The following is a 111,929-nucleotide window of genomic DNA, read 5'->3' as shown; positions in this document are numbered from 1 at the left end:
TCTCGATTCGCCAGATATTGGTATAGGTGGGCAGGTCCACGCGGTCCTCCTCTCAACCCGTCGTCACGTGCTCGGGTTACCGCTCACTTGATGCCCAGCGCACCCGCGATCGCCCTCGCCGTCACCTCGATGATGTTGGGAACGTAGAAGATCACGCCGATCGCCACAGCCAGAATGAGGAACTGCACGAATCTTGTGATCTCCCGCGTGAAGAGGAAGAACAGCGCGACCACCGAGACGATGACCAGGAACAGGGGCGCGAAGAACGAGCGGAGGAAGTTCGCCAGCCCTCCGGTGTCGATGCCGGTGGGGGCCGGGGTGGGCGTGGCGGCCAGCCCGGACATCTCGGCCAGGTTCAGCAATATGGTTTTCAAGATCACTTCTCGTCCTCCCGGGGGGTACCAATCAGCAGCACGGCCGTGCTTCTATCCAACGGCTCGGCCGGCGCCGCGAATGGCCTTGACGTACCACTTGTCGCCCTGCTTCACGACGGTGAGACGGTAGGCCTGCTCCAGGCGACCCGCCATCGCGCTCGGGTCGGCGGGCGTGGGCTCCACGGACTGGCCGCTCGCGCCCGGAACGCCCCAGACCACTACGGCCTGGATGTCTCGGCTGGTGGCATCCCCCACAGGTACCACGAGGTCTTTCAGCTCGACGAAGGTGAACGCTCCGCCGAGGTTGGGCAGGTTCGTGTCGGTGGCCAGGTAGCGCTGCAGCTGCACGCCGGAGGCGTAGGCTCCGAAGAACTCGGCCAGCTGGGGCCGCAGTTCCGCCTCGACCACCTCGTCGGCGTCGAGCTGGGCCACGACCGGCAGCTCCGCGGGAGCGGGAGCGGGCAGGATGCCCGGCTGGCCGGAGACCGCGAAGCCGGGGAGCCGGCCGTTGCCGTCCCACACGAGCGGGATGGCCGCCTGGTAGCGCTTGTCGCCCGACTGGAAGCTCACCGTGACCACGACGTTGTTCGAGTCGATCGTCTCCACGCCCGCGGGCTGGAGGTAGGCCGCCTGCAGCCGCCCGTAACCGTCCCACCCGAACTGCTCGGTGGCCTGCGGCGACAGGTACGGCTTGAGCCTGGCGGCCCTGATCGACAGCTCGGCGGGATTCAGGTCGAGGTAGAGGTGCGCGAATTGCACCGCGAAGGCCTTCGCGGCCTCTGTCGGAAACGGATTCTTCTCATTTCCGACATTTCCCGACGAAGCGCTCTGCGGTTGAGTGAACCTGGTGACAATGGCGACGACCCCATTGGCCAGAACGACCAGGATCAACGCCCACACAATGACCCGGCCCGTCGCCACCAGCCAGCGCCCGCCGCCACCCGACCACCCTCGCCTGGCGGACCTGCGGGACTCGAAGTTGGACGTTTCCGGGCGCGCCGAAAGCTCGGGGTCGCCAGCGATCCGGGGATCGTGCTGGACAGTGGACCTTCGAGCCATCACGCCCTCCGCTCGCGCCGTCCCCATCGGGACCCGGCGCGGTCTGAAGATGTCACATTACCTGTCGCGGCAATTCTTCCAGGAAAGCCACGCCCATGCTGCAGGCATCGCCGTGCCGGAGCAAACCGAGTCTGCATGACATCTCGGAGTGCCCTTCCCTGTCCGATTACCGTGGAAAATGCGCTCGACCTGGAGCGATGCTGTCAAGCCCGTATCTCGACAGTCAGGTAATGCTGTCCATAGGGCTCAGATACCATCCCAATCCAGGGCATGATGGGTGTGCTCGGGGTCACACCATGCCGCTCTCCTCCCAGCGCACCACGACCGGGGACGCCGGTCAACCGTGGTGTTGGATGACGGCGTGAACGAAGATCCCCTCGTACGGCTCCGCGACGCGGTCGCCCGTACCCGCGAACTCGTCCGTAATCGCGCGGCCACGGGCCTCCACCACGAGGAGGCCGACCCCGCCATCGGCACCATCGGCACCGACAGCGCCCGCGGCTTCGACCCGTTCCCGCTCCTGGAGGCCCTGCACGGCCACGGGGCCAGGGCCGTGGTCATCGGTCAGGTGGCGGGCATCATGCACGGGTCCGCCGAGCTGACCGGCGACCTGGACCTGTTGTGGGACGGCGACCCCGGCCAAGCCGCCGCCCTCGCGGCGGCCTTCGTGTCGGTGGGAGCGGTGCTGAACGACGACGACGGCGCACCGGTGCCGTGCGAGCCGGAGTCGTTCCTGCGGCCCAAGGTGCAGTTCACGACGGCGGGCGCCAGCGGGGACTGCTGCACGCCGGCGCTGCCCTGGGGGGAGCTGAGAGTGGCGGAGCTCCTGGAGCGGGCGGTGGTCGTCGCGGGCGGCGGGATCGAGGTTCGCTACGTCGCGCGGGAGGATCTGATCGCGATGAGGCGGGCCGTGGGGCGGCCCAAGGACGTGCGCCGGGCCGATGAGCTGGAGGCGCTGGGCGCTTCGTGAGCCATCGGCCGGCGCGGAGAAGCGACTCAGGCGGGCTCCGGGTCCCCCGCCTGCGAAGTCCGCCTCCGGGCGTGCAAGTCGACGACCTTGCCCGACACCACCGCCTTACGGGGGGCGACCCGCTCCAGACACCCCCGCAACTCGGCGAGCAACTCCGCGGGGTCCTGCCCGTGCAACCGCCGGGTGAGCTCCTCGCGCTCGTCCATCTTCCGGCGCAGGTAGGCATCCCGGCTGACGCGCAGGCCGTACATGAGCTCGACCCTGAGGAGCGCGAGCTCCTCCTCCAGGCTGATGCCCACGAGCGTGGGTCGGCGCCTGCTGAGTATGCGGCGGATCATGGGGGCCCTCCGATTCGTCTGTGACGATTGGACGCCGGGGAGCCCCGAGTGGTTGACGTGGAATCGTCAAACGTTAAAGCGAAATTCGACGACGTCCCCGTCACGCATGACGTAGTCCTTGCCCTCGATGCGCGCCTTGCCCGCCGATCGGGCCGCGGCCAGCGAACCGGCCTCGACGAGGTCGTCGAAGGAGGTGATCTCGGCCTTGATGAACCCGCGCTGGAAGTCGGTGTGGATGACCCCGGCGGCCTCGGGCGCGGTGGCGCCCTTCTTGATGGTCCAGGCGCGGGCCTCCTTGGGCCCTGCGGTGAGGTAGGTCTGCAGCCCGAGCGTCTCGAAACCGACCCTGGCCAGCTGGGAGAGCCCCGACTCCTCCTGCCCGACGGACTGCAGCAGCTCCAGCGCCTCCTCGTCGGACAGTTCGTACAGCTCAGACTCGATCTTGGCGTCGAGGAAGACGGCCTCGGCGGGGGCGACGAGGGCGCGCAGCTGGTCCTTCAGCGCGGCGTCGGTCAGCTCGTCGGCGTCGAGGTTGAAGACGTACAGGAACGGCTTGGCCGTCAGGAGGTGCAGCTCGCGCAGCCCTTCGAGGTCGAGCCCGCTCTCGAAGACGGTCTTGCCGGTCTCGAGCACCGCGATGGCGGCCTCGACGGCTTCCAGGGAGGCCTTCCTGTCCTTCTGGACGCGGGCCTCCTTCTGCAGCCGGGGCAGCGCCTTCTCGCAGGTCTGCAGGTCGGCGTAGATCAGCTCGGTGTTGATCGTCTCGATGTCGCGCTTGGGCGAGACCTCGCCGTCGACGTGGGTCACGTCGGGGTCGGTGAAGACGCGGATGACCTGGCAGATCGCGTCGGTGTTGCGGATGTTGGCGAGGAACTGGTTGCCGCGCCCCTGGCCCTCGGAGGCGCCGCGAACGAGGCCCGCGATGTCGACGAACTCGACCTTGGCCGGCAGGATCTTGGCCGAGCCGAAGATCTCCGCGAGCGTGCCGAGACGCGCGTCGGGCACGCCGACGATGCCCACGTTGGGCTCGATGGTGGCGAACGGGTAGTTGGCCGCCAGGGCGTTGGCGCTCTTGGTGAGTGCGTTGAACAGGGTGGACTTGCCGACGTTGGGCAGCCCGACGATCCCGATGCTGAGGCTCACGAGCCCTCCTTAGGTCGGCCTCATGAGCCGATGACTGCGATGCGCCTAGAAGTTTACCCGTAGACAGGTGAGCGGCCGGTGCGTGCTCGTCAGGTAGCGGTTCGAGCCGTCAGGGCAGGCGGACGGCCGTTCCGCGAAGGCCGTCACGTGCGCCCAGGCCTGCTTCGACGCGCAGGGAACCCTCGACACCCTGTCGTCGCGCGGCCTGCCGACGCAGTCGCCGACGGCCGGCACCGCGCCGCCCTCGCCCAGGCACACCACGGTCCCCGAGAGTTCGAGCGCGTCACGGGTGCCGGACGGGCACCGCTCGGGCACCACGGCGACGGCTCTGCCGTACCAGCCCTCGGCGGCGCAGGGCCGCTCCCGCCCGTCGGACGTCACGCAGTCGCCCGCCCGCACGACGCCGCCGCCCATGCCGGGGTCGCCGGGGTGCGGGGCGCGGTGGTTGCGCAGGCAGGCCGTACGGCCCTGCCCGATGTCGACGACGAGGTCGGTCTGGGCGGGGCACGGATCGGCGATCGCGATCACGGTGGCCACGCCCGCGTCGCAGGGCACGAGGTCGAACCGCGATCCCGTACGGCTGGCACACGACCCTTCCGCCCATCGGAGGGTGAGCTGCGGCCGGGCGGGAGGCGGCTCCTCCTCGGCACGTCCGGCGAGTGAGGCTCCGACGAGGGCCACGGCCGCCGCGGCGACCGCCACGGTCGCCGCGATTGAGACGATCATGCGCAAGCCGGTAACCATATGTGTACTGTGAGTGACAGAAGTGTCGGCGCACAAGCGGAACGAGCAAGGCGTGTCGAAAAGACCCACGCGGGGACGGGTGTCATCATCGATCAGGTGGATGTCGTCTCGATTCTGCTCGGCCTGGCTGTCGGTCTCGCCATCGGTTTCCTGATCGCGCGGACCCGCTCGGCCGTACGGATCGCCGAGGCCGACGCCAGGGCCAAGGCCGCCGCCGACAAGCTCGTCTACGTCGAGGAGCAGCTGACCGAGCGCTTCCAGGCGCTGTCCACTCGCGCGCTCGACGTCAACAACATCCGCTTCCTGGAGCTGGCCGAGACCCGCCTGGCCGCCAGCCGCGCCGAGGCCTCCGGCGAGCTGGAGCAGCGCAAGCAGGCGGTGGAGCACCTGGTCCAGCCGCTGCGCGAGGCGCTGGCCCGGGTCGAGACCCAGCTGCGCGAGGCGGAGGCGGGCCAGCGCGCCGCCAAGACGGAGCTCCAGCTCGTACGACAGAGCAACGAGCAGCTGCGCTCGCAGACGAGCGCCCTGGTGCGCGCCCTGCAGCGTCCCGAGGCCCGCGGGCGCTGGGGCGAGCTGCAGCTGCGCCGCGTCGCCGAGATCGCCGGCATGCAGCGCTACTGCGACTTCGACGAGCAGGTCACCGAGGGCGCGCAGCGTCCCGACATGGTCGTACGGCTCGCCGGCGGCAAGAACATCGTCGTCGACTCCAAGGTCTCGCTGGCCGCCTACCTGGAGGCCGCCTCCTCCGACGAGGACCTCCAGGCCGGCGCCCGCCTCGACGCCCACGCCAAGCACCTGCGCCAGCACGTCGACCAGCTCTCGTCCAAGGCCTACTGGCAGGCGTTCAGCCCGACACCCGAGTTCGTCGTGCTGTTCATCCCCGGCGAGGCCTTCCTGGCCCCGGCTCTGGAGCGCGACCCGGCGCTGCTGGAGTACGCGATGAACCGCCGCGTGCACATCGCCACCCCCACCACCCTGATCACGATGCTCCGCACCGCCCACTACGCCTGGCAGCAGGCCGCGCTCAGCGAGAACGCCAAGGCGGTCTTCGACCTCGGCAAGGAGCTGTACGAGCGGCTGTCGTCCATGGGGCGCAACGTCGACTCCCTCGGCAAGGCGCTCACCCGCGCCGTCGAGGCCTACAACAAGACGGTCGGATCGCTCGAAACCCGCGTCCTGGTCACAGCACGCAAACTCAACGATCTGGGTGTGGTCGAGGGCGAGCTGGACGAGCCCGAGATGCTCGACGACCTGCCCCGGCCCCTCGCCTCCCCCGAACTGCTGGAAACAACGTCTCTCGTCTCGCACACGAACGGTAAGTTGGGCAGGTAAGGGGGTGGGCCGGTGAGTGAGTACGGCAGGCGGTCGGCGATCAGGCTGACCGCCCGCGGCGCCATCGCGCTCGCCCTGTTGTCGACATTGCTGGGATACGCCCTGGCTTCGGCGCTCGACGTGCCCCTCCTGGTCGGCGCGGTGTTCGTCCTGGGCGCCCTGCTCGCGACCCTGCTCGTCAACCCGCGCGAGCTGCTTACACTCGTGGTCACCCCGCCGCTGATCTTCTTCTGCGCCACCCTGGCCGTGGAGATCGCGCGGGCCCTGGGCGCGCCGTCGTTCGTGCAGTCGCTGGGCTTCGGCCTCTACACCTCGCTGTCGGCCGGGGCGCCGTGGCTGTTCGCCGGATCCGCGCTGGTGCTGGCCGTCGCGTGGAAGCGCGGCCTGCCCGCCAACGTGCGCGAGCTACGCGAAGACCTGCGCACCACCGCCGACGTCCCCAAGCCGCGCAGGGGCGGCGCAGAGCCCGCCTTTGCCCCCGAGCCCGAGGGCTACTTCGAGCCCCGCGTCTACGGATCCCCTCGCCGCGAGGAGTGACCTGATCTATCGTCTGCATCGGGGGCCATGGCAGGCGACGGGGTGATGCGTCATGGAAGTGACGCCATTCAAGGGGGCAGACGGCGCGGCGGCACCACCGAGCACGGTGATGTCGTGGGATGACGGCAAATTGACGATCAACGTGCTGGGCGAGGACCTACGCCTGCGCCCGGACACTCTCGCGTACTACCACCACGAGCACGCGGGCGGCGACCTGTACGGCCTGGCCCTCCTGGACCACGACGGCCTGGTCCTGCTCGACCTGCCAGGCGAATGGCTCCAGGGCGAACTGAGAGACTTCGCCGCCGACGCCGGGCTCTGCTTCACGGTCATGCGCGAGATGGACGTGCCCGTACGGCTCGCGCGGCGCGCACCCGGCTGGAGACGGCTGACCGGCGTGGCGCCGACGCCGCCGAGCCCCCTGCGCAGACGATTAGTCATCGCCGCCTCGATCGCCATGGCCGGCGCCATGATCTACACGATCTCGATCGGCGCCTGGCAGGTCTGGCGCTCGATCCTGTGGATCGGCAGGATCGCGCTCGAACTCCTGGACGCCAAACTGGCGGCCCTGCTCTTCAGCCCGCTGCTGCTCGTCTTCGGGCCGGTCAGAAGGCTCCTGGAGCCGTTGTTCGTGCGACACCACCGGCGCAAGGTCACGTCGGGAAGGGTGTTCGGCCCGCCGGGCGGGATCAACATCGTCGTCAAAGTGGGATGCGTCCAAGTCAGGCGAGGCGCCAACACCCTGCCGGCCGTCCACGACCAAGGGCTGCGCCTGGTGCGCTACACCTACGACGACCTGACCGGGCTGTTCATCGTCGACGACCACGAAGGCGTGCGGCAGCACCTGCCGGGCAACTGGCCACTGGCGGCACTCGACCACTTCGCCACGACGAACGGCTTCACGCTGGAGACCATGCGGCTGACACGCGGGGAGTACATCGAACTGGTCCGCTCCGCCACGGACGCGACCTTCTAGCCGTCGCGCCCGTGGCCAGAGACGATCAGCCCGCGCGCAGATCCTTGCGGAGCTCGTGCGGCAGGGCGAAACGCATGCTCTCCTTGACCGACTCGACCTCCTGCACGTCGCCGAAACCACGCGCGGCCAGGTGGGCCAGGACGTCGGAGACGAGGTCGTCGGGCACCGAGGCGCCGCTGGTGACGCCGACCGTGGTCACACCCTCCAGCCACGCGTCCTGGATCTCGGCGGCGTAGTCGACCAGGTAGGACGCGTCCGCGCCGTAATCCTTGGCCACCTCGACGAGACGCTTGGAGTTGGAGGAGTTCTGCGAGCCGACCACGATGACCAGCTGGCACTCGGCGGCGAGCTCCTTCACCGCGACCTGACGGTTCTGCGTGGCGTAGCAGATGTCGTCGCTCGGCGGGTCGAGGAGGGTGGGGAAGCGCTCCTTGAGCCTGTTGACGGTCTCGATGGTCTCGTCGACCGACAGGGTCGTCTGCGAGAGCCACACCAGCTTGGAGGGGTCCTTCACCGTGACACGGTCGACGGAGTCGAGGCCGTCGACGAGCTGGATGTGGTCGGGGGCCTCACCCGAGGTGCCCTCGACCTCCTCGTGGCCCTCGTGGCCGATGAGCAGGATGTCGTAGTCCTGGTTCGCGAAGCGCTTGGCCTCGTTGTGGACCTTGGTCACCAGCGGGCAGGTGGCGTCGATCGTGCGCAGCTGCCGCTGCGCGGCCTCCTGGTGGACGGCGGGCGAGACACCGTGGGCCGAGAACACCACGATCTCGCCCTCAGGGACCTCCTCGGTCTCCTCGACGAAGATGGCGCCCTTGGCTTCGAGGGTCTTGACCACGTGGACGTTGTGAACGATCTGCTTGCGAACGTAGATCGGCGCGCCGTACTGCTCCAGCGCCCGCTCCACCGCTTCGACGGCTCTGTCGACTCCCGCGCAGTAACCGCGAGGCTTGGCCACTAGGACGCGTCGGGTGGCAGTGGGGGTCTGAGGCTCCATGTTCCTATGCTACGTGGAGCGACCAAACCGCCAGTTCGCGATCGACACACAGCGTTTGCGAAACTGACTGTCCGATAGCACGTCCCCGCCCCGAAACATCTCAGGGAGTCGGCACATGTCCCTCAGCGAATTCATAAAGAACATCGGGAAAACGATCACCGACAAGGAGAAGATCAAGGAGATCCCGCTCGCCATCGTCCAGGGCACGCTCAGCGCCGCCGGCCAGGCACTGCTGCTCGTCGACCGGGTGAAGAACTCCATCACCGGAGGCTCCCGCCGCGAGGAGGAGGCCGAGGAGGCCGAGCTCACCGAGCGCACCGACGACAAGCCCGCGCGCCGCGAGCCGGTCATCTTCGCTCCCCGCCCCTCGGCGGCGGAGGACGCCAACGGGGCGGGCAAGCCCGAGCCGGTCATCTTCGCCCCGGCGAAGAAGCAGGACACGACGGCGGCCGCGCCCGAGTCGGAGACCAAGGCCACCGAGGGCAAGGCCACGGACACGCCCGCTGCCGGGAGCAAGGCCGCCGCAGCGTCGGAGCCCAAGGACGCGGAGACCTCCGAGACCTCCGAGGCCTCCGCCGTCGCCGCCGCCCTCGCCGCCGAGATCGCCGTCGTCGAAGCGGTCGCCGAGGCTGCGGCGGAGAGGTCCAAGGCCGCCGAGGCCGAAGAGGCGGCTGCGGCTGCGGCTGCCGAGCAGGCCGACAAGCCCGCCGCCACGAAGGCCAAGGCTGCTGAGGCACCCGCCGAGGACGCCCCCACGGCCAAGCCCGCCGCCGAGACGCCCGCCGCCGAGACGCCCGCCGCCGAGACGCCCGCCGCCGAGACGCCCGCCGCCGAGCCGTCCGCCGCCGAGCCGTCCGCCGCCGACGCGCCTGCCGCCGCACCGAGCGCAGCAGAGCAGACCGCTGAGGCGGCCAGCGCAGCGGAGCCGGCTGCCGAGGCCGCTCCCGCGAAGCCGAAGGCGAAGGCCCCGGCCAAGCCCCGAGCCGCCGCCAAGCCGAGGGCCACGGCCAAGCCGAAGGCCACCGCCGACGCCGCCAGCACCGACGCCAGCACCGACGTCAGCACCGACGTCAGCGCTGCGCCCGAAGCCAGCGCTGCGTCCGACGTTGCCGCTGCCCCCGAGGCGGCGGAGGCCAAGCCCGCCAAGGCTCGGGCCACCAGGCGCGTCACCAAGGCCACCACCGAAGCGGCCACCGAAACCGCCACCGAAGCGACCACCGAGACCGGCGCCGCCGCCGCCACCAAGCCCGCCGCCACCAAGCCCGCCGCCACCAAGCCCGCCGCCACCAAGCCCGCCGCCGCCAAGCCCGCCGCCGCCAAGCCCGCCGCCGCCAAGCCCGCCGCCGCCAAGCCCGCCGCCGCCAAGCCGGCCGCCGCCAAGCCGCGCACGCGCAAGGCCGCCGCGAAGGCGACGACCCCTGCGGAGGCCCCTGCAGACGCCACCGCAGACGCCACCGCAGACGCCACCGCAGCGGCCACTACCGAGGCCCCCGCCCCGGCACACACCGAAGCGTCCGGTGCCAAGCTGGCCGATGCCGTGGCCGCCACGACCGGTGAGCCGATGCCCGGCTACGCCGAGCTGACGGTCGCCTCCCTGCGCGCCAGGATGCGCGGCAAGACCGCCATCCAGGTCCAGGAGCTCATCACCTACGAGCAGGCCACCACCGCCCGCCCCGAGGTGATCCGGATGTACGAGAACCGCCTGGCGAAGCTGGAGGCCGGAGAATAGTCGGTCGCACACCGTAGTCTTCCGCCATGGCGAACAAGGACCGCGCGTGAGCGGGAAGACCTCTCCGGAGTCCCCGCTCCCCATCCGGACCGTCCTGCAGATGGTCGCCGGGTGGATCGGCAAGCTGGGCACGATCTGGGTCGAAGGCCAGATCACCGAGCTCACCGCGCGTGGCGGCACGGTGTTCCTGACCCTGCGCGACCCGGTGGCCAACGTCTCGGCCCGGGTGACGGCGCCGCGCGGGGTCTACGAGGCGACGGTGCCGCGACCGGCCGACGGCGCCCGCGTCGTGGTTCACGTCAAGCCCGACTTCTGGGTCAACCGTGGCTCTTTCGCCTTCACCGCGCTGGAGATCCGCCCGGTCGGTGTGGGTGAGCTGCTGGCGAGGCTGGAGCGGTTGCGGCAGTTGCTGGCCGCCGAGGGCCTGTTCGGCGCGGAGCGCAAGCGGCGGCTGCCGTTCCTTCCTGGCACGGTGGGCCTGATCTGCGGCCGTGACTCGGCGGCGGAGCGCGACGTCCTGGAGAACTCCAGGCGCCGCTGGCCGGCCGTGCGATTCAAGGTGGAGCAGGTCGCGGTCCAGGGTCCGTACGCCGTGCCGGAGGTCACCGAGGCGCTGCAGCGGCTCGACGCCGACAAGGAGGTCGACGTCATCATCGTCGCCCGCGGCGGAGGTTCACTCGAGGATCTGCTGCCGTTCTCCGACGAGTCGCTGGTGCGGGCGGTGTCCGCGTGCCGTACTCCTGTGGTGAGCGCGATCGGCCACGAGCAGGACACTCCCCTGCTCGACCTGGTCGCCGACCTGCGGGCCTCGACGCCGACCGACGCCGCCAAGAAGGTGGTGCCCGACGTCGGCGAGCAGCTGACGCTGATCAGGCAGCTGCGTGACCGCGGACGCCGTGTGGTGGGCGGCTGGCTCGACCGCGAGCGTTCGTGGCTGGCGTCCGTGCGTTCGCGCCCGGCGCTGGCCGATCCGGTGCGTGAGATCGAGCGCCGTGCCGAGCAGGTGGAGGCGCTGCGCGACCGCACGCGCCGGGCTCTGGGCGGCTCGCTCGACCGGGCGGAAGATTCGCTCACCCACCTGCGTGCCCGCCTGGTCACCCTGTCGCCGGCGGCCACCCTGGAGCGGGGCTATGCGATCGTGCAGCTCCCTTCCGGCGAGGTCGTACGACAGGCGAAGGGCATCGGCGCGGGCGAGGTGCTGACGATCAGGCTCACCGACGACCGGTTGACGGTCCGCACGGAGCCGGAGCAGGGCGCCGACCCGGCCCCTGCCGCGAAGCCCGCTCGTGCTCGTAAGCCGCGTAAGAAACCCGAGGATGCCGTGCCCGACGCGCTGCCGATGGAGTGAGAGCGGGGGCAAAGGGGGCATCCCGGCCGGGCTCGGCGGGCCAGGGCCCGGTTGTCGGTCGCTGACCCTAAGGTGGTGCGCGTGGCAGACGAGAAGACACCCTCATACGAGCAGGCCCGCGAGGAGCTGACCGACGTGGTGCGCCGGTTGGAGGCCGGCGGGCTCACCCTGGAGCAGTCGATCGAGCTGTGGGAGCGCGGCGAGAAGCTGGCCGCGGTGTGCGAGGAATGGCTGCAGGGTGCGCGGGTGAAGCTGGCGGCGGCCATGGCGCGCAAGGCCGAGCCGAGCAACGAGCCAGGCGCCCCGTTCTAGACCCGGGCCCGCATCTCGCGCCGACTCACGGGCCAGGCACCGCGTCGGCACCGCCCCCGTGCGGCTCAGCCTGAGGGTTGCGGAGTCGCCCCTGTCTTCCGGCGGCGAAACGGGCGGCGGCGCAGCGGGCGGCGGTCTCGGCAGGTGGTCCCAGGGAACACCCTGAGCCGCCGCTGTGGGCGCCCCCTCGACGCGCCATCCCGCGCGCCCGTCGGTGTCACTCGCCGGCCGTACGTCCGCCGGGGCCCTCGTTCCGGGCGCCCGCTCGGCCTGCGACTCGGGCGCTCAACGAGCCGCCGCCACTCCGGTCCCGCTCGGCCCGCCGCCCCGCGCGCCCGTCGGCGTCGCTCGCCAGCCGTGCGTCCGGCAAGCCCCCGGACTCTCGGCCCGCCGTACGCCCGGCGAGACACCTGCCTCTCGCCCGTCGCACGTCCGGCGAGACACCCGCCTCCCGCCTGCCGCACGTCCGGCGAGGCGCCCGCCTCTCGTCTGCCGGACGGCGCGGCGTGGTGCGGCTAGGAGCGGTGGAGGGCCAGGACCGGGATGCGGCGGCTGGTGCGCGCCTCGTACTCCGCGAACCCCGGCGCGACCGCGACCATGCGGGCGTACAGCTCGTCGCGCTCGGGGCCGGAGATCTCCTCCGCCTTGGCCGCGAACGTCTCCGTCCCCATCTCGACCGTGGCCTCCGGGTGTGCGCTCAGGTTGTGGTACCAGGCCGGGTGGTGGTCGGCCCCGGCGTTGGAGGCGATGATCACGATCCGATCCCCGTCCGGCAGGTACATCACCGGCGAGGTCACCTGCCTGCCGCTCTTGGCGCCCGTGGTGGTGAGGAGGATGAGGTTCGAGCCCTCGAACATGCCTCCCACCTTGCCCTCGTTGGCGCGGAACTCCTCGATGACCTTGGCGTTGAAGTCGCTCATCACACGCTCCCATAAGCGGAAAAGTCTCCGGATCGAGCACCACGATAACCGGAGGGGTCTCCGTTTACAAAGCGCTATGCTCCAGGTCGTGAGCGCGCGTCGCGAGTTGCCGATCCTCGGGCAGGCACAGCCCGAGCGGTCCGACGCGGCACGCAACCGGCAGAAGATCATCGAAGCGACCACCCGGCTGATCGCCGAGCACGGCACGGAACAACTCTCGCTCGACGAGGTGGCCCGCGCCGCCGGCGTCGGTGTCGGCACCGTCTACCGCCGTTTCGGTGACCGCTCGGGGCTGCTGCTCGCGCTCATCGACGAGCACGAGCGCCGCTTCCAGGAGGCCTTCCTGTCAGGCCCCCCGCCCCTCGGGCCGGGCGCCGCCGACCGCGACCGCCTGCGGGCCTTCCTGCACGCTCTGGTGGATCGCATCCGGGGCCAGGAGGGGCTGTTCCTGATGCTGGAGAAGGGTGTGCGGTACAGCGGGCCGTACCAGGTCCATCACACGCACGTGGCGACGCTCGTGGCGGGAGTGCGGCCGGGGTGCGACGCGCATTTCCTGGCCGACGGGCTGCTGGCTCCGCTGAACGCCAACCTCATCTGCCGTCGCGGGTATTCGATCGAGCGCATCAAGAGCGGGATCGATCAGCTGGTCGATCTGCTCTAGCGGCAGGGGCGGGTGTGGTCAGGCGGTCGGCTTGGGGCGTGGCTGCAGTAGTGCGGCGAGTTGCCCCAGTTCGGCCCAGTCGGCCGTGCCCGTCACCACCAGCGTCACGTCCGGCAGCGCCCGCACGAGCGTCCGCTGCTTCTTGTCCTCCCGGTACCGCTGCTCCCAGGTCACTCCGCCCACCTGCTGGGTGCCGACGACCTGGTTGGAGTTGGCCATGCGGTTGGCGAACTCCGCCGGCGGCTGCTCGTTGCTCTGGATGAACACGGCGTGCTCGCGCGCCTTCGTGGCGTACCCGAGGTGCAGGACCTTGGCCCCGCCCTCGCCGTTGGCGATCTTGTTACTGTTCGGGATCCAGCCGGCCGGGTCCGAGGTGGGGGCCCAGATCTGGTACGGCACGGCGCGGTTGAAGTTGGCGACGGTGATCGTGTAGTCGCGCCTGGGGATGCGCTCGTCGCGGCTCTGCGGAGCGAAGAAGATCAGGAAGACGCCCACACACGCGAGCACCACGAACACGGCCACCACGTAGCCGTAGAAACCCTCAGTGAACCGTCGCACGTCATGCGAGGCTACCCGCTCTGGGTACCGCCCGTCGCAGCGACCGGTCGGATCTGCCCGATGATGGCCAGGGCGTCTTCGGCGAGTTGCCGGTCGCCGGTGCGCACGACCTCGTTGACGGCGGCCGCGAGGGCGCCGGTGATGACGACGACGAGCGCGCCCTCGTCGCCTTCGAAGAGGGCGGCGTTGCGCTTGGCCCAGGTGCGCAGCCGGTCGCGCATGACGACTTCGAAGCCGGGCGGGCCGTCGCCGCTCAGGAACAGCGCGGCGAGTTCGCGTTCTTCGAGGCAGCCGTCGAGGTAGGCGCGGGCGGAGCTGATGAACACCCGCATGGGGTCGCTCTCGCCGCGCTCGCGGATGGCGCGGGCGGCCTGCTTGGTGCGGTGCGCCTGCCGCGACTGGAATTCCTCGAACAGCGTCTGGAACAGGTCGGCCTTGCCGGAGAAGTGGTGGTAGAGGCTGCCGACGCTGGCCTCCGCCCTGGCCACCACGTCGGTGACGCCCGCTTCCGCGAACCCCTTGGAGACGAAGACCTCGCGCGCCGCTACGAGCAGGGCTGTGCGGGTGGCCGCGCCCCGTGGTGTCGCCTGAATCGTCTCGCTGCTCATGGGATGCACATTATCCGCCGCTGACCGGGGAAAGGGGGACAACTACGATCGAGGCGGAGAGGAAGCCATTAATGGAGTCCTCTTCGCCGAGGACACCGAGACACCGAGGTCCGCGTCCAGAGGAAGGGCTCACCAACATGTCCGATCAGTCGTCTGTTCCCGCGCCGCTCGCCACTGGTGAGCACGCGCCTGATCGCAACCTCGCCATGGAGTTGGTCCGCGTCACCGAGGCGGCGGCGATGTCCGCGGCCCGCTGGGTGGGGCGTGGCGACAAGAACGGCGCGGACGGCGCCGCGGTGAACGCCATGCGGCAGCTGATCAACACCGTGTCGATGAACGGTGTGGTGGTGATCGGCGAGGGCGAGAAGGACCAGGCCCCGATGCTCTTCAACGGCGAGCAGGTCGGTGACGGCACCGGCGCCGAGTGCGACGTGGCCGTGGACCCGATTGACGGCACCAGGCTGACCGCCCTCGGCATGCCCGACGCGATCTCGGTCATCGCCGTCAGCGAGCGCGGGTCGATGTACGACCCGTCGGCCGTGTTCTACATGGAGAAGCTGGTCACCGGACCTGACGCGGCCGGCTCGGTCGACATCGACGCTCCCGTGGCCGACAACATCAAGGCGGTGGCACGTGCCAAGGGCTGTTCGTCGGCGGATGTGACCGTGGTCGTGCTGGACCGTCCGCGTCACGAGCAGATCGTGAAGGAGGTCCGCGAGACGGGGGCGCGGATCAAGTTCATCACCGACGGCGACGTCGCCGGCGCGATCATGGCGGCTCGTCAGGGCACCGGCATCGACCTGATGCTCGGCATCGGCGGCACGCCCGAGGGCATCATCGCCGCGTGCGCGCTCAAGTGCCTGGGCGGCGTGATCCAGGGCAAGTTGTGGCCGCGCGACGACGCGGAGCGCCGCCGGGCGCTCGACGCCGGGCACGACCTGGACCGGGTGCTGACCACCAACGACCTGGTCACCTCCGACGACGTGTTCTTCGCCGCGACGGGCATCACCCAGGGCGAGCTCATGCAGGGTGTGCGCTTCCGCAGCGGCGTGGCGGTCACGCACTCGCTGGTGATGCGCGGGCGCTCGGGAACGATCCGCAAGGTCGAGTCGGAGCACCAGCTGTGGAAGCTGCGCGCCTACAGCGCGATCAACTTCGACACGGCCGGCTGACGGGGCCGGAGGTTCAGGCAGGCGCGGCGTGCCTGCCTGCCTGCCTGCCTGCCTGCCAGACGGTACGGCAGGCGCCGCGAGTGTCTACTTGCGGCGCTTGCGCTTGGGCGGTTCCTTGACCTTCACCTCGCCCACGAAGTTGCTCGTCCGCACCTCGATGACGGGTGCTCCGGCCTCCGTGGGCTGCTTGGTGAGCTTGGCCGTACGGTCCTTGGCCACCCGGATGACCTCGACGTCCTCCGGCACGTGGATCTCCAGCCCGCCGAAGACCAGCGTGGCGTTGATGACGACGCGCCGGTTCTGCAGGATGGCGTCGCGGAAGTCGAGCGTGGTCGTGCCGAACATGGCGGTGACGCCCAGTTCGGCGGGCACCACCCACCGCCCGCCCCGCTGCTCCTTCTTGAAGATCGCGGAGACGGGCCGGTCGTCGAGTGTGAGCGGCTGCTGGTCGGCGGGCAGCAGGTCGCCGGTGAGCGTGGCCAGCTCCCCCAGGGTGCGTGCCGAGTAGAGCACCCCGAGCCGTTCCTCGAGCTCGTCGAGGGTGATCCTGCCGTCGGCGTGCGCGTCCTGGAGCACCTGGGCTATACGTTCGCGGTCGGCGTCGGATGCCCGCAACTCGTGTGAGGAGGGCAGGTCGCCCTTGCGCGGGTTGCGGGCAGAGGTCCATTCCTCGGCCAGCCGTTCGCCGACTTCGGTCAGCCGTGGGAGCCAGTCGTTCACATCTCGACGATAACCGCTCGGAGCCGGATTCTTCGCTATACGACCACCACGAAAGGTATGAACAGGTTAAGGAGCGACCTGACCGCGGGGGTCGAGCACGAGCGTCGCCTGACGGTCGGCGGCGACCAGCAGGGTGCGCAGGTGAAGCAGCGCCGGGTGCGACTCCAGGAGCTTGGCCGTGTTGGCCAGCGACCGCAGCGCCGCCGCCTCGGCCCGCGCCTCCTCCAGCGCCGCCTTGCCACGCTCGCGCGCCACGACGGCGTCCATGGCCGCCCGGCGCAGCTCGCCGGGAAGCATGAGGTCGCGCACCCGCAGTTCCTCGACGGTGATGCCGAGCGTGTCGACCTCGGACTGGACGAGTGACCGGTCGAGCTCCAGCTGCGAGCGGTCGGCCAGCGCGGCGTCGAGGGTGACGGCGGCCAGCCGGGTGCGCACGCAGTCCTGCACGGCCGCGTAGAGCAGCTGTGCGGGAGCCTCGGCGCCGGCGGTGAAGGCGACGGGATCGGTGATCTTCCAGCGGGCGCTGACGCTGATCCGCACGCTCACGCCGTCGGCGGTGAGCACCTCCTGGCCGGGTACGAGGAGCTGGCGCGGCCGCAGGTCGACGGTGACCAGGTGGGTGCGGCTCTCGCGGTAGCGGTGCCGTCCGGGCTCCATGACCCGCTGCAGCGTGCCGTCGACGTAGGCCAGCACGCGCTGCCATTCCATGACCGTGATCTTTGCCATTTCCCACCTCTCCGATGTCTGTGGAGGAGACCCCCGGGCGTCGCCGGCGCCCGGCGGCGGGGGCGTTCCCGAGGGAGCCCACAGGGCCGTGAGCGCCTGATGGCGATGTCCGGGGGCCTCCAGAAAAGGGAATCGAACCCTTGGGTATGGAACCCACCATGGAGTGAGCCGTCGATACGGGGAACACGGTCCGGCGATGCCGGTGTGCCCCTGTTGTGTTCGGTCTCTCCTCGACGGTAGCGAGGCGATGTTCACCGGGTCGATCGGTTTTCCGGAATCCCGGACCATGGCCGGCCGTTGAACCGGGTGTGCATCAAGCGGGACGTGCGGGACTGGTGGCGGTAGGGCTGGGCATCACGGTCGTGATCGGCCTGGATGTGGCGCGGCTCGATGAGCTGAATCCGCTGCGCCGTACCATCAGCGAGCACGGCCTGGGCCCGACGGGCTGGATCTTCGCGGTGGCGGTGGGCCTGCTGGCGGCGGGTTCCGTGGCGATCGGGGTGGGGCTGCTCAGGCGGAAGCTGGCGGGTGTGGCGGGAACCCTGGCGCTGATGGCCTGGAGCGTGGGCCTGTTCGTGGCGGCGACGTTCCCGAAGCACAACTGGGCGGTCGGGCCCAGCCTGAGCGGCACGATCCACAGGTGGGGCAGCATCGTGGCCTTCCTGGCGCTGCCCGTCGCCGCCCTGATCATCGCCAGGCCGTGGCGTCATCCGGAGTGGCGGCGCTCGGCGGCGGTCGCCTACGTGCTGGGCATCGGCTCGGTGCTGGTGATCGCGGGCATGGGCACGATGATGATGATCGGCTGGCAGAACGGCCTGGCCTGGTGGCAGGTCATGCCGCTGGGCCTGGTGGAGCGCACGCTGGCGGCGGTCGAGGTGGCCACGCTGATCGCCCTCGGGGTGTGGGCGTCGGCCAGGCAGCCCGCCTACGGCCGCAAGGCGGCGATCAGGTCGTCGACGTAGCCGCGGAAGACGGCCGCCATGTCGACCCGCTCGGGGTCGATGAGCCACTGGGTCTGCAGGCCGTCCATCATGGCGATCAGCCGGTCGGCGTGGGCCTCGGTGTCGATGTCGGCGCGGAACTCCCCCGCGGCGATGCCCTTGCGCAGGGCGTCGCCGACCCAGCCGCGCAGGCGGCGGTATCGTTCGCGGGCCCATTCGTGGCCGGGGTGGTCGCCGGTGACCGCCTCGCCGCTGATCACCGAGAAGAGCTGGACCAGGCCGGGCACCCTGGAGTTGTACTCCACGACCTCCACCATGCGCTTGAGCATCTCGGCGCCGCTGGCGACCTCGATGTCGAAGCGTTGGGTGTCGACCTCGTCGCGGTAGTCGAGCACCGCGACGAGCAGGAGTTCCTTGCTCTTGAAGTGGTGGAGCAGCCCCGCCTGCGACAGCTCGACCCGTTCGGCGATGCGTGCCAGGGAGGCCCCGCGATAGCCGTTCTCCGCGAACTCCTGCAGCGCGACGGCGAGGATGCGGTCGCGTCGCGCGTACCCCCTGCGACTCACGCAGGTCACCTTAACAGAATGGACACATACCTATCATTTGGTTGGTTATACGTATAAATTCCGGCGCATGAGACCGCGATGGATCCTCGCCTACGGCCTCGGCCTGGCCGCCGCCGGAGCCGCCCTCACCGTCCTGATGCTCGGGGGCCCGCCCCTCCAGGGGTTCGACGAGGCCTGGAACCAGGCCATGCTCGGCACCCGCAACGACGCCTTCACGGCCGTGTCGCACGTGCTCAACCTGGCCGGCGGGCCCGGCAGCCTCGTCATCATGCTGGCCCTGCTGGCCTGGTGGATCCCGACGGGACGGCGCTGGGGCGCACTGCTGCTGTTCGCCACCACGCTGGCCACCACGGTCGTCGCCCAGGGCGTCAAGCACCTGGTGCTGCGCGAGCGCCCCGCCGACCCGATGGTCACCGTCGACACCGGCTCCTTCCCCTCGGGACACGTGGTCACCACGGTCACCTTCTGCCTGGTCATCGTGGCGGTCCTGGTCTCCACGCGGCTCAGGGCGGGCCTGATCGCCACGGCGATCGTCACGGTGCTCATGATCTGGGACAGGACCTACGTGAGCGCGCACTGGTTCACCGACACCATCGGGAGCGTGCTCCTGGGCGGCGGCACCACGCTCCTCCTGTGGTGGGCCTTCGCCCCGCTCCTGGAAAAAGACAACCTCCGCCGTCTGGCGAAGAAGGAGACAAAAGTTCTAACCTGACTCATGCTCACGTTCAGGGATCGGCAGGCCCGTCGCGCCACCTTCGTGGTCTTCGCCGTCCAAGGTCTGTCGTTCGCCACCCTGCTGGTCCAGGTGGAGAACCTGCGTGCCAGGCACGGCCTGAGCGAGGGCGAGCTGACCCTCCTGCTCCTCGTCGTCCCGCTGCTGGCGGGCGCGGGCAGCGAGCTGGCGGGCAAGCTGGCGTCGAGGCTGAGCAGCAAGACGGTGCTGAGATTCGCCCAGCCGGCGGTCGCGCTCGGCGTGGTGGCCGCCGGATTCGCGACCAGCGTGCCGCTCCTGCTGCCCGCCCTGGTGCTGTTCGGCCTGGCGGTCGGCGCGGTCGACGCGGGCATGAACATGCAGGGCGTCGCGGTTGAGCGAAGGTATGCCAGGCCCGTGCTGAACGGCTTCCACTGCCTGTGGAGCGCGGCCAGCGTCGCCGGAGCCCTGTGGGCGTCGGGGGCGGCGGGGCTGCCCATGGGCGTGACGATGGCGATCCCCATGATCCTGGCCCTGGCGGGCTCGCTCTACGCGGGCCCGCAGCTGTGCACCGCCGACGAGGAGCGCGTGGTCGCCGCCGCACCCGCCGGACGGTTCCCCTGGAAACCGATCATCCCGCTCTGCATGGCCATGGCCTTCCTGTACGTCGGCGACGCGGCCATCTCCAACTTCAGCACCGTGTACATGAGCGACGTGCTGTCCGCCAACGCCGCGGTGATCCCCCTGGCCTACGCCGCCTACCAGGCCACGACCCTGCTCGTACGGCTCGGCGGCGACGTCGCGGTGCGCCGCTACGGCCCGGCGGCGATCGTGCGGATCGGCGGCGCGGTCGCGACGGCGGGCTTCGCCGGCATCGTGTTCGCCCCCACCCAGCCCCTGGCCATCGCCGCCTTCGCCCTGACCGGCGTGGGCCTGGCGGTCGTGGCGCCTCAGTCGTTCTCGGCGGCCGGCCGCCTGGACCCCGGTGGCACGGGTGTGGCGATCGCCCGGGTCAACCTCTTCAACTACGTGGGCTTCATCGTCGGCGCGGCGCTCGTGGGCGGGCTGGCGGACGCGGCGGGCATGCGGGCGGCGTTCGCCGCTCCCCTCGTGCTGGCCGCCGCGATCATCGTCCTCGCTCCCGGCTTTCAGCCCACCACTTCGCGATCTGGCCCCGCGTCTCCAAAGCCAGTTTGATCATGATGTTGCGCACGTGCGTCTCGATCGTGCGCTCCGACAGGAACAGCCGCTCGCCGATCTGCCGGTTGCGCATGCCCTCGGCGACCAGCTCGGCCACCTGCTCCTCGCGTGCCGACAACACCGGACCGTGGGGCCTGGCCACCTCGGCCAGGTCCGCCAGCACCTGCGGCAGCCCCAGCCGCGTGGCCAGCTCACCCGCCTTGGAGAACTGCTCGTCGGCGGTGCGCAGGTAGCCGTGGTCGCGCCCGGCCAGGACGGCCTTGCCGAGTTCCAGCCTGGCCATGGCCTCCCACACCGGTGACCGCATGCGCAAGCATCGCTCCACCGCCTGGAGCTGGTGATCACGGGCGGTCGCCGGCTCGCCCATCAGGCGCGCGAGGATGCCGAGGTAGTAGGAGATCGGCCCTTCCGAGCCGGTCGCCGCACCGGAGACGATCTCGCGGTCGGCGTACGGCAGCAGCCCGGCGTAGAGTCGTGGAGCGGGTTCGTGTTCGTCGAAGACGGCACAGAGCGCCGCCACCCCGGCGACCGCCGGCATCCACTCGGGTGCGTGCGGCGGGAAGGCGCCGATCAGCGGCAACGACTCGCGGAAGAACACCTCCGCCTCGTCTCGCCGCCCCGACGCGACCAGCTGCAGCGCCAGCCACGACCCCGCGCCCGGCGGCGCCTGCGCGATGAACTCGCGCACCGCCCGCTCCATCGCCTCGGCGTGCCTGCCGGTCAGCCTGGCCAGGCGCGAGGTGACCACCATGTGCACGAAGTCGGCGCCCTGGTGCTCTCCGCGCCGCCCGATGACCAGGGCCTCACCCGCCAGGGCCTCGGCGTCGTCGAACCGCCCCTCGATCTCGGCCAGGCAGGCCCTGACCATGGTCAGCCGCCAGGTCTCCAGCGGCTCCCGCATCGCCGCCGCGATCTCGACCAGGTGGTCGACCTCGATGTCGAGCTCATGGCGCAGGCCCAGCTCCCAGAAGGAGTCGAGCCTCCAGTGGTGCCCCCACGCCCGGTATTCGTCGCGGCCCGTGCTCCTGCCCAGCTCGACCGCGCGTGTCCCGTTGTCGAGCCGCTCCTGGACGTGACGCGGGTGTGTCAGCTCGACGCGCCGTGCCTGCATGGCCAGGAAGCGGGCGTCGGTGTCGCCGGAGGCCTCGGCCAGCGAGACCGCACGCTCGCTCAGCTCGGTGCCGCCGCCGCTGGTGAAGGCGTTGGAGGTGATCGCCTGCTGGGCCAGGACCTTCGCCTGCCGTACGGTCTCGTGGTCGGGCAGGACGGCCAGCACCTGCCGGCACAGAGCGTTGATCTCCGGGCAGAGCGGCTCGGCGGAGCTGTTGGACAGCCCGCGGATCACCGTCACGGCATCGGCCATGGACCCCACGTCGCCCAGGGCGCGGGCCAGGTCGGCGGCCTCGCGGCAGGAGCGCCAGGCTGCCGACACCGCGCCGGAGCGAAACTCGCAGCGGGCCAGCTCCAGCAGCGCCTCCAGCCGTTGCGGGCCCTCGGGCAGCAGACGCAGGGCCTGCCCGAGCTGGAAGGCGGCATGTTCGTAGGCCAGCCGGGCTCTGGCCTGCTCGGCGGCCTTGAGGGTGACCTGGAGCGCGTCAGGGGAGCCCGCCTGGCGCAGGTGGTGGGCGAGCGTGTCGACGCCGTCGGCGCCGTCGGCGGCCCTGCCGTGCAGCCTCCTGCGCTCGGCCAGGCCGAGCTCGGCGTAGGCGGCCTCGCAGGTGAGCGCGTGCGCGAAGCGGAAGCGGTGGATGCCAGACTCGCGGATCAGCTCGCGTCCCACGGCCTCGTCGAGCCGGTCGAGCAGCGTTTCCTCGCACTCCTCCACCAGCTCGGCCAGGCGGGCGAGGGTGAACTCCCTGCCCAGGACGGAGGCGGCCCGCACCAGCCGCCTGGTGGATTCGGAGGCGGCGTCGAGCCTGCGCCCGATGACCTGCCGCAGCTCGGTGGGGAGCTCTCCTGAGTCGCGTGACAGCCGCAGCAGCTCCAGGGCGAAGAAGGGGTTGCCCTCGCAACGTTCCACGACCGAGCGCACCAGCCGGCGGTCAAGGGTGCGTCCGAAGGCCAGCCGTTCGATCTCCGCCTGGCCCAGCCCGCCCAGCGTGAGCCGGTGGACGGAGCGTTCGCGCCCGATCGAGGCCAGGATCTCGCCGCCCGCTCCCCTGCGGAGCAGGCCCACCACGAGCATGCGATGCCCGTCGAGCCCGGCCGCCAGCACCTGGAGCAGCCGCAGCGAGGCCGGATCACCCCAGTGCAGGTCGTCGAGGACCACCAGCACCGGCTCGGCCCGCGTCAGCTCGCCGATGACCCGGTCGAACAACGCGAACCGGTTGTCGTCGGGCCCGGCCTCGGCCAGCACGCCCTGCCGGCCCCCGAGCGTCCTGAGGATCTGGATCCAGGGCCAGTACGGCGGGGCGCCCTCGCTCTCGGGGCACCCGCCCCACACCGTGGTCCAGCCCTCGGCCCGCGCCCTCCTGACCGCCTCGTCGGCCAGGGCGGTCTTGCCCATGCCCGGCTCGGCGTCGACCAGCAGGAGTGATCCCCGGTCGGCGGCCATCAGGCCTGCGATCCGCGCCAGCTCGCTTCCGCGTCCGACGAAGAGGTCCCTCGCCACTCCTGCAGTGTAGAACTCAACGCCAGGCCCAGCAGGACATACAGGACGCTCCACAGCGCGATCGGGAGCGGGAACAGCGCGGGCAGCAGCATGATCGCCGGCATCAGCAGGACGAACACGAAGACCCCGCAGGCCAGCGGCAGGAACCCGGCCGGGCCCTGCCAGCGGCCGGTGCGCAGGACGGCCACTCCCATGAGGATGTAACCGAGCCCGGTGGCCATCGCGGCGACGCCGATGGCCGTGTCGAGGAGCGCAGGGCCCGGATCGGCGTGGCTCGCGGTCGGGTAGAGGGCGTAGCCCACCTCGCAGAGCGCCATGAGCACCAGCCCTGCCTGGGCGAGCACGACGCCCACCCGCGACTTGCCCAGCACGCCCGCGCGGACCAGGCCGACGGCGCCGAACAGCAGGAGGAGGTGGGTAACCGCCCAGAGTCCCTCGGTGAGCTGGAACACCAGCGGCGTGTACGGGCTGCTGACCTGCTCCTCGGGCACCGCCGAGGGAACGAAGTAGGTGATGGTCGCTCCGACGACGGCGATGGCGGCGCCCAGCGCGCACCATCGCCCCGCCGCCTGCACTGATGTGGTCTCCATGTCTGGGACGGTAGGTTCGCGGGCCGTCCCTGACATCGGCGTGAACCCTTAGCCCGGTACTGAGAGCATCGACACCGCGGTGTCGACCGCGCCCGCCACATCGTCGTCGGCCGGGTAGAGCAGCGCGCGGCCCACCACCAGGCCGCGCACCCCCGGCAGCTTGAGCGCCCGCCGCCAGGCGGCGTAGGCCAGGTCGGGGGTGTCGCCGGGATCGCCGCCGAGCAGGAGGGTGGGCAGGGTGGTGGCCTGCATGACCCGCTCCATGTCCTCGACCACCGGGATCTTCAGCCACGTGCGCGCCGAGGTGCTGCCCAGCGCCTGGCTCACGTTGATCGCCTTGATGACGCCCTCGGGCGACAGGTCGTGGCCGGAGCGCGCCGACCAGAAGGGCTCGACCATGGCGACCCGGTCGTGCGCGGCCAGGTCGCTGACCGCTCGCGCGCAGGCCTGGAGGGTGGCGACCGTGCCCGGCTCGTCGACCGCGATGCGGCAGAGCATCTTGCCGCCGTCGAGCCTCATGCCGACGATCGTTTCGGTGTCGTAGGCGGTGAAGCGGTCGTCGAACTCGAAGATCGCGCCCTGCAGCCCGCCGCGGTTCATGGAGCCGATGACGAGCTTGTCGTGCAGGGCGCCGAGCAGCAGCAGGTCCTCGACGATGTCGGGGGTCGCGAGCAGCCCGTCGACGCCCGGCCTGGCCAGAGCCGTGGTGAGCCGGTCGAGCAGCTCGACCCTGCTGCCCATGGCCAGCGGCCGGCCGGCCACGCCTAGGGCGCCACGAGCCGGATGGTCGGCCGCGACGATCATCAGCTGGCGCCCGCCGTACAGCGGCCTCCTGCGCCGCGTGGCGGCGGCCTGGGCGATGCGCTCGGGATGCCTGGCCCTGATCTCCCGCAGCTCGGCGTAGTCAGCCAACGCGCAGCTTCCCTTCGATCTGCTCCAGCGTCGGCATGGCGGGCGCACAGGCCAGCTCGCCGGCGACGATGGCTCCCGCGGCGTTGGCGTAACGCAGCACACGCTCCAGCGGCCAGCCGGCCAGCAGCCCGTGGGCCAGCGCGCCGCCGAACGCGTCACCGGCCCCCAGCCCGTTGACCACCTCCACCGGGACCGGAGGCACCAGCACGCTCTCGTGCGCGGTCATGCCGAGCACCCCGTCGCCCCCCTGCTTGACGACCGCGATCTCCACACCCGCGTCGAGCAGGGCCCGCCCCGCCGCGTACGGCTCGCGCAGCCCGGTGGCGACCTCCACCTCGTCGATGTTCCCGACGGCCACGCTGACGTGCGGCAGGGCCTTGGCCACCTGCTCGCGCGCCTGCCCGGGCGAATCCCAGAACATCGGCCGGTAGTCGAGGTCGAGCACGGTGTGGCGCCTGCGGTCGCGGGCCTGCCAGGCGTGGAAGTGGGCGCTGCGCGACGGCTCCTGCGACAGGCCCGTCAGCGTGGACCAGAACAGGCCGGCCTCGCGGATAGCGGCGACGTCGAGCTCCTCGGGACGGATCACCAGGTCGGGGGCCTTCGGCAGGCGGTAGAAGTAGAGCGGGAAGTCGTCGGGCGGCCGGATCTCGCAGAAGGTGACCGGGGTGGGCAGCCCTTCCACCGGGGTGACGAAGCGGTCGTCGACCCCGTACTCCCGCAACGCGTCGTGCACGAACTCGCCGAACGGGTCGGCGCCGGTCCTGGTGATCACCGCCGAGCGGCGGCCCAGCCTGGCCGCGGCCACGGCCACGTTGGTGGGGCTGCCGCCGAGGTACTTGCCGAAGCTCGTCACCTCCCGCAGCGACACCCCGATCTGGAGCGGGTAGATGTCGACCCCGACCCGCCCCATCGTCAGGACCTCAGTCACGCCCGATCCCCTTCAGGTAGGCCAGGCTCTGCTTCACGTCGTCCATCGGGTCGTCGTCGGGGCCCGACAGCACCACGTCCTGCTCCATCACATACCACCCCGAGTAACCGTCCTTGTCGAGCGCTGCGACGATGCCCGCCACGTCGACGTCGCCGCGGCCCAGGGGCCGGTAGACGCCTTCGCGCACGGCGCGGGTGTAGCCGATCTCCGGCACCTTGGCGGCCAGCGCCGCGTCGACGTCCTTCAGATGCACGTGGGCGATCCGCGCAGGATCCCGGCGCACCACGGACAGCGGATCGGTGCCGCCGATGAGCAGGTGGCCGGTGTCGAGGCAGAGCGGGATCACGCTGTCGTCGAGGACCCGCTCCACCTCGTACCGGTTCTCGATCATGGTGCCGACGTGCGGGTGCAGCGTGACGAGACGGTCGAGGGCGGCGGCGCGGTCGAGGTTGCCCAGCAGGGTGCGCCAGCCGGTCTCGTCCAGGACCGGGCGGGTGTCGTAACCGTCGTGCCCGGTCGAGGCCGCCAGCACGACCACCTCGACGTCGGCGGCCAGGATCTCGGGGATCGGGTCGTGCTCGGGATCGTGCAGCACCACGGGGACGAACTGCGCGATGCCGCTCATGCCGTACCGGGTCAGGAACTCCTGGGTCAGGTACCCCGACGGCCCCAGTTCGGTGGCGGCGAGGCCCAGCTCCCGCATCTCGGCCAGGACCCTGGCCGGCGGCAGCTGGTGGCCCCAGCCCGGCACCTCGCACACGCCCCACGAGATGGGGGCACCGGCGATCTTCATAGCGAAATCTCCCGTCCTTCCCGGCGTGACTTCTCGGCCGCCTCGGCGATGCGCAGGGCGGCCAGCGCGTCCTCGATCGAGCAGGGGCTGGGCAGGCCGTCGCGCACGGCGCGCAGGAAGGCCGCCAGCTCGGCGCGGTAGGCGTCGGCGAACCTGGTCACGAAGTCGGGCGCCAGCGGCAGGCCCGCGCCGACGACCCTGGTGGCCTTCGTCCCTGCCAGTTCCATCCTCACGTCGTACCCCGCGCCGTTGTAGCGCGAGCCCTGGAGGGTGACGAGCGTGCCGTCGTCGAGGGTGAGCAGTGCGGCGCTGTTGTCGACGTCGCCCGCGGCGGCGAAGAAGCCGGCGCCGCGGTTGGCCCCCGTCGCGTAGACCGCGGCCACCTCGCGCCCGGTGACCCAGCGCAGGATGTCGAAGTCGTGGATGTGGCAGTCGCGGTAGATGCCGCCCGACATCGGGATGTAGTCGGCGGGCGGCGGGGCGGGGTCGCCGGTCACCTGGTGCACGCGGTGCAGCTCGCCGAGCTCGCCGCCCTGGAGGGCCTGGCGCGCGGCCTGGTACTCCGCGTCGAAGCGGCGCTGGAAGCCGATGTGCACCAGGGTGTCGCCGCGTGACTCCAGCACGCCGGCCGTCTCCTCCAGGGTGGGCGCCACCGGCTTCTCGCAGAAGGTCGGGATGCCGATCGCGCACGCCTTGAGCAGCAGCTCCGCATGGGTCGCCGTGGGGGTGGCGATGACCAGGGCGTCGGCCTCGAAGGGGTCGCCCGGCCTGCCGTACGGCGAGGTGCGGACCGGGTCGGAGACGATCAGCTCGTCGACCAGCCCGGCCAGCGTTTCCGCATGAAATGCCCCGATACGTCCTAAGCCCAGCAGACCCACGCGCATGGCTACTTTCTAGGCGAGACCTTTCATCTCAGTCAAGACTTTGTCCTGACATTCTGACTTTTAGAGCACGCACGACTTCCGCCGCATGGTGTTCCGCCAGCCGGGCGAAGCCGACCACGGCGCCCGGCGGTCCGGGGGCGAAACGCATCGGGGCCAGCGGCTCCGCGGCCAGGCCCACGGCCAGGGCCTCGGCGGCGAAACGTTCCTCGTCCCAGTGCTCGGGCAGGGCCAGATGGACGTGCAGGCCCGCCTCGATGCCGTGCACGCTGATCTCCGGCAGCTGGCGTCCCAGCTCGGTGACGAGGGCGTCGCGCCTGCGCCGGTAGAGCCTGCGCATCTTGCGCAGGTGGCGGTCGTAACCGCCGGTGCGCAGGAAGTGCGCCAGGGCGTACTGCTCGATCACCGGAGAACCCAGGTCGAGCTCGCCGCGTGCCTGCCGTACCCCCTCGGCCAGGTTCGCGGGGGCCACCACCCAGCCCAGGCGCAGGCCCGGCGCCATGGCCTTGCTGATGCTCCCGCACAGCACCACGCGGTCGGGCGCCAGCCCCTGCAGGCAGCCCACCGGGTCACGGTCGAAGCGGAACTCCGCGTCGTAGTCGTCCTCCAGGATCAGGCCGCCCCACTCGATCAGGCGGGTCCTGCGCTCGGGCGACAACACCACGCCGGTCGGGTACTGGTGCGCCGGGGTGAGCAGCACCGCGTCGGCGCCCCTGACCTTTTCGACGTCGATCCCCGACCCGTCCACGGGCACCGGGACCAGCCGGGCGCCCGATCTGCGCAGCAGCGGGATCTGGCGGTTGCTCGTCGGGTCCTCCACGGCCAGGCGCATGCCGCCCAGCACGTGCAGGGTCAGGCTCAGACCCTGGGCCACGCCGCCGACCACCACCACGTTCTCAGGACGCACGGCCGCGGCCCTGACCCTGCTGAGATAGCTCGCCAGCTCCTCGCGCAGCTCGGCCACGCCGCCCGGGTCGCCGTAGTCGAGTGCCGCGGCGGGCACGGTGGTCATGACGTGCTTGAGCGCGGCCAGCCAGCGCTCGCGCGGGAACTGGCTCAGGTCGGGCGAGGTGGGCCGGTGACCGTGGTCCGGCACGCAGACGGGCGGCCGCTCCCGCTCAGGGGCGGGTTCGCTCCGGCCCGCGTTGGGGCACACGATGGTCCCCAGGCCCACCTTCGACATGAGGAAACCCTCGGCCACCAGCTGCTCGTAGGCCTCGACCACGACACCGCGCGAGACCCGCAGGTCTCTGGCCAGGTCGCGCGACGACGGCAGCCGCACGCCGGCCAGCAGGCGGCCGTCACGGATGGAACGGCGCAGCTCGGCGGCGATCTGGGCGGCGATGCCTCCGCCGTCACGGCTGATCGCGAGGTGCAGGTCGGACAATGGTCCACTCTTTCCGATGGCGATTGGACTCTACGAGAGTGCCAATACCTTCCTAGCATCGCTGGCATGAGAAACGGAATCGTGGGTGCGGCCTCGGCCATGTTCCTGGTCGGCACGCTGGCCGGGGTCTCCGGCCTGATCAAGGACTATCCCCTGTACGGCGGGCAGGCCGTGCGCTACCTGATCGCCGCCCTGATCTGGATCGCCGTGATCAAGGTGATGCGGCTGACGTTCGTGCGCCTGACCTTGCGCGAGACGTTGACACTGCTCGCCCTGACCGCGCTCGGGCTCGTCGTGTTCAACGTGGCGATCATCGAGTCGACGCGGGCCGCGGGGCCCGCCCTCGTCGGCGTGGTGCTGGGCACCGTGCCGCTCGCCCTGGCCCTGGTGAGCGGCAGGCCCGCGCCGCGGTTGCTGGCCGGAGCGGTGATCGTGGTCGGCGGCGCCACGCTGGCGACCGGGCTGGGCAGCGGCAACCTGCCCGGACTGCTGTGGGCACTGGTGGCGCTGGTGGGCGAGGTGAGCTTCTCGGTGCTGGCCATCCCGCTGCTGCCCAAGCTGGGAGCGATCCGGGTGTCGGCCTACTCGACCGGGCTTGCGGTGCCGATCTTCTTCACCATCGGGCTGTTCGCGGAGGGCGTGCGGGTGCCGACCCTCACGGAGGGCGCCGGCTACCTCTACCTCGGCGTGATCGTGACCGTGGTGGCGTTCTTCCTGTGGTACTCCTCCCTGCCCAAGCTGGGCCCTGGCCTGGCAGGGTTGTTCGCGGGGATGATCCCCGTCGGGGCGATCGTCACCGGGCTGGCGCTCGGCGTCGCCGTGCCGACCGTGCCCGACCTGCTCGGGGCGGGTCTGGTGATCGCCGGCATCGTGGTGGGGCTCAGCGCACGACGAAACCCTTCCAGATCACGCGCCGACGCTGCAGAACCGGCCACTCTTCCCGCTTGATGCCGTGTAGCGCCATCGTCACCAGCGCGCCGGCCATACCGCCGACGACCAGGATCCCCATCACGAGCATGAAGACGTGTTCCATGACGCCCTCCTCCATCTAGTTGAATTTTGAACTATTAACCGGGCCTGGCCCCGCTCCATTCCCGGCTAATCTGTGGAGGGACCGAAAGGATCGAGGGACATGCCCGAGTTCGACTACACCGACCTGCTTCCGCTTGGCGCCGACGAGACCGAGTACCGGCTCATCACCACGGAGGGGGTGCGGAAGGTCGAAGCAGCGGGGCGCACGTTCCTGGAGGTCGACCCCGAGGCGCTGCGGCTGCTCACCGAGACCGCGATCCACGACATCTCCCACTTTCTGCGCTCCTCGCACCTGGCGCAGCTCCGGAAGATCATCGACGACCCCGAGTCGAGCGGCAACGACCGCTTCGTCGCGCTCGACCTGCTCAAGAACGCCTCGATCTCGGCCGGCGGCGTGCTGCCGATGTGCCAGGACACCGGCACCGCGATCGTCATGGGCAAGCGCGGACGCCACGTGTTGACCGACGGGCGCGACGCCGAGCACATCTCACGCGGCGTCTACGACGCCTACACGCGGCTCAACCTGCGCTACTCCCAGATGGCGCCGCTGACCATGTGGGACGAGAAGAACACCGGCAGCAACCTGCCCGCGCAGATCGAGCTCTACGCCGAGGGCGACGACGCCTACAAGCTGCTGTTCATGGCCAAGGGCGGCGGCTCGGCCAACAAGTCGTTCCTGTACCAGGAGACCAAGGCGGTGCTCAACGAGAAGCGCATGCTGGCCTTCCTGGAGGAGAAGATCCGCTCGCTCGGCACCGCGGCCTGCCCGCCGTACCACCTGGCGGTCGTCGTGGGCGGCACCAGCGCCGAGTTCGCGCTGAAGACCGCCAAGTACGCCTCGGCGCGCTACCTCGACTCCATCCCCACCGAGGGCTCGGCGTCCGGCCACGGCTTCCGCGACCTGGAGCTGGAGAAGAAGGTCTTCGAGCTCACCCAGAAGCTCGGCATCGGCGCGCAGTTCGGCGGCAAGTACTTCTGCCACGACGTGCGGGTCATCCGCCTGCCGCGCCACGGCGCCTCCTGCCCGGTGGCCATCGCGGTCTCGTGCAGCGCCGACCGCCAGGCGCTGGCGAAGATCACCGCCGACGGCGTCTTCCTCGAGAAGCTGGAGACCGACCCCGCGCGCTTCCTGCCGGAGACGACCGACGAGCACCTGTCCGACGACGTGGTGAAGGTCGACCTCAACCGGCCGATGCAGGAGATCCTCGCCGAGCTCACCAGATACCCCGTCAAGACCCGGCTGTCGCTCACCGGGCCGCTCGTCGTGGCCCGCGACATCGCCCACGCGAAGATCGCCGAGCTGCTCGACGACGGCGGCGAGATGCCTGCCTACCTGAAGGACCACGCGGTCTACTACGCCGGTCCGGCCAAGACGCCAGAAGGCTACGCGTCCGGTTCGTTCGGGCCCACCACGGCCGGGCGCATGGACTCCTACGTCGAGCGTTTCCAGGCGGCGGGCGGATCGATGGTGATGCTGGCCAAGGGCAACCGCTCCAAGCAGGTCACCGAAGCCTGCCAGCGCTACGGCGGCTTCTACCTGGGCTCCATCGGCGGCCCCGCGGCGCGCCTGGCGCAGGACTGCATCAAGAAGGTGGAGGTTCTCGAATACCCCGAGCTGGGGATGGAAGCGGTCTGGAAGATCGAGGTGGAGGACTTCCCCGCGTTCATCGTCGTCGACGACAAGGGTCAGGACTTCTTTGACCAACGGCAACAGGATGATGGGGCTACCTTCGTCGGCATTCCAACCCGAAACCCCCTGTAGATAGACCCATGCGTCACGACAGGCCCCCGTCATCCTTCCGTTCTAGTGGTCGTCGCAACACCCCGGCTGAAGGGGTGCGATGGACTTCGAGATCCGAAGGGATCGGAAGCCGCAGGGGCCACGAGCCCTGGTCCGTGGATGGGAGGAGTACTTCCGGCTCATGGATCAGGGCTTCAGTCCGCGCGAGGCGGCTCGGCTGGTGGGGATCGACGTGCGGACCGGCAAGAGGCGGAGGAACGGCCACCACTCGCCTGGACAGGGCCGCAAGCCGATGCCTGCGTTCCATCGGGAGCAGGCCGGGCAAACGGCCGACCCGGAGGGGCGCACTTGGTCGTCTTAACATGCAGACATGGGGACGATCAGCCCCCTATCTCTCCCGGGCGATGCATGCTACCTTTCGCCGCCCCTACCGCCGGGCGAGTCGGACCTTCGCCAACTCGGTTAGCGCAGCAAGGGACATGATCTCGCCATCGAGTCCGGGCGGCGTGTTGTAATCACTCCGCTGGTAATCCACGCCATCAAGTTGACGATTGTTCTCCTTGACGATCTCTTCCAGGTCGCCGAATTCGATTGCGACACTTTCCTCTGACCCGTCCACCAGGTCGCGGAAGACCACAATCTTGATGTTGTGCTTCTTGATGAACGCTCGCTTCTGCTCATCGTCCTTCTCCGCCCAGACCTCAGAGTAGGTCCGTCCCGTGTCCACGAACCGGGGAGCGCCCGACAGCACGTCCAACTCGCCGCGTAGCCTGGCGACCTTGGCCGACAGGTTCTTGTGCATCTTCCAGTAGGACTCTTCCTGGCCTTCCCCGTCATACCGGCCCGCGACGTAGTCACCCTCCAAGCGCTCAAGGCGAGAGTTGACGGCAGCCAGTTCCGCACGCATCGGGCCGATGTCTACGGACGTCCTCTCGAAGACCGGTGCCGCCCCAATGCCGCTAGACATCACGATCTCGTTGACGAGGTCATCCAAGAAGCCGCGCCTGGCGCGTGCCGGGAGCGGACAAGTGCCGGTCTGAAGGTTGTTGCATGCGTAGTAATAGTGCTCTGTGACTCCGCCCTTGTTGTGCCGGGTCTTCTTCGCCGAAGAGAGATTGGCACCACAGACCCCACAAGTCGCGACCCCTCCCAGCATCGACCGCGAAGGGGTGGCCCGAACCGCCTTCCGCTCGTCAGTCGTGAAGCGTACGACCATCTGCCGCCACTCTTCCGGCGTCATGATGGGGTTGTCCGCAATCATGATCGGGTTGCCGTCTTCGTCCTCCACCTGCTCACCCTTGTAGGTGTAGAACCCGGCGGCCGTTGGGTTCGTGACGATGGCCACGATGGTGCTGGAAGTCCACTTCACCCCACGCGCGGTCTTGCCTGCCTTGGTCCGCAGATAGTCGCGCCACGTGGGCACCTCGCGCTGGTTCAAGTCGAGAGCGATCCGGTAGGCCGACCAATCGGCCTTGACCCTGTCCACGATCTCTCTGAGGAGCGTGGCGTACTCGGGGTCCTGGCCCAGCTTCTTGCCCTTGCCCCCAGCGTTGTCAACGAACTGGTAGCCGAAGGGGAGGACTCCCCCAGTCCACACGCCCATCTCCAAGCGCGTTTGCGCACTCGCCTGCGCACGGGCGCGGATGGTGTCCAACTCGCCTTCGGCGAAGGCCGCGATGATCTGAGCGAACATCTTCCCCATCGGGGTGGACATGTCGATGCCCTCGGTCACAGAGACGATGGTCTTCCCGCGTGACTGGCACCACTCGATCATCTCTGCGAAGTGCTGCGAGCGGCGTGTCAGCCGGTCGATCTTCAGTACCGCGATGATGTCGAACTCGTCGGCGTGCTCTCTGAGCCACGCCCCCAGCTTGGGCCGCTTCATGGGGTCCAGTCCGCCTGACACGTCCAGATCTTCCGCCCAGCCCACGACGGTTCCGTTGACGTGCGGGGAGTTGGCCCAGTGCTGGATCGCGTCTCTCTGACGCTCGGGGGCCGTGCTCGCGTCTGTTGTGACGCTCAGTCGGATCACGCCAAGCACACGGGGATTCTCAACCATGCGCTACAGCCTAGATGCGTTGCCGTTAGCCAAACAATATTCAGAAATTCTTCACCGACACCACGTCCGGTCCTCACGATCGGGCGTCGCTAGGGGGCCGGGTCCGTCAGGCGGCGTAGGCGAGCACGCGGTGCGGTGCCACCACGCTGCCGTCGGGCAGCAGCAGACCGGTGTCCTCGAACATGATCACGCCGTTGCACAGGAGGCTCCAGCCCTGGTCGGGGTGAGAGTTGACCACGTGGGCGGCTTCACGGTCGAGGGAGTCGGCGGCGGGGCAGAGGGGCTGGTGCTGGCACATTTCTGAACCTCTTCTGGTGTGTGGTGCTCCTGTACGGGTTGTTCAGTAGGGCAGTTTCCGCCCCGACGGGGTGCGCAGGTCGAGCGAGGACTTGACCGGCTTGCTCGGCCGCTTCCTGATCTGTGTCTGCCGCATCCTCATCACGTCCTTCAACGACATCGTGGTGATCGTGAGTTCCGAGGGCGTATGCCTTCATTCTGACGATCCCGACTGACAGTTTTTCGTGCTAAGGAGACGATGCACCCGGGCGCTTACCGCGCACCTACAGCCCGCTGACGCGGCTTGATAGCGGCTTGATAGCCGCAGGGAGACGCCATGATCACCCCCTTCGACGTGGCCTCGGCCGACGAGTCCGACCTGGTCGCCCACTACGAGATGGCACGGGCCGCGTTCGCCGTCGACCATCCTGACGCCCCCGAGCTCGGCTACGACGACTACGTGGGACGCCTGCGTGTCAGCCATCCGGAAGTCGGAGAGCAGCGGCGCTGGATCGCGCGCGACAGCGGGCGCATCACCGGCTCCGCCGTCCTCGGGCTGCCGCCGTCGGAGAACGCCGCCTCGGCCAGGGTGCTGGTCCGGGTGCATCCCGACCTGCGCGGGGCGGGGATCGGCACCGGCCTGCTCCGGGCGGTCGTGGCCGACCTCCCTCATGACCGGACCCTGGTCACGGCGGGCGGCATCACCGCGGGCGGCGACGGCGAGCGCTGGGCGGCCGGCCTGGGGTTCACCACCGTCGAGCGGGTCCTGCTCCAGGTGCTCGACATCCGCGCCACCGACCCGAAGACCTGGCAGGCCCCCTGCCCGCCCGGCTACCGCCTGGAGGAGTGGACCGGGAGCGCCCCCGAGGCGCTCGTCGAGACCTACGCGCGGGCACGCAACGCCATCGCCGCCGCACCGCTGGGCGAGGCGAGCTACCGGCACCCGTCGTGGACCGTCGAGCGGGTACGGCAGGCCGAAGAGTCGTTCGCCGGGCAGGGCGCGGAGAGCAGGGTGTGCGTCGCCGTCCACGAAGCCGGTGGCGAGGTCGCCGGCTTCACCGAGCTGCTGAGTTTCCCCGCGATCCGCGACAGGGCCTTCCAGCAGGACACGGCCGTCGTTCCCGGCCACAGGGGGCGAGGGCTGGGGCTCGCGGTGAAGTCCGCGGTGATGCGCCGCCTGGTGGCCGAGCGCCCCGGCTTCGATCGCATCATGACGAACACCGACGCCGCCAACAGCTTCATGATCGGCGTCAACCACCGGCTCGGCTACGAGACCCGGCGGACGATGCTCGTGGTCGAGATCGGCGCGGACGCCCTGCGGGAGCGGCTGGCCCGCTAGGGTGCGCCGACTCGGCGCTACTACCGGTCGGCTTCCTGAACCGGCGACAGGTAGAGGCGAAGGCCCTCGACGTCGGCCGTGTGCACCCAGCCCAGCCGGGTGTAGAGCTTGACGGCCGGGACGGCGTCGGCCCTGGTGAGCAACCACGCGGGACCCGCGTCCGCCAGCAGGTCGGTCATCAGTGCCGCGCCGACGCCCCGTCCGCCGAAGCGCGGGTCCACCGCGAGCTCACGCAGCTCGAAACGGGCGCTCAGGTCACGGCCGAGCTTGGGGTAGATCCTGGAGCCCGTCCAGGTGTCGAACCCGTAGGTGAAGCCCGCCAATTCGCCGTCCGCCCAGGCCATGCGGCACCGGAAGCCGGGGAGGGCCCGGTGCTCCTCGAAGCGCCCGGTGAAGGCCGCGATCTCCTCGGGCGACTCGTTCCAGGGCGGCTGGACGAAGGCCTGGGCGTACACGGCATGCATGGCAGCAGAATCCGGGATGGAGGTGATCACGAGGCCAGGCTACGCGTTGCCGGACATTTCGCTTATTTGCTGACGCGACAAGTCAGGCCGCTTGACGGAAGATCGCAATATTTTATCGGCCCCGCCTCTACAGGTACGTTTGCGCAAATCGGTAAGCTGCCTGCCATGCGTGCGCCGTCCGGTTACCTCCTTGCCGCGCGCTACCGGCTGGTCGAGCCGGTCGGCCGCGGCGGCATGGGCACCGTGTGGCGAGCTCACGACGAGCTCCTCGACCGCGAGGTCGCCGTCAAGGAGGTCCGGCTCCCCGTCGTCCTCGACGAGGACCTGCGGGCCGAGCTGTGCGCGCGCACCGCTCGCGAGGGCCGGGCGACCGCCATGGTCGCGCACCCCTCGGTCATCACCGTCTACGACGTCATCACCGAGGACGAGCGCCCCTGGATCGTCATGGAGCTCCTGCACGCCAGGTCGCTGGAGCAGCTCATCCAGGAGCACGGACCCCTCCCGCCCCGCAGGGCCGCGGAGCTGGGCCGGCAGATCCTCGGCGCCCTGCGCGCCGTCCACGGCAAGGGCATCCTGCACCGCGACGTGAAGCCGTCGAACGTCCTGGTCACCGACGAGCGCGCCATCCTCACCGACTTCGGCCTGGCCGCCTTCGAGGGCGAGATCTCCATCACCCAGGCGGGCATGGTGCTGGGGTCGGCGGGCTACATCGCACCGGAGCGGGTGCTGGGCGCCAAGGCCAGCCCCGCCGCCGACCTGTGGTCGCTCGGCGCGACGCTCTACACCGCCGTCGAGGGCCACGGCCTGCACGGCCGCCGTACGGCAGCGGCCGCGCTGGCCGCCCTCACCAGCGGCGAACCGATCCCGATGGTCAAGGCGGGCCCGCTGGCACCGGTGCTTGAGGCGCTGCTCAGGATCGACCCCGAGACCCGCATCGACTCGGTGCGCGCCTCGCTCATGCTCTCGCGGGTGGCGGCGGGCGGGTCGGCGGAGAAGCCCCTGCCGGCCAACGGGCGCAAGCCGACCATCGTGCTCAGCGCCCCGGCCTTCGCCCGGCGCCCCGCGCACCGCGGTCTGCACCGGGCCGACAGCACGCCCGTGGTGCCGTTGCCCCGGCGATCAGTGGCGCCTATGTCGCCCTACGCCCGGTTCAAGACCCGGATGATAAAGATGTTCCTTCCGCGGCGTTTCTGGCCACGCGAACTTCGCAAGCGAGGGTAAAGCGCATCCCAAGCCGGAGTGGATATCTTCTACTCATGCCGGAACAGCACAGGGGACGACTGCTCGCCGACCGATACGAGCTGCTCGTGCCACTCGGCCGGGGGACCATGGGGACCGTCTGGCGCGCACGCGACCGCGCGCTCGGACGGGAAGTCGCCGTCAAGGAGATCCGCCAGGACCCGGGCCTCACCGAGGAACAGCGCGCCGAACTACGCGAACGCATGGTCCGCGAGGGGCGCACCGCCTCACGCATCAACCACCGCTCCGTGGCGGCGATCTACGACGTGCTCGTCCACGAGGGCTGCCCGTGGATCATCATGGAGCTCGTCGAGGCGCGATCCCTTGAGCAGGTGATCGACGAGGAGGGCCCGCTGCCGCCCCGCCTGGTCGCCGAGCTGGGCGTCGACCTGCTCGGAGCGCTGCGCGCCGCGCACTCCCAGGGCATCACCCACCGCGACGTGAAACCCGGCAACGTGCTGATCACCGAGCACGGTCGCGTCGTGCTGACCGACTTCGGCATCGCCAAGTCCGAGGGTGACACCAAGCTGACCAAGACCGGCATGGTCATCGGGTCGCCCGGCTACACCGCCCCCGAACGAGCACGCGGGGAGTACACCGGGCCCGAGTCCGACATCTGGTCGCTGGGGGCGACGCTGTACTTCGCCGTGGAAGGGCGCCCCGCCTACGAGCGGGCCTCCATCTCCGAGACGCTCGCGGCACTCATGACCGAGAGCGTCGACCCGCCGACGCAGGCGGGACCGCTGCGTGCCGTACTGGACGGCATGCTGCAGAAGGACCACCAGCGGCGGGTCACGGCGGCCAAGGCCGAGACGATGTTGCGGATGGTCGCCGACACGCCGACGCACGAGTTCCCGGCGATAGAGGACCAGGTCAGCGGTACGGCATGGCCGTCGGAAGGTGGTGGCGCACCGGCGGAGCCGCAGCACACGGGCGGCGCCTTCGGCCGTCCCGCCGCCGAGAGCGGCCACCGCCTCGGCGCCTTCGGCCCCCCACAACCAGCCCACCCCGGCCACGGCACGCCCGGCGGGCAGGCCGCCGCCGCGCAGGGCGGCTACGGCACGACCGGTGGGCAGGACCCCCATGGCGCGGCCGGTGAGCAGGGCGGCTGGGGCGCGGCCGGCGTTCAGGGTGGCCACGGCACGACCGGTGGGCAGGACCCCCATGGCGCGACCAGCACGCAAAGCGGCCACGGCGCGCCTGGCAGGCAGGACACCCGCGGCGCAACAGGCACGCAGAGCGGCCATGGCACCGCTCAGGGCGGGCACGGCGTGGCCGGTGGTCAGGGTGGTCAGGGCGCGGCCGGTGCGCAAGGCGGGCCGGGTGGGCGGCCGGGGCAGGGTGGAGCCGTTTCCGGTGGTGTCCGGCAGGGCGGGGGCGGCCGGCAGCCCGACGGCGGGCGCTCCGAGCAGGAGGACTGGCCCTCCCCCTTCGACCCCGGCCAGGACCCCGACCGCACCGTCACCGTGATGCGCCCCCGCGCCCCGCTCCCGCAGCAGCCCCCGCCCGTCCGAGCGGACGAAGCGGGCGTTGCAGGCGACGCGGATGACGCGGGCGAGGTGACCAGGGTCGTCAAGCCGCACCCCATGGGCCAGCAGGTCTACCCGACCCCCCAGCAACAACACCAGCACTACCCGCAGCCGCAACCCCCGCAGCCCGCCGAGTCGCGAGGCCTGGGCACCGACCTGTTCGCGATCGCGGGCGAGCAGCAGCCGCCCAAGAAGGCCAGCCGTACGGGCATGTTCGTGCTCATGGCCATCGCGGCCGCCGCGGCCGTCATCATCGCGGTCCTGGTTCTCACCGCTCTGCGGGGTTGATGGAGACTGGAGTCATGAGCGAGTTCCGCACCGAACATGACTCCATGGGCGAAGTGCTCGTCCCCGCCGACGCTCTCTGGCGCGCTCAGACCCAGCGCGCCGTGGAGAACTTCCCCATCTCGGGACGCCGTCTGGAGCCCGCGCACATCGCCGCGCTCGGGCTCATCAAGGCGGTCGCGGCCGAGGTCAACGGCGAGCTCGGCGTGATCGACAAGGAGCTGGCCCAGGCGATCGCCCAGGCCGCCGCCGACGTCGCCGAGAACGAGCACGACGCACAGTTCCCTATCGACGTCTTCCAGACCGGCTCGGGCACCTCGTCCAACATGAACGCCAACGAGGTCATCGCCTCCCTCGCCGAGCAGCGTCTGGGCCGGCCGGTCCATCCCAACGACCACGTCAACGCCTCGCAGTCCTCCAACGACGTCTTCCCCACCTCCATCCATGTCGCCGCCGCCACCGAGGTCGTCTACCACCTGGTGCCCTCCCTGCGGCATCTGGCGACGGTGCTGCGGGTGAAGTCGGCCGAGTTCGCCACGGCGGTCAAGTCGGGCCGCACCCATCTCATGGACGCCACGCCTGTCACCCTGGGCCAGGAGTTCTCCGGCTACGCGGCGCAGATCGAGCACGGGGTCAACCGGGTCAACGCCGCGCTCCCCCGCCTGGTCGAGCTGCCTCTGGGCGGCACCGCCGTCGGCACGGGCATCAACACCCCGCCCGGCTTCGCCGCCCGCGCCGTCGACAAGCTCAGCGAGGCGACGGGCATCCGCTTCGCCGAGGCCGAGGACCATTTCGAGGCGCAGAGCGCCCAGGACTCGATCGTGGAGCTCTCGGGGGCGCTGAAGGTCGTCGCCGTCTCCATGACGAAGATCGCCAACGACCTGCGGTGGATGGGCTCGGGACCTCGCGCGGGGCTCGGCGAGATCAACCTGCCCGACCTGCAGCCCGGATCGTCGATCATGCCGGGGAAGGTCAACCCGGTCATCCCCGAGGCGGTGCTGATGGTCGCCTCCCAGGTCGTGGGCAACGACGCCGCCATCACGTTCGCGGGGGCCTCGGGCTCGTTCGAGCTGAACGTGCAGCTGCCGCTGCTGGCCCGCAACATCCTGGAGTCGGTCCGCCTGCTGGCCAACGTCTCCCGCCTGCTGGCCGACCGCTGCGTCTCCGGCATCACCGCCAACCACGAGCGCCTGCGGGAGTACGCCGAGGGGTCGCCCTCCATCGTCACCCCGCTCAACCGCCACGTCGGCTACGAGGAGGCCGCCAGGATCGCCAAGCAGGCCCTGGCGGAGCGCAAGACCATCAGGCAGGTCGTCATCGAACGAGGTCACGTCGCCAACGGGACGCTCACCGAGGAGCAGCTCGACTCCGCGCTCGACGTGCTGTCGATGACCCACCCGGCGGAATGATCGATTGCGGGCATCGACTTCTCCCGAGAATGCCCGCACAGTAGATCCATGCTCAAGAAGGAAGTCTGGCCGCGGGAGGGCCGGCGCGAGCAGGCGCTGACCTTCCTTCGCGGCCGGACAGCGCGGGCCGTGGCGGCGGCGCTGATCGGCGCCTTAGTGGGTCTGATCGCCTACCAGATCACCCAGGCGGGCGGCGCCTGGGTCTTCCTGGTCACCGGGGCGCTGGCGGGCGTGGCCGCGGTGCTGGGGATGCAGCTGTACAGCAGGGCGGCCAGGCTCACCGAGGTCAAGATCACCGTCCCGCAGTTCAGCGAGCTCACCTTCGCGGTCAACGACGAGAGCAGGAAGGTCGCCTGGGGCCTGTTCGTCGAGACCGTCACCCGTGTCTCCACGCAGCGGCTCGACGAGGACGAAGGGCTTCTGCGCGAGGCGATGAACTCCCTCTACAGCCTGTTCGCCATCACCCGCGAGGCGCTGAAGGCGGCCAGGCCCTCACCGAAGGTGCCCGGCTCCCAGACGGTGGAGTACTTCGCCATCATGATGCTCAACCAGCAGTTGCGGCCGTTCCTGTCGGTCTGGCACCCGCGTCTGCGCGACTTCGAGCGCGACCATCCCGACCTGCCGGAGTCCGCATGGGAGCACAACGCCGAGTGCCGGGCGGAGCTGACGAGGGTGCAGGAGGGCATCCGTCGGTACGCCGAGGGGTTCGCCAGGCTGGCGGGGGTGGCGGAGCCGGAGAAGCTCATCGCGTAGACCGGTACGACGCTTTCATCTCCTACTCCCAGGTCGACCGGCGCATCGCCCTGGCGCTGAAGAACGGCATGCAGCGGCTCGCCCGGCGCGGCAGGTCGGGCGCGATGAGGATCTTCCGCGACGAGGAACGGCTGCACGCCGGCGCCCACCTGGCCGACGAGATCACGAACGCGCTCGACGCGAGCCGTTTCCTCATCGTCATCGTCTCGCCCGACTCCGACCGTTCCCCGTGGGTGCGGATGGAGACGGAACGCTGGCTGGCGGGCCATCCCGGATCCGCGGTGCTGAAGGTGCTGGCGCCGGGGACCGATCCGGTGGCGGAGGAGCGGCTCGCCGCGAACCTGAACGGCGTGCGCAGGCTGCGGCTGAGCGACGAGGTGTTCCTCCAGGCCGTCGCCAAGCTGACCGGAGCCGTCAAGGGGCAGGCGCCGGAGGCGCTCGTCAGGGCGGAGGAGCGGCGTCAGCGCAGGGTCCGGCTGCTGTCGGCCGGGGTCGCCGTGCTGCTGTGCGCCTCCTCCACGCTGGCCGTACAGCAGTGGCGGGAGAGCGGCGAGCGGCAGCGCCTGCGGGCGGCTGTGGAGATGGCCGCCCTGTACAGGGCGGCGCGTGACACGGCGCCCGGCGACGCGGCCTCGCTGGCCGTGGCCGCCTTCCAGGTGGCCGACCTGCCGCAGACCAGGCAGGCGCTGTTCCAGGAGTATCTGCGGACGATCGGCTTCAGCGTCGTGCTGGACGGCGAGGGACGGGTGCTCAACGGCATGGCGATGAGCGAGGACGGCTCGCGCGTACTCGGCTGGTGGGACAGCCGCGAGGTCCGGTTGTGGACGCCGGAGGGCGGGCGGGAGGTGGCGGTGCCGCCCGGCGCGAACGTCACGGCGGTGGACCTCAGCCTGGACGGCAGGGTGATGGCGGTGGCCACGTCGGCGGGCGAGGTGATCGTGAGCGCGGCCGACGGGGGTGAGCTGAGCCGCATGCGGGTCGGCGCGCCCGTGGAGGCGGTCGACCTCTCGGCGGACGGCCGGTCGGTGGCGGCCGTGACCCTGCGGGACGGAACCGGCTACCGGCTGCACCACCGGGGCCGCGTCATGGAGGCGGAGACGGGCGCCACCTCCGTGGGCTCGCTGCGGGTGTCCGACGACGGGTACGCGGTGGTGATCGCCGGGGGGCAGGCTGACATCTGGGATCCGTCCGGCGGCAAGGTGTCGACGCTTCGCGAGGACAAGGTGACGTACGTGGCCAGTTCCAAGGCCAAGGCGATCGCCGTCTGCCGTACCAAAGGGACCAAGGTGATCGGCATCCGGCTCGTCCAGGTCTCCAACGGCCGCCCCGTCGAAGGAGAGACGACGGTGGAGGGCGACTGCGACAAGGTCGCCCTGTATCAAGAGGGCTTCGGGATCATCGCCTTCAACGGCCGCTTCGCCCGCCTGTCGCTGGCCGAGCACCCCATCCTGGCCGCCCAGTTCACCGTCCCGCACGAGGAGGATCCTCGCGGCATCGGCCCGGTCCACCCGCCCGCGCCCTTCGCCTACTTCATGGACGGCGAGTACGGCCAGCTCGCCTATCCCGTCACGGGCGGCGTCTACCTCCAGGACATCAGGGCGCGCACGCAGAGCACCCACACCGGAGACGTGGCCGACGGCGTGTTCGACCCGGCGGGCGAGGAGATCGTCACCACCGGCGACTATCTGACCCGATGGCGGATCGCGACGGGCGAGTTCCTGCCGGGCGAGACGGTGGCGGCCGACGGCGGCGCGTCCTTCAGCCCGGACGGAGCCTGGCTGGTCCTGCCGGGCGAGAGCTGGATCGAGGTACGGCGTGCGCGGACGCTCGAACAGGTCGCCCGCCTGGACCTGCCCTACGCCCCTGGTCCCGTGGCCGTGGTCGACGGCCAGGTGGTGCATCTGTGCCGGTCCGGCAGCCTCTCCAGGCTGCGGCTGCCCGACCTGGCCGAGGCGGGCCGCGAGGTCGAGCTGGATCCGGGCGGCTCGTGCGTGATGGCGGTCGAGGGCGGGCGCGTCGCGATCCAGCCGGAAGGGAGCACCGACGTGGAACTGGTCGACGTCGACTCGGGGAGGCGACAACGGTTCTCCGCGGGCACGGAAGCCCGGGCGCTCCTGCTCTCGGGCGATCGGCTGCTCGTGATGGGCATCCACGGCGCGGACCTGGTCCTCGTCCTGATCGAGACCGGCACCGGGAAGGTGCGGGAACTGGGCATGTGGGCGGGCTCCGACGCCATCTTCGGCGTGGCGGCGTCCGCCGTCGGATCGACCGCTCTGGTGGCCTCGTCCGGTCACGTGCTCACCGTCGATCTGCTGCGAGGCCGCGTGACCCAGTCTCTCGACGCGGGCGAGGCCGTCCCGGTGCTCGGCACCTTCGCGGCGCGCGGGATGGGCCCCGTCCTGGCCGTGCGGAAGGACCTGAAGGCCGTCCTGGTCCGCGACGCCCTCGGCGCCGGTTACTCCGGCTCAGGCATCACCAGGGTGGTCTCCCTCGACCCCGCCGAGTGGATGCGCCACCTGTGCGCCATCAGCGGCGGCTGGCTCTCGCGAGCCCAGACGGAGGCGCTCCCCGACGGCGCGAACCCGCCCCGGTGCCCTCCCACATAACGACTCACCGATATGTGGCGACCAACCCCATGTGCCCGCCCGGCGCCCGCGGTCTAAGGTCCGAGGCATGGCGGAGGACTTGGCCGGGCGGACGGCCCTGGTGACGGGTGCCGGCAGCGGGATCGGCCGGGCGGTGGCGGTGAAGCTGGCCGACCTGGGCGCGAAGGTGCTGGTCGTCGACAGGAACGGCGAGGCGGCCGAGAAGGTCGCGAGCGAGGTCGGCGGCGTCGCCGTGGCGGTCGACCTGAGCGAGCCCGGCTTCGTGGAGCGGCTGCCCGACGAGCGGGTCGACATCGTCGTGAACAACGCGGGCTTCCAGCACGTGGCGCCGATCGAGGAGTTCCCGCCCGAGGTGTTCGCGGCGATCCTCAAGGTCATGGTCGAGGCGCCCTTCCTGATCACCCGCCGCTACCTGCCCGGGATGTACGGGAACGGGTGGGGCAGGATCGTCAACGTCTCGTCCGTGCACGGTTTGCGTGCCTCGCCGTACAAGTCGGCCTATGTGGCCGCCAAGCACGCGCTGGAGGGCTTCTCGAAGGTGGCCGCGCTGGAGGGCGCCCCCCATGGGGTGACCTCGGTGTGCGTGGCGCCGGGCTACGTGCGCACCGAGCTGGTCGAGAACCAGATCCTGGATCAGGCCAGGGCTCATGGCATCCCGCCGGAGCAGGTCGTCGAGGACATCATGCTCAGGCCGTCGGCGATCAAGCGGCTGATCGAGCCGGAGGAGGTGGCCGAGCTGATCGCCTACCTGTGCGGGCCGAGGGGTGGGTTCATCACCGGAGTCTCGCTTCCCGTGGACGGCGGGTGGACCGCCCGATAGCCGAGGGCATGGGCGTTGCCGGAGTTACTCCAGATAAATGAGATAAAATCGCATTCTTGGAAGATTGGCGCTAATTTCGAGATAATGACCATGTGGCGCTTCAAGAACCCCCCAAAACGCTAGCCCCCAGGACAAAGCATGCCCGCCGGACGCTCTGGATCGGCGGCATCACCATCTCGCTGGCGTTGGCGATCATTCCTCCATGGGTCGACTCCACGAAGATCTTCATCCAGGTCGGCATCATCGTCGGCCTCGTCGGATTCTGCATCGCACTGCTGGTGGAGCAGTCGACCAAACTCGACCAGGCAATCGTCGAGATGCGCACACAAATGGAGCGCCAAGCCGCCGAACTCACCACCGCGCTCAGAGAGGTGAGCCCGGTCATCGCCGCTCCACCCCTGTGCAAGGATTTCGTCGACGGTTACGTGGCGGCCTATCAGAGCATCGACCGCCGGGGCGACATCGACGTCTTCTCGGATATCCGGCAGAGCAAGAGCAGTGAATTGCTCGACTGCCTGCACGACCTTTCCAACGGCGCCATCATCGTGAGCATCGACGGCCCGTACAGCGTCCGCGCCAGGCCATTCGACGATGTTCTGCATTATCGCGCGGTCAGCATGGGCCCGTTCGAATTCTGGACAGGGCCGTTCGGGTAGCGCTACCTGAAGACCCAGCAATCGGCCATCGAACGTTTCGGCCTGGTGGTCGAGCGCATATTCGTCTCCGACGATCCGACCACCCCACACCTGGAGGACGTCGTGCGCGCTCAGGCGGCCGCGGGCATCGACACCTGGCTGGTGCTGCGCGAGTGGGTACCGGAACACCATCGCGAGCACGTGGTCGACCAGGGAGTGCTGAGTTTCCGCAACGGCACCAAGCTCCTCATGCAGCCACGGGCGACCCAGTATCGGCAGAAGGCCGACCGCGAAAGGCTCTCGGTGCTGCCCAACGAGATCAGGGCAGCCGAGTTCAGCCTGGACCTGATCCGTTCGCATGCCTTCAAGGTGACCGCCACCAGTTCCTGGCCGCCCGTGCCTCGCTGAGATCCGGACCCGCTCAGCTCCACAGGCGCAACGGCTCGTCCGGTCCTGAGCACCCGATGAACCCGGACAGCGTGATCCGTTCCCCGTCGCACGTGGGCTGGACCGCGTGCAACCGGGTCGTCCGCAAAATGATCAGATCTCCGACCGCCGGCCGGATCCTGATCGTCGGGTTCGGCAGCGTCTCGCGACGATACCCGTAGGTGCCCCACGAGCTCCGGCCGATCACCGCCTCGTCCATCAGCCCGAAGTCCCACAGCTCCAGCGCACCTTCGCTGTCGTGCTCCTGGGCGGGCATCCGCAGGTAGATGTTGACGCCGAGCTGCTCGGTGAACCCCGCCGCGTCGCGGACGTCGGGGGCCGACTCCCGCAGCACGTCGAGATGCGGGTGCGCCTGAGCCCCGCCGCGCCACACCCGGACCATGCCGAAGACCAGTGCGTTCTCCTCCAGTCTGAGCAGGCATGCCCCGCCCGGCCACAACTCGTCGAGTTCGCACCTGAGCCGGTCTACGGGAGAGGCCAAGGGGTGGCACGACCGCCTGATCTCAGCCATGACCTCGATGGCCGTCGCCAGATAGGCCCGTCTGGTCTCGGCATCACCACGGGTCTCGGTAAAGGCCCTGACATTACTCTCGTAAATCCGCCGATAACCCTTTCCCATGCCGTCGAGTATTCGCTCGACAATCTCCGTGCACAGATCAGGGGCGTGATATTCGGGCACGTGCAGCGCCAACACCTTACCGGTCGCCAGTTCGCGGAGCGCATCTGATGACAGCCGGTCATGACGCAACAGCATGCAGGAAGCCTTCCGCTGTAGGGTGGGACCACCAGCAGCACAAGCGGACCGCTCGATGTGCATAGTTTCCAGCCACTGGACGGTGATCGCAAGGGTTTGCCATCATGAGTAACCGGCTATTGGCCACATAAAGGTGGACTCTGCATGGCGATCGACAAGAGCACCTGGAGCCTCGGCCCGCCGATGAATCATCCAGGCGTATCCGACGGTGACCATCTCACCGATCTGGACACGGCGGAAAGCCTGATCTATAGCAGCGCATTCGATTTCGCCCCGCCGAAACGCGTGGGCGTCGAACTCGAATGGCTCGTCCATGACGACGGCGATCCGATGGCGCCCGTGCATCCCGATCGCACCACGGCCGCACTCAACGATCTCGACGTGGACGGCATTCTCTCCATCGAGCCGGGCGGCCAGCTCGAACTGAGTTCCGCTCCCGCCGATCTCGGCGACTGCCTCCGCCGGTCGATGGCCGACATGACGGCCATCCGCCGCATCCTCGCCTCCGCCGGCCTGACCCTGGCCGGCGTGGGAATCGACCCCGCCAGGCCTCCGCGGCGCTATCTGCGTATCCCCCGCTACAACGCCATGGAGGAGGCCTTCAACCGGACCAACGAGTCGGGCCGGCTGATGTTGTGCAGCACGGCGTCGGTCCAGGTCTCCCTCGACGCCGGGCAGCGCCGCGCTCTCAGGGGCGCCGGCCGCGGCCCCGGGACGGAACACGATTTCCGCGCGCGGTGGGAGGGCGCCCACGCCATCGGCCCCGTCCTGGTGGCCGCGTTCGCCAACTCTCCCGTCCACCGTTCACGCTGCACCGGGTGGCGCTCCACCCGGCAGGCCGCGTGGCTGTCGATCGATCGCAGCCGCTCCGCGCCGCCCACCGGATCGGCCGACCCGCGAAGTGCCTGGGCCAGGTACGCCCTCGATGCCCGGGTCATCTGCGTGCGCCGCCGCGACGGCCTCCCCTGGACCGCTCCCGACGGGCTGACCTTCAAGGACTGGGTGGTGGGACGGCAGCCTCGGGTCCCTACGGTAGGTGACCTGCGCTACCACCTGTCGACGCTCTTCCCGCCGATCCGGCCCAGGGGATACCTGGAGCTGCGGATGATCGACGCGCAGCACGGCGACGACTGGGTCGTGCCCGTGGCGGTCGTCAAGGCGCTCCTCGATGACGAGAAGGCCCTCGACACAGCGATGGAGGCCACGGAGCCGCTACGCCGCGGCGGCGCCTCGCGACCCGACCCGTGGGCGGGGGCGGCCAGGACCGGCCTGGCGGACCCGTCGCTGGCCGCAGCGGCGTACCGGTGTTTCGAGGCGGCTCATGCCGCCCTGATCAAGGCCGATCTCCAGGAACCGTTCCTGGGCATCGTCGAGCGCTTCATCGAACGCTACGTCTCGCGCGGCCGCAGCCCCGCCGACGACGTGAAGTAGGCCGGCCACGCATTCCACCGCGCGGTTATGGCGGCCGGCCCCATATTCTCTCCCGTTGTGCACGGTCTACGGTCCGAGGCATGACGGAGGAGTAGCACAATGGGCGACATGCGCGTCTACCTCGAACTTCTCGCCCGCGAGGCCTCCGCGGTGGAGTTCGAGGGGCCGATCATCGAGGCGCGGGCGCGCGGCGCCGCGCCCGAGGAGGTCGCCGAGCTCGAGCAGGCCAAGGTCGAGGCGCTGAAGGTGCGCGAGCTGCTCAGGCGCAGGGCGCGCAGGGAGGCCGAGCTGTCGGCGTTGTACGACACCGCCAGCGACCTGGCCGGGCTGCGTGACCTCGACGCCGTGCTGGAGGCGATCGTGCACCGCGCCAGGCAGCTGCTCGGCACCGACACGACGTACCTAACGCTGCACGATCCCGACAAGGGCGACACGTTCATGCGGGTCACCGACGGCTCGATCTCGGCGGCCTTCCAGAACCTGCGGCTGGCGCCGGGCGCGGGCCTGGGCGGGCTGGTCGCGCAGACCGCCAGGCCGTACGCCACGGCCGACTACTTCGCCGATCCCCGCTTCCAGCACAAGAACCACATCGACACGGCCGTGCACGAGGAGGGCCTGGTCGCCATCCTGGGTGTGCCGCTGAAGCTGGGCCAGCGGGTCATCGGGGTGCTCTTCGCGGCCAACCGCAGCGCCAGGCCCTTCCTGCAGGAGGAGGTCGCGCTGCTGACGAGCCTGGCGGCGCACGCGGCGGTGGCGATCGACAACGCGCGGCTGCTGCAGGAGACCAGGAACGCCCTGGAGGAGCTGTCGAGCACGCACCGGAGCCTGCGCGAGCACGGCGACGCGGTGGAGCGCGCGGCGCGGGCCCACGACCGCATGATGGAGCTGGTGCTGCAGGGCAGGGGCATCGAGGACATCGCGGCGGTGGTGGCCGAGTCGGGTGAGCTGACCGTGCTCGACGGGCTGGGCAACGTGATCGTCGGCCAGGCCACCGACGATCCGGGAATCTTCGAGGCTGCGCAGGCCTCGCGGGCGCTGGGGCGTACGGTCAGGCGGCACGACCTGCTGATCGCCTCGGTCGACGTGGGCGGCGAGCCGCTGTGCACGCTGATCGTCAGGAGCGCCGACGCCGACGAGCGCATCGTGGAGCGCGCGGCGCTGGTCTGCGCGTTGCTGCTGCTGTTCAGGCGGAGCGTGGCCGAGGCCGAGGGCCGGGTCAGGGGCGAGCTGCTCGACGACCTGATCAGCCGTCCCGACGACGAAGGCCTGATCGACCGGGCCAACCGGCTGGGCGTGAACCTGGCCCGCCCGCACGTGGTGATCGTCGCCAAGCATCAGGGCCAGCGCGAGCGCGCGGCCTTCTGGGCCTCGTCGCAGGCCGCGCTCTCCCACGGGCTGGCCGCGGCCAGGCCGGAGGAGGTCGTGTTGCTGCTGCCCGGGCCGCGGGACGCCAAGCGCATCGCCAAGGACCTCAGCGCCGCGCTGCAGTCACCGGCGACGGCGGGCGCGGCCGGTCCCGTGACGGGCATCGCGGACGTCCACGGCGCCTACCGTGAGGCCCAGCGCTGCGCCGACGCGCTCATCGCGCTGGGTCGCAGGGGTGGTGGAGCCAGCGCCTCCGAGCTGGGCTTCGTCGGGCTGCTGATCGGCGAGGCGGGCAGCATCCCCGGCTTCGTGCACGCCACGATCGGCCCCGTGGTCGACTACGACGCCAAGCGCGGCACCAGCCTGGTCGGCACCCTGGCCGCCTACTTCGGCGCCGGTGGTTCGCCGAGCCGTACGGCCGAAGCCATGCACATCCACGTCAACACCGTCTCGCAGCGGCTGGAGCGCATCGGGCGCCTGCTGGGCGAGGGCTGGCAGGACCCGGAGCGCGCCCTCGAACTCCAGCTGGCCCTGCGCCTGCACCGGCTCAGTGGATGAGGCCGACATACCCACCGGCACGACTGTGGGAGGCGCACCCATATGAGTGACCGGCATCACTTCATACCGTGAAGCCACTCCCCCCGGTGTCAAGAAACGGTGTGATATGTCGATCAAGAAGGTCGTAGGCGCGAGCCTCATCGGTACCACGATCGAGTGGTACGACTTCTTCCTGTACGGCTCCGCGGCCGCGCTCATCTTCCCCACGCTCTTCTTCCCCAAGAGCGACCCGACCGTCGCGACCATGCTCGCCTTCCTGACGTTCGCGCTGGGCTTCGTCGCCCGCCCGCTGGGCGGCATCATCTTCGGCCACTTCGGCGACCGGATCGGCCGCAAGACCCTCCTGGTCATCAGCCTGCTCATGATGGGCGGCGCCACGTTCGCGATCGGGCTGCTGCCGACCTACGCGAGCGTGGGCATCCTGGCCCCGATCCTGCTCGTGGCCCTGCGGCTCATCCAGGGCGTCGCCATCGGCGGCGAGTGGGGCGGCGCGGTCCTGATCGTCTCCGAGCACGGTGACGCCGAGCGGCGCGGCTTCTGGGCCTCCTGGCCGCAGGCCGGAGTGGCCTGCGGCAACCTGCTGGCCACCGCGGTGCTCGCCGTCCTGGCGGCGGTCCAGAGCGACGAGGCCTTCAACTCCTGGGGCTGGCGGGTGCCGTTCCTGCTCAGCGCGATCCTGGTGCTGGTCGGCATGTGGATCCGCCTGGCCATCGAGGAGCCGGCGGTCTTCAAAGAGGCCGTGGCCGACGCTCCCGCCAAGATGCCGCTGGTCGATGTCTTCCGCTACCACTGGCGTGACGTGCTCACCGCGCTCGGCGCCCGCTTCGTCGAGAACGTCTCCTACTACGTCATCACCGCATTTGTCCTGGTCTACGCGGTGCAGAACGCGGGTCTGACCAAGCCGCTCGTGCTCAACTGCCTCATCATCGCCTCGACCGCGCACCTGATCGTGATCCCGCTGTGGGGCGCGCTGTCGGACCGCATCGGCCGCAAGCCCGTCTACCTGCTCGGCGCGGTCGGCGTGGGCCTGTGGTCGTTCGCGTTCTTCCCGCTGATCGACAGCAAGAACTTCGCGGCCGTCACGCTCGCGGTGACCGTGGGCCTGATCCTGCACGGCGCCATGTACGGCCCGCAGGCGGCCTACTTCTCCGAGCTGTTCGGTACCAAGGTGCGCTACTCGGGCGTCTCGGTCGGCTACCAGCTCGCCTCGATCGTCGCGGGCGGCCTGGCCCCCACGATCGCGCTGGCCCTGCTCGAAGGCTTCGGCTCGCCGCTGGCGGTCTCCCTCTACGTGGCCGCCGGAGCGCTGCTCACCGCGGTCACCGTCGCCGTCAGCCGGGAGACCAGGGGTCGCGACCTGCGCTCGCTCGACGAGAAGGTGAAGGTATGACGGTTCTCTTCGTCCACGGCAACATCTCCTCCAAGGCCTTCTGGGACGGCGTCCTGCCGCATATCCCGGAGGCGAAGGCGATCGACCTGCGCGGCTTCGGCCAGGCCGAGGCCCGCCCGGTCGACGCCACGCGCGGGGTGCGCGACTACGTCGACGACGTGCTCGAGCACCTCCAGGAGCCCGCGCACCTGGTCGGCTGGTCGATGGGCGGCGGCGTGGTCATGCAGCTGCTGCGCGACCACCCGCACCTGGTCAAGAGCCTGATCCTGGTCAACCCGGTCTCGCCGTACGGGTTCGGCGGCACGACAGGCGCCGACGGCAAGCTCACCCACGCCGACGGCGCGGGGAGCGGCACCGCCAACCCCGACTTCGTGCGCTCCCTGGCCGACGGCGACCTGGAGGCGATGCGCCAGGTCTTCAACCTCGGCTACGTGAAGAACCCCGTCGAGGACGAGGACCGCTGGCTGCGCGAGATGCTCACCACCCGCGTCGGTGACGACCACTACCCCGGCGACTCGGTGCCCTCGCAGAACTGGCCCGGTGTCGCCCCCGGCACCAGGGGCGTGCTCAACGCCCTGGCCCCGATCCACTTCAGGATCGACGACCTGCACGAGATCGGCCCCAAGCCGCCGATCCTGTGGATCAGGGGCGCCGAGGACCAGATCGTCTCCGACGCCTCCCTGTTCGACATCGTCCACCTGGGCGCGATCGGCGCGGTGCCCGGCTGGGACGGCACGCCCGCCCAGCCGATGGTCACCCAGACCAGGGCGGTCCTGGAGCGCTACGGCAACCACCGTGAGGTGGTCTTCGAGGACTGCGGCCACAGCCCCCACCTGGAGCAGCCCGAGCGCTTCGTCCAGGAGGTGCTTCAGTCCCTCAGGTAGCGGTGCTTGCCCGCCCGTGCCAGCCGTACGAGATGACGTGCGCCGGGCACCCGGCGGGCCAGCCGCCGCAGCGAGGTGTCGAGGTCGAGCTCGCCGCGACGCTGGGGGTCGACCTGGGCGGCGGGGAGCACCTGCACGGTGCTTCCCCGCATCTGCAGGCCGAACCGGAGTCCGACCTCGCTGTCGTCGGTGCGCAGCGAGGTGAGCCAGGCTCCGGGGCCCAGGCTGTCGCGGCCCGGCAGCAGCCGCTTGACCGGCACCTTGGCGACCAGCTGGCCCGCCACCCTGCCGGGCACGCCCGGCTCGACCATCGCGGGCGCGCAGATCTCGCGCAGCCTGCCGGAGGCGGTGCGCAGCACCAGCTCCATCGCGGGGCCGCCGCTCGGCGGCACGTACGGCACGGGCAGCACGACGTACAGGTGGCCGCTCTGGCGGGTGACGCTGGCGCCCGGCGAGACGAGGGCGATCGACTCGGGGAACGAGCGCGGCTCGACGGCCAGGCCCAGCTCCCCCGCGTCGCTCCAGCAGGGCACGATCAGGCGCTGGCGTGGCGCCAGGGCCAGTACGCCCAGGCAGGTGAGCGGGCCCTCCGGCCGCCTGACGCGGGTGCGGTCCTGGTGGGCTCCGCCGTACATGCGCACGTGGACCTCCCAGTGGCCGGTCTGCAGCGGCCCGCCCATGGCCGCGGTGGCCACGTCGACGCGGGCCTCGCCGACGATGCGCAGGCGGGTGCCCTGCTCCTCGGCCACCCGCTCGATCTCGAAGCCGACCGGCACGAAGTAGATCGCTCCGGTGACCTCGTTGCGCAGGTAGACCTCCATGCGGGCGCGGCTGACCGCGGCGGTCACGTCGGTGACCTCGGGCGTGATGTTCTTGGCCAGCTGCGAGGGCGGGTTCCAGTGCAGCCTGCCGTTCCGCTCGCGGAAGTGGACGGGCTGGTCGCGGCCCGCGAACAGCTCGACGGCCAGGCCGAGTACGAGGGTCTCGCCGTCCCAGCGCACCTCCCGCAGGTCGGCGTGGACCTTGGTGTGCCGCGCGGAGTTGGCCAGCGCCACCAGCTTGTCCACCCGGCCTTCACGCAGCAGCTTGGCGGCCGCGCGCAGGTGGGCGGGCAGGTAGCGGTCCAGGTGCTCGGGGAAGCGCTCCAGCAGCAGCTCGCGGTGCAGGTCGACCAGCCTGCCGCGCTCGGCCGACGATCCGGCGAAGCGGGCGCTCATGAAGGGCCTCAGCAGGGTGGTGCGCATCCAGTGGGCGTACATGCGGTCGCGCTGCCTGCCCTCGGTGTGCGCGTCGAGCACGTCCAGGAGCGTGCGCAGCTCGGCCAGGACGTTCTTGGGGTCCTCCGGCTGCTCGGCGCGCTCGCCCAGGTGGCAGCAGACCGGCTCCGCCATGACGGCGACGACCTTGGCGCTGAGGTAGGCCTGCAGCGCGAAGGTCTGCTCGGCCAGCCTGCCTCCGGGTACGGCGAAGCCCAGCCGGTGCTCCTCGAGGAAGGCGCGACGGTAGAGCTTGTGCGGGGTGAGCAGCGACAGCAGCTTGTCGCTGAGGATGTCGGCACGGGTGCGGTCGGCCTCGAAGGCGGTCAGCGGCGGGCCGCCGTCGCGCACCAGGCGGCCGACCAGCACGTCGGCCTCCCACTCCTCGGCCCGCTGGTACATGGCCGCCAGCGCGCCGCGTTCGAGCCGGTCGAACTGGTCGATCAGGTAGACATAGCGGCCACTGGCGGCCGCCACGCCCACGTTGAACCCGCGCACGGCCGAGCCGGTGTGCGGCAGGTGCAGCACCCGCACGTTGCCGCGTACTCCTGCGACGGTATCGAGCCGCTCGGCGATGCCGTCCGTGGAACCGTCGTCCACGAAGATCACTTCGTAGTGGTCGAGCGTCTGCTCGAGCACCGAGCGGATGCAGGGGTCCGCTCGATCTCCGGGGTTACAGATGTTGACGACCACGCTGACCTTGACGACCATGTCGCCAAGGGTGCGTGGTCAACCTCCGGCCACGCGCGCAGGCTTGCCGAGGCTGGGGGGTGTCAGTACCAGCCCTTGGCCTGGGAGTGGCCCCAGGCGCCGCACGGCGAGCCGTACCTGCCCTTGATGTAGCCCAGGCCCCACTTGATCTGGGTGGCCGGATTGGTCTGCCAGTCGGAGCCCGCGCTGGCCATCTTGGTGCCGGGCAGCGACTGCGGGATGCCGTAGGCGCCGCTGTAGCGGTTCATCGCCCGCTCGTTCCAGCCGCTCTCCTTGTGCCACAACTTCTCCAGGCAGCCCCACTGCTCCTCGCCGAAGCCGAAGGCGGCCAGCATCTCCTTGGCGATCGCCTTGTTGCTGCCGGGGTCGGGGTCGCTGCCCGGGGGGAAGTTGACCGGCGGGAAGCCGTTGCCTCCGGGGGCCTGGTCCTTGACGTCGACGGGGTCGAGCCGCCGCTTGGCCCCGGCGTGGGCCTTCTCCAGCTGGTCCTTCTTGTAGGCCTGGACCGCCGCGGACTTGAGCTCGTCGTTCTCGGCGTCGGGGATGTAGCCCTGGGCGAGCGCGCCGATCTGCAGCGGGTCGACCGGGGTCACGGGTGCGTTGGCGTTCTGCACCGCCCGGTAGGCCACGTATCCCCCGCCGCCCAGCACGAACAGAACCGATGCGCCGGCGATGATCGCCCTCTTGGGGGCCTTGGACTTCGGGCGCTGTCTCAACACGCACCAGAGCTTGCCCTGTGGAGGGGGGTGGTCCGCAACCGAAACCCGACATTTAGTTGGCGCTCTCTGAAGAAACCACCTGGCTGCCGAGCGATTTATGTCTATTTGTGATGTTGGTCACATCACGGTTTCGTGACAGAACACGCATATAGACAAGAAGGATTAATAATGTGCGCGTGGCTGGCATCCTTTTGGTCGAAGACGACCCGTCCGTCCGGACTGCGCTCGAACTGGCGCTGACCCGGCAGGGACACTCCGTGACGTCCTACGCCACAGGGGAAGAGGCGCTCGACCACATCCGCTCGCGGCGCCCCGAGATCGCGATCCTCGACGTGATGCTCCCCGGCATCGACGGCGTCGAGGTGTGCCGCCGCATCAGGAGACTCGACCAGCTGCCGGTGATCCTGCTCACAGCCAGGGGAGACGACCTCGACGTGGTCGTCGGCCTGGAGGCGGGAGCCGACGACTACGTGGTCAAGCCGGTCGAGCCCCGCGTGCTGGACGCCCGCATCCGGGCCATCCTGCGCCGCGCCGAGTCGGCCGCCTCCGACCGCATCGCCTTCGGCGACCTGATGATCGACCGAGGAGCGCTCAAGGTCACCCTCGCCAACAAGGAGATCCACCTCACCCCGACAGAACTGCGGCTGCTGCTGGAACTGGTCCGCCACCCCGGCCAGGTCCTCAACCGCCGCTACCTGCTGCGGGTCGTGTGGGACCACACCCACGTGGCCGACTCCCGGCTCGTCGACGCCTGCGTGCAGCGGGTACGCGCCAAGATCGAGCCACGCCCCGCGGAACCGGTCTACATCCACACCGTCCGCGGCTTCGGCTACCGGTTCAGCCCTCCGTGATCCGCATGCCCGCCGGCCTTCGCGCGCGACTGGTGATCACGTTCACGGGGGTGGCCGTGATCTCGTCGGTCCTCGTCGCGAGCATCGGATTCGAGCTGGCCAAGAACGCGCTGATCAAGCGGACCGAGGACTCCTCCATCGAGCTGATGACCCGCCAGCTGCAGAAGATCGAGTTCCCCATCGGCAAGCTGCACGAGGGCGAGAGCGACGCCACGGACCTGGACCTGCAGCACCTGGCCGACCAGCTCGACACCCCCGGCAGCCACGTGATCCTGACCTACGGCCGCAACCTCTACAGCGACTCAGAGCACGTGATGACCGAGCACGACCTGCCCAGCGAGCTGCGCGGCAGGGCGGGCGGCGGGTTCGTGACCCAGCGCCGGGTGATCAGGAACGAGCTGTGGCTGATCGTCGGCACCGAGGTCAGCCGGACCAACGAGACGGGCAGCCTCGTCGAGGGCACCGGCCTTCGCGCGTTCATGTTCGTGCCGCTGAAGCACGACGAGCTGCAACTGGCCTTCCTGCGCCAGGCGCTCCTGCAGGCGGGCGGCATCACCCTGCTCATCGCGCTCGCCGTGGCGCTCGCCTCGGCCCGCCGGGTGCTGCTGCCCGTCCGCAGGCTCAGCGCCGCCGCCCAGGCCCTCGGCGGAGGCCGGCTCGACACCCGCCTGCCCGTGCACGGCCAGGACGAGCTGGCCGAGCTGACCGTGCGGTTCAACGACGCCGCGGCGGCGCTGGAGACCAGCGTGGCGGAGCTGCGTGCGCTGGAGGCGATGTCGCGCCGCTTCGTCGCCGACGTCTCGCACGAGCTGCGCACCCCGCTGACCGCCATGACGGCGGTGGCGGACATGCTCTCCGAGGAGGCCGACCGGCTGCCCGACGAGCCCGCGGAAGCCGTACGGCTGGTGCTGCACGAGGTCGCCAGGCTGCGCGAGCTCGTCGAGCACCTCATCGAGGTCAGCAGGTTCGACGCGGGCACCGCCACGCTCTCGCTGGAGCCCGTCAACGTCGCCGACGCGATCGCCGACGCCCTCGACATGCGCGGCTGGGGCGACGGAGTGCGCGTCAACACCCCGCAGAGCCTCACGTTCAACCTGGACCCGCGCCGCTTCGACGTCATCGTCTCCAACCTGGTCGGCAACGCGCTCAAGCACGGCGCTCCCCCGGTGCTGATCACCGCGCGCAGCACGGACAACGGACTGGAGGTCAAGGTGCGCGACCACGGCAAGGGCATCCCGCTCAGCGCCATGCCCCACGTCTTCGACCGCTTCTACAAGGTCGGGGCGGGCCGGGCGCGCAGCCAGGGCAGCGGGCTGGGGCTGGCCATCGCCAGGGCCAACGCCAACCTGCACGGCGGCACCATCTCGGTACGCGCCCAGCAGCCCGGCACCCTGTTCACCGTCTGGTTCCCGCCGGCATGAGACGACGGATCCTGGCCCTCGCCGCCACCGCCACGCTGCTCGCCGGCTGCGGCATCGCGCCCAGCGACGTCACGGAGACCGGGATCCCCGCGCCGGTCGCGGCGATCCCCTCGCCCAAGAACTTCCTCGTGCTCTACAAGGGGAGCAAGCCCTACCGCGCGCCCATCCGGCTGCGTGATCCCGACTACGACTCGCTGCTGACGCAGCTGTTCGCCGACCGGCGCAAGGGCACCAACACGGCGTTGCAGGACCTGACGTTCGAGGGCTCGCGCACCACCCCGCGCAACGACGGCGGCGTCTCGCCGCGCGTCGAGGAGGAACGGCCCACCACGCTCGAGGTCTACATCAGTGGTGGCCGCCTCACCGAGGCGGCCACCACGCAGATCGTCTGCACCGCGATCCGCAACTACGACAGCTTCCTGCTGCGCGTGGAGATCAAGCGGGAGGCCGATGACGGGATCACCGTGACGTCCGAGGGGACCTACGAGTGCGCCACCGACCTCAAGGCCACTAGAGAGTGACGTCCTCCAGCATCTCGGTCACCAGCGCGGCGATCGGGGAGCGTTCGGACCTGGTCAGCGTGATGTGGGCGAACAGCGGATGGCCCTTGAGCTTCTCCACCACCGCGACCACGCCGTCGTGCCTGCCTACCCTCAGGTTGTCGCGCTGGGCGACGTCGTGCGTGAGCACCACCCGCGAGTTGGCGCCGATGCGGCTGAGCACCGTCAGCAGCACGCCGCGTTCGAGCGACTGCGCCTCGTCGACGATCACGAACGCGTCGTGGAGCGAGCGTCCGCGGATGTGGGTCAGCGGCAGCACCTCGAGCATGCCCCGGTCGAGGACCTCCTCGATCACCTCGGGCGTGGTGACCGCGCCGAGCGTGTCGTAGACCGCCTGCGCCCAGGGGCCCATCTTCTCGCCCTCGCTGCCGGGCAGGTAGCCCAGCTCCTGGCCGCCCACGGCGTACAGGGGACGGAAGACGACCACCTTGCGGTGCTGGCGGCGCTCCAGGACCGCCTCCAGGCCCGCGCACAGCGCCAGCGCCGACTTGCCGGTGCCGGCCCTGCCGCCCAGCGAGACGATGCCGATCTCCGGGTCCATCAGCAGGTCGAGCGCGATGCGCTGCTCGGCGGAGCGGCCGTGCAGGCCGAAGACCTCGCGGTCGCCGCGCACGAGCTTGACCGACTTGTCGGGCAGCACCCGGCCGAGCGCCGACCCCTTGGTCGACAGCAGCCGCAGGCCCGTATGGGTGGGGAGCTCCCTGGCCTCCTCCAGTTCGGCCGAACCGCTCTCGAAGAGCGAGGCCATGTCCTCGTCGTTCACATGGATCTCGGCCATGCCCGTCCAGCCGGACTCGACGACCAGCTCGGCGCGGTACTCCTCGGCCGTCAGGCCGATCGAGGCCGCCTTGACCCTCATGGGCAGGTCCTTGGAGACCAGCACCACGTCGCAGCCCTCGGCGGCCAGCGAGCGGGCCACGGTCAGGATGCGGGTGTCGTTGTCGCCGAGGCGGAAGCCGACGGGGAGGATCGAGGGGTCGCTGTGATTCAGCTCCACCCTGATCGTTCCTTCGCCGACCGGGATGGCCTCATCCAGCTTGCCGTACTGCACGCGCAGGTCATCCAGGTAGCGCAGCGCCTTCCGGGCGAAGAAACCGAGCTCCGGGTGATGCCTTTTGCCCTCCAGCTCCGTGATCACCACGATCGGGAGGACCACGTCGTGTTCGGCGAAGCGCGTCAGCGCCGCCGGATCGGCCAGCAGGACCGAAGTGTCAAGCACGTAGGTGCGCTTGGTGGGAGGGTTGTTACTCGAGGACACTGCCACACGTTCTCCCCCGGGTGCCCGGTGGGGTGGGCACCCTGCAGACGAGGTGGGAATCGGACCGGACCCGCACCCACGTCAAGGTGCCGGGCTCCGGCCCCCCTCAGCAGGTCAATGCGCAAGGGCGGGCCCTCTCCAGAGCGTTCGACGCTACGTTCTGGATACCCAGTTTCAGGATCCGTAACGCCGATGCCTCGCGGCGTAGTCGCGCAGTGCCCGAAGGAAGTCGACCCTCCGGAAGTCGGGCCAGTAGGCCTCGTGGAAGTAGAACTCCGAATGGGCACTCTGCCACAGCAAAAAGCCGGACAACCGCTGCTCCCCACTCGTGCGAATGAGGAGGTCGGGGTCCGGCTGGCCGCGAGTGTAGAGATGCTCCGCGATGTGCTCCACATCGAGAACCTCGGCGAGGTCCTCGATGGTCGCCCCCTTGCTGGCGTGCTCCTGGAGGAGTGAGCGCACCGCATCGGCAATCTCACGTCTTCCACCATACCCAACTGCAACGTTCACAATCAGACCTGGGCGATGTGACGTGACTTCTTTAGCATTTTTCAGGACATTGGCGGTCCTGTCGGGGAGCAGGTCGAGCGCGCCGACCGGGCAGATGCGCCAGCCCTCGGCGATGAGCTCCTGCACCACGTCCTCGATGATGCGCAGCAGGGAGTCGAGCTCGTCCTTGGAACGGTTCAGGTTGTCGCTGGAGAGCATCCAGACGGTGACCACCTCGACACCGGCCTCGCTGCACCATGACAGCAACTCGGAGATCTTGTCGGCGCCCTTGCGATGGCCCCGGCTGACGTCGTCGAGCCCCATGGACTTGGCCCATCGGCGGTTGCCGTCGATGATGACGCCGACGTGCCGGGGCATGCCGTCGGCGACGGACAACCTGGCCTCCAGCCGTCGCTCGTACAGCCGGTAGACCAAATCGCGCAGGCCCACGGAGCCCTCCCGGTGGTGATTGCCTCAACAGGCAATTATCACCGCGAATGGCGGCTGCCCGCTCCCTCAATGGGATTCCTGGTGAGATCACGGCCACCCAGGCAGCGCTCGGCCTCCTCGACGAGACCGTGCACGAAGTCGGCCAGCTCCGAGGAGGTCAGGACGGCACGAAGTCCCGCGCCCTGACTGCCCCACGCCTCCACGTAGGCGCGCCTGGTCAGACGCCACTCGCCCGCAGGCACCCAGATCGGGATGGTGCGCAGGTGGCAGCGCAGCTCGCCGCCGCCCATGCGCCCCGAGCGGGAGCGATAACGAAAGCAGAACAGTTCGCTGTCGGGCTCGTCGTCGGGGAACCTGTCCTCCGGATCGGGCCAGTCGCCGGAACGCCGCGCCTCGTCCACGCCCCGCGCCAGCCGCGCCAGGAACCACCCGCACCGCTCGCCGACGCTCCCGTATGGCGAGCCGTCGCGATGCAGGGCCAGGGTGACCTCGTACGGCATGCCGACGCTGTCGGTGCACACCACGGGCGTCACGCTCAGATACGAACCGTCAACGCAGCGAAGTCCTCCCATTCAGGAGAGATATCCCGCCCTATAGGCGATAAAACTCCACAGCCGTGCCACCGAGCACCTTGTCACGATCGGTCCCGGCCAGCAGGGCGCTGTGCACCGTCCACACCGTCTCGTAGTCGGCTGCCAGCAGCGCCACCGGCCAGTCGCTGCCGCACATCAGCCGCTCGGGGCCGAACAGCTCCAGCGCGTACTCCACATACGGCCGCAGGTCCTCGACGGTCCAGTTCTCGTGGTCGGCCTCGGTGACCAGGCCCGAGACCTTGACGTGCACGTTGGGGAAACGGGCGACCCTGGCCAGGTTCCCCGCCCACGGCTCCCACTCTCCCGCCCTGACGTCCGGCTTCGACAGGTGGTCGATCACCAGCCTCAGCTCCGGGTACCTGGCCGCGATGGTCTCGACGTGCTCCAGGTGGCGGGGCAGGTCGGAGACGACGTCGAAGCTCAGCCCCGCCTCCGCGAGCCGGCCCAGCGACTCCAGCACGGGCTGCCTGCCCAGCCAGTCGGGATCAGGCTCGTCGTGGATCAGATGGCGGACACCCTTGAGGCGGTCGCCGTAGCGTTCCAAGGTGTCGCCGAGGTCCATCAGCGGCAGCCATCCGACCACTCCGGCGATGAAGTCGTGCTCCGCGGCGAGCGCGAGCATCGCCTCCGTGTCGTCGAGCGAGTCGGCCGCCTGCACGAGCACGGTGCGTTCCACCCCCGCCGCCTCCAGATGGGGCAGGAGATCGGCGGGGGCGTAGGTCCTGTGGAGCACGCCCAGCTCCGGCGTCAGCCAGGGGTAGGAGCCGGTCTCCAGGTTCCAGAAGTGCTGGTGCGCGTCGACAATCACGGGGCGAACATAGGAGGTCTGCCCCGCGATGTCTACAGCTCGGGCGCGGGCGGAGCCTGCGGTCTGCCGGGCACCGCGGAGCCGTCAGGAAGCAGGTAGTCGCAGGACTCGACGGCCGCGCCGTACGTGTCGGACATCACGTCCACGCGCTCGCCCTTGATGTCGAGGTTGACCAGGCCGTCGGAGGAGAAGGTGACGTCGGGGAAGTCCGGCAGGCCGTGGGCCCGCATGCAGGCCGTGAAGGCGGGGCCCGAGTCGGTGGGGGCGGCGGCGCCCGAGGGCACCGCCCACAGGCCGAGGGCGACCGCTGCGGTCGCGAACAGGATTCTCATGAGTCCAAGACAAGCCGCCGGCCGGTTACCGCACGGGAACGGCGATGCTTACCGTGCTGTAACCACCGGCCGGGCATGCTGGAGAGACCATGAGAGTGCTGCTGGTCGAAGACCACGAGGAGCTGGCCATGACCGTGGCCGCCGGCTTACGCCGCGAGGGCATGGCGGTCGATGTCGTGCTCGACGGCGCCGCCGCGCTGGAGCGGGCCTCCGTTCACCACTACGACGTGGTCCTGCTCGACCGCGACCTGCCGGTCGTCCACGGCGACGAGGTGTGCCGCGCCCTGGCCTCGCATCCGGCGCGGGTGCTCATGCTGACCGCCGCCGGCACCATCGACGACAAGGTCACCGGGCTCGGCCTCGGCGCCGACGACTACCTGGCCAAACCGTTCGCCTTCGCTGAGCTCGTGGCCAGGATCAGGGCGCTGGGCCGGCGGGCGGTCCAGGCTTTGCCGCCCGTGCTGGTCCACGGCGGACTGCGGCTCGATCCCGCCACCAGGATCGCCACCCGCGACGGCCGGCGCCTGGCGCTCAGCCCCAAGGAGTTCGCCGTGCTGGAGCTGCTGCTGGCCGCCCGGGGCGCCGTCGTCTCCGCCGAGCAGTTGCTGGAGCGGGCCTGGGACGAATACGCCGACCCCTTCAGCCAGACCGTCAAGGTCACCGTGAGCCGCCTGCGTCGCAAGCTCGGCGAACCGCCGCTGATCGAGACCGTGCAGCAGGCCGGATACCGGATATGAGACGGACCGTACGGCTGCGCCTGACCGTGCTCTACTCGGGGCTCTTCCTGGCCAGCGCCGTGGCCCTGATCGTGGTGGTCTTCTTCGTCTTCAGGTTCCTGCCCTCGCCGCCCGCACCTGTGGCGCCGGGGCAGCTCGACGTGCCTTCCCCGTTCCCCGAGAGCGATCGGGTGGTCCGCAGCTCGCTCATCGGGCTCGGTGCGATGGCGCTGGTGTCGGCCTGGCTGGGCTGGGTGATGTCAGGGCGCGTGCTGGCCCCGCTCGGGCGCATGACCGCCACCGTGCGACGCATCACCGCCGACCGGCTCGACCGCCGCCTTTCCGCCTCCGGCCCGGACGACGAGCTCAAGGAACTGGCCGACACCTTCGACGAGCTCCTGGACCGGCTGGAGGCGGCCTTCACCGCGCAGCGGCGCTTCGTCGCCAACGCCTCCCACGAGCTGCGCACCCCGCTGACGCTCCAGCGGGCCATGGCCGAGGTCGCGCTGGCCGACCCCGGCGCCGACCTGCGGGCGGTGCTGGAGCGCATGGTCGCCGCAGGGCAGGAGCAGGAACGGCTCATCGAGGCGCTCCTCGTCCTGGCGCGCGGGCAGCAGGGGCTCACCCGGCGCGAGCCGCTCGACCTGGCCGTGCTGGCCGGCGGCACCCGGCCCGCGCCCTTCCTCGGGGACCGGGCGCTGATGGAGCGGCTGGTGGCCAACCTGCTCGACAACGCCCGCCGTTACAACGGGCCGGACGGGTGGGTGCGGGTGTCCACGGGCGTACGGCAGGGCAGAGCGGAGCTGGTTGTGGCCAACAGCGGGCCCTTCATCCCGCAGGAGCGTGTGGGGGCGTTGCTGGAGCCGTTCCAGCGGCTGGAGGGCGGGCGCCGGGCCGGGGCCGACGGGCTGGGGCTGGGCCTGTCGATCGTGGCGGCCATCGTGGCGGCCCACCACGGCACCCTGGACCTGCGTCCGCGGCCGGAGGGCGGCCTGGAGGTCACCGTGACCCTGCCGGGGTCGTAGGGAACACCGGGCAGCCCTTGGGTCACCCCTTGCGTCGCCGCCAGCGGCTCAGCGGCGTGCGCCTCACCTTCAGCTTGCCCTGGGCCACCAGCCAGGCGGCGAAGTCGTCCGCGTCGGCCCGGTACCCCGGCGGCGGAGCGCTCCGGGACGCCGCGTAGGCGTCGAAGTCGGACCGGAAATCGGCGCCCGAGGCCTCGAAGGCGTCAGGCCGCAGGCGGGCGACGACCGAGCGCCGCTTGGCGACCAGGCTCCTGGCCTGCGCGCCGAGCCGTACCGGGTCGAAGCCCGCGGGCGGCTCCCCGCCCGCCACCAGGGCGGCCAGCAGCCGTTCCTGGGCCTGGCCCAGCCGCCGCCTGGCCTCCTCCTCGGACGGCCGGGCGTCAGTCGTTCCCACCGCTCCCTCCCCCGTCTTCCCCTCCGGTACCGGTCCAGCCGCCGTCGCCCGTGCCCCGGATGGGCCCCGCGCCCGCTCTGACGAACAGCTTCCTGATCGGCCCTTCCGGGATCCCCTCCACCCCGTCGAGTGCCACACGGATCGCCACCCTGCGCCGGTGCCCTCTGGCCTCCTCGATCAGCCTGGCGCCCTCCGCCGTGGGTTTCGTCCCGAGGAGCCCCCGCCGGTTCAGTCCGCTGCGCCGTACCCGCTCCCCCACGGCACGCACGCTCTCGTGCCTGGACAGCTCGCGCAGGGCGCCGCGCACGTCGCCGCGCCTCTCCAGCGCGGCCGCCTCCACCGGGTCGGCCGCCTGGGCGCCGTCGACCCGGTAGAGCCGGTCGGCGTGGTCGGTGCGCAGCCGGCCGTCGGTCAGGAGTTCGGCCAGCGCCGCGAGTGCCACCCGCCGGGCTCCGCCCCGCAGGTGCGCCAGGCCGTCGCGGTCGAATCGGCCGGTGTCAGCCACTGCCGCCACCGCAACCGCCGCCACCGCAGCCCCCACCGCCGCAACCTCCGCCGTCGCCGCCGCCGTGGACGAAGCCGCCGCTCGATGACGACGTGGCGCGGCCGAAGACCTTGCGGACCTTGGAGTCGGGGATGCCGCGCAACCCGTTGAGGGCGATCATCACCCCGGGGCCGCCGCCCAGCCGGCGTGCCTCCTTCAGCAGCTGCTTGCCCTCGGCGGTGGGCCGCAGGCCCATCCCCAGCCAGCCCTTCCTGGCCAGCCCCCGCGCCAGCAGGCCGGGCTCGATCGCACGGACGGCGCCGTCGCGGGCGACTCGGCCGCAGGCCGAGCGCAGGGAGTTCGTCTGGTTGAGCGCGACCATCTCCACAGCGTCGCGCCCGACGGCGCCGGCCACGGGGGTCAGCCGCCCGAACCGGCTGACCCGGATCCTCCCGTCGAGGACGAGCTCCCCCAGAGCGGCCAGGGCCACCCGGCTGCGGCCGCCGCTGAGGTAGGCCAGCTCGTTACGGTCCATGGAACACCACCTTCCTGATCCGGCCGAGCTCGTCCGCGAGCACGGCGTCGCTCGGGTAGTCGTCGTCCCACTCCAGCAGCACGCCGGGTGGGCTCGCCCGCGCGCACAACTCGCCGAGCAGCTCCAGCACCTGCGGTGGAGCGCTGGTGGTGTGGGTGTCGTGCCAGATGCCGTCGCGCTCGTAACCGCCCGCGACGTGCACGTAGGCCAGGCTCTCCAGCGGCAGCCCGTCGAGCGCCTCGACGGCGGGCAGGCCCAGGTTGACCTGGTTGGTGTAGAGGTTGGCCACGTCGATGAGCAACCGCACTCCGGTGCGCTCGACCAGTTCGGTGAGGAACTGCGCGTCGGTGAGCTCGTCGCCGGGCCAGCCGAAGATCGCGGCCACGTTCTCCAGCGCCAGCGGCACCGGCAGGGAGTCCTGGGCGCGGCGCACGTTCTCGGCGACGACGTCCAGCGCCTCGCGGGTACGCGGCACGGGGAGCAGGTGTCCCGCCTCCATGCCACCCGCTCGGACGAAGGCCAGGTGCTCGCTGACGAGGGGAGCCTGCAGCGCTTCCGCGCAGGCGGCCAGGTGGGCCAGCCGCCGGGCGGAGGGCGGGGCGGCGTCGCCGATGCCGAGGGAGACGCCGTGCGGCAGCACGGGCAGGCCGCGTCCGCGCAGGATCGTCAGGGACTCAGGGAGCCGAGGCGGATGCAGGTTCTCCGCGATCACCTCCACGAAGTCGACGCCCTCCAGGCGTTCCACGGTGAGATCGATCTCCGACCGCCACCCGATGCCGATGCCGAGCTCCACGCCCGTAAGACGAATCGCCTTCTGGTTGTGGTTCCCGATCAGCTGCTGGATCCGCAGGAGGAGCCGGAGGAGGAACCGCACGAGGAGGACGAGGAGGAGCACGACGATCCCGACGAGCAGGAGGAGCCGGATCCGCACGACCCGCTGCTGTCGGAGCCGGAATCGGAGGTGGACAGCTCTCCGATGAGCTCCGGGTCACCCGAGGCGCCCAGGCCGTACAGGGCGACGGGGAAGGCGACGCCGGAGGAGTGCGCGCTCGCGCGCGAGCGGTGGCGGCGGCGCTCGTGCACCAGCAGGCCGATGCCGTCGGCGGTGGGCTCGTTGTGGAGCGGCCTGGCCAGGGTGGCCAGCGAGATCAGGCCGGCCAGCAGGGCGAGGCCGCCGAAGAGCAGGGGGCCGGCGCTGGGCCGCAGGACGGCGACTCCGGCGACGAACAGGGCGGTGACCGCCACGACGACGCTCATCACGCCGACGTTGCCCGACGGGCTGGAGGTCAGGAGCCGGCGCGCGTGCAGGGAGCCGACGACCCCCGCCATCGCCGGGTGAGCCTCAAGGGCCCGGCGCAGGTCGGAGGCCCGGTAACCGCCGGAGTGGGCCAGCAGGTCGAGTACGGCCTGCTCCATGGGCACGGGCGAGGGCGCCGCGCCGTACACCGGGGTGATCCATCCGCCACGCGCCACCCGGACGGCGCCCGCCCTGGCCAGCACGGTCAGGACGGTGTTGGCCGCACGCCGGGCGCCGCCCGCCAGGAAGGCCAGCTCGTAGGGAGACAGGCCGTTCAGGTCGGCGGGCGGCCGGCGGCGACGGGCGCGGCCGAGCAGGGACCTGGTCGTGAAGGTCAGGACGACCAGGCCGACCGCGACGATCGTCAGTAAGGCGCTCACAGACCGCCCATCTTAGGCAAGTCGGTCGACGAGTGCCTGGTACTCCTCCCACAGTTCCTTGGGCAGGTGGTCGCCGAAGGTCTCGAAGTGCGCCGGGATCAGCGACGCCTCCTCACGCCAGACCGACGTGTCGACGCTGAGCAGGGTCTCGAGGTCTTCTGGCGCGATCTCCAGGCCCTCGGTGTCGAGCTCCTTGGGCAGCAGGCCGATGGGAGAAGGGACCGCCGCCGCCTCGCCGTTGAGGCGGTCGACGATCCACTTCAGCACGCGGCTGTTCTCGCCGAAGCCGGGCCAGATGAACCGGCCGTCGGCGTTCTTGCGGAACCAGTTGACGTAGTAGATGCGCGGCAGCTGGGCGCCCTCGCGCTCACCGATCTTGAGCCAGTGGCCGAAGTAGTCGCCCATGTTGTAGCCGCAGAAGGGCAGCATCGCGAAGGGGTCGTGGCGCAGCTCGCCGACCTTGCCCTCGGCGGCGGCGGTCTTCTCGGAGGCGACGTTGGCTCCGAGGAAGACGCCGTGCTGCCAGCTCAGCGACTCGGTCACCAGCGGCACCGCGGTGGCGCGGCGTCCGCCGAACAGGATCGCCGAGATCGGCACGCCGTTGGGGTTCTCCCACTCCGGCGCGATCGTCGGCGCCTGGGAGGCCGGGGTGGTGAAGCGGGCGTTCGGGTGCGCCGCGGGCTCGTCGCTGTCAGGGGTCCACGAGCGGCCCTTCCAGTCGGTCAGGTGCGCGGGCGGCTCGTCGGTGAGCCCCTCCCACCACACGTCGCCGTCGTCGGTGAGGGCGACGTTGGTGAAGATGCTGTTGCCCCAGAGGGTCTTGATCGCGTTGGCGTTCGTCGTCTGGCCGGTGCCGGGCGCGACGCCGAAGAAGCCGGCCTCGGGGTTGATCGCGTAGAGGCGGCCGTCCTTGCCGAAGCGCATCCAGGCGATGTCGTCGCCGATCGTCTCGACCTTCCAGCCCGGAATGGTCGGCTGCAGCATGGCCAGGTTGGTCTTGCCGCAGGCGCTCGGGAAGGCGGCGGCGACGTAGCGGGTCTCGCCGGTGGGCGGGGTGAGCTTGAGGATGAGCATGTGCTCGGCCAGCCAGCCCTCGTCGCGGGCCATGACGCTGGCGATGCGCAGGGCGTAGCACTTCTTGCCGAGCAGCGCGTTGCCGCCGTAGCCGGAGCCGTAGGACCAGATCTCGCGGGTCTCGGGGAAGTGGCTGATGTACTTCGTGCTGTTGCACGGCCACGGTACGTCGTCCTGCCCGGCCTCGAGCGGGGCGCCCACGGAGTGCACGCACTTGACGAACTCGCCGCGCTTCTCGATCTCGCGCAGCGCCGGAGCGCCCATGCGGGTCATGATCCGCATGGAGACGGCGACGTACGGCGAGTCGGTGATCTCGACGCCGACCTGGGAGATCTCGCCGCCCAGCGGGCCCATGCAGAACGGCACGACGTACATCGTGCGGCCGCGCATGCTGCCCTCGAACAGCTCGCCGAAGGTCTGGCGCATCTCGGCGGGAGCGATCCAGTTGTTGGTGGGCCCGGCGTCCTCACGACGCTCCGAGCAGATGTAGGTGCGGTCCTCGACCCGGGCCACGTCGGTCGGGTCGGACTTGGCGTAGAAGCTGTTGGGCCGCTTGGCCAGGCGCGTGAAGGTGCCCTGCTCGACGAGCAGGTTGGTGAGGCGAGTCCATTCGGCCTCCGACCCGTCACACCACTCGATCCGGTCAGGCTGGGTCAGGGCAGCGATCTCGTTCACCCACGCGGCCAATTCGCCATTGGTCGTCGGGGCTTTTACTTCGACGGATACGGACACGGCTTCGGCTCCTCCACTCTCTCCTGGGCTCAAACATCATTAACGACAATTCGCCGCCAAGGCCAATTGGCATAGACCTCTGGACGAGTGTCGCCGCAGGTGAAAGGGGAGCCTACCCAGGAGGATCGGGTTTAAAGAAAGACCTCGCGCCATTGGTTCAGTCCATTCAGGGTGGTCTAAACCAATAGCGCGAGTGGTTTAGTCCATTTTCCCGCCGCCGACGTCGGGTCCGGCCGCTCGGACACGGTCCACATGCTGCAGTGCGTCGCGCAATTCGCTCAGCCACGTGTCGGTGTTCTTGCCGACGAGGCGGACGCACCACGCCAGTGCGTCACTGCGACTGCGCGCCACGCCCGCGGCCACCAGCGTGTCGAGAACCTGCCGCTCGGACTGCCGCAACCGGGTCATAACGGGCACTGACAGTGTGGTGAACATCACTGTCTCGTCACCGCAGACGACCCCCCAGGCCACCTTGCGGCGGAAGCGGTGCTCGGCCTCGCGCGCGACCTCGATGCGGCGCTCCCTGGTCTCCTCGCGGAACCGCCTGACCAGGCCGTCGATCTGGGCGGCCTTCTCGACCTCCGACTCGGTCGACGGCTCGGGCAGCCTGCCGACGACGGCGATCTCCTCGCGATCGAGCACGATCTCCACGGGCCCGGTGAACCAGCCGTCGGGGAGGCGGCCGTTGAACCAGCCTCTGAGCTGGGCGATCACTTCATCGCTTTCCATGTAATGATGATTACACAGTTTGCCGGAAATGAAACCCTTCAAGTCTCCGTACGGCCAAGGCCGCGCCGACGAGCAGGATGCCGCCCGCCGTACGAGGATCGGCCTGCAGCGCCTCCGCGACGCGGGCCAGCCGGTTGTCGACGGTGTTGGGGTGCACCGTGAGCGCCGCCGCGGTGGCGCGGCGGTCGAAGTCGGCGGCGAAGAAGGCCTCCAGGGTCGCGACCAGCGACGGCTCCAGGAGCGCGAGCCTGCTCGACAGGGCCTGGGCCGCAGGGCCGGGAGTGCTCAGGTGGAACTCCACGAGGACGTCGCCGAGCTCGTAGACGCCGGGCGGGCGGTCGCAGGCCGCGGCGACCTGGGCGATGCGGGCAGCCTGGCGCGACGTCGCGGGGATGTCGGTCAGGGAGTCCGCGCTCGCCAGGCCCGCGTGCAGGGGACCGGCCGCCTCGACCAGCCGCCTGCCGAGCTTGGCCGTCGGTACGGCGAGGCGGGCGGGGAGCAGGGCGTGGCCGGCGTGCTGGTCGAACAGGGTGAGCACGGGCTGCGCCGCCAGCCGGTCGAGCGCACCCTGGACGGCGTGGCGGCGGCGGCTCACCGCGGGCGGCGCGCCGGGGTGCCGGAGGGTGAAGGCCAGGACGCGGTAGGAGGGTTCGAGGGTGATGCCGTGCTGAGCGGCCAGGGCCTGAACACCCGGCACGCCAGGCACACCGGGGTCCGGGGTCGGGTCCTCCCGCGTGGGCGGGCTCTGGAGCAGCAGCCGGGCCACCGCCCGCATCGCCTCGCCGCGCCGGGCCAGCTCGGCCTCCAGCAGGTACGCCTCACACACCGCGGTCATCGTGCGCTCCAGCGCCGTGACCATCAGCTCGCCCAGCCGGTGCAGCCCCGCCTCCTCACCCGGCCCGGCCTCCTCGCAGAGCATGCGCCAGATCGCCCGGTACCCCACCGCGTAGCCGCTGAGCAGCGTGGTCAGCCGTACGCCGTCGCTCATGCGCTGGGCGGCCCGCTCGCGGAACAGGCGCATGTCCTGGTCGGAGCTGCCCCGCCCCTGCGCGACCCGCAGGAACAACCGCACGCCGTGACGAGTGGTCGAGGCGGTCTCCACCTCCAGCATGCCGCCGTGCAACTCGGCGAAACCGGGCAGCACGGCCTCGTGCTCGGCGACGATCTCGCGGGTCAGGCTGTTGACGCGGCTCTCGCAGCGGGCGGCGATGGCGGCGGCCAGCTCTTCTGCACTCACCCAACGATTGTGACATTTCACAATCTGCGGGGTTGTGAAGGGGACGAGCGCCGCTTGTGCCCGCCTCCCGCTGTGACGAAAGGTGGGCAGATGAGCATCCGTGAGCACGCCGACGCCGTCTGGCGCGGCGAGAAGTCCGACAACATCGCCTCCTTCTCCCCCGGCAGGCGCCCCGTCGAGGACATCATCGACGGGATCGGCTTCTACAGCGGCTTCGGCAACACCATCGCCTTCCAGGGCTCGGGCGAGCTCGCCCTGTTCGACACCGGCAACCCGATGGGCGCCGCCAAGCTCCACGAAGGCGTCCGCGGCTGGAGCACCGACCCGCTGGTCACCGCGATCTTCTCGCACGGGCACATCGACCACGTCTCCGGCATGGAACCCTTCGACGCCGAAGGCCACGGCACCGAGGTCATCGCCCACGAGGCCGTCGTCGCCCGTTTCGAGCGCTACGTGCTCACCAACGGCTACAACGCCGTCATCAACCAGCGCCAGTTCCAGGCGCCCGGGCTGACCTGGCCCACGGAATACCGGCAGCCCGACCTGTCCTACCGCGACGAGCTCACCGTCAAGCGGGCCGGATGGACCTTCGAGATGTTCCACGCCAAGGGCGAGACCGACGACGCCACCGTCGCCTACGTGCCCGAAGCCCGGGTGCTGCTGCCCGGCGACATGTTCATCTGGGTCACGCCCAACTGCGGCAACCCGCAGAAGGTCCAGCGCTATCCGCGCGAATGGGCCCTCGCCCTGCGCCGCATGGCCACGCTCGGCGCCGAGATCATGCTGCCCAGCCACGGCGCCCCGATCTTCGGCGCCGACCGCGTCGAGCAGGCACTCGTCGAGACGGCCGAATGGCTGGAGTCGATGGTCGGCCAGACCCTCGACCTGCTCAACGCCGGCGAGCGGCTCGACACGATCGTGCAGGCCGTACGCCCGCCGTCGCACCTGGGCGACCGGCCCTACCTCAAGGCGCTGTACGACGAGCCGGAGTTCGTCGTACGCAACCTGTGGAGGCAGTACGGCGGCTGGTACGACGGCAACCCCGCCCACCTCAAGCCCTCGCCCGACGCCGTGCTCGCCACCAGGCTCGCCGACCTCGCGGGCGGAGCCGTACGGCTCGGCGAAGCCGCCCTGCAGGCGCTGCGCGACGGCGACCACCGCCTGGCCGGGCACCTGGCCGAACTCGCCGTCCAGGCCGCCCCCGCTGATCGGGGCCTGCACGAGATCCGGGCCGAGGTGAACGGCACGCGCGCCGCGAGCGAGGCATCGCTCATGGCCAGAGGCGTGTTCACCTGGGCCGCCTCCGAGTCCCGCCGCCTGTCGGAGGACTAACCCGCGGCCTTCTTCACCAGTTCCGACAACATGGCCTCGTGCTCGGGCGTCAGCTCCGTCAGCGCGAACGCCGTCGCCCACATGCCCACGTCGTCGAAGTGCGCGGCGTCCTGGAAGCCGAACGTCGCGTACTTCGTCTTGAACTTCGAGGCGCCCTGGAAGAAGCAGAGCACCTTGCCGTCCTTGGCGTAGGCGGGCTGGCCGTACCAGAGCCTGGGGGCCAGCTGCGGCGCGGCCGCCCTGACGATGGCGTGGACCCGCTCGGCGAGCGCCCGATCGGGCTCCGGCATCTCCGCGATCTTCTCGAGCACCTCCTGCTCCGCGTCCCGCTTCGCCGTACCCGAGCCGCGCCGCCCGGCGGCCGACTTCAGCTCCTTGGCGTGCTCCTTCATCGCGTCACGCTCGGCCTCGGTGAAACCGTCGAAGCTCTTGCCCGCTTCCTTCGTCACGATCTTCTCCCTCCGTCGGATCTCATCGTAGGAAGGGGGCAGAGGCGGAGGCTTCTCGAAAACTGACCTCTTGGGTCAGTCTTCTACAGCCTGGTAAAGGCTGGTCCAGAAGTCGTGGATCAGCCGCGCCGAGTTGCCCACCGACATGCCCACCTGGGTGAGCAGCAGGCCGGTCACGCCCTTGTCCGGGTCGGCGTACGTCGAGGTGCCGCTGCCGCCGTCCCAGCCGAACTGGCCGATGGGCGCGTAGTCGCCCCGGTAGGTGCGCACCGCCATGCCCAGCCCCCAGCCGCCGTGCTGGCCCTGCCCGAAGGACAGGTGCACGTTGTTCGTCGCCATCGCGTTGCGGACGGCGTTCTGCTCCGGGGTGAGGCGGTTGGTCGTCATCAACTCCACCGCCGGACGCGACAGGATGCGCTCGCCGCCGTGGACACCGCCGCTGAGCAGCATCCGGAAGTAGGCGTGGTAGTCGTCCACCGTCGACACCAGCCCGCCGCCGCCACCGGGGAAGGCCGGGGGCGCGCTCCAGCGGCCGCCCTGCGACTCGTCCCACGCGTGGAACTCGCCGGTCTGCGGGTCGGGCGCGTACAGCGTGGGCAGCCGGTCGATCTTGTCCTCCGGGACGTGGAAGCCGGTGTCCTTCATCCCCAACGGCTCGAAGATCCGCTCGCGCAGGAACTCCTCGAACGGCCGGCCCGTCACCCTGGCCACCAGCACACCGACCAGGTCGTTGCTCATGTGGTACTGCCAGCGCTCGCCCGGCTGGTGCATCAGCGGCAGCGTGCCCAGGCGGCGCATCCACTCGTCCGGCTCGGGCATCGGCGTGGGCAGGTCGGGGGTCAGGCCGTTCTCGAAGACCGCGTTCATGATCGGGGCGCCGATGGCCGTCATGTCCATGCCCAGGCCGAACGTGGAGGTGAGCACATCGCGCACCGTGATCGGACGACGGGCGGGAACCGTGTCGTCCAGCGGGCCGTCGACGCGCTTGAGCACCTGACGGTCGGCCAGCTCGGGCAACCACTGATCGACCAGGTCGTCCATCCGCAGACGGCACTCGTCGAGCAGCACCATCGCGGCGGCCATCGACAGGGGCTTGGAGGTGGAGGCCATACGGAAGATCGTGTCGCGGCTCATCGCACGGCCGCCGTCGTGCTGCATCGTGCCGAGCGCCTCGACGTGGGTCTCACCGCCGCGGCTGAACAGCGCCACCAGGCCGGGGATCTTCCCGGAGTCGACGTGCCGCGCCAGCACCCCGCGCAGGTTGCGCAGACCGGACTCGGAGAAGCCGCCGTTGTCGTGGGTCATGGGTGTGTCTCCTTGGTTAGTGCTTCGTGCTGTGGAGAACACGATGGCGGGCGGCTCTGATACGGGACTGTCATGGTGCTGACACGCGGCCTGACGCCCACGGGAGAAGGGATCTCCTACGGACGGTCACTGTCAGAGGTCCACGGCCCGAGCAGGACCGGGGGCGGGCGGGGGGGCGGGAAGGCGGGGGAAGGCTCAGCGCACCCGGGAGGCGGCCTCGGGGTTGACGCGGACCACTCCCGCGAGGTTGCGCGTCGTCACCGGGGCGAGCTTGACCACGTCCCCCGTGCGAGGCGCGTGCAGCATCTGCCCGTCACCCCAGTAGATGGCCACGTGCGAGATGTACCCGGGGTTGGTCGGGTCGTGGCGCCAGAAGATGAGGTCACCCGGCTGAGCGTCCTTCAGCGGCACCTGCACCCCCGCCACCCACTGCTGGTGGGTGACGCGCGGCATGCGCACGCCCGCCTGGGCGTAGGCCCATTGCACGAGCCCCGAGCAGTCGAAGGAGTTCGGCCCCTCCGCCCCCCACACGTACGGCCGCCCGAGCTTGCTGATCGCCGCCTTCAACGCCACGAGCAGCTGGTCGCGTGACATGAAGGATCCGTTGAAGGCCGTCGGCGCCGGGACGACGGGGTTGACGGTGGCGACCTGGGTGCCCTTGGGCAGGACCTTCAGCAGGCTTCGCCGCAGGGCCGAGGAGTCGGCCGAGGGGGCGCTGACGATCAGCGCGTTGCCTCGCGGCAGCCCGAGTGTGCGTCCCGTCTCCCGGGAGACGATCGCGTCGATGGTTCCGAACCCGGTGGTGGCGTAGGCGCCGACCCGCAGGGAGCCGCCCGCGGCGCTGACCTGGCGGTTGAGCGACAGTCCGCCGTCGGTGCCGAGCACGAACGACACGGCCAGGTCTCCCGCGGCCAGCCGGTTCCACAGCGCGTCGGCCCTGGCGGTGACCTTGGGTGTGTAGGCGCGGAAGGTCGAGGGGTCCACTCCGAGTGTCGGCACCTGCTTGCCGTCGATGGTGACGGTGGCGGCGTCGGCGAGTTCCAGTGCCCGCACTCCGCCCTGCTTGGCGACCTTGCGCAGCAGCTGGTTGGTGAAGGGCCTGGGGGTGACGACGAAGAGATTGGGCGCGTGGAGCTTTCCGAGGGGCGCCACCTGGGGCGGGCCCTGGGTGGGCGCGGTGACGGCGCCGGTGAGGCTGGAGTCGCGTTGTTGTACGGCGGGCGCGGCGGAGGACTGCGACGGCGGGCCGTACAGGATGATCAGGTCGAGCGTCAGCACGGCCACGAGCGAGCCCACGATGTAGGGGATTAACCTGCGCAGGTCGAAGCGGCGTTTGCGCCGGAAGAGGAAGGCCAGGTCGCCGCGGATGCCCGGCTTGATCTCGACGGGCGGCGGCGCCTGCGGGAAGACATGCGAAAAGTCCGCCGGGCCCGTGATGGCCCGGCGGAGGTGTTCCTCAGGAGTCAGTTGCCGACGTACGGAACGGCCTCGAGGATCTCGACCGTGTTCTGACGGCCGTTGGGCATCGAGTAGGTCGCCTTCTCACCGATCTTCTTGCCGTTGATCGCCGCGCCGAGCGGCGACTTGGGTGAGTAGACGTCGATCGGAGCGCCGAGCTCTTCACGGGAGGCGAGCAGGAAGGTCACTTCCTCTTCGTCGCCCTGGAAGCGGATGGTGACGGTCATGCCCGGTCCCACGATGCCCTCGGCGGTGGGAGCCTCACCGACCTTGGCGCTGTCGAGCGTCTGGCGGAGGTGGAAGATGCGAGCCTCGATCTTGCCCTGCTCGTCCTTGGCCGCGTGGTAGCCGCCGTTCTCCTTGAGGTCGCCCTCCTCGCGGGCGGCCTCGATCTTCTTGGCGATGTCGACGCGCCCGGGGCCCGAGAGATACTCGTACTCCGCCTTCAGGCGGTCGTACGCCTCCTGCGTCAGCCAGGTGACGTTCTCATCGCGCGAGTCGGCCACGGGTTCTCCTTGCTTGCCTAGGGGGCCCTTGAAGTCTGGGGCTGAATTGCGAAAGGCTAACAACTTAGCCGTCCGAACGCTTCCCCAAATGTCTCACTATACGAGATTGCAGTACTGGATGTGGACGGAAGACGCCTGAGCGCTCGTGCTCAGCGACTCCTTGTGGAGTGTCATACCCTCACCAGCAGGAATCGTTACTTCCTTGCTGCCAACTTCCACATGATTCGTGTCCAGGGCCTGGATCATGCAGACCGCCGCCCGGTCGTCGGGCTTGGAGAGCGTGAACGAGATCTCGGCGCGCGACGGGTCCTTCACGCTGAAGGTGACGATCTGGTTGGCCGCGGTGGAGTTGCCCGTGGCGGTCCACATCACGTAGCCCCAGCCGCCCGCGACGATCGCCACCAGCACGCCGATGACGACGTGCACGACGAGCCGGCCTCGCTTCTCCGGTCGGTCCGGCAGGTCGTAGGGGGTGCCGAGAACGGGGCCGTTGGCTCGGCCGTTCTCGACATCTCTGGTGGCCATGCGGAATCTCCCTGCACTCCTTCGGCGTTATCCGAGACAATTGTCGCCCGTGGGGGCACCGCCCTCACGACCGCCCGCAGTGAAACTATCTGAGGATCCAGACCGTGAGTGCACCCCTGAGGCTGATGGCCGTACACGCACACCCCGACGACGAGTCCAGCAAGGGCGCCGCCACCATGGCGCGCTACGTCTCGGAGGGTGTGGAAGTCCTGGTCTGTACGTTGACGGGCGGTGAACGCGGCTCGGTGCTCAACCCCAAGATGGACCGCCCGGAAATCGTCGAGAACATCGGCGAGGTCCGCCGCCTGGAGATGGAGCGCGCCCGCGAGATCCTCGGCGTGCAGCAGCGCTTCATGGGTTTCATCGACTCGGGCCTGCCGGAGTCGGATGAGGAGGAGCTCCCCGAGGGTTGCTTCGCGTTGCAGCCTCTGGAGAAGGCCTCCGCGCCCCTGGTGGCCGCGGTGCGTGAGTTCCGCCCGCACGTGATCCTCACCTACGACGACGACGGCGGCTACCCGCACCCCGACCACATCATGACCAACCGTGTCTCGGTCGAGGCGTTCGAGGCGGCCGGCGACCCCGACCGCTACCCCGACGCGGGCGAGCCCTGGCAGCCGCTCAAGCTCTACTACCACATGGGCTTCACCAAGGACCGGTTCGAGGCCCTGCACGAGGCGATGACGACCCGCGGGTTCGGCTCGCCGTACGCCGACTGGATCTCGCGCTGGGAGGACCGCCCGCAGAAGTGGCCGGTGACCACCCGCGTGCCGTGCGGTGAGTATTTCGAGACGCGCGACAACGCACTTCTGGCCCACGCGACACAGGTCGACCCCGACGGCTTCTGGTTCGTCTGCCCGCGCGAGGTGCAGCAGGAGATCTGGCCGACCGAGGACTACCACCTGGCCCGCTCGCTGGTCGACACGACCCTGCCCGAGGACGACCTGTTCGACGGCATCCACTGCGACGAGTTGACCGAACCCCTCCAAAGGTAGGCTGGGGGCGTGAACAGCCAACTCGCCAACGAGAACATCGGCCCGGGGCTGCTCGGCTTCGTCGTCGTCGCCCTCATCGGCGTCGCCCTGTACTTCCTCATCAAGTCGATGAACAAGCAGATGGCGAAGATCGAGGTCCCCCGCGCAGCCGATCTCGACAAGAAAGCCGACTCGTGAGCGTCGACATCAAGGACAACCCGGCGGAGAGCCGTTTCGAGATCTTCGTCGACGGCAGGTTCGCCGGGTTCGCCGAATACACCCTGACCGAGAAGACCGTCACCTTCACCCATACCGAGATCTACGACGACTTCGAGGGGCAGGGACTGGCGGGCAAGCTGGTCGCCTTCGCTCTCGACGCCTCGCGGGACACCGGGCTGAAGGTGCGCCCGCTGTGCCCCTACGTGGCCCGTTTCATCGGCAAGCGTCCGGAGTATCAGGACCTGGTGGAAGGCTGACCCGCACCGTCGTGCCGCGGCCGGGCGCCGATTCGATCCAGGCGCGCCCGCCGTGGGCCTCGGCGACGGCGGCCACGATGGCCAGCCCGAGCCCCGCTCCGGCGGTGCCCGACGAGGCGCGGTAGAACCTGTCGAACGCCCGGGTGCGCTGTTCCTCGGTCATGCCTGGCCCTTCGTCCCTGACCGACACCACGCCGTCGGCGGCGACCGTGACCGTGACGGGCGTTCCTGGCGGCGTGTGCTGACGGGCGTTGGCGAGCAGGTTGTCGAGGATCTGGCGCAGCCGTACGGCGTCGCCTGTCACGACCACGTCGGCCAGGTCGAGCGTGAAGGGCCGGCCTGGCTCGACGGCGTGGGCGGCCTCCACCGCCTCGGCGGCCAGCGCGCCCAGGTCGACGGGGCGGCGTTCGAGCGCCCGCCGCTGGTCGAGCCTGGCCAGCAGCAGCAGTTCGTCGACGAGGACTCCCATCCGGGTGGCCTCCGACTCGATACGTTCCATGGCGAGCGCCAGGTCTTGCGGCCGTGACGACGCGCCGCGCCTGAACAGTTCGGCGTAGCCTCTGATCGTCGCGACCGGGGTGCGCAGTTCGTGCGAGGCGTCGGCGACGAAGCGGCGCAACCGCTGTTCGGAGCGGGTGCGTTCGCGGAAGGCCGTCTCGATCTGGCCGAGCATGGCGTTCAGGGCCAGGCCCAGCCGTCCTGGCTCGGTGCGCGGGTCCTTCAGCTCGACGCGCCGGCTCAGCTGGCCCTCGCCGATCGCCCGCGCGGTGACGGCGATCTCGTCCAGGGGTTGCATGGCGCGGCGCACCGCCCGGTAGGCGAGGATCGCCAGCAGGATCAGCACGAGCGTGGTGATCGCGACGTGCACCCCGATCAGCCTGCCCAGCAGGTCGTCGTACTCAGCGGTCCGCAGCCCGAGGACCAGCGAGCGCCCGTCGTCCAGGGTCGAGGTGCGCAGCCACCAGTCGATGTGCATGTCGTCGCCGTCGAGCCGGCGGAACTCCACCCCGCCGGCGCTCCAGCGCGACTCCACGTCCCAGTCGGCGCCCGGCGGGTCCTGCGAGGTCGTCACGGTCACGCCGTCGAGCCGGATGAGCACCTCCCCGAAGACGGCCAGCAGCCGCGTGTCGCCTCCCGGCAGCGGCGCGCCGTCGCGCAGCAGCGGCTCCAGGCGCAGGGCGATGGCGTTGAGGTCGCGTCGGGCCTCGTCGCCGCCGAAGTCGCGGGCGACGGCGAAGGTCGACACGGGGGCGATGGTCAGGCCCAGCATGAGCAGGGCCAGCACGATGAGCGTCAGCTTGCGGCGCAGGGTCATCGCGGCAGCCGCATGACGTAGCCGATGCGCGGCACGGTGTGGATCAGCCCGTCGATCTTGCGGCGCAGGTAGCTGATGTAGGTCTGCACGACGCCGTCGCTGCCGCCGAAGTCGTAGTCCCAGACGTGGTCGAGGATCTGCTGCTTGGTCAGCACCCGGCCGGCGTTGATCATCAGGTAGCGCAGCAGCTTGTACTCGGTCGGGGTGAGGTCGATGAGCGCGCCGCTTCGCCGTACCTCGTAGGCCTCCTCGTCCAGGACCAGGTCGGCGAAGCTGAGCCTGGCCTCCTGGGCCGGTTTCGTACGGCGGAGCACGACCTGCACCCTGGCGAGCAGTTCCTCCAGGCTGAAGGGCTTGGTCACGTAGTCGTCGGCGCCCTGGCGCAGCCCGGTGATCTTGTCTTCCGTGGCGTCCTTGGCGGTCAGGAAGATGATCGGGGTCAGGATGGAGCGGCTGCGCAGCCGCCGGCACACCTCAAGTCCTGAAATGTCAGGCAACATGATGTCGAGCACCACCAGATCGGGCGCCAGCTCCACCGCCCTGGCCAGCGCCAGCGCGCCCGTGCCCGCGGTCTCCACCTCGAAGCCCTCGTAACGCAGCGCCATCGCGACCAGATCGGCCAGATTACGCTCGTCGTCCACGACCAGAATGCGACCCTTCACACCGAAGAGTCTGGTGGATCGTTCTTAGAGAACTCTCAGAGTGCCCGGACAGCGCTCGCAGAACCCGGCGCTGCACTGGTGGCCATGTTCACCGACTTCGTGTTACGCCACAAACTCGCCATCGTGCTCGCCTGGCTGGCCCTGGCCGTCGCCGGCGGCTTCGCCGTCACCGGCCTCGAAGAGCGCATGACCATGGACTTCGGCGCGCCGGGCCATCCGGCCTACGAGACCAACAGGGAGATCGCGGACCGTTACGGCATCCGGGGCACACCCGTGGTCGTCAAGGAGGGGCAGCAGGTCGAGCACCTGGGCAGGGTGATCGACGCCGACGGCTACCGGCTCCTGTATCCCCACGACGACGACAACGTCCCCGACGGCGCCACCGGCCTGGAGCCGCTGGAACCCGAGGGCGGCGGCGAAGGGCTCAGCCTGGCCGTGGAGCTGGCCATCGGGGCGGGCGGCGCGCTGGTCGTGCTGGCGTTCGTCTTCGGCTCACTGCTGGCCCTGGTGCCCCTGGTGGTGGCCGCGGTGGCGATCCTGGTGTCGTTCCTGGCCGTCTACGGGCTGACCACCGTCACCGAGGTCAGCATGTTCGTGCAGTTCATCATCGGCCTGGTCGGGCTGGGCGTGGCGATCGACTACTCCCTGCTGCTGATCACCCGCTGGCGCGAGGAGAACCACGACGTACGGCGCGCCATGGCCTCGGCGGGACGCGCCGTCGTGCTGAGCGCCGCCACCGTGGCCATCGGCCTGATCGCCATGGTCGTCCTGCCCGTGGCCTTCCTGCGCAGCGTGGGCGTCGGCGGCATGCTCATCCCGCTGATCGCGATGCTGGCCGTGGTGACCCTGCTGCCCATCCTGCTCGACACCGTCGGCCCGCGCCTGGACCGGCGGCGCCGCGACCCCGTGGGGCGCCGCTGGGCCGCGTGGGCCGGCGGCGTCGTCCGGCATCGGTGGATCGCCCTGACCGGCTCCGCCGCGCTCCTGCTGGCCCTGGGCGCCGGAGCTCTCGGGCTGAAGCTGGGCGAGCCGGCCAGCGACGCGCTCGCCAAGAGCGGGCCCGCCTACGAGGCGCTGGCCGAACTTCGCCAGGACGGCATGCCGGCGGGCGCGCTCGTCCCCGTCCAGGTGCTCGGCCCCGATCCCGCGCCCTTCCGCGCCATCGAGGGCGTGCACACGGCCTTCTCCCCCGCTCCCGGGCTGATCACGGTGATCCCCGAGACGGAGGACCCCGCCATCGTGAAGCGCATCGTGGCCCAGGCGCCGCAGGACACCCGCGTGGGCGGCCCGCTCGCCGCCGACCTCGAGTTCAACGACGTGGTCTACGGCAACCTGCCGCTGATGCTCGGCCTGATCATGCTGATCACCTTCTGCGTGCTCGCCCGCGCGTTCCGCTCGATCGTGCTGGCGGCCAAGGCGATCGTGCTCAACCTGCTCTCGCTGGCCGCCGCGATCGGCGCGACCGTCCTGATCTGGCAGCAGGGGTACGGCTCGGCGATGATCTGGGGCATCGACGGCCTGGGCGCGATCGACAACTTCCTGCCCCTGCTGATCTTCGCCTTCCTGTACGGCCTGACCATGGACTACGAGGTGTTCATCCTGGCCAGGATGCGCGAGGAGTACGACCGCACCGGCTCGACCACGGCAGCCGTCACCGAAGGGCTGGGCCGTACCGGACGGCTCGTCACCAGCGCCGCGCTCGTGCTCTTCCTCGCCTTCCTGTCGCTGGCCGCCGCGCCGATCCTGCAGGTCAAGCTGTTCGCGACGGCGCTGGGCATCGGCATCCTGCTCGACGCCACCGTGATCAGAGCCCTGCTCATGCCCGCCATGGTGGCGGTGATGGGCCGCTGGAACTGGTGGTGGCCCTTCGGCCGCGGACGTCAGTCGCCGGGAGCCGACCAGGCGCGCTCCAGCGCCCTGGGCAGCCCCCACCAGCCGAGCGGCGTCAGCAGGTCGGACTCGTCGACCACACCCAGGTAGCGCCACAGGTCGACGACCGTCGAGAACAGCAGCTCGGTGTCCTCGGGCTCGTCGGCGAACTCGTCGAGCTCCGCGAGCTCCGAAAGGTCATCGGGGTCGACGATCTCCTCGGACTCGCCCACCAGCCTGGCGATGTGCTCGGGTGAGGCCAGGGCGCCCGGCCCCGTGCGCGCCAGCGACGCCACGGTGGCCAGCCAGTCGGCGTGCTGGATGGAGCAGAGCGCCGCCAGCGCCTGGTCCTCGTGGCTGAGCTCGCCGTCGAGATCGGCGAACTCCTCGGGGTCGTCGGCCGCCTCCGGCAGGTCGGAGATCGGTCCGGCGATGCCCGCCGCGACCGTCAGCCACAACTCCTGGTCGTCGTCGGGCATCGCGCGGTCGTCGAAACCCGCGCAGGCCCGCAGCACGCTGCCCGGGTAGCCGGGGAAGTCGAGCACCTCGCGCAACTGCGCGCACGCCGCCCGCAGGGCCGCGGGAGGCAGCTCCGGCTGCTTGGGCAGCTCGGCCAGGACGCGGTGGAGCTCGCTCAGCGCCAGCTCCTCCTGTTCGTCCCAGGCGGCGAACAGCTCCTCGTCCTGCTCGTCGCTGACCGCGAACCCCGGCACCCGGCCGTCGGGCAGCGGATTGTTCAGCCAGCGTTCCTGCAGCTCCTCGTAGGCCCGCCTGGCCGCCGGATCGCCCGCGGCCAGCGCGTCGGGGTCGACGTCACCCGCCTCGACCCGCTCCTCCAGGAAACCGACGAGCCTGACGTACATCTCCTCGGCCACCGGCCCGCGCTCGTCCTCCTCCGGCCACAGGAAGTAGCCGGAGGTGAGCAGGATCGGCTCGGTGCCGGTGGACTCCAGCCAGCGCTGCACGTCGCCCACGGTCGCCTGGCCCGACTCGATGGCGCTCAAAGTCTGCTTGGCCGACTCCCAGAAGACCAGCGTCATCGGATTCCCCGCCGCGAACATCTCCCGGCGCAGGTCGGGCAGGGCGACCAGCGCCACGCCTGAGGGAACGGCCAGCAACGCGCGCGCGATGTCGCGGCGGGTCAGATCGGGGGCGGCGCGTTCGGAGTAGGAGCAGACGAATTCGAGGTCCACAGCCAGCGAGCCTACGCCCCGCCGAAGACCACGGCGAGCCGTCCTAAGCTGGACGGGTGAACCGGCTGCAGCATGCGACGAGCCCCTATCTCCTCCAGCACGCCGACAACCCCGTCGACTGGTTCGAGTGGGGTGAGGAGGCCTTCGACGAGGCCCGGCGGCGCGACGTGCCGCTGCTGATCAGCGTGGGCTACTCCGCCTGCCACTGGTGTCACGTCATGGCCCACGAGTCCTTCGAGGACGAGCGCACCGCCGAGCTGATGAACTCCTCCTTCGTCAACGTCAAGGTCGACCGCGAGGAGCGGCCCGACGTCGACGCCGTCTACATGAACGCCACGCAGGCGATGACCCAGCACGGCGGCTGGCCGATGACCGTCTTCGCCACGCCCGGCGGCCACCCCTTCTACTGCGGCACCTACTTCCCCCGCGAGCAGTTCCAGCGGCTGCTGGCGGGGGTGCACAACGCCTGGACGGGCGACCGCGAGGCGGTGCTGCAGCAGGGATCGAAGATCGTCGAGGCGCTCAACGAGAACACGGCCCTGCCCAAGGGCCCCGCCCCGACGGAGGAGACGCTCGCGGCCGCCGTACAGAACCTGCGATCCACCTTCGACCCCGTCCACGGCGGTTTCGGCGGCGCGCCCAAGTTCCCGCCGTCGATGGCGCTGGAGTTCCTGCTGCGCTGCGGCGAGCACGAGATGAGCGGCCACACGCTGGAGCGCATGGCCCGCGGCGGCCTGTACGACCAGCTGGGCGGCGGCTTCGCCCGCTACAGCGTCGACGCCCAGTGGGTCGTGCCCCACTTCGAGAAGATGCTCTACGACAACGCCCTGCTGCTGCGCGTCTACACCCACTGGTGGAAGGCGACGGGCACGCCGCTGGCCAGGCGGATCGCCCTGGAGACGGCCGACTGGCTGCTGCGCGAGATGCTCACGCCCGAGGGCGGCTTCGCCTCCGCGCTCGACGCCGACAGCGAGGGCGAGGAGGGCAGGTTCTACGTCTGGACCCCCGAGCAGCTGGGCGAGGTGCTCGGCGACGACGCCGCGTGGGCGGCGGAGCTGTTCGAGGTCACGGGCACGTTCGAGCACGGCACCTCGGTGCTGCAGCTCCTCGACGACCCCGGCGACCAGGAGCGGTTCGAGCGGGTGCGCGCCGCCCTGCTGGCCGCCCGGGCGCGGAGGGTACGGCCCGGCCGCGACGACAAGGTGGTGGCCGCCTGGAACGGCCTGGCCATCGCGGCGCTCGCCGAGACCGGGCTGATCTTCGAGCGGCCCGACCTGGTCGAGGCCGCCGAGCGGGCCGCCGTGCTGCTCGCCGGGACGCACCTGGTCGACGGCCGCCTGCGCAGGACCTCACGCGACGGACGCGTCGGCACGAACGCCGGAGTGCTCGAAGACTACGCCGACGTGGCAGAAGGCCTGATCGCGCTGTACGGCGTGACCGGGCGCGCACGCTGGTTCGAGCTGGCCGGCGACATGCTGGAGCAGATCCTCGAACGTTTCCCCGACGGCACCGGCGGCTTCTACGACACCGCCGACGACGCCGAGACCCTGTTCCAGCGGCCGCAGGACCCGACCGACAACGCCACGCCCTCGGGACAGTACGCGGCCGCCGCCGCGCTGCTGTCGTACGCGGCCCTCACCGGCTCGTCCCGGCACCGCGAGGCCGCCCTCACCGCGCTCGCGACGGTGTCGGTGCTGGCCCGCGGGCACGCCCGCTTCGCCGGCTGGGGCCTGGCCGCCGCCCGCGCCGCCCTGGCGGGGCCGGTGGAGGTGGCCATCAGCGGGCCACTCGACGACCCGCGGACCCGGGCTCTGCAACGTGCCGCGTTCCTGGCCGACGTGCCGCTGGTGGTGGCCGCCGGGGACGGCAAGGTGCCGTTGCTGGAGGGGCGGGGGCTGATCGGGGGTGCCCCGGCGGCCTACGTCTGCCGTGACTTCGCCTGCCGCCTGCCCGTCACCACACCCGCCGACCTCCGTGCTCAGCTCGCGGAGCACTGATCATCGCCGTCTCCATGGTGAACACCACGAGCCCGGCGTAGTTGCCCCGCTTGACGGTGGGCCGGCTGCGGATGCGGAGGGGGACGAGCGGGGTGTCGGCGGCGAGAACGCTCCGCTCAACCGCCGCGTGCTGGCCGTCCTCACCTTCCTCAACCGCCCCTGAGCCGGGCTAGCCGGACGGGGTGCTCTGAGTGTCCTGTACGGCGGGCGTGGACTCGGACTCGTCGCCGCCCTGCCCCTGGTCCTGGTCCTGCCCCTGGCCGTGGCCCTGGTCCTGGCCGCCACCCTGGTCCTGGTCCTGGCCGGTGTCCTGGCCTTGGCCCTGGCCGCCGCCCTGGTCCTGTTCGGGGTCGGGGACGATGGGGGTGGTCTCCGTGGTGTCGGAGTCCCAGTCGTCGTCCCCCTCGTCGTCGAAGAAGTCGTCGGAGAGCCCGTCGCCCTCGTCGGTGTTCTGGTCCTCCTGCGGCGTGCTGTAGCTGTAGCCGTAATCGGAAGGCTCCGGGAACTCCATGACCGGCTTGCCCTCCATGGCCTCGCTCATGAAGGAGCGCCAGATCTGCGCCGGCAGCGACCCGCCGTACTGCTCGCTGCCCCCGACCACGACGGTCTTGTTGTCGTCGCGGAACAGGTTGACCGCGGTCGACAGCTGCGGGGTGTAGCCGGTGAACCAGGCGGAGGCCGACGCGTCGGTGGTGCCGGTCTTGCCGGCGACGGGACGGTCCCAGAGGCGGGCGGCGGTGCCGGTGCCGCCGCGGACGACCTGCTCGAGCGCGTAGGTGGTGTCGGCGGCGGCCTGCTTGGAGACGACGGTGGCGGTGACCGGCTTGATCGTCTCCTTCTTGCCCTCCGCGTCGGTCACGGACTTGACCACGTGCGCTTCGACGTGGACGCCGCCGTTGGCGAAGGTGCCGAAGCCGGAGGCGTTCTGCACGGCGCTGATGGAGGCGACGCCGAGCGGCAGGGTGGCGGCGGAGGCGTGCGGGCCGAGCTGTTCGGCGGGGATGCCGGCGTCCTCCGCGGTCTTGACGACCTTGTCGAGGCCGATCTGCTGGCCGATGGCGACGTAGGCGGTGTTGACGGAGCTCTGGGTGGCGCGCAGGAGGCTGACCTGGCCGTAGGAGGCGCCGCCGGAGTTCTTGATGGGCGTGCTGGCGACCCGCATGGGCGAGTTGCCGTCGAAGCGGTCGGAGAGCTTGACGCCGTTCTCGAGCGCGGCGGCGAGCGTGTAGGCCTTGAAGGTGGAGCCCGCCTGGACCTTGGCCTTGAAGGCGTTGTCCCACGACTGGCCCGGCTTGCCGCCGCCGTAGAAGGCGACGACTTCGCCGGTGGTGGGGTCGACGGCGGCGAGGCCGGTGCGGACCTTCTTGGGCGTGTCGGCGGGCATGATCGAGGTGACGGCGCGCTGGGCGGCGGCCATGAGCTTCTTGTCGAAGGTCGTGACGATCTTCAGCCCGCCGGTGTTGATCTCCTCGTCGGTGTAGCCGCGGCGGTTGAGCTCCTCCTTGACCTGGTCGACCATGACCTGGCCCTGGCCCTTGAGCTCGAAGACGTTCTTGGGCTTGATGAGCGTGGGGAACACCTGCTGCCGCGCCTGGTCGGCGGTGAGCGCGCCGGTCTGGGCCATGGCGTCGACGACCGACTGCCAGCGGGCCTTGGCGGCGTCGAGGTCGGCGCCGGCGGGTGCGGCGAAACGGCTGGGCTGCTGGATCACGGCGGCCAGGTAGGCGCCTTCCGAGATCGACAGCTTGCCGACGTCCTTGCCGAAGTAGGCCTGGGCGGCGGCCTGGACGCCGTTGGCGCCGCGTCCGTAGTAGATCGTGTTGAGGTACTGCTCCAGCACCCAGTCCTTGGACTTGGACTGATCGACCTTCAAGGAGATCAGGATCTCCTTGAACTTACGCATAATGGAACGTTCCTGCGACAGCCCGCTGTAATAGTTGCGCACCATCTGCTGGGTGATGGTCGAGCCGCCCTGCAGCTGCTGGCCGCTGACCGTGGACCACACGGCCCTGGCGGTGTCCTTCACGGACACGCCGTTGTCGGTGTAGAAGGAGCGGTTCTCGGCGGCGATGACCGCGTCGCGCACGTGGGTGGGCACGGTGTCGAGGGTGACGTTCTTGCGGTTGACGCCCTGCCGGGCCAGCACGCTCTTGCCGTCTCTGTAGTAGATCACCGAGCCCTGCGCGGTGGCCTGCTTCTGCGTGCTGTCCGGAATGGGCGTCATGGCCCAGGCGACGGCGAACAGCCCGGCCACGGTGATGATCCCCGCCCCGGAGATGATGAGCACCCAACGCCACACACGCCGCTTCGGCAAACGCAAACGCACTATCCGATCCCCCCGATCGCTCCCACGTGGCGAAAGGATAAACGACTGGTAACGGTGCTTTATCTCGAACCGCGCCGCGGCACGTCAGCCACAAGAGGCAACACACGGTACGGCACCGGCGTGTCGAGGGCGATGACCGAAGAGGTACGCACCACTCCCTGGACGTCGACGATCTGGTCGATGACCCGCTGGAGGTCGGAGTTGGAGCGCGCGACCACGCGGCTCAGCAGGTCGGAGCCACCGGTGATGGTGTGCACCTCCAGCACCTCGGGGATGAGCGCGAGCCGGTCGGCGACGGGATCGTGTCCCGCGACCTGCTTGATCTCCATCGTGACGAAGGCCATGACGCCGTAGCCGAGCGCCTGCGGCGACACGTCGGGCCCGAAGCCGGTGACGACCCCGCGCGCGATCATGCGGTCGAGCCGTGCCTGGACCGTCCCGCGCGCCACGTTCAGCCGCCGCGAACACTCCAGCACTCCGAGGCGCGGCTCGACGGTAAGCAGATTGAGCAGTCTGGCATCCAGCTCATCGATAGACATGGGCACATTGTCCACTGTTTTAAGTAACTGTTGCACAAGAAGCCCATCGAATTCGAGAGTGGCCCTTATGAGCGACAATTTTCCGGTGAACGGCATGGACGCCGTGGTCTTCGCGGTGGGCAATGCCAAGCAGGCCGCGCACTACTACTCGACCGCCTTCGGCATGAAGCTGGTGGCCTACCGTGGCCCGGAGAACGGCAGCCGTGAGGAGGTGGCCTACGTCCTGACCTCGGGCGGCGCCCGCTTCGAGCTGCGTTCGTCGGTCCGTCCTGGCACGTGGCTGGCCCGGCACGTGGCCGAGCACGGCGACGGGGTGATCGACCTGGCCATCGACGTGCCGGACGTGGAGGCCGCCTACGCCCACGCCGTCGCGCAGGGAGCCCGCGGGCTGGCCGAGCCGTACACACTGGAGGACGAGAACGGCAAGGTCGTCATGGCCGCCGTCGCCGCCTACGGCGAGACGCGCCACACCCTGGTCGACCGCTCCAACTACACCGGCGTCTACCTGCCCGGCTACGTGCCGGCCGAGCCGCTGGTGGCCGCGCCCGCGACGAAGACGGGCCGGCTGTTCCAGGCCGTCGACCACTGCGTCGGCAACGTCGAGCTCGGCAAGATGGACGAGTGGGTGGCGTTCTACCAGCGGGTCATGGGCTTCACGAACATGGCCGAGTTCGTCGGCGACGACATCGCCACGGAGTACTCCGCGCTGATGTCGAAGGTCGTGGCGGACGGCACGCGCAAGGTCAAGTTCCCGCTCAACGAGCCGGCGATCAGCAAGAAGAAGTCGCAGATCGATGAGTACCTGGACTTCTACGGCGGCCCCGGCGTGCAGCACATCGCGCTGGCGACCAACGACATCCTCACCACCGTCGACCACATGCGGGCGGCGGGCGTGCAGTTCCTGGACACGCCGGACTCCTACTACGACGACCCCGAGCTGCGGGCGCGCATCGGCGAGGTCCGCGCGCCGATCGAGGAGCTGAAGAAGCGCAAGATCCTCGTCGACCGCGACGAGGACGGCTACCTGCTGCAGATCTTCACCAAGCCGGTCCAGGACCGCCCGACGGTCTTCTTCGAGCTCATCGAGCGCCACGGCTCGCTCGGTTTCGGCAAGGGCAACTTCAAGGCGCTGTTCGAGGCCATCGAGCGCGAGCAGGAACGTAGGGGCAACCTGTAGTTTTCCTTGACCCGCGAGTGGTGATCTTGGCGGTATGGCACCACTCGCGGGTCGCTGGCGGCGACTCTTCGCAGGCATCCTGGACATGATCATCGTGTCCATCGTCTCCTCGCCCTTCGGCTGGACGAGCTACCAGGAGGTGTGGAACTCCAACCTGGAGATCTGGGAACGGGTTCCGGTCGAGCACGTCATCCCGATGTCGATCATCGGCTTCCTCTACTTCTGGCTGCTGCACTCCTTCTGGAACGGCCAGACCGTGGGCAAGAAGGTCTTCGGCATGCGGGTCGTCGCCGTCGACGGCTCGAAGGCGAGCGTCGGGCAGATCGCCGTGCGCGAGCTGGTGCGCGAGCTCATGAGCTGGCTGTGCTGCGTCGGCACCCTCATCGACCTGGGATTCATCCTGTTCGACGACCGCAAGCAGGCCGTGCACGACAAGGCGGGCAAGACGCTCGTCGTAGATGCCTGATCCTTTCGCTCACCTCGCGTAGGCTTCTGGTTTCATGAGGTCATCGTGCGCGCTGGTCGGTGTATCCCTGCTGGGTGTGCTCTCGTGCTCCCCCTCCAGCGGTGACACCGTGCCGCCTCCCGCGTCGCAGAAGCAGCAGCCGGAGTCGACGGAGCACGGCGCTCCCGGCATCGGCGACGCCGACTTCCCGCTCGACGGCAACGGCGGCTACGACGTGGCCCACTACGGGCTCAAGCTCGCCTACGACCCGGCACGCAAGCACCTCGACGGCACCGCGACCATCCAGGCGGTCGCCAAGCAGCGCCTGGCGGCCTTCAACCTCGACCTGGCCGGGCTCGACGTCGAGTCGGTCGAGATCGACGGAAAGCCCGCCACCTTCAGCCGATCGGGCGACGAGCTGACGCTGACCCCGGCCACGCCGATCGACGACAAGGCCAGGTTCACCGCGGCGATCGAGTATTCGGGCAAGCCGAAGCCGGTCGAGGACTCCAGCAACCTGGGCACCTACGGCTTCATCCCGACCGACGACGGCGCCTTCGTCACCTGCGAGCCGAACGGCGCCAAGACGTGGTTCCCCGCCAACGACCACCCGGCCGACAAGGCCAGGTTCGACTTCGAGATCACCGTGCCGAAGGGCCTGGTCGCGCTGGCCAACGGCGAGATGACGCGGCAGCCGGTGACCTCGGGCGAGAAGACCACCTACACCTGGAGCGAGAAGCACCCCATGGTCACCTATCTGGCGACCATGACGCTCGGCAAGTTCGACATGCGCCAGGGCAAGACCGCCTCCGGCATCGTCAACCTGGCCGCCGTCGACCCGCGGTTCCGCTCGTCGCTGGAGAACCTCTACACCTGGTCCGGGAAGATCACCGACTACTGGAGCACGGTCTTCGGTCCCTACCCGTTCTCCTCCACCGGCGGCGTGGTCGACAACTTCTCCGCCGGTTACGCGCTGGAGAACCAGACCAAGCCGATGTACGGCGGCTTCGACCCCGACGAGGCGATCATCGCCCACGAGCTGGCCCACCAGTGGTTCGGCAACAGCCTGAGCATCAAGCGGTGGAGCGACCTGTGGCTGAACGAGGGGTTCGCCACCTATGCCGAGTGGTTGTGGTCGGAGCACACGGGACGCGAGTCGGCCGACGCGATCTTCCAGGGCTACTTCGCCCGCGCGGCCTCCCACCCGATGTGGGCCTACCCTCCGGGCAAGGCCAGGCCCAAGGACCTGTTCAACGAGTCGGTCTACACCAGGGGCGGCATGACCGTGCACGCCCTGCGCGAGGCGATCGGCGACCCGGCGTTCTTCAAGCTGCTCAAGGAGTGGACCGCGCAGAACCGCTACCGCAACGTCACCACCTCGCAGTTCATGGCGCTGGCGGAGAAGGTGTCGGGTAAGCAGCTCGACTCCCTGTTCGACGCCTGGCTGTTCACCGCGAAGAAGCCTGCCGCCAACTGACGTAACACTCCCCATAATTACCTATCTTCCTGGAAGATAGGGTATAAAAAGTGCATGTACTTCTCGATCGAGCAGGTCGCTGACCGTTTGGACCTGCACGTCCGCACGGTCCGTAACTACGTGCGCGACGGCAAGCTGAAGGCCGTCCGCATCGGCAAGCAGTACCGGATCACGCGTGAGGATCTCGAGGCGTTCACCGGCCTGCCCGTCGACGACGAGCCGGTCCGCACGCGCCGCCACGTCGAGGTCTCGAGCATCGTGCAGATCGACGCCATCAGCCCCGACGACGCCGACCGGATCTCGACGCACCTCATGGCGGCGCTGCGCGGCGGCCAGTCGGTCCAGGCGCAGACCGTCTACGACACCGAGCGCGGCCGGCTGAAGGTGGTCCTCCTCGGCGAGCCGGGCATCACGGCGGACCTGATCAAGCTGATCGGGGCGATGGCATGATCTTCAAGTCGGAAACGGGCAGACAGCGGATCCACCAGGCCTACCGGAAGCTGATGGAGCACTGGCCGGTGCCGTACGAGCGCATCGAGCTGCCAGAGGCGTCGGTGGTGGCCAGCGGGCCTTCCGGCGCTCCCCCGCTGATCCTGCTGCACGGTTCAGGCGGCACCAGCGTGGGCTGGGCCTCGGAGGTCGCCGCGCTCGCCGAGCACTACCGCGTCTACGCGGTCGACCTGCCGGGAGAGCCGGGGCTGAGCCCCGAGCTGCGGCACGATCTCGGCTCCGACGGGCACGCCAGGTGGCTCGACGGCGTACTCGAGGGACTGGGCCTCACCAGGGCGAGCCTGATCGGCGAATCGCTGGGCGGGTTCGTCGCCCTCGACTACGCCCTGCGCAGGCCCGCGAAGGTGGAGCACCTGGTGCTGCTGAATCCCGGCGGGCTGGGCAGGATGCGGCCGAGCTTCGCGCTCAAGGCGCTGGCCCTGGCGCCCCTGGGCCGATGGGGGCTCAAGCGCTCGCTGCGCGTGGCGCTGGGCAGCGTCGACCAGGACGCGGCCGACTTCATCCTGCTGATCTTCACGCACTTCCGCCCCAGGCGGGACCCGCTTCCCACGCTCCCCCTGACCGACCGGCCGATGCTGGTCGTCCTCGGCGGCCGTGACGCCATGATCGACGCGGACCGGACCAGGAAGATCGTCGAGGAGCGGGCGCCCAGCGCGACCGTGCGGTGGCTGCCGGAATCCGGCCACCTCCTGCGCGGCCAGAGCGAGGCGATCCTGACCTGGATGGCCGCTGGCGGCCAGGTCAGGTAGGCCCTTTCCCGTGTTATGTTCAGCCACATGCCCAGGGGTACCGACGAAGTCAGCGAGCCGATGTACTTCGTGCTCACCGCACTCCTCGACGGCCCGCTCCACGGACACGCGATCATGAAAGTGGTCACCGACCTGTCCAACGGCAGGGTCAAGCCCTCCGTCGGCACTCTCTACGGCATCCTTGAGCGCCTCAGCGACCGCGGCGTGATCCTCGTCGACCGCGAAGAGATCGTCAACGGCCGCAGCCGCCGCTACTTCCGCATCACCCAGTCGGGCAAGAGCATCCTGGAGGCCGAGGCCAGGCGCATGCTGGAGGCCGCCTCCCTGGTCGTCAACCGCAACTACGCATGACGGTGCTCGAGCGCCGCTACCGCTGGTTACTGCGGTGCTATCCGCGCGCCTACCGCACGGCGCACGGCGGGGAGCTCCTCGACCTGCTGCTCGACTCCGCCGGCCCGGGCCGCCGGGTGCCGGAGGCCCGGGAGGTCGTAGGCCTGGTCTCCGGCGGCCTGCAGGCCAGGGTGCACGAGCTGGCCAGAGGCAACCCGTGGCGGGACGGCCTGCACCTGGGCATCACGGCGATCATGGTCGTCAACACCGCGGCGCTCCTGCCGTACCTCGGCTCGCTCCCGATCTGGGTCGTCGTGTCGCTGGCCGCCCTGCTGGCCATCGTGCGGGGCCGGACCCTCCTGGCCCTGCCCCTGGTCGTCGTGACGGGCGCGAAGGCCACCGCGATCGCGGCCGGCGCGCAGCTCTTCGAGCTCACCCTCATCCCGGTCTACCCCGACTTCCTGACCGGCCGCCCGCTCCACTCCACCACGGGTCCCCTCGCCGTCGCCGCGGGCTACGCCCTGGTAGCCGCCTCGCTGCCGATCCTGCGAGGTGTACGGCACACGCGGTCCGCGTGGTGGCTCGCGGCGCTTCCCCTCGTCGCCTGGGCGGGCCCGGAGTGGATCTCGGAGGGCGGGGAGATCTTCCCCCTGAGCCTCAACCGGCTGGTCCTTGCGGCGGCGCTCATCACGCTGGGCGCGTGGGCGGGCCACGTCTCGCGCGATCCGCGCTGGGCCCTGGGTTCCGCCCTCTACCTGCTGGTGCTGTCCACCGAGATGGCCCAGCACCTCGACTTCCTGTCGCGTCAGCACCTGGCCTACTGGGGCCTGCTCACCTTCGTCACCGTGGCCTCGGCGGCGTTGCCGTACCGGTATCGAAGGCACCCCCTGGATTGACTTGACGATACTACGCGCAACGAATTATGTTTCCGGCATGTCAAGGGGATCATCCGTCAGCGAGCAGACGTATTTCGTGCTCGCGGCGCTCCTGGACGGTCCGCTCCACGGGCACGCGATCCTCAAGAGGGTGGCGGAACTGTCGCAGGGCCGGATCATCCTCGCGGTCGGCACCCTCTACGGCGCGCTCGACCGTCTGGCCGGAAGCGGCGTGATCGTGGTGGAGCGCGAAGAGGTCGTCAACGGGCGCAAACGCCGCTACTTCCGCATCACGGAAGAGGGCAGCGGCCTGGTCCAGGCCGAGGCCAAACGTATGCAGGAAGCGGCCTCCGTGGTCACCAGACGCACACTCGGGGCGACCTTCTCATGAGTCGGCTCGAGCGCCGATACCGGTGGTTGCTTCGCGCCTACCCGACCGGTTACCGCTCGGACTACGGGGACGAACTCCTCGGTGTGCTTCTCGATCGGGCCGAGCCCACGAGAGTCAGCCCTCCGGTCAGGGAGGCCTGGGCACTGGTGCTCGGGGGCGTACGCGCCCGGATCGTCGAGGCGGCACAGGGGCCCGCCTGGACCGATGGCATCCATCTGGGTGTCATGGTGCTCAGCCTCTTCAACTTCGCGGTGCTGATCCCCTACGCATCGTCCGTCCCGGTATGGCTGGGCATGTCGGGCCTGGTGGTCCTGTGCGTGCTCCGCGGCCGGCTGGGCCTGGCCATCCCGCTGGCGTTGCTCACCGGCGTGAAGGTGGTCGCGATCACGCTCGGCAAGCCGTGGCTCGACGAGACCCTGCTCCCGGTCTTCGCCGACGCGCCCTGGGAGGGCATGCCCGCGCTGTACGGCAACGGCGGCCCGCTGGCGCCGCTGGCCTCCTGGTTGCTCATGATCCTCGGCCTGGTGGCGCTGGCCATTCGCGAGGAACGCCCGCGACGGCGTTCGTGGTGGTGGCTCCTCGCGGTGCCCCTGGTCGCCGGCACGGATCCGGCCTGGCTCGACCTGGTGGCGGGCAGTCCCGCCGCCGTGGTCCGGGTCGGGCTGGAGACCGTGCTCCTCCTGGCCGCCGTCTACGCCGGCCACGTGACCGGCGACTCCCGCTGGGGGCTGGCGGCGGCCCTGTACCTCCTGCCCGCCTCGGCCGTGCTCATCGAGACGATGGCCACGGCCGGACGGCAGGACGTGGCCCACTGGGGGCTCCTGCTCCTGCTCACCGGGGCGGCCACCGCGGTGCCGCTCAGGGCCCGGCGCCACGTCCTGCTCTGACCCCCCCTCTGCGATGAAGGCCACGCTTCTGATCCTTTCGCTGCTCCTGCTCGCCGGCTGCGCGACGCCGAGCCACGAGCGGGTCACGAGCGCGGGCACGGACAAACGCCAGGACCAGGAACTGGCCATCGCCGACTGCATGAAGCAGAAGGGCTTCAAGTACGTCCCGTACCTGCCACAGCCACGCGTCGACGACATACGGCGGCGCGCCGCCCAGGGCGATTACACCGCGCTGCGGCGGATCCGCGAGAAGTACGGCTTCGGGATCTTCGCCCGCTACGTGCACACCACCGACCCGTCGGCGGAGGGTGTCGAGACCCCCGACTCCAACCCCAACCACGAGCTGCGCAAGGCCCTGTCGGCCGCGCAGCGCAGGACCTACGACGTGGCCGCCGAGCGCTGCTTCGTCAACGCCGTGGGCCAGGTGCTCGGTGTCCCGGCCAGGTCGCGCGCCGACTACTACGCGCAGGTCGAGAGCAACAGGCAACGCAAGGTCGACGAGGTGCTCGACAGCGACCCGGAGCTGATCGTGCAGGCCGCGCTCTTCGCCGACTGTCTCAACCGCATCGGCCAGCCGGTCACGGAGAACAACCCGTCGAGCCTGGCCACCCACGGAATCCGGGCATGGACGGCCAAGCTCGAAGAGGTCGAGGCCCGCTACGCCGACCCCGCGACCGTCGGCGAGGTACCGCCCATCCCGCCCGAGGTGGCGCGCAGGCACTTCGAGCGTGAGATCAACACGGCCTTCCAGGACCTGGAGTGCGGCAAGAACTTCTACGCGGTGTTCAACCCCAAGGCCAACCGGCTGACCATCCAGGCCAACGCGGAGTACGGGCTGGGCGCCGAGCAATGAGGGCCAACGCTCCGGCCCTGGTGGCGGTGCTGGTGGCGGCGCTGCTGGTGTCGTGCTCGTCCGCGCCGGTGGCGGTCCCGGCCGGCCGGCCCACCTCGATGGCGGACCGGCAGCGCCAGCAGGAGGAGTACCGGGCCGGCTGCATGGAGCGCAGGGGCTTCAGATACCAGGTCTTCGTGCCCCGGCAGCCCGAGCCCTCCGCCGACGAGCGCGCGGCCCTGCTGGGCGACTACGAGGCGGGCAAGCGGGTGCGCTCCACGTACGGCTTCCGGGCCTTCGCGCGGTTCGTCTACCCCGACGACCTCAAGGCCGACACCTCCTCCGTCTATGAGAACAACCCCAACGACCGGATCAGGCAGCACATGTCGCCCGCCCAGAACGAGGCCTACCAGGAGGCCTCGGACGCCTGCTACATCGAGATGGTGCGGGCTCTCACCGGCAAGAGCGTCAAGGGCTTCGTCGACCACTTCGAGCGGGCGCAGAGAGCGATGGACGACGCGGCCTCGCGCGAGCTCGACGGCGACCCGCGGCTGGTCGCCCTGGCCAGGACGTACGGCGCGTGCCTGCGGGGCGAGGGTGTCGCGGTCACCTCCATCCTGCCGAGCAAGGTCGGCGCGATGGCCTCGGCAGGGGTCTACGCACGGCTGTGGGCGATCGGCAGGAAGCAGTTCCCCGAGATCCCCGAGGGCGCCAAGTACATGCCCGAGATCTCGGCCGGCGAGGCCCGGCCCTACCTGGAGGAGGAGATCGAGACCGCCCTGGCCGACCTGGAGTGCGGCAGGGATTTCCGGCCCCTGTTCAACCCGCGCCAGCTGGAGATCCTCGAACGGATCAGCCAGGAGTGGGGTCTCGACTGGTGACCACTCAGGCGTAGCGGTCGGCGGCCAGGATCAGCGCGGCGGCGCCCACGAGCCCGGCGTCCTGTCCCAGCGCCGCGGGCACCACCTTGACGCGCCGGGCGAACTCCATGCGGGCGTGCTCGCGCAGCGTCTCGTGCAGAGGGTCGAACAGCAGGCTCCCGGCCTGCGACAGACCTCCTCCGATGGTGACGACGTCCAGGTCGCACAGGTGGGTCGCGGCGGTGATGGCCAGCCCGAGCGCGCGGCCCGCGCGGCGGAAGGCCGCCAGGGCGACCTCGTCGCCCGCCCTCGCGTCGTCGGCCAGCGTGCGCCCGGTGACGGCCCTGTCCTCCTCGTACGGCACGGCGTCCCGGCTCGGGGCGGCGGCTCCCGGCTTCCATCCTTGGGCGAGCGCCCACTCGACCAGCGCGGGACCGCGGGCGACGGCCTCCAGACAGCCGCGGCCGCCACAGCCGCACGGCGGGCCGTCCGGCTCGACCACCACGTGCCCGATGTGCCCGGCGTTGCCGGTGCCGCCGTCGATCAGCCGGTTACCGAGGACGAGCCCGCCGCCCACGCCGGTGGAGACGACCATGCCGAGCATGTTGGCGCTCCCCTGCCCGGCGCCGCGCCAGTGCTCGGCCGCCGCCACGCACACGGCGTCGTTGTGGATGCGCGCCTCGCCGTACATCGCCTCGAGCCGAGCCCGCAGCGGGAAGCCGCGCCAGCCGGGCATGTTGAGCGGCGAGACCTCGCCGGAGGGCCAGAGCATCGGACCGCCGCAGCCGATGCCGACGGCGTCGGCCGGGCCGAAGGGCTCCACGAGCGCCAGGAGGGTCTTCCACAGCTCCTCGGCTCCCGCGCCCTGGGGCGTGGCCACGCGGCGGGAGCCGGCGACCGTGCCGTCGTCCGACACCAGCCCGGCGGCCATCTTGGTGCCACCGACGTCAATGGCGAGAATCATGAAGAGAAGACCAGGACCGAGGCCGTGAACCCATGCACGTGGTTGTGGCCGGCCACCGGGCCGACCTCGCCGGCGGCGAAGAATCCGGCCACCCCGATCGGCCCGAGCGTGTCGCGTACGGCCACGGCGTCGTGGTCGGCGCTGCCGAACATCGCCGATCCCCTGCCGTTGCAGGAGAACAGCAGGGCCCCGTCGATGCGCCCCAGCTGGGCGCGGTGGGCGTCGAGCAGGGCGTGCAGGTCCTCGTCCGCGGTCTCGGCGTCGCGCACCTGGAAGCGGACGGTGCGCCCGATCTCGACGACGTCGCCGATGGCCACCGCCTCGCGCTCGGGGTCGATGCCCAGGACCCCGCGGATCAGGAAGTCACCGCGTTCGTGCCGCTCGGCGTACTCGTCCATGGCGATGCCGATCTGCAGCCCGGAGGCCACCAGCTCGCGGTCGTCCTCGTCGAGGTCGCTGACGATGTCTTCCAGGCGGGCCAGCGCGGGCTGCCCGGCCAGCTCCAGCAGCAGGTTGTCCTCGACCCTGGTGACGGCCATGGTGGGCCCGATCGGGCGGCAGCCCTGGCTGACGACGGTGCTGACGTTGATCTCGCCGCTGATCAGGACGCCGATGGCGCCTTCCGTGTAGACCTCGCCGTCGGCGAAGAGCCTGACCGAGTCGCGCCCGCGCAGGCCGTTGGCCAGCCCGCCGATCAGGGGCAGGTCGCCGAGGACCTCGCCCGAGCGCTCGACGAAGGCGTCGGTCGGGAAGCTGTAGGGGTCGGCCAGCAGGATGGCGACCCGGTCGTCGGGGTGTCGCTCCGGGAGTCCCACGACGACGAAACGGTCCTCCGCGGTCAGGGTCTCCAGCTGGAAGGTGGTCAGTCTGGCGCCGTCGAGGGTGGCGGCCCAGGCGCTCACCGAGGGAACGAGTTCCACCCCGTGCCCGTCGCCGATCACGCCGGTGGCGCTGCACCCGATGACCATCGCGTCTCCGGCCACGTCCATGGCCCGCAAGCCCGCCAGGGTGACGTCGTCGGGATCCTCACCGCAGACGAAGAAGCAGACCAGGTCGGCGGGTCCGCTGAGTCTCGACAGGGCCTGGCCGACCGCGGACTCGGCCGCCGTCACCAGGTCCGTTCCGACGGACAGGCCGTCGGCGAAACGACTCGTCAACACTGACACATTGCCTATCTCCCCATATCGGAGGGAAGCAGTCGTACGAATTAGTCAAGATCCGAAATAGCGCCACGATGCGAACCGCCCGCCAGCCACGTAGTCTCGACTCCGTGCACCAGCCACGAAATCTGCGCGAGTTGCGAGGAAGCGGTCACGTCCATCGCACCGTGAAAGCCGAGATACGCGCGAACCTGCTGGCCAGGCTCCGGGCAGGGCAACCCCGTTTTCCTGGCATCGTGGGCTTCGACGACACGGTCCTGCCGCACCTGGAGCGAGCCCTGCTGGCCGGTCACGACCTGGTCCTGCTGGGCGAGCGCGGCCAGGGCAAGACGCGGCTCATCCGCACCGTCACCGGGCTGCTCGACGAGTGGACCCCGGTCGTCGAGGGCTGCGAGATCAACGACCACCCCTACGAACCTTCGTGCACCCGGTGCCGGCGGCTGGCCAGGGAGATGGGCGAGGAGCTGCCGGTCGCCTGGAAGCACCGCGACGAGAGGTACGGCGAGAAGCTCGCCACCCCCGACACCAGCGTGGGCGACCTGATCGGCGACATCGATCCCATCAAGATCGCCGAAGGGCGCACCCTGGGCGACCCCGAGACGGTCCACTACGGCCTGGTCCCCCGGACCAACCGCGGCATCTTCTCCGTCAACGAGCTTCCCGACCTGGCGGAACGCATCCAGGTCTCGCTGCTCAACGTGCTGGAGGAGCGCGACATCCAGGTGCGCGGCTACAACCTGCGCCTGCCGCTCGACATCCTGCTGATCGCCAGCGCCAACCCCGAGGACTACACCAACCGCGGGCGCATCATCACCCCGCTGAAGGACCGGTTCGGCGCCGAGATCCGCACCCACTACCCGCGGTCCGTCGAGGACGAGCTGGAGCTGATCCGCCAGGAGTCACGTGCCGACATCGGCGCGGAGGTGCCGGGCCACCTGATCGAGGTGCTGGCGCGCTTCACCCGGCTGGTGCGCGAGTCCAGCGCCGTCGACGCGCGTTCCGGCGTCTCGGCCCGTTTCTCGATCGCCGCCGCGGAGACCGCCGCCGCCTCCGCCGTACGCAGGGCCGCCCTGACGGGCGAGGAGCAGCCGGTCACCCGCGTCTGCGACCTGCCCGTCGTGGTGCACAGCCTGCGCGGCAAGGTGGAGTTCGAGGTCAGCGAGGAGGGCAGGGAGCTGGAGGTGCTGTCGCACCTGCTGCGCCGGGCCGTCGCCGAGACCTTCCGCTCCCACCTGGGCGGCATGGACCTGGCCGCGCTGACCGACAGGTTCGCCGAGGGCAACCAGGTCGAGTCCGGTGAGCTGGTGCCCGCGGGTGAGCTCCTGCGCCGCATCGGGCCTGTGACGGGACTGGCGAAGATCATGTCGCGCCTGGGGCTGGAGGAGGAGTCACCCGGTCACGCCGCCGCGGCCCTGGAGTTCGCCCTCGAAGGGCTCTACCTGATGCGGCGCCTGTCGAAGGACGACGTCGACGGGGTCACCGTCTACCGGACGTGAACATATCGGCGGGTTCGTGCGTCCTACGGGTGTCCGCAATCTCGGGGGAGTCCCACTATGCACCTGCTCGCCGTGTCCGCCCTCGCCCTCGGCCTCGTGGCCGCGCCGACCACCGCCCCCAAGGTGGTGTACGGCTACGCCTGGGCCGACGGGACGAACAAACTTCGCATCCTGCCCACCTCCGCCACCAACGCCAAGCAGCGCTACACGCTCAAGCTGAAGAAGGGCGCCAAGGAGCTGCGCCTCGACTACGCCAAGGCCTCCTACCGGCGCGTCACCGTCGCCTGCGACCGCAAGGAGACCGAGGGCGAGGTCAACGTCGACAAGCTCGGCCGCGGCAAGACCCCGTGCAAGGCCAAGGATCTCGCCTTCACGCTCGGCCAGGGCCCGGTGGCCGTGCGGCTGGAGTACTCCGGCTCCAAGGCCACGCGGGTGACCGAGATCATGACGTCCGCGCTCAGGTTCACCACCGTCCAGGGCACCGCCTCACGCGCCGGTGACGGCACCCTGCTCTTCAAGGGCCGCAAGCTCGGCTACACCTGGATGAGCAGCTTCTACCGGGTCACGGCCAAGTGCCGCGACGGCTGGCTGACCGGCGAGCCCGTCAACGCCTCCCGCGACGGCCTGGGCACCAAGCAGTGCACACACACCGACCTGAACCGCATCTCCAAGACCTGGAAGTACCCGGTGCTGGTCCAGCTCTCCTACGAGCCGGTCAGCGGGTACGTCTCCGAGCTCTGGGAGGTCTTCGGCGACGCGTAGCGGTCCGCTAGAACCGTTTTAGCGCCTCCTGGGCACAGACCTTGGGAGGAAAGATGACGATTCTGGTGACCGGAGCGACCGGGACCGTGGGACGCAGCGTGGTCGAGCAGCTGGTGGCGCGCGGCGAGAAGGTCCGCGCGCTGACCCGCGACCCGGCCGCGGCGAGCTTCCCCGACGGCGTCGAGGTGGCCCGCGGCGACCTCAGCGACCCGGCCGGCCTCGCCCCCGCCTTCGAGGGCGTGACCGCGGTGCACCTGTACACCCTCAACGGCACCGAGGCCCTGGAGACGGGCGCCGAGATCGTGGCCCTGGCCGTCAAGGCCGGTGTCCGGCGGGCGACGGTCCTCAGCAGCTGGGAGGAGAACTCCGTCGAGGAGGCGCTGCGCGCGTCCGATCTCCCGTGGACGCAGTTGCAGGGCGTCGAGTTCATGAACAACGCCTACATCGACTGGGCCGACTCGATCGCGGCCGAGGGCGTGGTGCGCGTCTTCGGCAACCAGCCGAGCGCGGTCGTGCACGAGGCCGACATCGCCGCCGTGGCCGTCGCCGCGCTCACCGGCCCCGGGCACGAGGGCGAGGTCTACATGATCACCGGCCCCGAGGCTCTCACGACCGAGGAGCGGGTGCGGATCCTGGGCCGGGCGATGGGCCGGGAGCTGCGCTTCGAGCAGCTCACCGAGCAGCAGCTGCGCGACCAGATGGCGTCCTGGGGCGCCGAACCCGACTACATCGAGTTCGCCGTCCAGCTCGGGCTCAACATGCCCGAAGCGGGCAAGACCGTGCTGCCGACGGTCGAGGCGGTCACCGGGCGGCCCGCCCGCACCTTCGCGCGGTGGGCCGCGGAGAACGCGGACCGCTTCCGCGACCACCAGGTCCAGCAGGCGGCCTGGTAGGCGCTTTCACAGCCGCCAGGCGGTCTGCGCCTGCGGCTGGTAGCGGCAGGTCGCGCCGGTCGACACCGCCGTCCTGAGGTGCGCGGCCAGCTCGGGGTGGCGTTCGTCGAGGTGGCGCAGCGTGTAGCGGATACGGTTGGTGACCGCCTTGCGCGCCCGCTCGGCCTCGTCGCCCAGCCGCCGCGAGCGCCCGCCCAGCCCGGCCGCCCGGCGCAGCTCCTGGAGCAGCGCCTGGCGTTCGTGGTCGAGGCGGGCCACCCGTTCCGTGTCGTCCCGTACGGCCGCGCGGTCGATCTCGTCGTCGAGCTGCTCCAGCCGCCTGCGGTACGACGCCCTGGCCGTGTCGTCGAGCACCGCGTCGCCGCCCATGCTCCGCGACGCGACGACCTCCTCGCCTCCGGCCGGATCGAGCATGCGCACGGCGGAGATCTCCGCCCCCGGTGACGACAGCAGCAGGTGCAGGTCGCGCAAGCCCTTGGAGTCGGGCAGGCGCACCGTCCTGCCGGCGAACGACAACGTCCACACCTCGCCGTCGAGGCGGAAGACGTGGTCGCCGGGGCGCGGAAGCCGTACGGCCATGCCGATGGCCAGGGCGTCGCGCTCGACCTCGGCGGCCAGCTCGGCCGGGTCCTGTCCCCTGGCCCGCATGACCTCGGTCAGGCGCGCGCGGGCCTCGACCGACCACGGCAGAGCGCCCAGCCGGTCGGCGGCCCGCCAGGCCTCGGTGAAGCCCTCCGCCGCCTCGTCCCAGCGTTCGAGCGCGGCGTCGAGCACGGCGATCCAGTGCACGAACGGACCGTCCACGCTGATGGTCGCCGTCAGCGCCCACTGGCCCGCGTACGGCTCCAGCGCGGCCCGCGCGTTCGCGATCAGCGACGGGTCGCCGGTGAGCGCGGCGGCCTGCGCCTGGAAACGCAACCACAGCGGCGACATCCAGCGAAGGTACTGCTCGTCGCCGGCCATGACCTCGGCCAGCAGAGCCCTGGCCCTGGCCGCCTCGCCCCGCTGCACGGCCGTGACCGCGCGGAAGAGCCCGGTGTGGAGACTGCCGCCCGCCTCCATCTCGGCCAGCACGGCGTCGGCCTCCTCGTGCCGGCCGCGCAGCAGCTCGACCGACCACAACTGCGTCCACCGCAGGTCGTCGCGGCTGATCGCGGGCTGCTCACCCAGCTCGTAGGCGGCCAGCGCGAGTTCCTGCGCCTCGTCGAAACGCCCGGTGAGCGCGGCCACCAGGCGGCGCTCGATGAGCGCCTCGTGCTGCTGCACAGGCAGCTCGGCACGGGCCAGGACCGTGCGGTGCGCCTCGGCGTAGCGCGGGTCACCCCGCTCCAGCAGGGCCGAGAAACGCCAGGAGGCCACGTCGACGGCCAGCTGCCCGTCCCCGGCGCGCCGGGCGATCCCGGCCAGCCGGTCGAGCAGCTCGCCGCGCTCGTCCAGGGTGCCGGGGCCCCAGATCGCGCCGAGCCGTGACAGCAGGGCGTAGGTCAGCTGCTCGTCGTCGGTGGCCTGCTCGGCGAGCAGCAGGCTGAGGTCACGGGCGGCACTGTCGAGGCCCTCCCCGGCGTCGCGCACCAGCTCGCCGTGCGCGCGCCGCACGAAGTCCGCCCACTGGCCGGGCTCGGCGAGGTTCAGGTCGTGGCACTTCAGCGCGGCCAGCGCCAGCAGGTCGGGCTGGTCGAGCGCGCGTGCCATGCCCAGCGCGTCGTCCATCGCCTTGCGCGCACCCGCCACGTCACCCGCCCGGTGCAGGGCCGTACCCAGCTCCAGCCCGATCTCCGCTCGCGCGCGAGGCTCGCGGGACAGCTCCAGCGCGCGGGCGTAGTGCAGGGCCGCCTCCTCCGGCGCCAGGCGCGACCCGGCGTCACGGCCCGCCGCCATCAGCAGGCCGGGCGCCTCGTCCGACCCCGCGAGGAAGGCGTGCTCGGCCCGCTCGGCGGGCGGCGCCCCGGCCAGGGCACGCAGGGCCGCCCCATGGCGGGCCGCACGGTCGGTCAGGGAGTCGTAGAGGCTCTCGCGGATGAGGTCGTGCACGAACAGGAAGCCGCCCGCGTCCGGCACGATCAGCGCCGCCACGACGGCCTGGTCGAGGTCCCTGGCCACCTCCCTGCCCATCGCCGTGCCCAGCACGTCGGCGCGGAAGCGGCGGCCCAGCACGGCCGCCGTGCGCAGGGTGTCGAGCACCCGCTCGGGCAGGCGCGACAGACGGCTGTCCACCACCGCGCTGACGGCGCCGGGCAGGGCCGCGCCGCCCTGCCACAGGCGCGCCAGCTGCTCGACGAAGAACGGATTGCCCCCGGCCCGCTCGGCGATCTGCTCGACCAGGGCCTCATCAGGCTCGTGACGGGTGGTCGCGGCGATCAGCTCGGCCACCTCCCGCCTCGACAGGCCCCCGGGGGTGACCGTCGTCGCCTTCAGTGCGAGCGCCGGGCTCAGCTCCACCTCGCCGGGGCGAAGGGTGGCCAGCACCAGCAGGCGCTCGAACCAGGTGTGCTGGACCACGAACTCCAGCAACCTGAGGGAGGCGGGATCGGCCCAGTGCAGGTCCTCCAGGACCACGACCAGAGGACTCTCCCCCACCAGCAGCCCTGTCACCGTGTCGTACAGCTCGAAGGCGCTGTCCGCCGACCTGACCACGCCGTCGTCGGCGCCGAGCGCCCTGAGCACCTGGATCCACGGCCAGTAGGCGGGCGCGCCCTCCCAGCACGCACCGCCCGCGATCCTGGCGCCCCGTACGGCCTCGGCGACGAGCGTGGACTTGCCGATGCCGGCCTCGCCCGAGATCAGGACGAGCCCCCCGTGGCTGGTCGCGGCGCGTTCGAGTGCCGTGCGCAGGATCGCCAGTTCCCCATCTCTGCCGATCATCAGGAAATAACGTAACTTGAGGGCATGGCCTACCGCTATGGCGAGTACCACGACGGCCCCGACCCCCTGGCTCCGCCGTACGATGTGCGCGCCGCCCTGGACGAGATGGGTGATGCCATCCTGTCCGGCTCCACCCCGGTTCACGCCCTGCGCGACCTGCTCAAGCGCGGGTTGCCCGGCATGCGTGACAACCGCGGGCTCGACGACATGCTGCGCGAGGTACGGCGGCGCAGGCGTGAGCTGCGCGAGCGCGGGCGGCTCGACGGCACGCTGGAGCGGGCACGGGCGCTGCTCGACCAGGCCATCGGGCAGGAGCGGGCCGAGCTGTTCCCCGACCCCTCCGACGACGCGCGGTTGCGCGAGGCCGAACTCGACAGCCTGCCCGACGACACGGCGAGCGCGATCCAGGAGCTGACCTCGTACGAGTGGCGGTCGGCGGCGGCGCGGCAGACGTTCGAGGAGCTGCGGGCGCTGCTGCGGCAGGAGGTGCTCGACAGCCAGTTCCGCGGGTTGCGCGAGGCGCTGGCCAATCCCGATCCGGCGGCGATGGAGCGCGTGCGCCAGATGATGGGCGAGCTCAACGACATGCTGGAGGCGGATGCGCGGGGGGAGCACACGCAAGAAGATTTCGACCGTTTTATGTCGAAATATGGTGATCTCTTTCCCGAGCAGCCCCGGAACCTCGAAGAGCTCGTCGACCAGCTCGCCAGGCGCGCCGCCGCCACCCAGCGCATGCTCGCCTCACTCACCCCGCGCCAGCGCGAAGAACTGGCCAACCTCATGGCACAGACCCTCGAACAGGCCGGGCTCTCCGACCAGATGCGCCGCCTCGGGCAGCAACTCCAGACCCGGCGGCCCGACCTGGCGTGGAACTCCCCCGAACGCATGACCGGCGACGACCCCATGGGCATGGGCGACGCCGTCACCGCACTCGAGGAACTGGCCGACCTCAACCAGCTCGAGTCGGCACTGCGGCAGGACTACCCGGGCGCCCGCCTCGACGACATCGACGAAGACTCCATCCGCCGCGCCCTGGGCCGCTCCGCCGTCGACGACCTGGAGGCGCTCAAGCGCGTCGAGCGCGAACTGGAGGAACAGGGCTACCTCCAGCGGCGGCGCGGCAAGCTCGAACTCACCCCCAAGGCCGTACGCCGGCTCGGCGAGACCGCGCTGCGCCGCGTCTTCACCTCCCTGGAAGCCGGCCGCCGCGGCGACCACGACCAGCACGACGCGGGCGCCGCAGGCGAGCTCACCGGCGCCTCCCGGCCCTGGCGGTTCGGCGACGAGCAGCCCATCGACGTGGTGCGCACCCTCGTCAACGGCATCCGCCGCACGGGCAGCACCATCCAGCTGTCGGTCGACGACTTCGAGGTCGCCGAGACGGAACGGCGCAGCGCGGCGGCCGTGTGCCTGCTGGTCGACCTGTCGTACTCCATGGCCCTGCGCGGCACCTGGGCCGCCGCCAAGGAGACCGCGCTGGCGCTGCAGACACTCGTCGCGTCCAAGTTCCCCCAGGACGCGGTCCAGATCGTCGGGTTCTCCAACTACGCGCGGGTGCTGCAGCCCGACGAGCTGGCGGGACTCGACTGGGACATGGTGCAGGGCACCAACCTGCACCACGCGCTGCTGATCGCGGGACGGCACCTCGACCGGCACCCCGACTTCGAACCCGTCGTCCTGGTCGTCACCGACGGCGAGCCCACCGCGCACCTGCTGCGCAACGGGCAGTCGGCCTTCGAGTGGCCGCCGTCGCGGGAAACGCTGGAGCTGACGCTGGCGGAGATCGACAAGATGACGCGGCGGCGGGCGACGATCAACGTGTTCATGCTGGCCGCGGACGAGCGGCTGAAGGAGTTCGTGGACGAGGTCGCGCGGCGGAACGGGGGGCGGGTGTTCTCTCCCAGCGCTGAGCGGCTTGGAGAGTACGTGGTGAGCGACTTCCTGCGCCAGCGCAGGATCCGCCGCTGAGAGACCCACCTTCAGTAAGGCGGGCCCGCCTTCAGTGCCCGGGCCCGCCTTCAGTGCCCGGGCCCGCCTTCAGTACCCGGGCCCGCCTTCAGTACCCGGGCCCGCCTTCAATGCCCGGGCCCGCCTTCAATGCCCGGCGCCCCCGTAGTAGTCGAGCGCCACGTCGAACCCGTCGCGGGCGTTGCGGTGGGACCGGTAACGCGGCCGCCATGCCGTACACCCGCCCACCCCCGCGCGGGCGTCGGCGAGCGCGTCGGGCACCCTCGCGGGACGCGGCAGCAACCCGCCACCCAGATAGCGCACCCCGGTCAGCTCCGTGTGCCGCTCCGGCCCGCCGGCGACGAACTCGCCCAGCCTCCAGCCGCTCTCCTCGTCCCACACCAGCGCGAACCCGTCGCCGAGCAGGATCGTCACCTCGCGCGGATCACACGGCCCCATCCACCACTCGCTCGCGTTGAGCTCGTCGATCACGTGGCGGACGTACGAGGTCGGCTGGGTGAGCCATTCATCTGAATAGGGGTCGACATGCCTGACGGCCACGACGGCACTCCTTTGTGCCCAATCGGTAAGGGAAAACAGCAGCACTCCAGCCTACCCAAGCTGAACTAATTGGATTGCCCGAGCGTCTAGTCATTACGGACGATATTTCGGAGCGTCTCGGGGAAGGAGGGGTGCCTTATGATCGCAATGATTCTTCTGGTCCTGATGATGGTCGTCGCTGTCATCGCTTGGGAGACGTGCATGTACCACTCCTCGGACGTCGAGGAGACCCCGGTCGTGGACGCGCCTCCCGCTGAGTGAACGAGTGTCGAGTCTCCTGGGCGGATCCCGGGAGACTACTCTCAGCGGCATGCCTTCCGTCCTCATCTGGCTGCACGTCGCCGTCGCGGTCTTCACCGTCGGCCCCTCCACCGCGCTGACCATGTCGGCTCCCCGCGTCATTCGCACCAAGAACGTCGCCGTCCTGCAGAATCTCCAGCGGATGAACAGGATCTACAGCATCGGCGTCCTGGGTGTACTGCTGTTCGGCATATGGGCCGGCATCGCGATCGGCGATGGAAAGCTCGGCGAGTGGTACATGACCGCTTCCATGACGCTTTTCATCGTCGCCCTCGTGCTGCTTTTTCTGATCGACCGCGACCTGCGCATCGCCGTACGGGTGCTGTCCAACGAGACGCCCAGCGACGACGCCAAGGTCCAGAACGGCCGCATCGCCGCACTCAGCGGCATCGTCTCGCTGATCTGGCTGGTCATCCTGTTCTTGATGGTCGTGCCGGAGTAGTGATCCGCCCGCGCGTGAAGACCGGCGTCCCCCGCCGGTCTTCACCAGTTATCCACAGGCTGTAAATGACCATGTTCGGGCCGTGACACCATTCTGTGCATGCGCCCCCGCACCCCCTCCCCGTGCAGCACTTCCCCGCTTAGCGCCACGTCGCTTAGCGCCACCCCGCGCAGCGCCACCCCACGCAGCGCCACCCCGTGCAACGCCTCCCCCTGTAGCCCTTCCCCGTGCAGAGCATCCCCTCGCTCCCTCCCCGGCGGCACCGCCCACGCACGCCCCCCCATCGCCGTCGCCCTGGCTTTCGCCCTCGGCCTCGTGCTCCTGGTCACAGCGCTCCCGGCCACAGCATCCCCCGCCCGCAACAGCCTCCAGCCGCCGCCCCCTCTCGACGGCTTCGCCATCACCCACCTGCCACCGGGCATCGGCCCTCTCGTCAGCGACTTCACCTACGAACCCGACGACGGCGACGGGGACGGCGACGGGGACGGCGACGGGGACGGCGACGGGGACGGCGACGGGGACGGCGACGGGGACGGCGACGGGGACGGCGACGGGGACGGCGACGCCACGTTCACCTCCCGCGTCTGGGAACGCGCCACCCGTCAGGGCCACACGGTCGACCTCACCGTGATCGTCATCCGCGCCACCCGCCTGACCACCCTCGCCGCCCTGCGCACCTACATGAGCGCCCACCACGACCGCCCACCCACCACCTGGCACGCCACCCGCATAGGCCCCCACCAGGCCTTCCGCGACGCCACCCACGTGTTCTGGCTCCCCACCCCCGGCGTCGCCCTCTCCGTCCGCATCGCCCCACGCTTCGCCGCCGCCGAGCTCACCGCCACCGCCGAGGGCATCCGCCCCGCCCCCACACACCAGAAACCCCCGGCCTCGCGACCGGGGGCATGATCTCTGGGCCTGCCTACTACCCCAACGCCTGGCTGAGATCGGCCAGCAGGTCGTCGATGGTCTCGATGCCCACCGACAACCGCACGAGATCCGCGGGCACCTCCAGCGGGGAGCCCGCCGCCGACGCGTGAGTCATCCGCCCCGGGTGCTCGATCAACGACTCCACCCCGCCGAGAGACTCCCCAAGGGTGAACAGCTTGGTCCTGTTGCAGATCTCCACCGCCTCCGCCTCGCCCCCTGCGACGCGGAAGGAGACCATCCCGCCGAACCTCTTCATCTGCTTGGCGGCCACCTCGTGACCGGGGTGCTCGGCCAGGCCCGGGTAGAGCACCTGCGTCACCCGAGGGTGCGCCGTCAGCAGGTCGACGACTCGCTCGGCGTTGTCGCAGTGCCGGTCCATGCGCACGCCGAGCGTCTTGAGCCCGCGCAGCGTCAGGAACGAGTCGAACGGCCCAGCCACCCCGCCCATCGCGTTCTGGTGGTAGGCGAGCTGCTCGCCCACCTCGGCGGAGCCCGCCACGAGCGCCCCGCCGACCACGTCGGAGTGCCCGCCCACGTACTTCGTGGTCGAGTGCACGACGATGTCGGCCCCGAGCTCCAGCGGCCTCTGCAGGTACGGCGAGGCGAAGGTATTGTCGACGACCAGCAACGCTCCGCAGTCGTGCGCCAGCTGCGCCAGCCCGGCGATGTCGGCGATGCCGAGCAGCGGGTTGGTGGGCGTCTCGACCCAGATGAGGCGCGTCTTCGGCGTCACCGCCGCCGCGACAGCGTCGAGGTCGCCCAGCGGCACCGGGTCGTAGTGCAGCCCCCAGCGCTCGTTGACCTTCGCGAACAGCCGGTAAGTGCCGCCGTAGGCGTCGTTCGGGATGACGACGTGGTCCAGCGGCTTGCACAGCGCGCGCAGCACCGTGTCCTCGGCCGCCAGCCCGGAGGCGAACGCGAGACCCCGCGCCCCGCCCTCCACCGCGGCCAGGGCCTCCTCCAGCGCCGTCCGCGTGGGGTTGGCGGAGCGGCTGTACTCATATCCGGAGCGCAGCCCGCCGACACCGTCCTGCTTGTAGGTGGAGGTGGCGTAAATGGGCGGCACGACCGCGCCGGTCAGCGGGTCGGGCTCCTGCCCGGCGTGGATCGCCAGCGTCTCGAAACCGTTGCTCATACCGCCACGCTATCCCGGACCCGCCCCGACCCACTGCACCACTTCCCCACCGGCCCCGTCCCACCACCCCGCCACCTCGCCCTACGCCGCCGCCTCTCCCTACGCCGCAACCCTCGCCCGAGGGCGCCACCCGCCCCACGATGCCTCCTCGCTACACGGCGGCACCCACCGCACGCCACCATCCCGCCGTACCCGCGCCACCCCACCGCGCATGCCGCCCTGCCCTGCCACCCTGCCCTGCCACCACGTGCCGCCATGCCCCTGCCGCTGTGCCCTGCCGCCACTCCGCGCCACTCCTCTCAAGCGTCGCTTCCCGGCCCAGCCCCGCCCCAGCCCCTCCCGTGCCCCGCCCCTCTCCCTCGGCCCCTCGCCCCTCGGCCACTCGGCCGCTCAACCCCTCGACCCCTCGGCCCACGCTCGACGTTCGACGCTCGCCGCTCGAACGCCCCCGGCCCCAGCCCCCCAAACTCCAACGCCCGACAACGAGCGTCGGCCGCCCCGACGAGGGCGACTCGGGCAGGGGCGATGTCACTGGCGTAGGCGCTGTCTCGTCTAGAGGGGTGAGGACGACGACTTCAGGTCAAGGAGCACACACCATGAACCTCGCACTATGGATCGCCACCGGAGTGCTGGCCCTGATCGCGCTGGCCGGCGGTGTCACCAAGCTGTTCGTGCCCAAGGACAAACTGTCGGCCGCCTCCGGTGGCGGCTGGACGGCGGAGCGGAGCGTTGGGTTCGTCAAAACGTTGGGCGCCCTCGAAATCCTGGCCGCCGTCGGCTTGATCCTCCCTGCGGTCCTGGACATCGCGCCGATCATGGTGCCCGTGACCGCGGGCTGCTGGGTGCTGTTGATGATCGGCGCGATGATCACCCACGGGCGGCGCCAGGAGTTCGCCCTTGTAGCCGTGAATGTGTTCTATCTCCTGATTGCGGCGTTCGTCGCGTGGGGTCGCTTCGGCCCTGGTTCGTTCACCGCCTGACCTCTGGTCTACCGTGATGACGATCGGGCAGGAAGGAAGCTCTGATGGGCGGCAAGGCCGAGGAGTTCCAAGAGCTGCGACCGCTGCTGTTCTCGCTCGCCTACCGGATTCTGGGCAGCGTGAGTGAGGCCGAGGACGCGGTGCAGGAGACCTGGCTGCGTTTCGAGGCCTCGCCGACGGCGGCGCGGTCGGCCAAGGCGTTCCTGTCTGCCACGGTCACGAGGATCTCGATCGACGTTCTGCGCTCGGCCCGCGCCCGGCGCGAGGCGTACGTCGGGCCGTGGCTTCCCGAGCCGCTGCTCGCCGACCCGTACGAAGACCCGGAGCGGGCGGCGGAGCTGGCCGACTCGCTGTCGATGGCCGCCATGGTTCTGCTGGAGCGGCTGTCTCCGCTTGAGCGGGCGGTCTTCGTGCTGCGGGAGGTGTTCGACTTCGGATTCCCCGAGGTGTCGACTGCGGTCGGGCGTTCGGAGGCTGCGTGCAGGCAGCTCGTGGTGCGGGCGCGTCGTCACATGGCCGAGGGGCGGCCCCGTTTCGAGGCGGATCGGCGGGAGCGGGAGGCACTGGCTTCACGCTTCTTCGATGCCCTCCACGAGGGGGACGTCGATGCGCTGCAGGAGCTGCTGGCGGCCGATGTGGCGCTGGTGGGCGACGGCGGCGGCAAGGCGCCGCAGTTGGCCAGGGCCGTCGGGGGTGCGCGGAACGTGGCTCGGTTGATGGCGTCGGTCTTTCCTCGGATGGTCGCGGTTGGGGTGGTGAGTGAACCGCGCGAGGTCAACGGGCAGCCGGGGGCGATCTTCCGTGATCGGGAGGGGAAGGTGCTGTACGCGTTGGCGCTGGACGTGATGGAGGGGCGGGTTCAGACGATCCGGGCGGTGATCAACCCCGAGAAGCTCGCGCACGTGGGGCCCGTGGCGGACGCGTGGGCGATCGACCGCGAGGTGCGGGGGGTTCGCCGAGCTGGGGAGTGAGCGGCGGCGACGGCCGCGCGCTTCGTGCGCTGCCCCCAGGCGCTCCACGGCTCCACTGCTCCACTGCGTCGCGACCCCACCGCCTCACGGCCCCACCCGCCTCATGGGCCCGACCCGGCGGCTCATAGGACCAACACGCCGTGTGCTCGACACGCCGTGTGCTCGAGCGCCCCGCAGGCCCCGACCCCCGTAGGCCCGACGCCCCGTGCGCCCCGACGCCCCGTGTGCTCGACCGCCCCACAGGCCCGACGCCCCGTGTGCCTGACGCCCCGTGCGCCCGACCCCCCGTAGGCCCGAACGCCGTAGGCCCGACACGCCTCGTGCCCGACGCCCCCGCGTGCCCGACGAACCCGCGCGCCGGGCCTCCACATGCCGCGAGCCCGTGTGGTCAAGTCCCCCGACTCGATCACACGGGCTCGCGACGCCCCCAGTCCCCCTCAGGCCGCCTTCGGCGTGCTGTCCAGCGTGTCCAGCGGCTGCCGCTGCGGCAGCCTGAGCGGCGCCGGTTGCGCCGCCTCCGCCCCGGCGTCCGTGTCCACCCGTGGCGCGTTGATGAACCGTCCGCTGGACCCCTCGGCAGGTTCGCCGTTGATCCGGGAGAGCATCACGGGGTCGGCGAGCGCGAGCAGCACTCCCACGACGAGCCCCGCGACCAGTAGCACGAATCCGATGACGACCATGTCCCTCATCCCCTTCCGACGTCTTCCAGCATCGGCGAAACCGCAGGGCCACCACCTCGCCTGAAGGTTGGGTCTGTGCGGGTGCGACTCGGCCGAACGGTTGATATGTCGGGTCAGCCTTCCGGCCTAGGCTCTGTTTCCGTGGGGGACACGCAACGCATCGTCTACTGGGTGCAACGCCTCAGCGAGATCGCGATGGTCGGCTGGCTCAGCATGCTGCTGCTGGTCGATGTGGTGGCGTCGGCCAGTGTGCGTGGCGCCCAGTTCCTGGTGCCGTTGTGCGGCGTGGCCGGGATCGTGGCGATCATGCTCAGGCGCCGCCACCTGGTGATGGGCTTCTGCGTCACGGTCGGCCTGTCCCTGGTGACCTCGCTGGTGATCGGGGTGACGAACACGCCGGGCCTGCCGGGCATGGCCGAGAGCGGTGCGATCCTGCTGCTGACGATCAGCCTGCTGCGGCATGTGACGCCGATGCGGCGTGCCGTACTTGTCTCGCTGGTCGGTCTAGTGGCGTTGATGGCGGAGGGGGTCGGGCGCGACTATCTGGGGTCGGCGGGGCTGGCGTTCTCGTTCGTCCTGTTCGTGGGGTGGTCGATCGCGGA

115 protein-coding genes (2 of these 115 only partly in view) are annotated in these 111,929 nt (G+C 70.3%); 59 read left to right on the top strand and 56 right to left on the bottom strand.

All coding sequences use genetic code 11. The annotated features are described in order from the left end of the window. The 3 genes from HNR30_RS35295 to HNR30_RS35285 form a co-directional block, all read right to left on the bottom strand. Positions 1-40 carry the beginning of a TcpE family conjugal transfer membrane protein gene (locus HNR30_RS35295; RefSeq protein WP_181614430.1) on the bottom strand. The gene continues 2,585 nt to the left of window position 1, outside the view, so 40 of the gene's 2,625 nt are visible here — the first part of the coding sequence; the start codon lies at positions 38-40; its stop codon lies off the left edge, out of view. 43 nt (positions 41-83) lie between these two features. Continuing rightward, entirely contained in the window at positions 84-344 is a 261-nt protein-coding gene (locus HNR30_RS35290; RefSeq protein ID WP_220134401.1) for a hypothetical protein, read from the bottom strand. 81 nt (positions 345-425) lie between these two features. Then, positions 426-1,133 carry a conjugal transfer protein gene (locus HNR30_RS35285; protein WP_312894851.1) on the bottom strand — a complete coding sequence of 236 codons (708 nt, stop codon included), beginning with the start codon at positions 1,131-1,133 and terminating at the stop codon, positions 426-428. A 661-nt stretch (positions 1,134-1,794) separates the two neighbouring features. Here HNR30_RS35285 and HNR30_RS35280 point away from each other — a divergent pair. After that, the gene (locus HNR30_RS35280) at positions 1,795-2,403 is read left to right on the top strand and encodes a hypothetical protein (protein WP_181614427.1); all 609 of its coding nucleotides are present in this window, start codon (positions 1,795-1,797) and stop codon (positions 2,401-2,403) included. 26 nt (positions 2,404-2,429) lie between these two features. Here HNR30_RS35280 and HNR30_RS35275 read toward each other — a convergent pair whose 3' ends face one another. From HNR30_RS35275 to HNR30_RS35265, 3 genes are all read right to left on the bottom strand, one after another. Continuing rightward, a complete protein-coding gene (locus HNR30_RS35275; protein ID WP_181614426.1) occupies positions 2,430-2,741 on the bottom strand; it encodes a hypothetical protein in 312 nt (103 codons plus the stop codon). 66 nt (positions 2,742-2,807) lie between these two features. Further along, positions 2,808-3,884 carry a redox-regulated ATPase YchF gene (gene ychF, locus HNR30_RS35270; RefSeq protein ID WP_181614425.1) on the bottom strand — a complete coding sequence of 359 codons (1,077 nt, stop codon included), beginning with the start codon at positions 3,882-3,884 and terminating at the stop codon, positions 2,808-2,810. Positions 3,885-3,929: 45 nt separating this feature from the next. Further along, the gene (locus HNR30_RS35265; protein ID WP_181614424.1) at positions 3,930-4,610 is read right to left on the bottom strand and encodes a hypothetical protein; all 681 of its coding nucleotides are present in this window, start codon (positions 4,608-4,610) and stop codon (positions 3,930-3,932) included. Between the two features lie 105 nt (positions 4,611-4,715). On the opposite strand from HNR30_RS35265, the gene HNR30_RS35260 reads away from it, so the two are divergent. The 3 genes from HNR30_RS35260 to HNR30_RS35250 are packed head-to-tail and all read left to right on the top strand — an operon-like array spanning position 4,716 to position 7,473. Then, positions 4,716-5,960, top strand: coding sequence for a DNA recombination protein RmuC (locus HNR30_RS35260; RefSeq protein WP_312894886.1), 1,245 nt, complete (start codon positions 4,716-4,718; stop codon positions 5,958-5,960). 12 nt (positions 5,961-5,972) lie between these two features. After that, positions 5,973-6,497: a DUF6542 domain-containing protein gene (locus HNR30_RS35255; RefSeq protein ID WP_181614422.1), complete on the top strand. Its 525-nt coding sequence runs from the start codon at positions 5,973-5,975 to the stop codon at positions 6,495-6,497. 52 nt (positions 6,498-6,549) lie between these two features. Further along, positions 6,550-7,473, top strand: a complete 924-nt coding sequence (locus HNR30_RS35250; protein ID WP_181614421.1) for a hypothetical protein — start codon at positions 6,550-6,552, stop codon at positions 7,471-7,473. Positions 7,474-7,498: 25 nt separating this feature from the next. On the opposite strand, the gene HNR30_RS35245 is transcribed toward HNR30_RS35250, so the two are convergent. Further along, positions 7,499-8,467, bottom strand: a complete 969-nt coding sequence (locus HNR30_RS35245) for a 4-hydroxy-3-methylbut-2-enyl diphosphate reductase (protein ID WP_181614420.1) — start codon at positions 8,465-8,467, stop codon at positions 7,499-7,501. Positions 8,468-8,582: 115 nt separating this feature from the next. On the opposite strand from HNR30_RS35245, the gene HNR30_RS49625 reads away from it, so the two are divergent. From HNR30_RS49625 to HNR30_RS35230, 3 genes are all read left to right on the top strand, one after another. Then, positions 8,583-10,196, top strand: coding sequence for a hypothetical protein (locus tag HNR30_RS49625; protein WP_281389896.1), 1,614 nt, complete (start codon positions 8,583-8,585; stop codon positions 10,194-10,196). A 100-nt stretch (positions 10,197-10,296) separates the two neighbouring features. After that, complete coding sequence (gene xseA / locus HNR30_RS35235) at positions 10,297-11,544, top strand: exodeoxyribonuclease VII large subunit (protein ID WP_220134395.1); 1,248 nt, start codon at positions 10,297-10,299, stop codon at positions 11,542-11,544. A gap of 81 nt (positions 11,545-11,625) precedes the next feature. Then, positions 11,626-11,856: an exodeoxyribonuclease VII small subunit gene (locus HNR30_RS35230; RefSeq protein ID WP_181614418.1), complete on the top strand. Its 231-nt coding sequence runs from the start codon at positions 11,626-11,628 to the stop codon at positions 11,854-11,856. A gap of 515 nt (positions 11,857-12,371) precedes the next feature. Here HNR30_RS35230 and HNR30_RS35225 read toward each other — a convergent pair. Continuing rightward, the gene (locus HNR30_RS35225; RefSeq protein ID WP_181614417.1) at positions 12,372-12,776 is read right to left on the bottom strand and encodes a nitroreductase family deazaflavin-dependent oxidoreductase; all 405 of its coding nucleotides are present in this window, start codon (positions 12,774-12,776) and stop codon (positions 12,372-12,374) included. Positions 12,777-12,864: 88 nt separating this feature from the next. Between HNR30_RS35225 and HNR30_RS35220 the strand changes: the two genes are divergently transcribed. Further along, a complete protein-coding gene (locus HNR30_RS35220) occupies positions 12,865-13,437 on the top strand; it encodes a TetR/AcrR family transcriptional regulator (protein WP_312894848.1) in 573 nt (190 codons plus the stop codon). An 18-nt stretch (positions 13,438-13,455) separates the two neighbouring features. Here HNR30_RS35220 and HNR30_RS35215 read toward each other — a convergent pair whose 3' ends face one another. Both HNR30_RS35215 and HNR30_RS35210 read right to left on the bottom strand, forming a co-directional pair. Further along, positions 13,456-13,995, bottom strand: a complete 540-nt coding sequence (locus tag HNR30_RS35215; protein WP_181614415.1) for a DUF4245 domain-containing protein — start codon at positions 13,993-13,995, stop codon at positions 13,456-13,458. A gap of 11 nt (positions 13,996-14,006) precedes the next feature. After that, positions 14,007-14,603 carry a TetR/AcrR family transcriptional regulator gene (locus tag HNR30_RS35210; RefSeq protein ID WP_181614414.1) on the bottom strand — a complete coding sequence of 199 codons (597 nt, stop codon included), beginning with the start codon at positions 14,601-14,603 and terminating at the stop codon, positions 14,007-14,009. A 137-nt stretch (positions 14,604-14,740) separates the two neighbouring features. Here HNR30_RS35210 and glpX point away from each other — a divergent pair, with 137 nt between their 5' ends. After that, a complete protein-coding gene (gene glpX, locus HNR30_RS35205; RefSeq protein WP_181614413.1) occupies positions 14,741-15,775 on the top strand; it encodes a class II fructose-bisphosphatase in 1,035 nt (344 codons plus the stop codon). 84 nt (positions 15,776-15,859) lie between these two features. On the opposite strand, the gene HNR30_RS35200 is transcribed toward glpX, so the two are convergent. Both HNR30_RS35200 and HNR30_RS35195 read right to left on the bottom strand, forming a co-directional pair. Further along, positions 15,860-16,495 (bottom strand): DUF1707 SHOCT-like domain-containing protein, encoded by a 636-nt coding sequence (locus tag HNR30_RS35200; RefSeq protein WP_181614412.1) that lies wholly within the window; start codon positions 16,493-16,495, stop codon positions 15,860-15,862. Positions 16,496-16,561: 66 nt separating this feature from the next. Continuing rightward, complete coding sequence (locus tag HNR30_RS35195; protein WP_181614411.1) at positions 16,562-17,221, bottom strand: slipin family protein; 660 nt, start codon at positions 17,219-17,221, stop codon at positions 16,562-16,564. Positions 17,222-17,556: 335 nt separating this feature from the next. On the opposite strand from HNR30_RS35195, the gene HNR30_RS35190 reads away from it, so the two are divergent. Beyond that, complete coding sequence (locus HNR30_RS35190; protein ID WP_220134323.1) at positions 17,557-18,183, top strand: DUF998 domain-containing protein; 627 nt, start codon at positions 17,557-17,559, stop codon at positions 18,181-18,183. On the opposite strand, the gene HNR30_RS50415 is transcribed toward HNR30_RS35190, so the two are convergent. Continuing rightward, entirely contained in the window at positions 18,147-18,728 is a 582-nt protein-coding gene (locus tag HNR30_RS50415; protein WP_181614409.1) for a TetR/AcrR family transcriptional regulator, read from the bottom strand. The two genes, HNR30_RS35190 and HNR30_RS50415, sit on opposite strands and share 37 nt — an antisense overlap. A 67-nt stretch (positions 18,729-18,795) precedes the next feature. Between HNR30_RS50415 and HNR30_RS35180 the strand changes: the two genes are divergently transcribed. Continuing rightward, complete coding sequence (locus HNR30_RS35180; protein ID WP_181614408.1) at positions 18,796-19,440, top strand: phosphatase PAP2 family protein; 645 nt, start codon at positions 18,796-18,798, stop codon at positions 19,438-19,440. Positions 19,441-19,443: 3 nt separating this feature from the next. Further along, positions 19,444-20,616: an MFS transporter gene (locus HNR30_RS35175; protein WP_181614407.1), complete on the top strand. Its 1,173-nt coding sequence runs from the start codon at positions 19,444-19,446 to the stop codon at positions 20,614-20,616. Here HNR30_RS35175 and HNR30_RS35170 read toward each other — a convergent pair. The 7 genes from HNR30_RS35170 to pdxR are packed head-to-tail and all read right to left on the bottom strand — an operon-like array spanning position 20,546 to position 28,721. Next, positions 20,546-23,230 carry an ATP-binding protein gene (locus tag HNR30_RS35170; protein ID WP_181614406.1) on the bottom strand — a complete coding sequence of 895 codons (2,685 nt, stop codon included), beginning with the start codon at positions 23,228-23,230 and terminating at the stop codon, positions 20,546-20,548. The two genes, HNR30_RS35175 and HNR30_RS35170, sit on opposite strands and share 71 nt — an antisense overlap. Then, positions 23,173-23,820, bottom strand: coding sequence for a hypothetical protein (locus HNR30_RS35165; protein WP_181614405.1), 648 nt, complete (start codon positions 23,818-23,820; stop codon positions 23,173-23,175). Before HNR30_RS35165 ends, HNR30_RS35170 begins: the two co-directional genes overlap by 58 nt. A gap of 48 nt (positions 23,821-23,868) precedes the next feature. Further along, positions 23,869-24,732: a Cgl0159 family (beta/alpha)8-fold protein gene (locus tag HNR30_RS35160; RefSeq protein ID WP_181614404.1), complete on the bottom strand. Its 864-nt coding sequence runs from the start codon at positions 24,730-24,732 to the stop codon at positions 23,869-23,871. Beyond that, entirely contained in the window at positions 24,725-25,660 is a 936-nt protein-coding gene (gene iolC / locus HNR30_RS35155; RefSeq protein ID WP_312894846.1) for a 5-dehydro-2-deoxygluconokinase, read from the bottom strand. Before iolC ends, HNR30_RS35160 begins: the two co-directional genes overlap by 8 nt. Next, on the bottom strand, positions 25,653-26,453 hold the full coding sequence (locus HNR30_RS35150) for a TIM barrel protein (protein ID WP_181614403.1): 801 nt from the start codon (positions 26,451-26,453) through the stop codon (positions 25,653-25,655). Before HNR30_RS35150 ends, iolC begins: the two co-directional genes overlap by 8 nt. Next, a complete protein-coding gene (locus tag HNR30_RS35145) occupies positions 26,450-27,337 on the bottom strand; it encodes a Gfo/Idh/MocA family protein (protein ID WP_181614402.1) in 888 nt (295 codons plus the stop codon). The genes HNR30_RS35150 and HNR30_RS35145 overlap by 4 nt, the downstream gene beginning before the upstream one ends. Positions 27,338-27,365: 28 nt before the next feature. Next, entirely contained in the window at positions 27,366-28,721 is a 1,356-nt protein-coding gene (pdxR, locus tag HNR30_RS35140; protein WP_181614401.1) for a MocR-like pyridoxine biosynthesis transcription factor PdxR, read from the bottom strand. Between the two features lie 66 nt (positions 28,722-28,787). Between pdxR and HNR30_RS35135 the strand changes: the two genes are divergently transcribed. Next, the gene (locus HNR30_RS35135; protein ID WP_181614400.1) at positions 28,788-29,669 is read left to right on the top strand and encodes a DMT family transporter; all 882 of its coding nucleotides are present in this window, start codon (positions 28,788-28,790) and stop codon (positions 29,667-29,669) included. Here HNR30_RS35135 and HNR30_RS35130 read toward each other — a convergent pair. Continuing rightward, positions 29,602-29,754, bottom strand: a complete 153-nt coding sequence (locus HNR30_RS35130) for a hypothetical protein (RefSeq protein ID WP_181614399.1) — start codon at positions 29,752-29,754, stop codon at positions 29,602-29,604. The genes HNR30_RS35135 and HNR30_RS35130 overlap by 68 nt on opposite strands. Positions 29,755-29,853: 99 nt before the next feature. Between HNR30_RS35130 and HNR30_RS35125 the strand changes: the two genes are divergently transcribed. Continuing rightward, positions 29,854-31,515: a fumarate hydratase gene (locus HNR30_RS35125; protein WP_181614398.1), complete on the top strand. Its 1,662-nt coding sequence runs from the start codon at positions 29,854-29,856 to the stop codon at positions 31,513-31,515. 406 nt (positions 31,516-31,921) lie between these two features. Here HNR30_RS35125 and HNR30_RS35120 read toward each other — a convergent pair whose 3' ends face one another. Continuing rightward, positions 31,922-33,553 carry a recombinase family protein gene (locus tag HNR30_RS35120; RefSeq protein WP_181614397.1) on the bottom strand — a complete coding sequence of 544 codons (1,632 nt, stop codon included), beginning with the start codon at positions 33,551-33,553 and terminating at the stop codon, positions 31,922-31,924. 106 nt (positions 33,554-33,659) lie between these two features. Beyond that, positions 33,660-33,851, bottom strand: coding sequence for a DUF5999 family protein (locus HNR30_RS35115; RefSeq protein WP_181614396.1), 192 nt, complete (start codon positions 33,849-33,851; stop codon positions 33,660-33,662). 315 nt (positions 33,852-34,166) lie between these two features. Between HNR30_RS35115 and HNR30_RS35110 the strand changes: the two genes are divergently transcribed. Beyond that, positions 34,167-35,168: a GNAT family N-acetyltransferase gene (locus HNR30_RS35110; protein WP_181614395.1), complete on the top strand. Its 1,002-nt coding sequence runs from the start codon at positions 34,167-34,169 to the stop codon at positions 35,166-35,168. A 20-nt stretch (positions 35,169-35,188) separates the two neighbouring features. Here HNR30_RS35110 and HNR30_RS35105 read toward each other — a convergent pair whose 3' ends face one another. Beyond that, positions 35,189-35,662 carry a GNAT family N-acetyltransferase gene (locus HNR30_RS35105; RefSeq protein WP_181614394.1) on the bottom strand — a complete coding sequence of 158 codons (474 nt, stop codon included), beginning with the start codon at positions 35,660-35,662 and terminating at the stop codon, positions 35,189-35,191. A gap of 135 nt (positions 35,663-35,797) precedes the next feature. Here HNR30_RS35105 and HNR30_RS35100 point away from each other — a divergent pair, with 135 nt between their 5' ends. From HNR30_RS35100 to HNR30_RS35070, 8 genes are all read left to right on the top strand, one after another. Beyond that, a complete protein-coding gene (locus tag HNR30_RS35100) occupies positions 35,798-36,853 on the top strand; it encodes a serine/threonine-protein kinase (RefSeq protein ID WP_181614393.1) in 1,056 nt (351 codons plus the stop codon). 35 nt (positions 36,854-36,888) lie between these two features. Next, positions 36,889-38,688: a serine/threonine-protein kinase gene (locus HNR30_RS35095; protein ID WP_181614392.1), complete on the top strand. Its 1,800-nt coding sequence runs from the start codon at positions 36,889-36,891 to the stop codon at positions 38,686-38,688. A 14-nt stretch (positions 38,689-38,702) separates the two neighbouring features. Then, positions 38,703-40,094 (top strand): class II fumarate hydratase, encoded by a 1,392-nt coding sequence (locus HNR30_RS35090; RefSeq protein ID WP_181614391.1) that lies wholly within the window; start codon positions 38,703-38,705, stop codon positions 40,092-40,094. 48 nt (positions 40,095-40,142) lie between these two features. Beyond that, on the top strand, positions 40,143-40,847 hold the full coding sequence (locus HNR30_RS48515; protein WP_246379902.1) for a hypothetical protein: 705 nt from the start codon (positions 40,143-40,145) through the stop codon (positions 40,845-40,847). Continuing rightward, the gene (locus tag HNR30_RS35085; RefSeq protein ID WP_312894884.1) at positions 40,745-43,453 is read left to right on the top strand and encodes a toll/interleukin-1 receptor domain-containing protein; all 2,709 of its coding nucleotides are present in this window, start codon (positions 40,745-40,747) and stop codon (positions 43,451-43,453) included. The genes HNR30_RS48515 and HNR30_RS35085 overlap by 103 nt, the downstream gene beginning before the upstream one ends. Positions 43,454-43,520: 67 nt before the next feature. Then, positions 43,521-44,273 (top strand): 3-hydroxybutyrate dehydrogenase, encoded by a 753-nt coding sequence (locus HNR30_RS35080; protein ID WP_181614389.1) that lies wholly within the window; start codon positions 43,521-43,523, stop codon positions 44,271-44,273. A gap of 92 nt (positions 44,274-44,365) precedes the next feature. Continuing rightward, positions 44,366-44,929, top strand: a complete 564-nt coding sequence (locus HNR30_RS35075) for a hypothetical protein (protein WP_181614388.1) — start codon at positions 44,366-44,368, stop codon at positions 44,927-44,929. Positions 44,930-44,974: 45 nt separating this feature from the next. Continuing rightward, the gene (locus HNR30_RS35070) at positions 44,975-45,316 is read left to right on the top strand and encodes a hypothetical protein (RefSeq protein WP_181614387.1); all 342 of its coding nucleotides are present in this window, start codon (positions 44,975-44,977) and stop codon (positions 45,314-45,316) included. 13 nt (positions 45,317-45,329) lie between these two features. On the opposite strand, the gene HNR30_RS35065 is transcribed toward HNR30_RS35070, so the two are convergent. Then, positions 45,330-46,109, bottom strand: coding sequence for a 2OG-Fe(II) oxygenase (locus HNR30_RS35065; RefSeq protein ID WP_181614386.1), 780 nt, complete (start codon positions 46,107-46,109; stop codon positions 45,330-45,332). Between the two features lie 144 nt (positions 46,110-46,253). On the opposite strand from HNR30_RS35065, the gene egtA reads away from it, so the two are divergent. The 4 genes from egtA (at position 46,254) to HNR30_RS35045 (ending at position 51,737) form a co-directional block, all read left to right on the top strand. Then, entirely contained in the window at positions 46,254-47,540 is a 1,287-nt protein-coding gene (gene egtA, locus HNR30_RS35060; RefSeq protein WP_220134322.1) for an ergothioneine biosynthesis glutamate--cysteine ligase EgtA, read from the top strand. A gap of 108 nt (positions 47,541-47,648) precedes the next feature. Next, positions 47,649-49,463: a helix-turn-helix domain-containing protein gene (locus tag HNR30_RS35055; protein ID WP_181614635.1), complete on the top strand. Its 1,815-nt coding sequence runs from the start codon at positions 47,649-47,651 to the stop codon at positions 49,461-49,463. Positions 49,464-49,569: 106 nt separating this feature from the next. Beyond that, positions 49,570-50,853 (top strand): MFS transporter, encoded by a 1,284-nt coding sequence (locus HNR30_RS35050; protein ID WP_181614385.1) that lies wholly within the window; start codon positions 49,570-49,572, stop codon positions 50,851-50,853. Next, positions 50,850-51,737 carry an alpha/beta fold hydrolase gene (locus HNR30_RS35045; protein WP_181614384.1) on the top strand — a complete coding sequence of 296 codons (888 nt, stop codon included), beginning with the start codon at positions 50,850-50,852 and terminating at the stop codon, positions 51,735-51,737. The genes HNR30_RS35050 and HNR30_RS35045 overlap by 4 nt, the downstream gene beginning before the upstream one ends. Here HNR30_RS35045 and HNR30_RS35040 read toward each other — a convergent pair. Both HNR30_RS35040 and HNR30_RS35035 read right to left on the bottom strand, forming a co-directional pair. Continuing rightward, positions 51,722-53,704 (bottom strand): glycosyltransferase family 2 protein, encoded by a 1,983-nt coding sequence (locus tag HNR30_RS35040; RefSeq protein ID WP_181614383.1) that lies wholly within the window; start codon positions 53,702-53,704, stop codon positions 51,722-51,724. The two genes, HNR30_RS35045 and HNR30_RS35040, sit on opposite strands and share 16 nt — an antisense overlap. 62 nt (positions 53,705-53,766) lie before the next feature. Continuing rightward, entirely contained in the window at positions 53,767-54,423 is a 657-nt protein-coding gene (locus HNR30_RS35035; protein ID WP_312894844.1) for an aggregation-promoting factor C-terminal-like domain-containing protein, read from the bottom strand. 176 nt (positions 54,424-54,599) lie between these two features. On the opposite strand from HNR30_RS35035, the gene HNR30_RS35030 reads away from it, so the two are divergent. Genes HNR30_RS35030 through HNR30_RS35020 form a run of 3 tightly spaced genes read left to right on the top strand, consistent with a single transcriptional unit; the run spans position 54,600 to position 57,216 of the window. Then, positions 54,600-55,274, top strand: coding sequence for a response regulator (locus HNR30_RS35030; protein ID WP_181614382.1), 675 nt, complete (start codon positions 54,600-54,602; stop codon positions 55,272-55,274). A 5-nt stretch (positions 55,275-55,279) separates the two neighbouring features. After that, positions 55,280-56,695, top strand: a complete 1,416-nt coding sequence (locus tag HNR30_RS35025) for an ATP-binding protein (RefSeq protein WP_220134320.1) — start codon at positions 55,280-55,282, stop codon at positions 56,693-56,695. Continuing rightward, positions 56,692-57,216 carry a hypothetical protein gene (locus HNR30_RS35020; RefSeq protein ID WP_181614380.1) on the top strand — a complete coding sequence of 175 codons (525 nt, stop codon included), beginning with the start codon at positions 56,692-56,694 and terminating at the stop codon, positions 57,214-57,216. Before HNR30_RS35025 ends, HNR30_RS35020 begins: the two co-directional genes overlap by 4 nt. Here the strand turns inward: HNR30_RS35020 and phoH2 are convergent. The 5 genes from phoH2 to HNR30_RS34995 form a co-directional block, all read right to left on the bottom strand. Beyond that, a complete protein-coding gene (gene phoH2 / locus HNR30_RS35015) occupies positions 57,206-58,519 on the bottom strand; it encodes an RNA 5'-3' helicase PhoH2 (RefSeq protein WP_181614379.1) in 1,314 nt (437 codons plus the stop codon). The two genes, HNR30_RS35020 and phoH2, sit on opposite strands and share 11 nt — an antisense overlap. Positions 58,520-58,687: 168 nt before the next feature. Next, complete coding sequence (locus HNR30_RS35010) at positions 58,688-59,452, bottom strand: isoprenyl transferase (RefSeq protein WP_181614378.1); 765 nt, start codon at positions 59,450-59,452, stop codon at positions 58,688-58,690. Positions 59,453-59,490: 38 nt separating this feature from the next. Then, positions 59,491-59,985, bottom strand: coding sequence for a hypothetical protein (locus tag HNR30_RS35005; protein WP_312894843.1), 495 nt, complete (start codon positions 59,983-59,985; stop codon positions 59,491-59,493). A 58-nt stretch (positions 59,986-60,043) separates the two neighbouring features. Then, positions 60,044-60,853 (bottom strand): amidohydrolase family protein, encoded by an 810-nt coding sequence (locus HNR30_RS35000; protein WP_181614376.1) that lies wholly within the window; start codon positions 60,851-60,853, stop codon positions 60,044-60,046. A 32-nt stretch (positions 60,854-60,885) separates the two neighbouring features. Then, on the bottom strand, positions 60,886-61,185 hold the full coding sequence (locus HNR30_RS34995; protein ID WP_181614375.1) for a hypothetical protein: 300 nt from the start codon (positions 61,183-61,185) through the stop codon (positions 60,886-60,888). A gap of 89 nt (positions 61,186-61,274) precedes the next feature. On the opposite strand from HNR30_RS34995, the gene HNR30_RS34990 reads away from it, so the two are divergent. Both HNR30_RS34990 and HNR30_RS34985 read left to right on the top strand, forming a co-directional pair. Then, on the top strand, positions 61,275-61,922 hold the full coding sequence (locus HNR30_RS34990; RefSeq protein ID WP_181614374.1) for a response regulator transcription factor: 648 nt from the start codon (positions 61,275-61,277) through the stop codon (positions 61,920-61,922). Further along, a complete protein-coding gene (locus tag HNR30_RS34985) occupies positions 61,919-62,926 on the top strand; it encodes a sensor histidine kinase (protein WP_181614373.1) in 1,008 nt (335 codons plus the stop codon). The genes HNR30_RS34990 and HNR30_RS34985 overlap by 4 nt, the downstream gene beginning before the upstream one ends. 22 nt (positions 62,927-62,948) lie before the next feature. Here HNR30_RS34985 and HNR30_RS34980 read toward each other — a convergent pair whose 3' ends face one another. From HNR30_RS34980 to HNR30_RS50410, 8 genes are all read right to left on the bottom strand, one after another. Further along, positions 62,949-63,320 (bottom strand): SCO6045 C-terminal-like domain-containing protein, encoded by a 372-nt coding sequence (locus HNR30_RS34980; RefSeq protein ID WP_181614372.1) that lies wholly within the window; start codon positions 63,318-63,320, stop codon positions 62,949-62,951. After that, on the bottom strand, positions 63,307-63,825 hold the full coding sequence (locus HNR30_RS34975; RefSeq protein WP_181614371.1) for a hypothetical protein: 519 nt from the start codon (positions 63,823-63,825) through the stop codon (positions 63,307-63,309). The genes HNR30_RS34980 and HNR30_RS34975 overlap by 14 nt, the downstream gene beginning before the upstream one ends. Continuing rightward, positions 63,818-64,339 (bottom strand): TIGR04222 domain-containing membrane protein, encoded by a 522-nt coding sequence (locus HNR30_RS49610; RefSeq protein WP_181614370.1) that lies wholly within the window; start codon positions 64,337-64,339, stop codon positions 63,818-63,820. Before HNR30_RS49610 ends, HNR30_RS34975 begins: the two co-directional genes overlap by 8 nt. Further along, positions 64,329-65,270: an MbnB/TglH/ChrH family RiPP precursor modification enzyme gene (locus HNR30_RS34965; protein ID WP_312894842.1), complete on the bottom strand. Its 942-nt coding sequence runs from the start codon at positions 65,268-65,270 to the stop codon at positions 64,329-64,331. Before HNR30_RS34965 ends, HNR30_RS49610 begins: the two co-directional genes overlap by 11 nt. Continuing rightward, positions 65,171-66,016: a TIGR04222 domain-containing membrane protein gene (locus HNR30_RS34960; RefSeq protein ID WP_181614369.1), complete on the bottom strand. Its 846-nt coding sequence runs from the start codon at positions 66,014-66,016 to the stop codon at positions 65,171-65,173. Before HNR30_RS34960 ends, HNR30_RS34965 begins: the two co-directional genes overlap by 100 nt. A 12-nt stretch (positions 66,017-66,028) precedes the next feature. Further along, positions 66,029-67,822, bottom strand: a complete 1,794-nt coding sequence (locus HNR30_RS34955; RefSeq protein ID WP_181614368.1) for a phosphoenolpyruvate carboxykinase (GTP) — start codon at positions 67,820-67,822, stop codon at positions 66,029-66,031. A 198-nt stretch (positions 67,823-68,020) separates the two neighbouring features. After that, positions 68,021-68,551: an ATP-binding transcription factor AbmR gene (abmR, locus tag HNR30_RS34950; RefSeq protein WP_181614367.1), complete on the bottom strand. Its 531-nt coding sequence runs from the start codon at positions 68,549-68,551 to the stop codon at positions 68,021-68,023. 10 nt (positions 68,552-68,561) lie between these two features. Continuing rightward, positions 68,562-69,788, bottom strand: coding sequence for a PucR family transcriptional regulator (locus HNR30_RS50410; RefSeq protein ID WP_181614366.1), 1,227 nt, complete (start codon positions 69,786-69,788; stop codon positions 68,562-68,564). Positions 69,789-69,878: 90 nt separating this feature from the next. Here HNR30_RS50410 and HNR30_RS34940 point away from each other — a divergent pair, with 90 nt between their 5' ends. Next, a complete protein-coding gene (locus HNR30_RS34940; protein WP_181614365.1) occupies positions 69,879-71,120 on the top strand; it encodes an alkyl sulfatase dimerization domain-containing protein in 1,242 nt (413 codons plus the stop codon). On the opposite strand, the gene HNR30_RS34935 is transcribed toward HNR30_RS34940, so the two are convergent. The 5 genes from HNR30_RS34935 to HNR30_RS34915 form a co-directional block, all read right to left on the bottom strand. Beyond that, positions 71,117-71,569, bottom strand: a complete 453-nt coding sequence (locus tag HNR30_RS34935) for an iron chaperone (protein ID WP_312894841.1) — start codon at positions 71,567-71,569, stop codon at positions 71,117-71,119. The genes HNR30_RS34940 and HNR30_RS34935 overlap by 4 nt on opposite strands. A 75-nt stretch (positions 71,570-71,644) precedes the next feature. Then, positions 71,645-72,874, bottom strand: a complete 1,230-nt coding sequence (locus tag HNR30_RS34930) for a serine hydrolase domain-containing protein (RefSeq protein WP_181614364.1) — start codon at positions 72,872-72,874, stop codon at positions 71,645-71,647. 195 nt (positions 72,875-73,069) lie between these two features. Further along, a complete protein-coding gene (locus HNR30_RS34925; protein WP_312894840.1) occupies positions 73,070-74,170 on the bottom strand; it encodes a C40 family peptidase in 1,101 nt (366 codons plus the stop codon). Between the two features lie 167 nt (positions 74,171-74,337). After that, positions 74,338-74,838 carry a transcription elongation factor GreA gene (greA, locus tag HNR30_RS34920; protein WP_181614363.1) on the bottom strand — a complete coding sequence of 167 codons (501 nt, stop codon included), beginning with the start codon at positions 74,836-74,838 and terminating at the stop codon, positions 74,338-74,340. A gap of 96 nt (positions 74,839-74,934) precedes the next feature. After that, positions 74,935-75,363 (bottom strand): DUF4307 domain-containing protein, encoded by a 429-nt coding sequence (locus tag HNR30_RS34915; protein WP_181614362.1) that lies wholly within the window; start codon positions 75,361-75,363, stop codon positions 74,935-74,937. A gap of 104 nt (positions 75,364-75,467) precedes the next feature. On the opposite strand from HNR30_RS34915, the gene mca reads away from it, so the two are divergent. From mca to HNR30_RS34900, 3 genes are read left to right on the top strand one after another with little or no spacing between them, the layout of a single operon-like run. Continuing rightward, entirely contained in the window at positions 75,468-76,355 is an 888-nt protein-coding gene (mca, locus tag HNR30_RS34910) for a mycothiol conjugate amidase Mca (RefSeq protein ID WP_312894839.1), read from the top strand. 9 nt (positions 76,356-76,364) lie between these two features. Beyond that, positions 76,365-76,532, top strand: a complete 168-nt coding sequence (locus HNR30_RS34905) for a hypothetical protein (RefSeq protein WP_181614361.1) — start codon at positions 76,365-76,367, stop codon at positions 76,530-76,532. Continuing rightward, positions 76,529-76,810: a GNAT family N-acetyltransferase gene (locus tag HNR30_RS34900; protein WP_181614360.1), complete on the top strand. Its 282-nt coding sequence runs from the start codon at positions 76,529-76,531 to the stop codon at positions 76,808-76,810. Before HNR30_RS34905 ends, HNR30_RS34900 begins: the two co-directional genes overlap by 4 nt. Here HNR30_RS34900 and HNR30_RS34895 read toward each other — a convergent pair. Both HNR30_RS34895 and HNR30_RS34890 read right to left on the bottom strand, forming a co-directional pair. Then, entirely contained in the window at positions 76,767-78,125 is a 1,359-nt protein-coding gene (locus HNR30_RS34895; protein ID WP_181614359.1) for a sensor histidine kinase, read from the bottom strand. The genes HNR30_RS34900 and HNR30_RS34895 overlap by 44 nt on opposite strands. After that, the gene (locus HNR30_RS34890; protein WP_312894838.1) at positions 78,122-78,787 is read right to left on the bottom strand and encodes a response regulator transcription factor; all 666 of its coding nucleotides are present in this window, start codon (positions 78,785-78,787) and stop codon (positions 78,122-78,124) included. Before HNR30_RS34890 ends, HNR30_RS34895 begins: the two co-directional genes overlap by 4 nt. A gap of 84 nt (positions 78,788-78,871) precedes the next feature. On the opposite strand from HNR30_RS34890, the gene HNR30_RS34885 reads away from it, so the two are divergent. Further along, on the top strand, positions 78,872-80,767 hold the full coding sequence (locus tag HNR30_RS34885; protein ID WP_181614358.1) for an MMPL family transporter: 1,896 nt from the start codon (positions 78,872-78,874) through the stop codon (positions 80,765-80,767). On the opposite strand, the gene HNR30_RS34880 is transcribed toward HNR30_RS34885, so the two are convergent. Continuing rightward, on the bottom strand, positions 80,668-81,849 hold the full coding sequence (locus HNR30_RS34880; RefSeq protein WP_181614357.1) for a hypothetical protein: 1,182 nt from the start codon (positions 81,847-81,849) through the stop codon (positions 80,668-80,670). The genes HNR30_RS34885 and HNR30_RS34880 overlap by 100 nt on opposite strands. Positions 81,850-81,905: 56 nt before the next feature. Between HNR30_RS34880 and HNR30_RS34875 the strand changes: the two genes are divergently transcribed. Continuing rightward, on the top strand, positions 81,906-83,846 hold the full coding sequence (locus HNR30_RS34875; RefSeq protein ID WP_181614356.1) for a thioredoxin domain-containing protein: 1,941 nt from the start codon (positions 81,906-81,908) through the stop codon (positions 83,844-83,846). A gap of 169 nt (positions 83,847-84,015) precedes the next feature. Here the strand turns inward: HNR30_RS34875 and HNR30_RS34870 are convergent, their stop codons facing one another. After that, complete coding sequence (locus HNR30_RS34870; RefSeq protein WP_312894837.1) at positions 84,016-86,133, bottom strand: transglycosylase domain-containing protein; 2,118 nt, start codon at positions 86,131-86,133, stop codon at positions 84,016-84,018. 98 nt (positions 86,134-86,231) lie between these two features. Then, positions 86,232-86,711: an Lrp/AsnC family transcriptional regulator gene (locus HNR30_RS34865; protein WP_181614355.1), complete on the bottom strand. Its 480-nt coding sequence runs from the start codon at positions 86,709-86,711 to the stop codon at positions 86,232-86,234. Between the two features lie 67 nt (positions 86,712-86,778). On the opposite strand from HNR30_RS34865, the gene hppD reads away from it, so the two are divergent. The 11 genes from hppD to HNR30_RS34810 are packed head-to-tail and all read left to right on the top strand — an operon-like array spanning position 86,779 to position 95,265. Then, a complete protein-coding gene (hppD, locus tag HNR30_RS34860) occupies positions 86,779-87,888 on the top strand; it encodes a 4-hydroxyphenylpyruvate dioxygenase (RefSeq protein WP_181614354.1) in 1,110 nt (369 codons plus the stop codon). Between the two features lie 34 nt (positions 87,889-87,922). Then, positions 87,923-88,354 carry an RDD family protein gene (locus tag HNR30_RS34855; protein WP_220134318.1) on the top strand — a complete coding sequence of 144 codons (432 nt, stop codon included), beginning with the start codon at positions 87,923-87,925 and terminating at the stop codon, positions 88,352-88,354. A gap of 34 nt (positions 88,355-88,388) precedes the next feature. Further along, positions 88,389-89,810: a M1 family metallopeptidase gene (locus HNR30_RS34850; protein WP_181614352.1), complete on the top strand. Its 1,422-nt coding sequence runs from the start codon at positions 88,389-88,391 to the stop codon at positions 89,808-89,810. A 54-nt stretch (positions 89,811-89,864) separates the two neighbouring features. After that, positions 89,865-90,260, top strand: coding sequence for a helix-turn-helix domain-containing protein (locus HNR30_RS34845; protein ID WP_181614351.1), 396 nt, complete (start codon positions 89,865-89,867; stop codon positions 90,258-90,260). Continuing rightward, positions 90,257-91,069 carry an alpha/beta fold hydrolase gene (locus tag HNR30_RS34840; protein WP_181614350.1) on the top strand — a complete coding sequence of 271 codons (813 nt, stop codon included), beginning with the start codon at positions 90,257-90,259 and terminating at the stop codon, positions 91,067-91,069. The genes HNR30_RS34845 and HNR30_RS34840 overlap by 4 nt, the downstream gene beginning before the upstream one ends. A gap of 27 nt (positions 91,070-91,096) precedes the next feature. Continuing rightward, a complete protein-coding gene (locus HNR30_RS34835) occupies positions 91,097-91,420 on the top strand; it encodes a PadR family transcriptional regulator (protein WP_246379898.1) in 324 nt (107 codons plus the stop codon). Beyond that, positions 91,417-92,295: a hypothetical protein gene (locus HNR30_RS34830; protein ID WP_181614348.1), complete on the top strand. Its 879-nt coding sequence runs from the start codon at positions 91,417-91,419 to the stop codon at positions 92,293-92,295. The genes HNR30_RS34835 and HNR30_RS34830 overlap by 4 nt, the downstream gene beginning before the upstream one ends. A gap of 37 nt (positions 92,296-92,332) precedes the next feature. Beyond that, positions 92,333-92,665: a PadR family transcriptional regulator gene (locus tag HNR30_RS34825; RefSeq protein ID WP_181614347.1), complete on the top strand. Its 333-nt coding sequence runs from the start codon at positions 92,333-92,335 to the stop codon at positions 92,663-92,665. Next, positions 92,662-93,552 (top strand): hypothetical protein, encoded by an 891-nt coding sequence (locus HNR30_RS34820; protein ID WP_181614346.1) that lies wholly within the window; start codon positions 92,662-92,664, stop codon positions 93,550-93,552. The genes HNR30_RS34825 and HNR30_RS34820 overlap by 4 nt, the downstream gene beginning before the upstream one ends. Positions 93,553-93,565: 13 nt before the next feature. After that, on the top strand, positions 93,566-94,405 hold the full coding sequence (locus HNR30_RS34815; RefSeq protein WP_181614345.1) for a hypothetical protein: 840 nt from the start codon (positions 93,566-93,568) through the stop codon (positions 94,403-94,405). Further along, the gene (locus HNR30_RS34810) at positions 94,402-95,265 is read left to right on the top strand and encodes a hypothetical protein (protein WP_181614344.1); all 864 of its coding nucleotides are present in this window, start codon (positions 94,402-94,404) and stop codon (positions 95,263-95,265) included. Before HNR30_RS34815 ends, HNR30_RS34810 begins: the two co-directional genes overlap by 4 nt. Positions 95,266-95,269: 4 nt before the next feature. On the opposite strand, the gene HNR30_RS34805 is transcribed toward HNR30_RS34810, so the two are convergent. Continuing rightward, positions 95,270-96,208, bottom strand: a complete 939-nt coding sequence (locus HNR30_RS34805; RefSeq protein ID WP_181614343.1) for an ROK family protein — start codon at positions 96,206-96,208, stop codon at positions 95,270-95,272. Next, positions 96,205-97,365 (bottom strand): FIST signal transduction protein, encoded by a 1,161-nt coding sequence (locus HNR30_RS34800; RefSeq protein ID WP_181614342.1) that lies wholly within the window; start codon positions 97,363-97,365, stop codon positions 96,205-96,207. The genes HNR30_RS34805 and HNR30_RS34800 overlap by 4 nt, the downstream gene beginning before the upstream one ends. 77 nt (positions 97,366-97,442) lie before the next feature. On the opposite strand from HNR30_RS34800, the gene HNR30_RS34795 reads away from it, so the two are divergent. From HNR30_RS34795 to HNR30_RS34785, 3 genes are read left to right on the top strand one after another with little or no spacing between them, the layout of a single operon-like run. Continuing rightward, positions 97,443-98,864, top strand: a complete 1,422-nt coding sequence (locus HNR30_RS34795) for a sigma 54-interacting transcriptional regulator (RefSeq protein WP_181614341.1) — start codon at positions 97,443-97,445, stop codon at positions 98,862-98,864. A gap of 57 nt (positions 98,865-98,921) precedes the next feature. After that, positions 98,922-99,626 carry a hypothetical protein gene (locus HNR30_RS34790; RefSeq protein ID WP_181614340.1) on the top strand — a complete coding sequence of 235 codons (705 nt, stop codon included), beginning with the start codon at positions 98,922-98,924 and terminating at the stop codon, positions 99,624-99,626. Positions 99,627-99,679: 53 nt separating this feature from the next. Continuing rightward, positions 99,680-100,519, top strand: coding sequence for an NmrA family NAD(P)-binding protein (locus tag HNR30_RS34785; RefSeq protein ID WP_181614339.1), 840 nt, complete (start codon positions 99,680-99,682; stop codon positions 100,517-100,519). A gap of 6 nt (positions 100,520-100,525) precedes the next feature. On the opposite strand, the gene HNR30_RS34780 is transcribed toward HNR30_RS34785, so the two are convergent. Then, the gene (locus HNR30_RS34780) at positions 100,526-103,381 is read right to left on the bottom strand and encodes an ATP-binding protein (RefSeq protein ID WP_181614338.1); all 2,856 of its coding nucleotides are present in this window, start codon (positions 103,379-103,381) and stop codon (positions 100,526-100,528) included. A 24-nt stretch (positions 103,382-103,405) separates the two neighbouring features. On the opposite strand from HNR30_RS34780, the gene HNR30_RS34775 reads away from it, so the two are divergent. After that, entirely contained in the window at positions 103,406-105,349 is a 1,944-nt protein-coding gene (locus tag HNR30_RS34775) for a vWA domain-containing protein (RefSeq protein ID WP_181614337.1), read from the top strand. A gap of 126 nt (positions 105,350-105,475) precedes the next feature. Here HNR30_RS34775 and HNR30_RS34770 read toward each other — a convergent pair whose 3' ends face one another. Further along, the gene (locus tag HNR30_RS34770) at positions 105,476-105,889 is read right to left on the bottom strand and encodes a DUF6292 family protein (protein WP_181614336.1); all 414 of its coding nucleotides are present in this window, start codon (positions 105,887-105,889) and stop codon (positions 105,476-105,478) included. A gap of 138 nt (positions 105,890-106,027) precedes the next feature. On the opposite strand from HNR30_RS34770, the gene HNR30_RS49605 reads away from it, so the two are divergent. The 3 genes from HNR30_RS49605 (at position 106,028) to HNR30_RS34760 (ending at position 107,540) form a co-directional block, all read left to right on the top strand. Further along, complete coding sequence (locus HNR30_RS49605) at positions 106,028-106,150, top strand: hypothetical protein (RefSeq protein ID WP_281389895.1); 123 nt, start codon at positions 106,028-106,030, stop codon at positions 106,148-106,150. Positions 106,151-106,199: 49 nt separating this feature from the next. Then, positions 106,200-106,631: a hypothetical protein gene (locus tag HNR30_RS34765; RefSeq protein WP_181614335.1), complete on the top strand. Its 432-nt coding sequence runs from the start codon at positions 106,200-106,202 to the stop codon at positions 106,629-106,631. Positions 106,632-106,946: 315 nt separating this feature from the next. After that, positions 106,947-107,540 carry a hypothetical protein gene (locus tag HNR30_RS34760; protein ID WP_181614334.1) on the top strand — a complete coding sequence of 198 codons (594 nt, stop codon included), beginning with the start codon at positions 106,947-106,949 and terminating at the stop codon, positions 107,538-107,540. 16 nt (positions 107,541-107,556) lie between these two features. Here the strand turns inward: HNR30_RS34760 and HNR30_RS34755 are convergent, their stop codons facing one another. Beyond that, a complete protein-coding gene (locus HNR30_RS34755) occupies positions 107,557-108,696 on the bottom strand; it encodes a cystathionine gamma-synthase (protein ID WP_181614333.1) in 1,140 nt (379 codons plus the stop codon). A 596-nt stretch (positions 108,697-109,292) separates the two neighbouring features. On the opposite strand from HNR30_RS34755, the gene HNR30_RS34750 reads away from it, so the two are divergent. Then, positions 109,293-109,676: a DoxX family protein gene (locus HNR30_RS34750; protein ID WP_181614332.1), complete on the top strand. Its 384-nt coding sequence runs from the start codon at positions 109,293-109,295 to the stop codon at positions 109,674-109,676. Between the two features lie 44 nt (positions 109,677-109,720). Continuing rightward, the gene (locus tag HNR30_RS34745) at positions 109,721-110,647 is read left to right on the top strand and encodes an RNA polymerase sigma-70 factor (RefSeq protein ID WP_181614331.1); all 927 of its coding nucleotides are present in this window, start codon (positions 109,721-109,723) and stop codon (positions 110,645-110,647) included. Between the two features lie 437 nt (positions 110,648-111,084). Here the strand turns inward: HNR30_RS34745 and HNR30_RS34740 are convergent, their stop codons facing one another. Then, positions 111,085-111,327: an SPRY domain-containing protein gene (locus tag HNR30_RS34740; RefSeq protein ID WP_181614330.1), complete on the bottom strand. Its 243-nt coding sequence runs from the start codon at positions 111,325-111,327 to the stop codon at positions 111,085-111,087. Between the two features lie 141 nt (positions 111,328-111,468). Between HNR30_RS34740 and HNR30_RS49600 the strand changes: the two genes are divergently transcribed. Further along, positions 111,469-111,929, top strand: the beginning of a protein-coding gene (locus HNR30_RS49600; protein WP_181614329.1) for a sensor histidine kinase. It continues 718 nt past the right edge of the window; only the first 461 of its 1,179 coding nucleotides appear in the window; the start codon lies at positions 111,469-111,471; its stop codon lies off the right edge, out of view.

The sequence above is a fragment of the Nonomuraea soli genome, assembly GCF_013761175.1.
Lineage (GTDB): Bacteria > Actinomycetota > Actinomycetes > Streptosporangiales > Streptosporangiaceae > Nonomuraea > Nonomuraea soli.
This window is presented reverse-complemented; position numbering and strand designations above follow the sequence as displayed.

Coding starts and splice junctions, on each gene's coding strand:
- HNR30_RS34815 (WP_181614345.1), top strand. CDS start 93,566: ATGAAGGCCACGCTTCTGATCCTTTCGCTGCTCCTGCTCGCCGGCTGC.
- HNR30_RS34780 (WP_181614338.1), bottom strand. CDS start 103,381: ATGATCGGCAGAGATGGGGAACTGGCGATCCTGCGCACGGCACTCGAA.
- HNR30_RS34825 (WP_181614347.1), top strand. CDS start 92,333: ATGTCAAGGGGATCATCCGTCAGCGAGCAGACGTATTTCGTGCTCGCG.
- HNR30_RS35165 (WP_181614405.1), bottom strand. CDS start 23,820: ATGGAGACCACATCAGTGCAGGCGGCGGGGCGATGGTGCGCGCTGGGC.
- HNR30_RS34940 (WP_181614365.1), top strand. CDS start 69,879: ATGAGCATCCGTGAGCACGCCGACGCCGTCTGGCGCGGCGAGAAGTCC.
- HNR30_RS35020 (WP_181614380.1), top strand. CDS start 56,692: ATGAGACGACGGATCCTGGCCCTCGCCGCCACCGCCACGCTGCTCGCC.
- HNR30_RS35120 (WP_181614397.1), bottom strand. CDS start 33,553: ATGGTTGAGAATCCCCGTGTGCTTGGCGTGATCCGACTGAGCGTCACA.
- egtA (WP_220134322.1), top strand. CDS start 46,254: ATGGCGATCGACAAGAGCACCTGGAGCCTCGGCCCGCCGATGAATCAT.
- hppD (WP_181614354.1), top strand. CDS start 86,779: ATGAGCGACAATTTTCCGGTGAACGGCATGGACGCCGTGGTCTTCGCG.
- HNR30_RS34775 (WP_181614337.1), top strand. CDS start 103,406: ATGGCCTACCGCTATGGCGAGTACCACGACGGCCCCGACCCCCTGGCT.
- HNR30_RS35195 (WP_181614411.1), bottom strand. CDS start 17,221: ATGGCAAAGATCACGGTCATGGAATGGCAGCGCGTGCTGGCCTACGTC.
- HNR30_RS34850 (WP_181614352.1), top strand. CDS start 88,389: ATGAGGTCATCGTGCGCGCTGGTCGGTGTATCCCTGCTGGGTGTGCTC.
- HNR30_RS35145 (WP_181614402.1), bottom strand. CDS start 27,337: ATGCGCGTGGGTCTGCTGGGCTTAGGACGTATCGGGGCATTTCATGCG.
- HNR30_RS34915 (WP_181614362.1), bottom strand. CDS start 75,363: ATGGCCACCAGAGATGTCGAGAACGGCCGAGCCAACGGCCCCGTTCTC.
- HNR30_RS34805 (WP_181614343.1), bottom strand. CDS start 96,208: ATGATTCTCGCCATTGACGTCGGTGGCACCAAGATGGCCGCCGGGCTG.
- HNR30_RS34740 (WP_181614330.1), bottom strand. CDS start 111,327: ATGGTCGTCATCGGATTCGTGCTACTGGTCGCGGGGCTCGTCGTGGGA.
- HNR30_RS34795 (WP_181614341.1), top strand. CDS start 97,443: ATGCGAACCGCCCGCCAGCCACGTAGTCTCGACTCCGTGCACCAGCCA.
- HNR30_RS35055 (WP_181614635.1), top strand. CDS start 47,649: ATGCGCGTCTACCTCGAACTTCTCGCCCGCGAGGCCTCCGCGGTGGAG.
- abmR (WP_181614367.1), bottom strand. CDS start 68,551: ATGGAAAGCGATGAAGTGATCGCCCAGCTCAGAGGCTGGTTCAACGGC.
- HNR30_RS34885 (WP_181614358.1), top strand. CDS start 78,872: ATGTTCACCGACTTCGTGTTACGCCACAAACTCGCCATCGTGCTCGCC.
- HNR30_RS35080 (WP_181614389.1), top strand. CDS start 43,521: ATGGCGGAGGACTTGGCCGGGCGGACGGCCCTGGTGACGGGTGCCGGC.
- HNR30_RS34810 (WP_181614344.1), top strand. CDS start 94,402: ATGAGGGCCAACGCTCCGGCCCTGGTGGCGGTGCTGGTGGCGGCGCTG.
- HNR30_RS35290 (WP_220134401.1), bottom strand. CDS start 344: ATGTCCGGGCTGGCCGCCACGCCCACCCCGGCCCCCACCGGCATCGAC.
- HNR30_RS35225 (WP_181614417.1), bottom strand. CDS start 12,776: ATGAGCGACTTCAACGCCAAGGTCATCGAGGAGTTCCGCGCCAACGAG.
- HNR30_RS34855 (WP_220134318.1), top strand. CDS start 87,923: ATGGCACCACTCGCGGGTCGCTGGCGGCGACTCTTCGCAGGCATCCTG.
- HNR30_RS35245 (WP_181614420.1), bottom strand. CDS start 8,467: ATGGAGCCTCAGACCCCCACTGCCACCCGACGCGTCCTAGTGGCCAAG.
- HNR30_RS35125 (WP_181614398.1), top strand. CDS start 29,854: ATGCCCGAGTTCGACTACACCGACCTGCTTCCGCTTGGCGCCGACGAG.
- HNR30_RS34995 (WP_181614375.1), bottom strand. CDS start 61,185: ATGAGAATCCTGTTCGCGACCGCAGCGGTCGCCCTCGGCCTGTGGGCG.
- HNR30_RS35040 (WP_181614383.1), bottom strand. CDS start 53,704: ATGGTCGTCAAGGTCAGCGTGGTCGTCAACATCTGTAACCCCGGAGAT.
- HNR30_RS34895 (WP_181614359.1), bottom strand. CDS start 78,125: ATGACCCTGCGCCGCAAGCTGACGCTCATCGTGCTGGCCCTGCTCATG.
- HNR30_RS34985 (WP_181614373.1), top strand. CDS start 61,919: ATGAGACGGACCGTACGGCTGCGCCTGACCGTGCTCTACTCGGGGCTC.
- glpX (WP_181614413.1), top strand. CDS start 14,741: ATGTCCGATCAGTCGTCTGTTCCCGCGCCGCTCGCCACTGGTGAGCAC.
- HNR30_RS35175 (WP_181614407.1), top strand. CDS start 19,444: ATGCTCACGTTCAGGGATCGGCAGGCCCGTCGCGCCACCTTCGTGGTC.
- HNR30_RS35115 (WP_181614396.1), bottom strand. CDS start 33,851: ATGTGCCAGCACCAGCCCCTCTGCCCCGCCGCCGACTCCCTCGACCGT.
- HNR30_RS49625 (WP_281389896.1), top strand. CDS start 8,583: ATGTCCCTCAGCGAATTCATAAAGAACATCGGGAAAACGATCACCGAC.
- HNR30_RS49605 (WP_281389895.1), top strand. CDS start 106,028: ATGATCGCAATGATTCTTCTGGTCCTGATGATGGTCGTCGCTGTCATC.
- HNR30_RS35045 (WP_181614384.1), top strand. CDS start 50,850: ATGACGGTTCTCTTCGTCCACGGCAACATCTCCTCCAAGGCCTTCTGG.
- HNR30_RS34755 (WP_181614333.1), bottom strand. CDS start 108,696: ATGAGCAACGGTTTCGAGACGCTGGCGATCCACGCCGGGCAGGAGCCC.
- HNR30_RS35275 (WP_181614426.1), bottom strand. CDS start 2,741: ATGATCCGCCGCATACTCAGCAGGCGCCGACCCACGCTCGTGGGCATC.
- HNR30_RS34840 (WP_181614350.1), top strand. CDS start 90,257: ATGATCTTCAAGTCGGAAACGGGCAGACAGCGGATCCACCAGGCCTAC.
- HNR30_RS34745 (WP_181614331.1), top strand. CDS start 109,721: ATGGGCGGCAAGGCCGAGGAGTTCCAAGAGCTGCGACCGCTGCTGTTC.
- HNR30_RS34865 (WP_181614355.1), bottom strand. CDS start 86,711: ATGTCTATCGATGAGCTGGATGCCAGACTGCTCAATCTGCTTACCGTC.
- HNR30_RS34830 (WP_181614348.1), top strand. CDS start 91,417: ATGACGGTGCTCGAGCGCCGCTACCGCTGGTTACTGCGGTGCTATCCG.
- HNR30_RS35065 (WP_181614386.1), bottom strand. CDS start 46,109: ATGCTGTTGCGTCATGACCGGCTGTCATCAGATGCGCTCCGCGAACTG.
- HNR30_RS35265 (WP_181614424.1), bottom strand. CDS start 4,610: ATGATCGTCTCAATCGCGGCGACCGTGGCGGTCGCCGCGGCGGCCGTG.
- HNR30_RS35210 (WP_181614414.1), bottom strand. CDS start 14,603: ATGAGCAGCGAGACGATTCAGGCGACACCACGGGGCGCGGCCACCCGC.
- HNR30_RS34765 (WP_181614335.1), top strand. CDS start 106,200: ATGCCTTCCGTCCTCATCTGGCTGCACGTCGCCGTCGCGGTCTTCACC.
- HNR30_RS34990 (WP_181614374.1), top strand. CDS start 61,275: ATGAGAGTGCTGCTGGTCGAAGACCACGAGGAGCTGGCCATGACCGTG.
- HNR30_RS35150 (WP_181614403.1), bottom strand. CDS start 26,453: ATGAAGATCGCCGGTGCCCCCATCTCGTGGGGCGTGTGCGAGGTGCCG.
- xseA (WP_220134395.1), top strand. CDS start 10,297: ATGGTCGCCGGGTGGATCGGCAAGCTGGGCACGATCTGGGTCGAAGGC.
- HNR30_RS35095 (WP_181614392.1), top strand. CDS start 36,889: ATGCCGGAACAGCACAGGGGACGACTGCTCGCCGACCGATACGAGCTG.
- HNR30_RS35050 (WP_181614385.1), top strand. CDS start 49,570: ATGTCGATCAAGAAGGTCGTAGGCGCGAGCCTCATCGGTACCACGATC.
- HNR30_RS34790 (WP_181614340.1), top strand. CDS start 98,922: ATGCACCTGCTCGCCGTGTCCGCCCTCGCCCTCGGCCTCGTGGCCGCG.
- HNR30_RS34750 (WP_181614332.1), top strand. CDS start 109,293: ATGAACCTCGCACTATGGATCGCCACCGGAGTGCTGGCCCTGATCGCG.
- HNR30_RS35025 (WP_220134320.1), top strand. CDS start 55,280: ATGCCCGCCGGCCTTCGCGCGCGACTGGTGATCACGTTCACGGGGGTG.
- HNR30_RS48515 (WP_246379902.1), top strand. CDS start 40,143: ATGCTCAAGAAGGAAGTCTGGCCGCGGGAGGGCCGGCGCGAGCAGGCG.
- HNR30_RS35130 (WP_181614399.1), bottom strand. CDS start 29,754: ATGGAACACGTCTTCATGCTCGTGATGGGGATCCTGGTCGTCGGCGGT.
- HNR30_RS34820 (WP_181614346.1), top strand. CDS start 92,662: ATGAGTCGGCTCGAGCGCCGATACCGGTGGTTGCTTCGCGCCTACCCG.
- HNR30_RS35250 (WP_181614421.1), top strand. CDS start 6,550: ATGGAAGTGACGCCATTCAAGGGGGCAGACGGCGCGGCGGCACCACCG.
- HNR30_RS49610 (WP_181614370.1), bottom strand. CDS start 64,339: ATGGACCGTAACGAGCTGGCCTACCTCAGCGGCGGCCGCAGCCGGGTG.
- HNR30_RS35180 (WP_181614408.1), top strand. CDS start 18,796: ATGAGACCGCGATGGATCCTCGCCTACGGCCTCGGCCTGGCCGCCGCC.
- HNR30_RS34785 (WP_181614339.1), top strand. CDS start 99,680: ATGACGATTCTGGTGACCGGAGCGACCGGGACCGTGGGACGCAGCGTG.
- HNR30_RS35135 (WP_181614400.1), top strand. CDS start 28,788: ATGAGAAACGGAATCGTGGGTGCGGCCTCGGCCATGTTCCTGGTCGGC.
- HNR30_RS35110 (WP_181614395.1), top strand. CDS start 34,167: ATGATCACCCCCTTCGACGTGGCCTCGGCCGACGAGTCCGACCTGGTC.
- HNR30_RS34845 (WP_181614351.1), top strand. CDS start 89,865: ATGTACTTCTCGATCGAGCAGGTCGCTGACCGTTTGGACCTGCACGTC.
- HNR30_RS35090 (WP_181614391.1), top strand. CDS start 38,703: ATGAGCGAGTTCCGCACCGAACATGACTCCATGGGCGAAGTGCTCGTC.
- HNR30_RS34930 (WP_181614364.1), bottom strand. CDS start 72,874: ATGACCCACGACAACGGCGGCTTCTCCGAGTCCGGTCTGCGCAACCTG.
- HNR30_RS34835 (WP_246379898.1), top strand. CDS start 91,097: ATGCCCAGGGGTACCGACGAAGTCAGCGAGCCGATGTACTTCGTGCTC.
- HNR30_RS35100 (WP_181614393.1), top strand. CDS start 35,798: ATGCGTGCGCCGTCCGGTTACCTCCTTGCCGCGCGCTACCGGCTGGTC.